General features: G+C 64.3%; 96 protein-coding genes, 2 pseudogenes and 1 riboswitch (1 of these 99 cut by a window edge). Of the genes and pseudogenes, 53 read left to right on the top strand and 45 right to left on the bottom strand.

Going from position 1 to position 114,819, the window contains the following annotated elements:
• Positions 1-53: 53 nt before the first annotated feature.
• Both PF66_RS07780 and PF66_RS07775 read right to left on the bottom strand, forming a co-directional pair.
• Positions 54-728: a polysaccharide lyase family 7 protein gene (locus PF66_RS07780; RefSeq protein ID WP_054061097.1), complete on the bottom strand. Its 675-nt coding sequence runs from the start codon at positions 726-728 to the stop codon at positions 54-56.
• A gap of 191 nt (positions 729-919) precedes the next feature.
• Positions 920-1,585: an O-methyltransferase gene (locus PF66_RS07775; protein WP_054062335.1), complete on the bottom strand. Its 666-nt coding sequence runs from the start codon at positions 1,583-1,585 to the stop codon at positions 920-922.
• A gap of 81 nt (positions 1,586-1,666) precedes the next feature.
• Here PF66_RS07775 and PF66_RS07770 point away from each other — a divergent pair, with 81 nt between their 5' ends.
• Positions 1,667-2,308: a TetR family transcriptional regulator gene (locus PF66_RS07770; RefSeq protein ID WP_054062334.1), complete on the top strand. Its 642-nt coding sequence runs from the start codon at positions 1,667-1,669 to the stop codon at positions 2,306-2,308.
• Positions 2,309-2,312: 4 nt separating this feature from the next.
• Here the strand turns inward: PF66_RS07770 and PF66_RS07765 are convergent, their stop codons facing one another.
• A complete protein-coding gene (locus tag PF66_RS07765) occupies positions 2,313-3,842 on the bottom strand; it encodes an MFS transporter (RefSeq protein WP_054062333.1) in 1,530 nt (509 codons plus the stop codon).
• A gap of 180 nt (positions 3,843-4,022) precedes the next feature.
• Here PF66_RS07765 and PF66_RS07760 point away from each other — a divergent pair, with 180 nt between their 5' ends.
• The gene (locus tag PF66_RS07760) at positions 4,023-4,985 is read left to right on the top strand and encodes a LysR family transcriptional regulator (RefSeq protein WP_054061215.1); all 963 of its coding nucleotides are present in this window, start codon (positions 4,023-4,025) and stop codon (positions 4,983-4,985) included.
• Positions 4,986-5,041: 56 nt separating this feature from the next.
• Entirely contained in the window at positions 5,042-5,920 is an 879-nt protein-coding gene (yghU, locus tag PF66_RS07755) for a glutathione-dependent disulfide-bond oxidoreductase (RefSeq protein WP_054062332.1), read from the top strand.
• A 79-nt stretch (positions 5,921-5,999) separates the two neighbouring features.
• Here yghU and PF66_RS07750 read toward each other — a convergent pair whose 3' ends face one another.
• Complete coding sequence (locus tag PF66_RS07750; RefSeq protein ID WP_054062331.1) at positions 6,000-6,488, bottom strand: hypothetical protein; 489 nt, start codon at positions 6,486-6,488, stop codon at positions 6,000-6,002.
• Positions 6,489-6,786: 298 nt separating this feature from the next.
• Positions 6,787-7,710: an AraC family transcriptional regulator gene (locus PF66_RS07745; protein ID WP_241494287.1), complete on the bottom strand. Its 924-nt coding sequence runs from the start codon at positions 7,708-7,710 to the stop codon at positions 6,787-6,789.
• A 101-nt stretch (positions 7,711-7,811) separates the two neighbouring features.
• Between PF66_RS07745 and PF66_RS07740 the strand changes: the two genes are divergently transcribed.
• From PF66_RS07740 to PF66_RS07710, 7 genes are all read left to right on the top strand, one after another.
• Positions 7,812-9,968 (top strand): TonB-dependent siderophore receptor, encoded by a 2,157-nt coding sequence (locus PF66_RS07740; RefSeq protein WP_054062330.1) that lies wholly within the window; start codon positions 7,812-7,814, stop codon positions 9,966-9,968.
• Between the two features lie 6 nt (positions 9,969-9,974).
• On the top strand, positions 9,975-11,687 hold the full coding sequence (locus PF66_RS07735; RefSeq protein ID WP_241494286.1) for a cyclic peptide export ABC transporter: 1,713 nt from the start codon (positions 9,975-9,977) through the stop codon (positions 11,685-11,687).
• Positions 11,688-11,743: 56 nt separating this feature from the next.
• Positions 11,744-12,511: an ATP-binding cassette domain-containing protein gene (locus tag PF66_RS07730; protein ID WP_054062429.1), complete on the top strand. Its 768-nt coding sequence runs from the start codon at positions 11,744-11,746 to the stop codon at positions 12,509-12,511.
• On the top strand, positions 12,508-13,431 hold the full coding sequence (locus tag PF66_RS07725) for an ABC transporter substrate-binding protein (RefSeq protein ID WP_054062329.1): 924 nt from the start codon (positions 12,508-12,510) through the stop codon (positions 13,429-13,431). Before PF66_RS07730 ends, PF66_RS07725 begins: the two co-directional genes overlap by 4 nt.
• Positions 13,424-15,427 (top strand): Fe(3+)-hydroxamate ABC transporter permease FhuB, encoded by a 2,004-nt coding sequence (gene fhuB, locus PF66_RS07720; RefSeq protein WP_241494285.1) that lies wholly within the window; start codon positions 13,424-13,426, stop codon positions 15,425-15,427. The genes PF66_RS07725 and fhuB overlap by 8 nt, the downstream gene beginning before the upstream one ends.
• A 225-nt stretch (positions 15,428-15,652) precedes the next feature.
• A complete protein-coding gene (locus tag PF66_RS07715; protein WP_152972980.1) occupies positions 15,653-16,522 on the top strand; it encodes a hypothetical protein in 870 nt (289 codons plus the stop codon).
• Between the two features lie 190 nt (positions 16,523-16,712).
• Positions 16,713-16,958: a hypothetical protein gene (locus tag PF66_RS07710; protein WP_054062327.1), complete on the top strand. Its 246-nt coding sequence runs from the start codon at positions 16,713-16,715 to the stop codon at positions 16,956-16,958.
• Here the strand turns inward: PF66_RS07710 and PF66_RS07705 are convergent.
• Positions 16,929-17,978, bottom strand: a complete 1,050-nt coding sequence (locus tag PF66_RS07705) for a DNA-binding protein (RefSeq protein ID WP_054062326.1) — start codon at positions 17,976-17,978, stop codon at positions 16,929-16,931. The two genes, PF66_RS07710 and PF66_RS07705, sit on opposite strands and share 30 nt — an antisense overlap.
• A gap of 177 nt (positions 17,979-18,155) precedes the next feature.
• On the opposite strand from PF66_RS07705, the gene PF66_RS07700 reads away from it, so the two are divergent.
• The 3 genes from PF66_RS07700 to ahpF all read left to right on the top strand — a co-directional run bounded on the left by PF66_RS07700 (position 18,156) and on the right by ahpF (position 21,487).
• Positions 18,156-19,097, top strand: a complete 942-nt coding sequence (locus tag PF66_RS07700; protein ID WP_054062325.1) for a site-specific integrase — start codon at positions 18,156-18,158, stop codon at positions 19,095-19,097.
• Between the two features lie 135 nt (positions 19,098-19,232).
• Entirely contained in the window at positions 19,233-19,796 is a 564-nt protein-coding gene (ahpC, locus tag PF66_RS07695) for an alkyl hydroperoxide reductase subunit C (RefSeq protein WP_017907017.1), read from the top strand.
• Between the two features lie 125 nt (positions 19,797-19,921).
• On the top strand, positions 19,922-21,487 hold the full coding sequence (gene ahpF / locus PF66_RS07690; RefSeq protein ID WP_054057500.1) for an alkyl hydroperoxide reductase subunit F: 1,566 nt from the start codon (positions 19,922-19,924) through the stop codon (positions 21,485-21,487).
• Between the two features lie 75 nt (positions 21,488-21,562).
• Here ahpF and gloA read toward each other — a convergent pair whose 3' ends face one another.
• From gloA to PF66_RS07670, 4 genes are all read right to left on the bottom strand, one after another.
• On the bottom strand, positions 21,563-22,096 hold the full coding sequence (gloA, locus tag PF66_RS07685) for a lactoylglutathione lyase (protein WP_054057501.1): 534 nt from the start codon (positions 22,094-22,096) through the stop codon (positions 21,563-21,565).
• 612 nt (positions 22,097-22,708) lie between these two features.
• A complete protein-coding gene (locus PF66_RS07680; RefSeq protein ID WP_054057502.1) occupies positions 22,709-23,068 on the bottom strand; it encodes a histone-like nucleoid-structuring protein, MvaT/MvaU family in 360 nt (119 codons plus the stop codon).
• A gap of 252 nt (positions 23,069-23,320) precedes the next feature.
• Positions 23,321-24,871: an EAL domain-containing protein gene (locus PF66_RS07675; RefSeq protein ID WP_054062324.1), complete on the bottom strand. Its 1,551-nt coding sequence runs from the start codon at positions 24,869-24,871 to the stop codon at positions 23,321-23,323.
• A gap of 78 nt (positions 24,872-24,949) precedes the next feature.
• Positions 24,950-25,822: a LysR family transcriptional regulator gene (locus PF66_RS07670; protein ID WP_054062323.1), complete on the bottom strand. Its 873-nt coding sequence runs from the start codon at positions 25,820-25,822 to the stop codon at positions 24,950-24,952.
• 89 nt (positions 25,823-25,911) lie between these two features.
• Between PF66_RS07670 and PF66_RS07665 the strand changes: the two genes are divergently transcribed.
• Entirely contained in the window at positions 25,912-26,853 is a 942-nt protein-coding gene (locus PF66_RS07665; protein WP_054057504.1) for a DMT family transporter, read from the top strand.
• A gap of 245 nt (positions 26,854-27,098) precedes the next feature.
• On the top strand, positions 27,099-28,175 hold the full coding sequence (gene hppD, locus PF66_RS07660) for a 4-hydroxyphenylpyruvate dioxygenase (protein WP_054057505.1): 1,077 nt from the start codon (positions 27,099-27,101) through the stop codon (positions 28,173-28,175).
• 148 nt (positions 28,176-28,323) lie between these two features.
• Here the strand turns inward: hppD and PF66_RS07655 are convergent, their stop codons facing one another.
• Together PF66_RS07655 and PF66_RS32640 are read right to left on the bottom strand one after the other, a co-directional pair.
• Complete coding sequence (locus PF66_RS07655; protein ID WP_054062322.1) at positions 28,324-28,965, bottom strand: DUF1345 domain-containing protein; 642 nt, start codon at positions 28,963-28,965, stop codon at positions 28,324-28,326.
• A 23-nt stretch (positions 28,966-28,988) separates the two neighbouring features.
• A complete protein-coding gene (locus PF66_RS32640) occupies positions 28,989-29,183 on the bottom strand; it encodes a hypothetical protein (protein WP_152972979.1) in 195 nt (64 codons plus the stop codon).
• A 154-nt stretch (positions 29,184-29,337) separates the two neighbouring features.
• Between PF66_RS32640 and PF66_RS07650 the strand changes: the two genes are divergently transcribed.
• The 13 genes from PF66_RS07650 to PF66_RS07590 all read left to right on the top strand — a co-directional run bounded on the left by PF66_RS07650 (position 29,338) and on the right by PF66_RS07590 (position 54,371).
• Positions 29,338-30,540 carry a substrate-binding domain-containing protein gene (locus PF66_RS07650; protein ID WP_054057507.1) on the top strand — a complete coding sequence of 401 codons (1,203 nt, stop codon included), beginning with the start codon at positions 29,338-29,340 and terminating at the stop codon, positions 30,538-30,540.
• Positions 30,541-30,752: 212 nt separating this feature from the next.
• Positions 30,753-43,283, top strand: a complete 12,531-nt coding sequence (locus PF66_RS07645) for a filamentous hemagglutinin family protein (protein ID WP_054062321.1) — start codon at positions 30,753-30,755, stop codon at positions 43,281-43,283.
• 280 nt (positions 43,284-43,563) lie between these two features.
• Entirely contained in the window at positions 43,564-44,169 is a 606-nt protein-coding gene (locus PF66_RS07640; RefSeq protein ID WP_054057509.1) for a transposase, read from the top strand.
• Positions 44,166-45,860: a ShlB/FhaC/HecB family hemolysin secretion/activation protein gene (locus tag PF66_RS07635; protein WP_416773233.1), complete on the top strand. Its 1,695-nt coding sequence runs from the start codon at positions 44,166-44,168 to the stop codon at positions 45,858-45,860. Before PF66_RS07640 ends, PF66_RS07635 begins: the two co-directional genes overlap by 4 nt.
• A 25-nt stretch (positions 45,861-45,885) precedes the next feature.
• Positions 45,886-47,718 carry a DUF2341 domain-containing protein gene (locus PF66_RS07630; RefSeq protein ID WP_054062320.1) on the top strand — a complete coding sequence of 611 codons (1,833 nt, stop codon included), beginning with the start codon at positions 45,886-45,888 and terminating at the stop codon, positions 47,716-47,718.
• 15 nt (positions 47,719-47,733) lie between these two features.
• Positions 47,734-48,159, top strand: a complete 426-nt coding sequence (locus PF66_RS07625; RefSeq protein ID WP_054062319.1) for an ExbD/TolR family protein — start codon at positions 47,734-47,736, stop codon at positions 48,157-48,159.
• A 2-nt stretch (positions 48,160-48,161) separates the two neighbouring features.
• Positions 48,162-48,869 carry an energy transducer TonB gene (locus tag PF66_RS07620; RefSeq protein WP_054057512.1) on the top strand — a complete coding sequence of 236 codons (708 nt, stop codon included), beginning with the start codon at positions 48,162-48,164 and terminating at the stop codon, positions 48,867-48,869.
• 39 nt (positions 48,870-48,908) lie between these two features.
• A complete protein-coding gene (locus PF66_RS07615; protein WP_054062318.1) occupies positions 48,909-50,606 on the top strand; it encodes a putative porin in 1,698 nt (565 codons plus the stop codon).
• 18 nt (positions 50,607-50,624) lie between these two features.
• On the top strand, positions 50,625-51,266 hold the full coding sequence (locus tag PF66_RS07610) for a hypothetical protein (protein ID WP_054062317.1): 642 nt from the start codon (positions 50,625-50,627) through the stop codon (positions 51,264-51,266).
• 17 nt (positions 51,267-51,283) lie between these two features.
• Positions 51,284-51,769 (top strand): YbjN domain-containing protein, encoded by a 486-nt coding sequence (locus PF66_RS07605; RefSeq protein WP_054062316.1) that lies wholly within the window; start codon positions 51,284-51,286, stop codon positions 51,767-51,769.
• Positions 51,770-51,834: 65 nt separating this feature from the next.
• Positions 51,835-52,719: a peptidylprolyl isomerase gene (locus PF66_RS07600; protein WP_416773484.1), complete on the top strand. Its 885-nt coding sequence runs from the start codon at positions 51,835-51,837 to the stop codon at positions 52,717-52,719.
• 58 nt (positions 52,720-52,777) lie between these two features.
• Entirely contained in the window at positions 52,778-53,755 is a 978-nt protein-coding gene (locus PF66_RS07595) for a LysR family transcriptional regulator (protein WP_054062427.1), read from the top strand.
• Positions 53,756-53,843: 88 nt separating this feature from the next.
• Positions 53,844-54,371 (top strand): GNAT family N-acetyltransferase, encoded by a 528-nt coding sequence (locus tag PF66_RS07590; protein ID WP_054061491.1) that lies wholly within the window; start codon positions 53,844-53,846, stop codon positions 54,369-54,371.
• Positions 54,372-54,386: 15 nt separating this feature from the next.
• Here the strand turns inward: PF66_RS07590 and PF66_RS07585 are convergent, their stop codons facing one another.
• From PF66_RS07585 to PF66_RS07575, 3 genes are read right to left on the bottom strand one after another with little or no spacing between them, the layout of a single operon-like run.
• Complete coding sequence (locus PF66_RS07585; protein WP_054062314.1) at positions 54,387-55,814, bottom strand: efflux transporter outer membrane subunit; 1,428 nt, start codon at positions 55,812-55,814, stop codon at positions 54,387-54,389.
• 1 nt (position 55,815) lies between these two features.
• A complete protein-coding gene (locus tag PF66_RS07580; RefSeq protein WP_054062313.1) occupies positions 55,816-56,844 on the bottom strand; it encodes an HlyD family secretion protein in 1,029 nt (342 codons plus the stop codon).
• On the bottom strand, positions 56,841-58,373 hold the full coding sequence (locus PF66_RS07575; RefSeq protein WP_054062312.1) for an MFS transporter: 1,533 nt from the start codon (positions 58,371-58,373) through the stop codon (positions 56,841-56,843). Before PF66_RS07575 ends, PF66_RS07580 begins: the two co-directional genes overlap by 4 nt.
• Before the next feature lie 96 nt (positions 58,374-58,469).
• Here PF66_RS07575 and PF66_RS07570 point away from each other — a divergent pair, with 96 nt between their 5' ends.
• Positions 58,470-59,225, top strand: a complete 756-nt coding sequence (locus PF66_RS07570; RefSeq protein ID WP_054059727.1) for an IclR family transcriptional regulator — start codon at positions 58,470-58,472, stop codon at positions 59,223-59,225.
• 168 nt (positions 59,226-59,393) lie between these two features.
• Here PF66_RS07570 and PF66_RS07565 read toward each other — a convergent pair whose 3' ends face one another.
• Positions 59,394-59,660 carry a DUF2790 domain-containing protein gene (locus PF66_RS07565; RefSeq protein ID WP_054062311.1) on the bottom strand — a complete coding sequence of 89 codons (267 nt, stop codon included), beginning with the start codon at positions 59,658-59,660 and terminating at the stop codon, positions 59,394-59,396.
• 201 nt (positions 59,661-59,861) lie between these two features.
• On the opposite strand from PF66_RS07565, the gene PF66_RS07560 reads away from it, so the two are divergent.
• Positions 59,862-60,059, top strand: a complete 198-nt coding sequence (locus PF66_RS07560) for a hypothetical protein (RefSeq protein ID WP_054059729.1) — start codon at positions 59,862-59,864, stop codon at positions 60,057-60,059.
• Between the two features lie 108 nt (positions 60,060-60,167).
• On the opposite strand, the gene PF66_RS07555 is transcribed toward PF66_RS07560, so the two are convergent.
• The gene (locus tag PF66_RS07555) at positions 60,168-60,617 is read right to left on the bottom strand and encodes an Sbal_3080 family lipoprotein (RefSeq protein WP_054062309.1); all 450 of its coding nucleotides are present in this window, start codon (positions 60,615-60,617) and stop codon (positions 60,168-60,170) included.
• A gap of 461 nt (positions 60,618-61,078) precedes the next feature.
• Here PF66_RS07555 and PF66_RS07550 point away from each other — a divergent pair, with 461 nt between their 5' ends.
• From PF66_RS07550 to PF66_RS07515, 8 genes are all read left to right on the top strand, one after another.
• Positions 61,079-61,927 carry a transporter substrate-binding domain-containing protein gene (locus tag PF66_RS07550; RefSeq protein WP_054059731.1) on the top strand — a complete coding sequence of 283 codons (849 nt, stop codon included), beginning with the start codon at positions 61,079-61,081 and terminating at the stop codon, positions 61,925-61,927.
• A 53-nt stretch (positions 61,928-61,980) separates the two neighbouring features.
• Positions 61,981-62,643, top strand: a complete 663-nt coding sequence (locus PF66_RS07545; protein ID WP_054059732.1) for an amino acid ABC transporter permease — start codon at positions 61,981-61,983, stop codon at positions 62,641-62,643.
• Between the two features lie 9 nt (positions 62,644-62,652).
• Positions 62,653-63,315: an amino acid ABC transporter permease gene (locus tag PF66_RS07540; protein ID WP_054059733.1), complete on the top strand. Its 663-nt coding sequence runs from the start codon at positions 62,653-62,655 to the stop codon at positions 63,313-63,315.
• A complete protein-coding gene (locus PF66_RS07535; RefSeq protein ID WP_054059734.1) occupies positions 63,312-64,094 on the top strand; it encodes an amino acid ABC transporter ATP-binding protein in 783 nt (260 codons plus the stop codon). The genes PF66_RS07540 and PF66_RS07535 overlap by 4 nt, the downstream gene beginning before the upstream one ends.
• A 21-nt stretch (positions 64,095-64,115) precedes the next feature.
• Complete coding sequence (locus tag PF66_RS07530) at positions 64,116-64,502, top strand: RidA family protein (protein ID WP_054059735.1); 387 nt, start codon at positions 64,116-64,118, stop codon at positions 64,500-64,502.
• Positions 64,503-64,648: 146 nt separating this feature from the next.
• Entirely contained in the window at positions 64,649-65,413 is a 765-nt protein-coding gene (locus PF66_RS07525; protein WP_054059736.1) for an IclR family transcriptional regulator, read from the top strand.
• Positions 65,414-65,452: 39 nt separating this feature from the next.
• Positions 65,453-66,664, top strand: a complete 1,212-nt coding sequence (locus PF66_RS07520) for an amino acid deaminase (RefSeq protein WP_054062308.1) — start codon at positions 65,453-65,455, stop codon at positions 66,662-66,664.
• Positions 66,665-66,728: 64 nt separating this feature from the next.
• Complete coding sequence (locus PF66_RS07515; protein ID WP_054059737.1) at positions 66,729-67,655, top strand: sugar kinase; 927 nt, start codon at positions 66,729-66,731, stop codon at positions 67,653-67,655.
• Between the two features lie 141 nt (positions 67,656-67,796).
• Here the strand turns inward: PF66_RS07515 and PF66_RS07510 are convergent, their stop codons facing one another.
• Together PF66_RS07510 and PF66_RS07505 are read right to left on the bottom strand one after the other, a co-directional pair.
• Positions 67,797-68,072 carry a peptidylprolyl isomerase gene (locus PF66_RS07510; RefSeq protein WP_054059738.1) on the bottom strand — a complete coding sequence of 92 codons (276 nt, stop codon included), beginning with the start codon at positions 68,070-68,072 and terminating at the stop codon, positions 67,797-67,799.
• 45 nt (positions 68,073-68,117) lie between these two features.
• Positions 68,118-70,652, bottom strand: coding sequence for a PAS domain-containing hybrid sensor histidine kinase/response regulator (locus PF66_RS07505; protein WP_054062307.1), 2,535 nt, complete (start codon positions 70,650-70,652; stop codon positions 68,118-68,120).
• Positions 70,653-70,787: 135 nt separating this feature from the next.
• Between PF66_RS07505 and PF66_RS07500 the strand changes: the two genes are divergently transcribed.
• Positions 70,788-71,957 (top strand): PilT/PilU family type 4a pilus ATPase, encoded by a 1,170-nt coding sequence (locus PF66_RS07500; RefSeq protein WP_054059740.1) that lies wholly within the window; start codon positions 70,788-70,790, stop codon positions 71,955-71,957.
• Between the two features lie 30 nt (positions 71,958-71,987).
• Here the strand turns inward: PF66_RS07500 and PF66_RS07495 are convergent, their stop codons facing one another.
• The 9 genes from PF66_RS07495 to PF66_RS07455 form a co-directional block, all read right to left on the bottom strand.
• A complete protein-coding gene (locus tag PF66_RS07495) occupies positions 71,988-73,223 on the bottom strand; it encodes a hypothetical protein (protein WP_152972978.1) in 1,236 nt (411 codons plus the stop codon).
• A 143-nt stretch (positions 73,224-73,366) separates the two neighbouring features.
• Complete coding sequence (locus tag PF66_RS07490) at positions 73,367-74,305, bottom strand: carbohydrate kinase family protein (RefSeq protein ID WP_054062305.1); 939 nt, start codon at positions 74,303-74,305, stop codon at positions 73,367-73,369.
• 6 nt (positions 74,306-74,311) lie between these two features.
• Positions 74,312-75,808 carry a xylulokinase gene (gene xylB, locus PF66_RS07485; protein WP_054062304.1) on the bottom strand — a complete coding sequence of 499 codons (1,497 nt, stop codon included), beginning with the start codon at positions 75,806-75,808 and terminating at the stop codon, positions 74,312-74,314.
• A gap of 152 nt (positions 75,809-75,960) precedes the next feature.
• Positions 75,961-77,439 (bottom strand): mannitol dehydrogenase family protein, encoded by a 1,479-nt coding sequence (locus PF66_RS07480; RefSeq protein WP_054062303.1) that lies wholly within the window; start codon positions 77,437-77,439, stop codon positions 75,961-75,963.
• Positions 77,440-77,454: 15 nt separating this feature from the next.
• Positions 77,455-78,558, bottom strand: coding sequence for an ABC transporter ATP-binding protein (locus PF66_RS07475; protein ID WP_054060689.1), 1,104 nt, complete (start codon positions 78,556-78,558; stop codon positions 77,455-77,457).
• A gap of 49 nt (positions 78,559-78,607) precedes the next feature.
• Complete coding sequence (locus PF66_RS07470; RefSeq protein WP_054060688.1) at positions 78,608-79,447, bottom strand: carbohydrate ABC transporter permease; 840 nt, start codon at positions 79,445-79,447, stop codon at positions 78,608-78,610.
• A gap of 10 nt (positions 79,448-79,457) precedes the next feature.
• Positions 79,458-80,384: a carbohydrate ABC transporter permease gene (locus tag PF66_RS07465; protein WP_054060687.1), complete on the bottom strand. Its 927-nt coding sequence runs from the start codon at positions 80,382-80,384 to the stop codon at positions 79,458-79,460.
• 145 nt (positions 80,385-80,529) lie between these two features.
• Positions 80,530-81,840, bottom strand: a complete 1,311-nt coding sequence (locus tag PF66_RS07460; RefSeq protein ID WP_054060686.1) for an ABC transporter substrate-binding protein — start codon at positions 81,838-81,840, stop codon at positions 80,530-80,532.
• Between the two features lie 294 nt (positions 81,841-82,134).
• Positions 82,135-83,040: an AraC family transcriptional regulator gene (locus PF66_RS07455; protein WP_054060685.1), complete on the bottom strand. Its 906-nt coding sequence runs from the start codon at positions 83,038-83,040 to the stop codon at positions 82,135-82,137.
• A gap of 133 nt (positions 83,041-83,173) precedes the next feature.
• Between PF66_RS07455 and cobF the strand changes: the two genes are divergently transcribed.
• Positions 83,174-83,929, top strand: coding sequence for a precorrin-6A synthase (deacetylating) (gene cobF, locus PF66_RS07450; protein WP_054062302.1), 756 nt, complete (start codon positions 83,174-83,176; stop codon positions 83,927-83,929).
• A gap of 131 nt (positions 83,930-84,060) precedes the next feature.
• On the top strand, positions 84,061-86,379 hold the full coding sequence (locus tag PF66_RS07445) for a glycoside hydrolase (RefSeq protein WP_054062301.1): 2,319 nt from the start codon (positions 84,061-84,063) through the stop codon (positions 86,377-86,379).
• A 4-nt stretch (positions 86,380-86,383) separates the two neighbouring features.
• Here PF66_RS07445 and PF66_RS07440 read toward each other — a convergent pair whose 3' ends face one another.
• Complete coding sequence (locus tag PF66_RS07440) at positions 86,384-87,673, bottom strand: glycosyltransferase (RefSeq protein ID WP_054062300.1); 1,290 nt, start codon at positions 87,671-87,673, stop codon at positions 86,384-86,386.
• Between the two features lie 88 nt (positions 87,674-87,761).
• Positions 87,762-87,969: riboswitch (cobalamin riboswitch) on the top strand.
• 99 nt (positions 87,970-88,068) lie between these two features.
• Here PF66_RS07440 and cobW point away from each other — a divergent pair.
• Genes cobW through PF66_RS07420 form a run of 4 tightly spaced genes read left to right on the top strand, consistent with a single transcriptional unit; the run spans position 88,069 to position 94,593 of the window.
• A complete protein-coding gene (cobW, locus tag PF66_RS07435; protein WP_054062299.1) occupies positions 88,069-89,136 on the top strand; it encodes a cobalamin biosynthesis protein CobW in 1,068 nt (355 codons plus the stop codon).
• A gap of 4 nt (positions 89,137-89,140) precedes the next feature.
• Positions 89,141-92,911, top strand: a complete 3,771-nt coding sequence (gene cobN / locus PF66_RS07430) for a cobaltochelatase subunit CobN (RefSeq protein ID WP_054062298.1) — start codon at positions 89,141-89,143, stop codon at positions 92,909-92,911.
• A gap of 12 nt (positions 92,912-92,923) precedes the next feature.
• A complete protein-coding gene (locus PF66_RS07425) occupies positions 92,924-93,937 on the top strand; it encodes an ATP-binding protein (RefSeq protein ID WP_054062297.1) in 1,014 nt (337 codons plus the stop codon).
• A gap of 2 nt (positions 93,938-93,939) precedes the next feature.
• The gene (locus tag PF66_RS07420; protein ID WP_081006057.1) at positions 93,940-94,593 is read left to right on the top strand and encodes a vWA domain-containing protein; all 654 of its coding nucleotides are present in this window, start codon (positions 93,940-93,942) and stop codon (positions 94,591-94,593) included.
• A 136-nt stretch (positions 94,594-94,729) separates the two neighbouring features.
• Here PF66_RS07420 and PF66_RS07415 read toward each other — a convergent pair whose 3' ends face one another.
• Positions 94,730-94,993 carry a hypothetical protein gene (locus tag PF66_RS07415; RefSeq protein WP_017906965.1) on the bottom strand — a complete coding sequence of 88 codons (264 nt, stop codon included), beginning with the start codon at positions 94,991-94,993 and terminating at the stop codon, positions 94,730-94,732.
• Positions 94,994-95,314: 321 nt separating this feature from the next.
• Between PF66_RS07415 and PF66_RS07410 the strand changes: the two genes are divergently transcribed.
• Complete coding sequence (locus tag PF66_RS07410; protein ID WP_054062296.1) at positions 95,315-96,640, top strand: sigma-54 dependent transcriptional regulator; 1,326 nt, start codon at positions 95,315-95,317, stop codon at positions 96,638-96,640.
• Between the two features lie 74 nt (positions 96,641-96,714).
• Here PF66_RS07410 and PF66_RS07405 read toward each other — a convergent pair whose 3' ends face one another.
• The 9 genes from PF66_RS07405 to PF66_RS07365 form a co-directional block, all read right to left on the bottom strand.
• A complete protein-coding gene (locus tag PF66_RS07405) occupies positions 96,715-98,016 on the bottom strand; it encodes an autotransporter domain-containing protein (RefSeq protein ID WP_054062295.1) in 1,302 nt (433 codons plus the stop codon).
• A gap of 49 nt (positions 98,017-98,065) precedes the next feature.
• Positions 98,066-98,815 carry a hypothetical protein gene (locus tag PF66_RS07400; RefSeq protein ID WP_054062294.1) on the bottom strand — a complete coding sequence of 250 codons (750 nt, stop codon included), beginning with the start codon at positions 98,813-98,815 and terminating at the stop codon, positions 98,066-98,068.
• Positions 98,816-98,859: 44 nt separating this feature from the next.
• Positions 98,860-99,540 carry a C39 family peptidase gene (locus PF66_RS07395; RefSeq protein WP_054060130.1) on the bottom strand — a complete coding sequence of 227 codons (681 nt, stop codon included), beginning with the start codon at positions 99,538-99,540 and terminating at the stop codon, positions 98,860-98,862.
• A 62-nt stretch (positions 99,541-99,602) separates the two neighbouring features.
• Complete coding sequence (locus PF66_RS07390; protein WP_054060129.1) at positions 99,603-100,565, bottom strand: hypothetical protein; 963 nt, start codon at positions 100,563-100,565, stop codon at positions 99,603-99,605.
• Positions 100,566-100,626: 61 nt separating this feature from the next.
• A complete protein-coding gene (locus PF66_RS07385) occupies positions 100,627-101,202 on the bottom strand; it encodes a hypothetical protein (protein WP_054060128.1) in 576 nt (191 codons plus the stop codon).
• Position 101,203: 1 nt separating this feature from the next.
• Complete coding sequence (locus PF66_RS07380; protein ID WP_416773268.1) at positions 101,204-101,650, bottom strand: hypothetical protein; 447 nt, start codon at positions 101,648-101,650, stop codon at positions 101,204-101,206.
• A gap of 345 nt (positions 101,651-101,995) precedes the next feature.
• A complete protein-coding gene (locus PF66_RS07375) occupies positions 101,996-102,520 on the bottom strand; it encodes an AAA family ATPase (protein ID WP_054062293.1) in 525 nt (174 codons plus the stop codon).
• Positions 102,517-103,080, bottom strand: coding sequence for a nicotinamide riboside transporter PnuC (gene pnuC / locus PF66_RS07370; protein ID WP_054062292.1), 564 nt, complete (start codon positions 103,078-103,080; stop codon positions 102,517-102,519). The genes PF66_RS07375 and pnuC overlap by 4 nt, the downstream gene beginning before the upstream one ends.
• A 207-nt stretch (positions 103,081-103,287) precedes the next feature.
• On the bottom strand, positions 103,288-104,922 hold the full coding sequence (locus PF66_RS07365; protein ID WP_054060124.1) for a methyl-accepting chemotaxis protein: 1,635 nt from the start codon (positions 104,920-104,922) through the stop codon (positions 103,288-103,290).
• 292 nt (positions 104,923-105,214) lie between these two features.
• On the opposite strand from PF66_RS07365, the gene PF66_RS07360 reads away from it, so the two are divergent.
• A complete protein-coding gene (locus PF66_RS07360; RefSeq protein WP_054060138.1) occupies positions 105,215-106,042 on the top strand; it encodes an undecaprenyl-diphosphate phosphatase in 828 nt (275 codons plus the stop codon).
• Positions 106,039-106,473 carry a DUF1294 domain-containing protein gene (locus PF66_RS07355; protein ID WP_054062291.1) on the top strand — a complete coding sequence of 145 codons (435 nt, stop codon included), beginning with the start codon at positions 106,039-106,041 and terminating at the stop codon, positions 106,471-106,473. The genes PF66_RS07360 and PF66_RS07355 overlap by 4 nt, the downstream gene beginning before the upstream one ends.
• Before the next feature lie 7 nt (positions 106,474-106,480).
• Here PF66_RS07355 and PF66_RS07350 read toward each other — a convergent pair whose 3' ends face one another.
• On the bottom strand, positions 106,481-106,825 hold the full coding sequence (locus PF66_RS07350) for an MmcQ/YjbR family DNA-binding protein (RefSeq protein ID WP_054060122.1): 345 nt from the start codon (positions 106,823-106,825) through the stop codon (positions 106,481-106,483).
• An 11-nt stretch (positions 106,826-106,836) separates the two neighbouring features.
• Positions 106,837-107,745 (bottom strand): LysR substrate-binding domain-containing protein, encoded by a 909-nt coding sequence (locus PF66_RS07345; RefSeq protein WP_054060121.1) that lies wholly within the window; start codon positions 107,743-107,745, stop codon positions 106,837-106,839.
• Between the two features lie 131 nt (positions 107,746-107,876).
• On the opposite strand from PF66_RS07345, the gene PF66_RS07340 reads away from it, so the two are divergent.
• Both PF66_RS07340 and PF66_RS07335 read left to right on the top strand, forming a co-directional pair.
• A complete protein-coding gene (locus PF66_RS07340) occupies positions 107,877-108,488 on the top strand; it encodes an FMN-dependent NADH-azoreductase (RefSeq protein ID WP_054060120.1) in 612 nt (203 codons plus the stop codon).
• A 246-nt stretch (positions 108,489-108,734) separates the two neighbouring features.
• Positions 108,735-109,766 carry an alpha/beta hydrolase family protein gene (locus tag PF66_RS07335; protein WP_054060119.1) on the top strand — a complete coding sequence of 344 codons (1,032 nt, stop codon included), beginning with the start codon at positions 108,735-108,737 and terminating at the stop codon, positions 109,764-109,766.
• Between the two features lies 1 nt (position 109,767).
• Here PF66_RS07335 and PF66_RS07330 read toward each other — a convergent pair.
• The 4 genes and pseudogenes from PF66_RS07330 to PF66_RS07320 all read right to left on the bottom strand — a co-directional run bounded on the left by PF66_RS07330 (position 109,768) and on the right by PF66_RS07320 (position 113,472).
• A pseudogene (locus PF66_RS07330) lies at positions 109,768-110,945 on the bottom strand (MFS transporter).
• A 175-nt stretch (positions 110,946-111,120) separates the two neighbouring features.
• Positions 111,121-112,710, bottom strand: coding sequence for an ABC-F family ATPase (locus PF66_RS07325; RefSeq protein WP_081006056.1), 1,590 nt, complete (start codon positions 112,708-112,710; stop codon positions 111,121-111,123).
• 12 nt (positions 112,711-112,722) lie between these two features.
• Positions 112,723-112,948: pseudogene (locus PF66_RS33365) on the bottom strand (site-specific integrase); the annotation flags it as partial.
• 5 nt (positions 112,949-112,953) lie between these two features.
• Positions 112,954-113,472 (bottom strand): GAF domain-containing protein, encoded by a 519-nt coding sequence (locus PF66_RS07320; RefSeq protein WP_054062290.1) that lies wholly within the window; start codon positions 113,470-113,472, stop codon positions 112,954-112,956.
• A 223-nt stretch (positions 113,473-113,695) separates the two neighbouring features.
• Between PF66_RS07320 and PF66_RS07315 the strand changes: the two genes are divergently transcribed.
• From PF66_RS07315 to PF66_RS07305, 3 genes are all read left to right on the top strand, one after another.
• A complete protein-coding gene (locus tag PF66_RS07315) occupies positions 113,696-113,878 on the top strand; it encodes a hypothetical protein (protein ID WP_054060094.1) in 183 nt (60 codons plus the stop codon).
• Positions 113,879-114,102: 224 nt separating this feature from the next.
• The gene (locus PF66_RS07310) at positions 114,103-114,456 is read left to right on the top strand and encodes a hypothetical protein (RefSeq protein ID WP_054062289.1); all 354 of its coding nucleotides are present in this window, start codon (positions 114,103-114,105) and stop codon (positions 114,454-114,456) included.
• 41 nt (positions 114,457-114,497) lie between these two features.
• Positions 114,498-114,819: the 5' end (the start) of a PQQ-dependent sugar dehydrogenase gene (locus PF66_RS07305; RefSeq protein WP_054062288.1), read on the top strand. It continues 827 nt past the right edge of the window; the window shows 322 of its 1,149 coding nt (coding positions 1-322); its start codon is at positions 114,498-114,500; the stop codon falls past the right edge of the window.

Below are 114,819 nucleotides of genomic sequence, written 5' to 3'. Positions count from 1 at the left end.
CTCGCCGATTTTTGCCTTGCCTAACCTGCGTTTCAAACAATTTCGTACACAGCCTAGAGGTGGCTGATCTGCAGGTCGCTGATGATGCAGATCGAACCGTCATCGGCCGGTGTCGCGTCGGTGAAGTCGATCTGGTTGTAGACGCCGCCGTGGAAGTCGAATCGCTGGGTATTCCAGCTGCTGTCCAGTTGCAGATCGCCCGAGAGTCCTGACAGGCCGTTGCTCTCGACGCTCACGTTGACCACGCCCAGGGCCGTCACGCGGATCCTGACCCTGAACCTGGCTCCGAGTGGAACGCCCTTGAGCAGCGTACTGTTTACCGGGTCGGTCTGGTTGTAGCGCTGGCGAAAGCCCAGGGTGATATTGCCCTTGTTCCAGAACACCTTCACCGCCGGGCTGTCATCGCCCTTCACGTGCATTTGCGACACGACGACCTTTTGTGCGGAGTTGACCTTGGTCACCGTCATTTCCTGGTCGTTGATGTGTTCCGTCGCGCTGGTCAGCGCCCAGTAGATCGATTCCTTCCATTCGCAGCGGGTGCGGTGGGTGCTTTTGCTCGAGGCGCCCCGGGTGGGGGCGTTGAACTGCAGGGATCCGTCCGGCAGCACCTGGATCACGCTGGGGAACTGCGCGATGGCCTGTGCGCCGTTGAGTTCGAGGGCCGCGGGGTTGGTGGCGGAGGTGGCGACCGGGGTCGCGATCGTCAGATTGCTGATGTTTACGGTCATGGTGGGTCTCCTTGACGATAAAGATCATTGGCCTGGCACGATTGCCTGATGACCGGGGGGATTGCCGCATGCCACTACCCACCTCGGTAGCGGCGATGCTCAGGGTTGTGACTGATCTGTGGGCGATACGCTCGATCAGGGCGACGCACGGCAGGGTACTGGTTCCCACAGCGATGGGGGCGCGGCCTGGGTCAGCCCAGGCGCATGGACAGCTCGACGTCCTCGGCGAACGGCACGGACAGGTAGCCCGAACCGCTCCCGCGCACCTGCTCCAGGTACTCGGGGCTGTAGTCGGCGTTGTCGGCGATGATCAGCGCCCCTGGCCTCAGGCGGCTTTCCAGCAGCGCGAGAATCTGCGGATACAACGCCTTGGCACCGTCGAGCAGGACCAGGTCGATAGGCTCCGGCAGGTCGTTCGCCAGGGTCTGCAAGGCATCGCCGAGCCGGATCTCCACCAGGTCGGCCAACCCGCCGGCCACGAGGTTGCGCCTTGCCTGTTCCACCTTGGACGGCTCGAACTCGCTGCTGATCAGGCGTCCACCGCCGTTGTCACGCAGCGCCGCGGCCAGGTGCAGGGTGGAAATACCGAACGAGGTACCGAATTCGACGATGTTCCGGGCATTGCAGCTACGGGCCAGCATGTAGAGCAGGCTACCGGTCTCCCGGGAAACGGCCAGCGGAAAGTCCTTCAACTGTGTATAGAGACTCAGGTATTCGGTCTTGCTGCGCATCAGGCGCTCGCGCTCTTGCTTCGAGACGTTGGCGAAGGCCGGGCTGCTCATCGGCGAACTCGCGTCGGCCTGGCTGAACAGGCGTTCCAGCAGGGGGGCGAGCGGGGCTTGGGTCAGGGTGCTCATGGGCTTTTCCTGTGCAGGTAGGTGAGCCGTTATAATGCGAATGAACCTTCACATTTTCTATTCGCATTGCGAGCCATTCCCATGAGCGAACGCCCAAGCCCGCGGATTACCTCACGCAAACAGCCCCGGCAGGCCCGCTCCAATGAGCTGGTGACGGCGATTCTGCAGGCCGCTGTTCAGGTTTTGGCGAAGGAAGGCATGCGCCGCTTCACCACCACGCGGGTGGCCGAGCGGGCCGGTGTCAGCGTCGGTTCGGTGTACCAGTACTTTCCGAACAAGGCGGCGATCCTCTTCCGTTTGCAGAGCGATGAATGGCAACAGACCAGCGACATGCTCTGCGCCATTGTCGAGGATCGCGCGCATCCGCCGCTGGTGCGGCTACGGACCCTGGTGCGGGCGTTCGTCCGTTCCGAATGCGATGAGGCCGCGGTGCGCGTGGCGCTCAATGATGCGGCGCCGCTGTACCGCGATGCGCCCCAGGCCCGGGAGGTGAGGGCGGCGGGGCGGCGGACTTTCGAACTGTTCATTGAGGAGGCCTTGCCCGAAGCCTCGGCGAGCACCCGGGCATTGGCCTGTGAGCTGATCGGCATGACCCTCGGTTCCGTGGGCAAGACCTATTCGGAGAGCCCGCGGACCGAGGCGGAAATCGAGCTGTATGCCGATGCCATGGCGGACATGTTCTGTGCCTATCTGAAGACCCTGGGGGCTGTTGGCCGAGCCTGATGGCTCAGGCCGCCGGGTCCAGGGTCGTGCCGTCGGCCGCGCCGTCCTCGACCTGGCCGCGGTCGAGGAACAGGAACACCACCGCGGCCGTCAGCACCGTGATCACCGTCAGTACCCACAACAGGCTGCTGAACGCGGCGCTGTAGCCGGCCGCCAGGGCTTCACGTCCGGCCGCCGGCAGCAGTTGCTCGGCACCGGCCAGGTTGCCGGTGGCCAGGTGTTGGGCGGCCCCGACCACCTCGCTCAGGTCGCCCTGCGCCAATACGCCCAGGTTGCTGGCGGTATAGGCCGACAGCAATGCGGTGACCACGGCAATCGCCACGCCTTCGCCAGCCACCCGGGTGGTGCTGAAGATGCCGGTGGCCATGCCGGCGCGCTCCTTGGGCACCACGCTGACCGCCATGCCATCCATCAGGCCCCAGGGCAGGCTGATACCGGCACCGATCACCAGCATCGGCCAGGCCAGTTCGGCAGCGCTGCTGCCCACCGGCACCTGGCTGAGCCAGTACAGCCCCGCCGCGCACACCAGCAGGCCGCTGCCGGACAGGGTCGACGGCGACAGCCAGCGGGTCAGGTAGCCGGCGACGATCGGCAGTACCAGCAGCGGGGCCGACAGGGCGATCAGCAGCCAGCCGGCGTCGATCGCACTCATGCCTTCGATGCCGACGAAACGGATCGGCAGCAGGATCAGCAGCACCACGAAAGAGTAGGCTGGAGCGGCCGCGAGCAATTGCACGCCGACAAAGCGTGGGTAGCGGAACAGGCTCAGGTCGAGCATGGGTTGCGCCACGCGCTTTTCGATCACCACGAAGGCGACGAAGGACAGCAGGGCCACGACGAACAGCCCGAGCACCAGCGGATTGGTCCAGCTGCTCTCCGGCACTTCCAGAATGGCGAAGGTGAAGATGCCCAGCGCCCAGGTGAACGTGATCGCGCCGGGCCAGTCGATGCCGGCGGCGTCAGGGTTGCGCGACTCCGGCATGTAGCGGCCGGCCAGTACCAGGGAAATGACTGCCAGTACGGTGATCAGCAGGAACATCAGTTGCCAGTTGAACGCTTCGATGATGGCGCCGGCGATGACCGGGCCGACGGCCAGGCCGATGCCGAAGCTGGTGCCGACGAAGCTGAAGGCGCGAATGCGACCCGCACCGTCGAACACCTGGGCCAGGGCCGACATGCCGCCGGAGAAGGCCAGTGCCGCCGCCACCCCCTGGGCGCCACGCAGCACATCGAACAGGACCAGGTTGGGGGCGAAAGGCAGGATCGCGGCCAGAAGGGCGAACGCACTGACGCCACCGATGAAGATTTTCTTGCGACCGTAGCTGTCGGCCAGGGTGCCGGCCAGCATCAGGCAACTGCCGAAAGTGAGCATGAAGGCGTTGGTGACCCAGCTCAGTTCCATGGGCGAGCCGCCGAAGGACTGGCCGATAGCCGGCAGGGCGACCGCGGGCGCGGTGAAGTTGAAGGGCATGGTGATGGCGGTGATACACACCGCCAGCAATATCAGCCGTTGTTGTAGCAGCAGGTTGGACATGACATGAAATCCTGGTGTCGGGCCGGTCAAGGCGCCCGGAGTTAAAGGTGACTGCATCGACTATCCGGTGGTTTACCGGGGTCGACAGAACGTGCAAGGATGATAAGGAACAGGTAATCGTGTGAAAAACGGTAAGAATTCCGCCTATAGCGGAATAAAACGATCGAATAGGAGCGGCAGATGGATCGACTCAGTGGCTTGATGTCCTTCATCCGCACGGCGGAGCTGGGCAGTTTCGTGGCGGCGGGCCGGGCGCTGGGGTTGTCGGCGTCGGCGGTGGGCAAGGGCGTGACCCGGCTCGAGCAGCGCCTGGGCGTCCGGCTGTTCCAGCGCTCGACCCGCAGCCTCAGCCTGACCGACGAGGGCCGGGTGTTCCTGGAGCGTTGCCGGCGCATCCTCGATGACCTGGACGATGCGCAGTCGACGCTGTCGCAGTCCACCGAAATCCCGCGCGGGCGCTTGCGCGTGAGCATGCCAGCGGCCAGCTATCACCTGTTCCAGACGGTGTTGATCGCCTTCATGGAACTGTATCCCGATATCGAGCTGGACCTGGACTTCAGCGACAAGCTGGTGGATGTGATCGAGGAGGGGATGGACGTGGTCATCCGCAGCGGCGAGCTGCCGGACTCGCGGCTGATGCACCGGCCGTTGCCCGGCGTGCAGCCGGTGCTGTGCGCGGCACCGTCCTACCTGGAGCGGCATGGCGTACCGCAGACCCCGGCCGAGCTGGATGATCACCTGGCGGTGCGCTTTCGCTACTACAAGAACGGCAAGCTGCTGGACTTTCCGCTGCTGCGCGAGGAGGGCGCGCGCGAGCCGCGGACCCGCACGGTGATGGTCAGCAACAACATGGAAATGGTTCGCGCGGCGCTGATCAAGGGTTTCGGCCTGGGCACCATTCCCGACTTCCTGGCCCGCGAGGCGCTGGCCGACGGCTCGCTGTACTGCCTGCTGCATGGCTACCTGATTCCACCGGACACGTTGAGCATCGTCTGGCCGTCGAGCCGGCAACTGTCGCGCAAGATCCGCGTGTTCGTCGACTTCATGTGCGAGCGGCTGGAGCAGGAGGCGACACAGATGCGCGCAACCCTGGCGCAGGACTGCCTGTATTCGCGTCGCAACGACAATTCATCGGTGCGCTAGGGGCGCGAGCCCTGGCACGCCAACGCGTCATCCATTGCAACCAAGGAGTACCGAGCATGAGTGATTCATCGGATTACCAGCCGCCCAAGGTCTGGACCTGGGATACCGAGAATGGAGGCAAGTTCGCCAACATCAACCGGCCGATCGCCGGCGCGACCCATGACAAGGCACTGCCGGTCGGCCGTCATCCGCTGCAGTTGTACTCCCTGGCCACGCCCAACGGGCAGAAGGTCACCATCCTGCTGGAGGAGCTGCTGGCGCTCGGGCACCAGGGGGCCGAATACGATGCCTGGCTGATCCGTATCGGTGAAGGCGAGCAGTTCGGCAGCGGCTTCGTCGAGGTCAACCCGAACTCCAAGATCCCGGCGCTGCTGGACCGCAGCGGTGCCAAGCCGATCCGGGTGTTCGAGTCAGGGGCGATCCTGCAGTACCTGGCGGAGAAATTTGGCGCGTTCCTGCCCACCGAACCGGCGGCCCGTGCCGAGTGCCTGTCCTGGCTGTTCTGGCAGATGGGCAGTGCGCCGTACCTGGGCGGTGGTTTCGGGCACTTCTACGCCTATGCGCCGATCAAGATCGAATACGCGATCAACCGCTTCGCCATGGAAACCAAGCGCCAACTCGATGTGCTGGAACGGCAGTTGGCCGTCACCGAGTACATCGCCGGCAACGTCTACACCATCGCCGACATCGCCATCTGGCCCTGGTACGGCGGCCTGGTGAAGGGCCGGCTCTATGACGCGGCCGAGTTCCTGTCGGTGCAGGACTACCCGAACGTCCGGCGCTGGGCCGACGCCATCGACGCCCGTCCCGCCGTGCAGCGCGGGCGGATGGTCAACCGCGTGTCCGGGGAACTGTCCAGCCAGTTGCGCGAGCGGCATGACGCCTCGGACTTCGACACCCGCACCGAAGACAAGCTGGCCGCCGCCCAGGTGTAAAGGGATGAAAACCTTTGCTCGCCCGGGCGGGCGAGCAAAGGGTCAAGCCGCCTCGCTCAGGCCGAGGCACAACGGTGGATCAATGTTGGCAAAGTGCAAGGATCTGTTCGAACGCGCCCCGAACGAACGGGAAGGCCACGCCGACGCTGATGATTCCCAAATGCCATTGGATGAGTCGATTCTTCGAGTCGAGGCGCCTGATGGCCGCCTCCAGCCGAACGTCTCTTTCATGGATGACTTCCTCCGGTTCCTCTCCCTGTGCAAGAGGCTCATGGTCTTTCGCTCCGGCGTTGTCGGAAAGACCGTCAACGGTTTTTTCCCTGAACGAGCGCAGTTCGTTGAACCGGTCGTCGATGCTGAGATTCAGCGCGGCGATCTGCTCACTTTGTTGTTCAAGCAGCGTCCGCAACCCGCTGTTGTTGTCGCCGAGTGACGTCTGGACGCGCTTGAGGGTGCCGCGAAACTCGCTCCCTACATCCGCGATCGACTGCTTCAGCTGTTTCTCCGTGCCTTTGAGGTCGGCACCGAATGCCGCCAGAAGTTCGTGCAGCAAGGTCTTCATTTCCATGGTGTCTCCTTTTCTTTGCGAGCAACGGAGACACCACCTGACGGCTGGGGTCTCCGTCATGGGGGTGTGGTGTATTCGGTCGAGGAGGGCATCGACGACCGTTCGCGCTTCCGAATACTGGGCGAACTTCAGACGATCAATGCGCAATGCGCACCGTGGCCTGGAAGATCGCGACCACGTGGGACAGGTGCTGTCGACGACAGCGAACCAGCCTGGATGATTGCTCCGGCATGGCGGGTCGGGCTAGTCGGCGGTTTCCTGGCCTGCCATGAGAAAGGGCTGCCCGGTTTGTCCGTGTTCAGCGGGTGGCGGCGCCTTGGCGGGTTGTTTCTGCCAAGGCCATTGAGCCGGTTCCGACCCGTTCGGCGCTGGCCTCTTCATTCACCACCCCCGGTGCCCCGCAGAGGATCCGTTCCACATATTGCGCCGGCGTGCTCCCCAGCAGGCTGCGGAACATGTAGATGAAAGCGCTGGAACTGCGATAACCGAGGGCCTGGGCCACCTCGTTGATCGACACGCCCTGTACCAGCCGGCAGACCGCCTCGTCGACCCGCACCTGCAGGCGCCAATGGTGGAAGGTCACGCCGGTCTCCTCCTTCATCCGCCGGGCCAGGGTACGTGAGCTGGCACCGATGCGTTCACCCCATTCCTCCAGGGTGTCGTTGTTGTCCGGGCTTTGCAGGATGGCATCGCAGACCTTGCGCAGGCGTCGGTCCAGGGGCATCGGCAGGCTGTTGTTCTGCCGCGTGGCCTGGGCCAGCAGGTGCAGCAACAGCCCCGAGGCCTGCTGGCGCGGCGTCTCGGCCAGGCCTGGGTTGTCGTTGAGCATCAGGATCAGTTCGCGCATCAGCGGCGTCACCGTCAGCACGCAGCATTCGTCCCAGCACCAGGGCACCGCCTGGGGGGCCAGATAGACCGAGCGCATGGAGATTTCCCCGACCATCCGCACCTCGTGGGTGACCCCGGCGGGAATCCACAGGGCGCGCATCGGTGCCAGGGTCCAGGCGCCGGTTTCGGTGCTGACGCGCATCAGTCCACGTGGCGAATACATCAGCTGGATACGGGCGTGGGAATGGGGCTGCTGCCTGGCACCCGAGGCGTAGTCGTAGGCCCGGACCACCAGCGGCGGGGCGTCTTCGGAAAACTCGCGGTGCTGGCTGATGGCCGCTTTTTGCGCGGAAGGCTCATGAGCGGCAGAAATGCGCCAATTCTGTCCTTTCATCGATACAAGTTGTCCTGAAGCTCAGTAAACAGACTGGCAAAATTAATGCAAACCAGTCGCATTTACAATAACTTGAGCCTCGAACCTTCATGAGCAGCAGTATGACCGAACGTTTTGCGCATCATTCCCTGGCGATCGACCGGGACACCCGCCGGCTGGCGCTCAAGCCGCTGCTGCTGGCTCCGCTGGCCCTAGCCGTAGCGGTCGGGCATGCCCACGCTGCGCCCCCGACAGAGTTGCCGCAGACCAGCGTGGTCGGCGATCAGCTTACACAGCAAGCTGCCACGACTGAAGGCTCGGACAGCTACAAACCGTCCCTGGTGACGGTCGGCAAGGTACCGGCGCAGCCCAGGGACGTGCCGGCCTCGGTGACGGTGATCACCCGCCAGCGCATGGACGATCAGGCCATGACCAGTGTCGATGATGCGTTGCGCAACACCCCCGGGATCACTGCTGTGACCTACGGCGACGGCACCAGCTACTTCCAATCCCGCGGTTATGCCGCCGAGGTGCAGTTCGATGGGTTGCCGGCCAATAACGGCCTGCAATACCTGCCGCAGTTCGACCTGGCGCTGTACGACCGGGTCGAGGTGCTGCGCGGTCCGGCCGGATTGCTGCAGGGCTTTGGCAATCCCGGCGGCACGGTCAACCTGGTGCGCAAGCGCCCGCAGGACGTGTTCGGCCTTACCGGCTCGATCTCGGCCGGCTCCTGGGACACCTATCGCACCGCCTGGGATGTCACCGGGCCGCTGACCGACAGCGGTAACATCAAGGGCCGGCTCGGCTTCAGCAGCCAGGACAAGCGTGGTTTCCAGGATGACGGCAAGACCGGGCAGGGGCTGATCTACGGTTCGCTGGCCTTCGATCTCGATCCGGACACCGAACTGACCGTCGGCATGGCCCAGCAGAAGATCAACCTCAATGGTCTGGACTATGGTCTGTCGACCTTCAGTAACGGCAACTTCGTCAATGGCAAGCGCTCGGGCTTCTACGGCACCGACTGGAGTTACGCCGACACCGACATGACCGAGATCTATGCCGACCTGGTGCATCACTTCGCCAACGGCTGGCAGAACCGCACGGCGGTCAACTACCGCACTTCGGAAATCAGCTCCAAATACGGTTACATCAATGGCCAGGTCAACCCCGACCGTACCGCCAACTATTGGCTGCAGCGCCAGCAGGACCGCTACCGCTGGGTGGGTGTTGACTCCTATGTCAATGGCCCGTTCGAGCTGTTCGGGCGCACCCATGAGCTGATGCTGGGCGTCAACTACGCCGAGAGCCACCAGCACAGCCTATCGGGCGGCAACAGTGGCGGGGTGGTGGATATCGACAACATCACCGTGGCCAACCGCGATATTCCCTACCGTACCGGTACCACCTCCGACACCAGCCAGTACGGTGTCTACGGCCAGGTGACCTTCAAGCCGGTGGACGACCTGTCGCTGATCCTCGGTGGTCGCCAGAACCACTACGAAAGCTCCCGCCAGAGCTTGCTGCCATCGAACGGGGCAACGGTCAACGATCCCGACCAGAACAAGTTCACCCCCTATGCCGGGGTGGTCTATGGCATCAATTCCTGGTTGTCGGCCTACGGTAGCTATTCGGACATCTTCACGCCGTCCCAGGCCTTCCAGACCACCGCCAGTGGCTCGGTGCTCAAGCCGCGCACCGGGCACCAGGCCGAACTCGGCCTCAAGGGCGAGTTCCTCGACGGCCAGCTCGGCGCGACGCTGGCGGTGTTCCAGATCGATGACCAGAATCGGCCGATCGCCGACGATGCCAATCCCGGACGCTGGCTGGCCCAGGGCAAGGCCCGCAGCCGTGGTTTCGAGGCGGAAGTCACCGGCAAGGTGCTGCCGAACTGGGATGTGCAGGCCGGCTACACCTACCTGCAGACCGAGTTGCTGGGGGCGGCAGCGGCCGGTTCCAACGGCATCCAGGACCCGGAGGAGCCCAAGCACATGCTCAAGCTGTGGAACACCTATCACTTCGACGGTGGCCTGCTGGACAACTGGCGCATCGGCGCTGGTGTACGGGCGCAGAGCAGGACCACGCGCAACGCGGTCAGCTACCAGGGCGGCTACGCGGTTCTCGATGGCCTGGTCGGCTACAAGATCAGCGAGCACCTGGACCTGGCACTGAACATGAACAACCTGTTGGACCGTACCTACTACGCGCGGGTGCCGGCCAACTACTACGGCCTGTATGGCGACCCGCGCAATTCGACCCTGACCCTGCGAGTGAAGTACTGACCGCCCATGACTTCGACCCGAACCTCACCTCCACCCACCACCGGCCGGCCGCGCTGGCCGGCAAGCCCCGGCACGCCGTTCGTGCTGCTGCTGAGCCTGCTGCGGGGCGCGCGCTGGCTGCTGCTGATCGCGGCGGCGGCGAGCCTCGCCAGCGGTTTCGGCAGTGCCGCGCTGGTGGCGCTGATCAACCAGTCGTTGTCGGCGCGCGGCGATGAGCTGGGCGAACTGGGCCTGCATTTCATGCTGATCGGCATCGGCGTGCTGGCCTTGCGCCTGCTCTCGCAGACCCTGTTCATGTACCTGGGGCAACGGGCCAAGGCCAGCGTGCGCCTGCGCACCATCGGCCATATCGCCAATGCCTCCTACGCTGATCTGGAGCGTTATGGCGGCGGGCGGCCGCTGGCGGTGCTCACCGGCGACCTGGATACGCTTGTGGTGCTGTTCATCAACCTGCCGACCATCATGATGCAGAGTACGGTGATCATCGGCTGTCTGGCTTACCTCGGCTGGCTGTCATGGCAGATTCTGCTGTTCGCCCTGCTGGCCGTGCTTGTCGGCGCGGCGGGCTTCCTGCTGGTCAACAGCCGGGCGCTCGGGCACCTGCGCGGTTCTCGCCAGCGCGAGGATGATCTGATCCAGCAGTTTCGCGCACTGTTCGACGGTGCCAAGGAACTCAAGCTGCATCGGGCCCGCCGGCAGGCCTTCGTCGACGACACGCTGGCGCCGCATATCGAGTCGGTGCGGGTGCAGCGGACCCTGGGCTACGTGCTGTTCAGCGCCGCTTCCAGCTGGGGCAACCTGGTGCTGTTCGCCTTCATCGGTCTGACCCTGTTCGTGCTGGCGCGTAGCTATGGGGTCGACCAGCAGGTGATGTCCGGCTACGCGATGATCTTCCTGTACATGATTCTGCCGATCGAGGGGCTGCTGGCGGCCTTGCCCAGCCTGGGTTCGGCGCGGATCGCCCTGGAACGGATCGCGCGGCTGCAGGAGCAACTGCCGCTGGAACCCGCTGGTGAGCAGGAGGCGGGCGCCGACTTCCAGCGCATCGAGTTGCGTGGGCTGACGCACCGCTATTTCCGCGAGAAGGAAAACAGCTACTTCATGCTTGGGCCGATCGACCTGGCCTTCGAGCCGGGCCAGCTCACCTACCTGATCGGCGGCAACGGCAGCGGCAAGACCACCCTGGCCAAGCTGCTGGTGGGGCTGTACGAGGGCGAGGGCGGCAGCGTGCAGCTCGATGGCCGGGCGGTGACGGCGGGCAACCGCGATGCCTATCGCCAGCGCTTCTCCACGGTGTTCAGCGACTTCTTCCTGTTCGATACCCTGCTGGGGGTGATGCCGCCGCACCTGGAACCCCAGGCCCGGCGCCTGCTCAGGGAACTGCAACTGGAGCACAAGGTCAGCATCGAGCACGGCGCCTTCAGCACGCTCAACCTGTCCCAGGGCCAGCGCAAGCGCCTGGCGTTGCTGGTGGCACTGCTCGAGGACCGGGCCTTCTACGTGTTCGACGAGTGGGCGGCCGACCAGGACCCGGCGTTCAAGGAGGTGTTCTACCGGACCCTGCTGCCGGACCTCAAGGCCCGCGGCAAGGCGGTGCTGGTGATCACCCACGATGATCGCTATTTCACCCTGGCCGACCGTTGCATCAAGCTCGACAGCGGCCAGGTGGTTGCTGATGTTGCCGCCGGCACCAGCCCAGAGGAACCCTTCGTTCGATGAATCTGACTGAACCCCATGCGATTGCGAGGCCCGTCGTGTTGCCTGAGCGTGAAGCGCTGTACCGCTTGGAGGGCGTCGGCGTGAATGCCGGCGCCCGAACCTTGCTGCACCCCATGGACCTGACGCTCAGGCGGGGACGCATCTATGGCCTGATCGGCCATAACGGCTCGGGCAAGTCGACCCTGCTCAAGCTGCTGGCCCGCCAGCACCCGGCCAGTGCCGGAGCTCTGCTGTTGGGCGACCAGCCGTTGCAGAGCTGGTCGTCGCGGGCCTTTGCCCGGCAGATTGCCTATCTGCCCCAGCAGCCGCCGGCGGTCGATGGCCTGCTGGTGCGTGAGCTGGTGGCGTTGGGGCGTCATCCCTGGCATGGCGCCCTCGGCCGTTTTGGTGCCGAGGACCGGCAATGGGTCGAGCAGGCGATGCAGGCCACCGATGTCGCCCGGTACGCCGGGCGGCCGGTGGACAGCCTTTCCGGCGGCGAGCGCCAGCGTGCCTGGATCGCCATGCTGGTGGCGCAGAACTGCCGCTGCATGCTGCTCGACGAGCCGACCTCGGCGCTGGATATCGGCCACCAGCTGGCGGTGCTCGAACTGGTCCGCGATCTGTGTGGGCAACGCGGCATGGGTGCGGTGATCATCCTGCACGACGTGAACATGGCCGCACGTTTCTGCGACGAGATCATCGCCCTGCGCGAGGGGCGCCTGCAGTTGCAGATTCCGGCCGGGCAGATGCTGCGCGAGGACCACCTGGAGCAGGTCTACGGGGTCCCCATGGGGGTGCTGAGCGACCCCGCCAGCGGCCGCCTGATCGGGTTCGCCCGATGAGCGCCGGGTTCAGTCGCAGGCGCCTGCTGCAAGGGGTCGCAGGCGCCGCCATGCTGGCGGGCATCGGGCAAGCCCGGGCGACGGGGGCGCCGTCGCGGATCGTGCCGTTGAGCTGGGAGTTGACCGAGACCCTGTTGGCCCTGGGCCTGGTGCCGATCGCCTTGCCGCTGCCGGACTGGTACCGCCGGACCATCGTCGAGCCACCGTTGCCCGCCGGGGTGATCGATGTCGGCCTGCTGTACCAGCCCAGCTTTACCCTGTTGCAGCAGCTGCAGCCGGACCTGCTGCTGCTGACGCCGGGGCATGCCGGTCTGAGACCGATGCTCGAGCGTCTGGCGCCGACAGCGACTTTTGGCGCCTACATGGGCGCCGGGCAGCCTTATCCCGCCTTGCAGGAGGAGACCCGGCGTATGGCGGCGCTGCTCGCCTGTCCTGCACGGGGCGAGGCCCTGGTCGATGCCACCGGGCAACGCCTGGAGGAGCTGCGGCAGCGTCTGGCGCAACGGCCGGAATTGCTGGGGAGGGCTGTCCTGGTCGCCGATGCGGTGGATGAGCATCACCTGCGGGTGTATGGCGCCGGCAGCCTGTTCGATGCGGTGCTGTCGCGCATCGGTGTGAACAATGCCGTGAGGGCTGCCGGTTGGGCCGGCAACTCGGCGGGCTATGCGTTGGTTGCGCTGCAACGGATTGCCGCCATGTCCGAGGTCGACCTGTTGCTGGTGGGACCGCTGGCGCCGGGCGTGCGCACGGCGCTGGAGCAGAGTCCGGTCTGGCAGGCGCTGCCTTGCGTGCGCGAGCGGCGGGTGGCCTTGCTGCCGGTGATTGCCCCCTATGGTGGGCTGGTGTCCCAGCAGCGCTTTGCCCGGGCGGTCGAAACGGCCCTGTATCAAATGGCCCATCAGGAGCCTGCAAGTGTCTAGTTTGCGTTTGTCGTTCCTCCCGCGCGGCTGTCTGCTGCTGGTCCTGGGTCTGTTCGCCGTGGCTTCGCTGCTGGCGTTGTGGCAGGTCAATGCGACCCTGGGGGGGCGCCCCTGGCTGTCGGCACTGCTCAGGCCCGATCCCGACAACCTGTCCCAGGTACTGTTGCATGAGTCGCTGTTGCCGCGCGTGGCCATGGCGCTGCTGTGCGGTGCCGCGTTGGGGCTGGCCGGTACGCTGATCCAGCAGGTGCTGCGCAATCCGCTGGCCGAGCCGATGACCCTGGGCATTTTCCCCGGGGCCTACCTGGCCCTGGCGCTCTACACCCTGTATGCCCCCGAGGGCTGGTCGGCCGGGCGCGAACTGGTAGCCCTCGGCGGCGGTGGGCTGGCGGTGCTGCTGGTGCTGGCGCTGGCCTGGCCGCAGCGGTTGTCGCCGATGGCGGTGATCCTTTGCGGGATGGTGGTCAATCTTTATTGCGGTGCGGTGAGTCTGGCGATCGCGCTGGTGCACTTCGATTTCCTGCTCGGCCTGCAGATCTGGGGTGGCGGCTCCCTGGAGCAGGCCGGCTGGCAGCCCAGCCTGCACCTGGCGCTGGGCCTGGCCGGTTCGCTGCTGGCCGTGTGGCTGGTGCGCCGGCCGCTGGCGCTGCTCGACAGCGGCGAAAGCACCGCGCGCAGCCTCGGGGCCAGGGTCGAGCGCATTCGGCTGGTGGCGCTGCTGGTGGCGGTGGTGCTGACCGCGCTGGTGGTGGCCCAGGTCGGGGTGATCGGTTTTCTCGGCCTGGCGGCGCCGGCGCTGGGCCGTCTGCTGGGCGCCCGTACCCTGTACCAACGGCTGTGTGCGGCGACCTGCATTGGCGCGGCGATTCTCTGGGCGACCGACCAGATCGTGCTGCTGGCCTCCACCAGCCAGGCTCTGTCGGCGCACCTGATTCCGACCGGCACGGTCACCTCGTTGCTCGGCGTGCCGTTGCTGGTCGCCATGTTGCCGCGCCTGCGCAGCGGCATGGCCGGCCAGTGGGTGCCCAATTGGCCGAGCGGTGCGGGTTTCACGCGGGGGCGCTGGCTGGGCCTGGTGGTGTTGCTGAGCGTCGGCCTGTTTCTGTCCCTGGCGGTGTCGCAAGGGCTCGAGGGCTGGTCCCTGGCCGGTTGGGCCGAGGTCCGGGGTCTGCTGTTCTGGCAGTGGCCCCACAGTGTGCTGGCACTGGCCGCCGGCGGCCTGTTGGCGCTGGCCGGCACGCTGCTGCAGCGGGCCACCGCCAACCCGATGGCCAGCCCCGACCTGCTCGGGGTCAGTTCCGGTGGTGCGCTGGGCATTGTCGTGGTGGTGTTCGCCGTCAGCCAGCCGACCCCGGCGCTGTTGTTCGCCGCCTGCCTGTCCGGCTCCCTGACGGCCCTGGCGGGCTTGCTGTGGCTGGGGCGGGGCCGCTTTTCGCCGCAACGCCTGCTGCTGATCGGCGTGGCGGTCAGTGCCTGGTTCCAGGCGATGGTCAGCGCGACATTGGCCAGCGGCGATCCCCGGGCGTCGCTGATGCTGCAACTGGTGACTGGCTCGACCTACTACATCCCACCGAGCCTGGCCTGGGCCGCCGCCGTGGTGCTGCTGCTCGGCCTGGGCCTGGCGCCGCTGTTTTCGCGCTGGCTGCAGGCGCTGTCGCTGGGGGAGGGCGCAGCGGCGAGTGTGGGTGTGCCGTTGGCACGTGCACGGCTGCTGATTCTGCTGTTTGCCGGGGTGCTGACGACCCTGGCTACCTTGCTGGTCGGGCCGTTGTCCTTCATCGGCCTGTTGGCGCCGCATATCGCCCGCCTGGCCGGTGCCCGCAAACCATTGCAGCAGTTGTGGGTGGCGGCCTTGCTGGGCTCGACCCTGATGCTGGTGTCGGAATGGCTGGGCCGGCAGGTGATCTTTCCCCAGCAGATGCCGGCGGGGCTGGTGGCGACGCTGCTGGGTGGGCCGTACCTGGTGCTGTTGATGCTGTATCGAGGTAGGCAGTGACTCGTCCGTTCGTCGCTACTGTCATTTCTGACAGTAGCGAACGGCCCCGAGAGGCCATGAAATAGGTCCAGTGGCAGATAGGCGATCAGCGAGGCTGACCGCGTAAGGCCCGTCTGCAAACTCCAGTCCTGGAGTATCGACCCCGGGGCCGGTGTTGTCCCTGTCTGGGTGTTCGAGGACATCATCGATTATCCGTTCTCGAAAACACGGCGTGGGTGCGTGGGTATGAAAGAGCAAAGACGGTCTTTTGATCCTGCTGAACTCTCTCGGCGAATCAGGCTGCAAGTGCCGTATTTCGCCTTTCAGGCGCTTTGGCAGGAGGGGGAATCACTGATCGGGACGTTCACTTGCGAACAGCCTCTTGTCCATGAGGTCGGCCCCATAACAGCCGGTGAGTTGGGGCGGCATATGGCTATTCTGGGTGGCTGTGCGGCTGTTGCATTGCACAACGGGGCTGACGGCTATTATCTGGCAACCAGAGCGCATTTCATACGAAAGAGCACTGAGCAGGCCATGGCTCAAGAAGGTTTCCACGCCAGTGCCCAGGTCGTGAATCTCGATAAGCGCTCCCTGGAAGTTTCAGCGCGGGCATGGGGCCGCGAGCCGATAGCAGAGTTGATCTGTGAATATGCCATTCTCTCGCCGGCATTGTTTCAGCGTAATTTCCGCAGCTACGCCAACGACAGTCGGTGTGTTACTTCCTGTTCCCCTTATCAATGGCCGGTGCCCATCTATAGCCTGATGTACCAGCATGAGCAGTTGGAGGCCTTGGCGGGACCTTTGTCTGCGCAGCAATGTGCCGGGCACTTTCCCGGTTTTCCGTGCTGGCCGGTAGCAATTATTTCGCAGACGGCGTTTCAGGTTACCGGCGAGTTGCTCAGGAAAAAATATGGTGTGGGAACACGCTTCTGTGTACGGGATACGCAGTTGTCGGCAGAGAAGCTGATGGGGGCTGACAGTGTGTTGAAGTTCAGTGTTGAAATAACGCCGGATCCGGCAAATTCCTGTTGGGTCAGGAGCCGTGTGAGCGTTTATCACGGGGATGAACGGGTCGTGTATCTGCTCAGTCAGCTTGAGTTGGTGTTGGCGACGTAATTCTGCTGCTGCTCTTTCTGGTGTCGTTGATGCGGTACCGGCGGCAGCGATGAGGCAGGGTGCCATGTGCCGCTCGTCGCTACTGTCATTTCTGACAGTAGCCGGCGAGGTCGATACGCCATGAAATGGACTTGGCGATCGACAGGCGATCGCGAGACCGGGCTTTCCTGCATCCCTGGAGGAGGTCGTCATGGAGACTCACCTGATCCACTTTTCCGATGGCAAGCAGAAGAAAACCCAGCGCATCTCCTTCGATCCGTTCATCAACGTAGGGGATGAACTGCGGTTCGAATCGACCCCGGGAGTCACCCATGTCGTCACCCGCAAGGTCCTGGTGGTGGCTTGCGACGGCAACAGTTTCAGGGTCGAGTACGACACCAATGAAGTTCTCGGCGGTATTGCCGGATCAGACCTTGCCCGGGGTCTGGACAACTGATTCGACAGCCTGTTTTTCCATCGTCCGGGTTGGAGCGGCCTCGGCTTCCCGTGCATTCTCCCGCTCCTTGCTCAGTTGCGCCTCGACCTCGCGCAGCCTGAGTTCCAGTTCCCTGTTCCTTGCCCGCTGCGCTTCCAGGCCCTGCTTGAGCGACTCGTTTTCCTGCTGCGCCACCCTCAGGCGTTCCTGGAGGAGCGTGCGCTCGCCTTCCCGCGTCGAGATCAGGCTCTGCAACTGTTCCTCGCGCCTGCTGCCCTTGTGCAGTTGCTCTTCAAGCTGTCTGGCCTCTTTCGCAATGCCGCGACTTTCCGCCAGCAGCCGCTCGTTGTCGCGGTGCAATTGGGTGATTTCATCCTGGCGGACCAGGGCGCTCTGCTGGGCCTGGCGCAATTCCATCTGCACCTGTTGCAACTGCCCCTCGTGGCGCCGCTGGTCCTGCTCGCGCTGTTCGCGGGCGGCGTTGCGGAAGTGTTCCAGGGCGTCGCGGGCGTGCTGGTGTTTGTCTTCCAGGGAGCGCACCTGGGCTTCCTTGTCCGCCAGGCGCAGTTCGTGGTCGCTGCAGGCCTGGGTCAGGCCGGCGTTGCGGGTCTGCTCGGTCTGCAGCATCGAGCGGGTGGTGTGCAACTGCTCGCTTTCCTGGGCCAGTGCTGCGGCCTGCACGTCGAAGTCCTGCTGCAACTGCTCGAACTGGCGGGTGAGGGCGCCCAACTGCTCCTGCCACTGGTTCTCCAGCAGGCGATGGCGGGCCTGTTCCAGCTCCAGCGGCTCGCGGGCCTGCTCCTGCAGGCGGCGGGCGAGGCGGGTGATCAGGTCGGTCAGTTCGTCATCCAGGTGCTCGCCGGCGGCCGCCTGGCGCTGGTCGCTTTCGTCCAGCTCCTTCAGATAGCGATGGATGGTGGTTTTCGAGCCGGTATTGCCCATTTCGATGCGTACCGCATCGATGCTGGGGTATTCGCCGCGGGCGAGGATCGCCATACGTGCCGTTTGCACCACCGCCTTGTTCACGCCGCCGCGAGCCATGTTCTCTCCTACGATTTCGTACTGTGTTACGTAGCATGTAAATACATAGTATAAATCGAAAAAATATAAAGCGATATTCCGAATTTTTCACGTGGGATATAGTGGTATTACCCCGTGTGAGAAGCGCTTTTCGCTTCCAGCCCGGTTTTTTCCGTACACCTGCCGGGATTTCTGCCCATGAGCGAGCTGGATCGCTATCTGCGCGCCGCCACGCGGGACAACACCCGCCGCAGCTACCAGGCCGCCATCGAACACTTCGAAGTCATTTGGGGCGGCTTCCTGCCGGCCACCAGCGACAGCGTGGCGCGCTACCTGGCGGCCCATGCCGGCGTGCTGTCGATCAACACCCTCAAACTGCGCCTGTCGGCCCTGGCCCAGTGGCACAACAGCCAGGGTTTTGCCGACCCGACCAAGGCACTGGTGGTGCGCCAGGTGTTCAAGGGCATCCGCGCGCTGCATCCGGTGCAGGAGAAGCAGGCCCAGCCGCTGCAGTTACAGCACCTGGAGCGGGTGGTCGAGTCACTGGAACAGGAAGTGCAGGCGGCATTGGCGCTGGAGGATCGGTCACGACTGCTGCGGGCGCGGCGCGACCTGGCGCTGATCCTGCTGGGGTTCTGGCGCGGTTTTCGTAGCGATGAGTTGTGCCGGCTGGAGGTTGAGCATGTGGTGGCCCAGGCCGGCGCCGGCATCACGCTCTATCTGCCGCGCAGCAAGAGTGATCGCGACAACCTCGGGCGTACCTATCAAACGCCGGCGTTGCAAAGGCTTTGCCCGGTGCAGGCCTATATCGAATGGATCAACTGTGCGGCACTGGTCCGTGGGCCGGTGTTTCGCGGCATCGACCGCTGGGGCAACCTGGGCGAGGCGGGGCTGCACGCCAACAGCATCATCCCGCTGTTGCGCCAGGCCTTGGCGCGCGCCGGGATTGCCGCCGAGCACTACACCAGCCACTCGCTGCGCCGGGGTTTTGCCACCTGGGCCCATCGCAGCGGCTGGGATCTGAAGTCACTGATGAGTTATGTCGGCTGGAAGGACCTGAAATCCGCCATGCGTTACGTCGAGGCCAGCCCGTTCGAGGGCATGAGCCTGGCCGTCGAGAAGTCGGTGGGGCCGGGCTGATAAAATTTCTTCTATTAATACGTAGGGCTTATAGCGAAAACCAATCGCGAGCATCAGCTTTGCCAATGAGCCAGATCGGAAAAGAATGGCTAGGATTCTCCCATCAAGTTCACAACCACTGACGGAGAGTCAACGATGCCTATCATCAACAGCCAAGTTAAGCCCTTCAAAGCAACCGCCTTCAAAAACGGTGAATTCGTCGAAGTGTCGGACGCTGACCTGAAAGGCAAGTGGTCTGTCGTGTTCTTCTACCCAGCCGACTTCACCTTCGTCTGCCCGACCGAACTGGAAGACCTGGCTGACAACTACGCCGAATTCCAGAAGCTGGGCGTCGAGATCTACAGCGTTTCGACCGACACCCACTTCGCCCACGCTGCCTGGCACAACACTTCGCCAGCCATCGGCAAGATCAAGTACACCATGATCGGCGACCCGACCCTGGCCATCTCCCGCAACTTCGACGTGCTGATCGAAGAAGCCGGCCTGGCTGACCGCGGTACCTTCGTGATCAACCCTGAAGGCCAGATCAAGATCGTTGAAATCAACGATGGCGGCGTAGGCCGTGACGCTTCCGAGCTGCTGCGCAAGATCAAGGCTGCCCAGTACGTCGCTGCCCACCCAGGCGAAGTCTGCCCAGCCAAGTGGAAAGAAGGCGAGGCCACCCTGGCGCCTTCCCTGGACCTGGTCGGCAAGATCTAAGTCTATGCTCCAGTCGAGGGCGGTCATCCGCACTTCATAAGTCAGCCGCACCGCCCCATGACGCCCGGGTGGTATCCACCTGGGCGTTGTTATTTCTACCGTATTGAAAAAGGGAAATCGCCCGCATGTTGGACGCCAATCTTAAAGCCCAGTTGAAGTCGTACCTGGAACGGGTTACGCAACCGATCGAGATCGTCGCCTCCCTCGATGACGGCGCGAAATCTCAGGAAATGCTCGCGCTGCTCAAAGACGTCGCCAGCCTTTCGACTCATATCACCCTGCTGGAAAACGGCAGCGATGCGCGCAAGCCATCGTTCTCGCTGAACCGCCCCGGTGGCGATATCAGCCTGCGTTTTGCCGGCCTGCCCATGGGGCATGAATTCACTTCGCTGGTGCTGGCCCTGCTGCAGGTCGGCGGCCACCCATCGAAGGCCAGTGTCGAAGTGATCGAACAGATACGCTCGCTCGAGGGCGAGTACCACTTCGAGACCTATTTCTCGCTGTCCTGCCAGAACTGCCCGGACGTGGTCCAGGCGCTGAATCTGATGGCGGTACTGAACCCGAACATCCGTCACGTCGCCATCGACGGTGCGCTGTTCCAGGATGAAGTCAACGATCGCAAGGTCATGGCTGTACCGAGCATCTACCTCAACGGCGAGAACTTCGGCCAGGGCCGTATGGGCCTGGAAGAGATCCTTGGCAAGCTCGACACCGGTGCCGCCTCGAAGCAGGCGGAAAAACTCAACGCCAAGGAGGCCTTCGAGGTCCTCGTGGTCGGGGGTGGCCCAGCCGGTGCCTCGGCGGCAATCTACGCTGCGCGTAAAGGCATCCGCACCGGTGTTGCGGCCGAGCGTTTCGGTGGCCAGGTGCTGGACACCATGGCGATCGAGAACTTCATCTCGGTCCAGGAAACCGAAGGGCCGAAGCTGGCCCGGGCCCTGGAAGAGCACGTACGCCAGTATGACGTCGATATCATGAACCTGCAGCGTGCCAGTGCGCTGATTCCGGCGAAGCATGCCGGCGACCTGCACGAAGTACGCTTCGAGAGCGGTGCCAGCCTCAAGGCCAAGACCGTGATCCTTGCCACCGGCGCCCGCTGGCGCGAAATGGGTGTGCCGGGCGAGCAGGAATACAAGGCCAAGGGCGTGTGCTTCTGCCCGCATTGCGATGGCCCGCTGTTCAAGGGCAAGCGCGTTGCGGTGATCGGCGGGGGCAACTCCGGTGTCGAGGCGGCCATCGACCTGGCCGGTATCGTCAGCCACGTGACCCTGCTGGAGTTCGACGGCAAGCTGCGCGCCGACGCCGTACTGCAACGCAAGCTGCACAGCCTGCCGAACGTCAAGGTGATCACCAGTGCGCTGACCAGTGAAGTGAAGGGCGATGGCCAGAAGGTCACCGGCCTGGTCTACAAGGACCGTGATTCGGGTGAGTTCCACACCGTCGATCTGGAAGGGATCTTCGTGCAGATCGGCCTGCTGCCGAACACCGACTGGCTCAAGGGCACCATCGAGCTGTCGCCACGGGGCGAGATCATCGTCGATGCGCGGGGCGAAACTTCGCTGCCGGGGATTTTCGCGGCCGGTGACGTGACCACGGTGCCGTACAAGCAGATCGTGATTGCGGTGGGCGAGGGGGCCAAGGCTTCGCTGAGTGCCTTTGATCACCTGATCCGGACTTCGGCTCCGGCCTGATCGCCCTCCAACAGGGTGATGGTGTAAAAAAGCCCCATGGATCCTTGGTCCATGGGGCTTTTGCGTGACAGCGCCTTATTCGGCGTCTGTCAGCGGTGCTGGCTGGATGATTTCAACCCAGTAGGCATCCGGGTCCTTGACGAAGGCCAGGTGTTTCATGCGGCCGTCGCTCAGGCGTTTCTGGAATTCGACGCCCAGGGCTTCGAAGCGCTCGCAGGCGGCACGGATGTCCGGTACCGAGACGCAGATGTGGCCGAAGCCGCGCGGATCGGTGTTGCCGTTGTGGTAGGCAAAGTCCGGGTCGTTTTCGGTGCCGTGGTTGTGGGTCAGTTCCAGGATGCCGGGAATCGACTTCATCCATTGTGTACGCTCGGCCGCATCGGCCGGAATCTGTGCCTTGTCGACCAAGGCCAGGAAGTACAGGCTGAATTCGGCTTCGGGGAAATCACGCTTCTCCACCAGGGAGAAACCCAGTACCCGGGTGTAGAAATCCAGGGACTTGGTGATGTCCTTGACGCGCAGCATGGTGTGGTTGAACACGAAGCCCCGGGTGGCGCTGTCGGGTTGGGCGGTTACGCCAGGGAAGGTGTTCAGGTCGTGCAGGCTCATAAGCCCTCCGCGAAGGTGATGGAACGGCGGTCGCTCATTGGACCTTGTGGGAAAGGGATGATACGGAAAGCGGACTCAAGCTCCAAATCCGCTCGACCCGCATTCTGGAGCGCTGTTCAAGGCGAAAGGTAATAGCCGGCTACTTCACTGGCTTGGGGCGTTATATGCAGAGGCGACGGGTAAATATCGAAGGCATAAAGAAGCCCGCCGAAGCGGGCATTGGGGCGCTAGTCCTTTAGCAGCCTTCATCCTGTAAGAGTTGATGTGAAAAAAATGTGAAAGATGCAAGGCGGCGTTTTTTATCCGACCGACGCAAAGAGGTACGACTGTTCACTCAGGAGTGTGGGGGATTTTTTACAAGCGGATCAGGTTTGATGGCAGTAGTCCATAGCCTACTGGCAAACTGTCATTAACCGATCCGGATGAAAGTTTCGAACGGGTTGAACTCTTTTGAACTATGCCTGTCGGGCGCTGAAATATCTGGCGCCTGCTTGCGCCGCCAGTAGGCTGGCGATTGCAGTGGCATACAACTGTCACACTCGGCGGGCAAGGTTATATCCATGAAAAAACCCTGCATGTGCAGGGTTTGTTCTTTATCGACCGACCGGGCAGTTAGCTGCGAACCCAGGAATCGACAGTCGCGGCACCGTACTGTTCTTTCCAGGCCTTGAGACCACGGTGATTGCCGCCCTTGGTTTCGATCAGTTCGCCGGTGTGCGGGTTCTGATAGACCTTGACCACGCGGGCACGGCGCTGTTTCGGTGCCTGGGCGGCCTTGCCGAAGCTGGCGTGCGGGTCGAGGATGGCGATGATGTCCCGCAGGCTTTTGCCGTAGTTCGTCATCAGGTCATTAAGCTTCTTCTCGAACTCGATTTCCTTCTTGAGCCCGGCATCGTTCTTCAATGCTTCCAGCTGGGCGAGTTGTTCTTGAAGGGCTTTTTCTGCGGCACGGAACTCAGCGAGTTTGGACAAGGTTTTTACTCCAGTGGTCTATTGGGTTGCGGGCAACCTGTAACGAGAGAGACAAGCCGGCGCTTGCAGTCGATCCGATAAGGCGTTGTCGGTAACGCCCGGAATGCCGCGGATCATTATTGATAAGCCAGAGGCTTTCCCGTCGATTTACTGCAGGCAGGAAAAGTGTAGTAGTTATTTGTCCAAGAGTAAATCATATGTCCGGGGCGGCAGATGTTACCGGGATTGAACCGTTATCTTCGCCGCCGGACACTATTCACGATATTCACTGGCCTGGCGTTTCAGGCTATTGAGGAAGTCTGCCGCCGGCAACGGCTTTCCAAACAGATAACCCTGCAGGAAATCCACGCCGCGGGCGGCCAGATAATCGCGTTGCTCGGTTGTTTCCACCCCTTCGGCGACGATGCCCAGTTCCAGTTTGACGCTCAGTTCGATAATGCTGTCGAGGATATGCCGCGACAACACATCGGCACCGATCATGGCGACGAAACTCTGGTCGATCTTCAAATAGTCGACGTTGAACTTGCGCAAGTAACTCAGGCTGGAATGGCCGGTGCCGAAATCATCGATGGCAACCATCACGCCCAGGTCATGCAATTGTTCGAACAGTTGGTGGGTGACCTCGCCGGGTTCGATCAGCTCGCGTTCGGTCAGCTCCAGCACCAGCCGGATCTGGCCCGGAGCGAAGGCCGACAGGAAATCCCGGCAATCCTGCACCAGTTGCAGGTCGTGGCAGTGCTGGGCGGTGATATTCACACCGACATGAAACCCCGGCTCCAGCGACGCCGAATGGGGCGCGAGGAGGGCGGCGGTCTGCTGCAGCAGCGAGCGGGTCATTGGTACGATCAGCCCGCAGTGCTCGGCGAAGGGAATGAACAGGTCGGGGCGCACCAGGCCTTCGCGGGGGTGGTTCCAGCGCATCAGCACCTCGAGACCGGACCATTGCAGCGTGCCGCTGCGCACCACCGGCTGGAAATACGGGATGAACTCCCTGGCCTCGAGTGCCCGCCGCAGTTCGTTGCTCGGCGCGCCCGAGCGCTTCTGCAGCCAGCGGGTGGTGATGCCCGCCAGCAGGCCGAGGATCAGCAGCAGCGCCAGCAGTTCCCGATACTCCCTGACGAGGTAGCGCCAGGTCTCGCCCTCGGCAAAGCCCGCACTGACGCTGAACGGAAAGCGGGTGGAGCGCAGGGTGGTACGGGCCACGGCGAAAGCCGGGGCCTTGCCGTCCATGATCTGGCCCTGGCCGGAGGTCCAGGCGTTGCCGACCTGCAACACCAGGCCGGTCTCGCGCCCCATCAGGTGCAGCAGGTTGCTCAGGTGATAGCCGTCGATACTGACGATCGCCGCACCGTTGCCCTGCGCCAGCCGATAGGCCAGCAGCGATGAGCCGGGCGTCACCGTGTTGCCCTTCATCAGCCAGAGACTGCCGGCGACATAGTTGGCCGGATCGATGACTTCCTGGTAGGGGCCGAACAACGATGTGCAATACAGGTTGTTGTCCCAGGCCAGGTTGGCGGCGCGCACGAACGGGCGGCGGGTGACCTGCTCGCGCAGGGCCAGTTCCACCTGGGCGCAGGGGCGCCCGGCCAGTGGCACGATGGCGTGGGCGGCCCGTTCGGCGTTGTCGAGCATCAGCTCGAACTGCTTCAGGGCATCCTGGGCGGTTTCCCGGGTATTGGCGTTCAGCGCCCGGTCGGCCTGCCAGTGCAGGATGGCGATACCCGAAACGACGGGCAGCAGGCCGATCAGCAGATTCAGCCCGTAGCGGGCAGGCCAGGGGCGGCCTTTGACAGTCAGTGGCATGGGAAGACCTGTTTGGCAGGGGAAGCGGTGGGTGGCACGGCTCCTGGCAGGATAGTCGGGGCTGATGCATTCGCACGTTCAACGATGATTGCCGCGTGTGGCCAGGTCGAGGAACGCCTCGGTCGCGGGGGAAACCGCGCGGCGGTCGAGTACGGCCAGGCCGATCTGGCGCGTGACCGGCGGCGACAGGGGGCGGCTGACATAACCCGGGGCCGGGTGGTCGGGCAGCGACTGCTCGGCAATCACCGTCAGCCCTTCGCCACGGGCCACCGCCGCGAGGATGCTGAGCAACTGGGTGGTGCGGTAACGCACATCGGGTACCAGGCGCTGGGCGGCGAACAGCCTGGAAACCAGTTCGCCGGAGCCGGCACCGGTGAGGATGAACGGCTCCTGGCAGAGCTCCCGGAGTTCGACCGCCGCCTTGTGGCTCAAGGCGTGGCCGACCGGAAGCACGGCGATCATCTGGTCCTGCACCAGGGGGATGGTGTCGAAGCGTTCTTCGGGCAGCACCACGAAACCGATGTCGATGCGCCGTTCTTCCAGCCATTGCACGACCTGTCGGTCCGGCCCTTCATCGACATGCACCTGGATACCGGGATGCTCGCGCCGGTAGCGTTCCAGCAGCGCCGGCAGCAGTTTGCTGGAAGCGGTCGGACCGAAGGAGCCGATCCGCAGGGTCCCGCTTTTCATGCCCCTGGCGTCGGCGGCCTCCTGCTTCAGGGTCTCGGCCAGCCCGAGCATGGCCCGGGCCCGCTGCAGTAACTGCGCACCGATATCGGTCAGTTCCACCCGGTGCTGATGACGGCGCAACAGCTCGACCCCCAGCTCCTGTTCCAGGCCCTTGAGGGCATGGGACACCGCCGACTGGCTGATCCCCAGGCGATGCGCGGCGCTGGTGAAACCCTGCAGTTCGGCCACCAGGGAAAACACTTCCAGTTGGGTCAGGGTCATGAGTTTTTACTCATTTTACTATGATTGCGAATAAGAAAAATAATGCGCGCAGATTAGCAACCCATCGGGCCGCGTGCCCAGGAGAAATCATGCACACCCAGGCCGGCACCTTCAGCCACAGCGACGAACCGTGGGTCTATCTCAAGCTTGCCGGGGTTTCGATGATCTGGGGCGGCACCTTTGTCGCCGGGCGTTTCCTGAGCGCCGACATCGCCCCGTGGTTGCTGGCCAGCCTGCGGTTCCTGCTGGCCAGCCTGATCCTGCTGGGTTTTATCCTGCTGGCGCGGATCCCGCTGGTGCTGCCTGACCGGAAACAGTTCGCCCAACTGCTGGTGCTCGGCTTCTTCGGCATCTTCTTCTACAACCTGTGCTTCTTTTACGGCCTGCACTACATCGACGCCTCGCGGGCCTCGCTGATCGTGGTGCTCAACCCGGCGGTGTTCGGGCTGGCCTCCTGGCTGTTCTTCAAGGAGCGCCTCGGTGCCGTGAAGGTCCTCGGTATCCTGGTGTGCATGGGCGGCGCGGGGCTGGTGATCGTCAGTGGCAACCATTCGCTGTTCGCGGGGGCGAGCCAGGCCTGGATCGGTGACCTGCTGATCCTTGGCTGCGTGCTGTCGTGGGCGATCTACTCGCTGTTTTCCCGCAACCTGACCCGCGCGCTGGGGCCCTTGGCCACCGTGGCCTATTCCATCTGGTTCGGCACGGCGATGTTGTGGCTGGCGACCTGGCTGCGCGGGGAGGCGAGTGTCGAGGTGATCCGCGCCCTGACACCGCAGCAGTTGCTGAGCCTGGTCTATCTCGGCGGCCTGGGTTCGGCGCTGGCCTACATCTGGTACTACGATGGCATCCAGCGCATCGGCGCGACCCGCGCCGGGGTGTTCATCGGCCTCAACCCGCTGACCGCGGTGATCTGCGGCGCGCTGTTGCTGGGCGAGCAACTGACGCTGATCATGTGCCTGGGCGGTGTGCTGATCCTGGTCGGCATCTACCTGTGCAACCGGCTGGCATCGCCGTTGCCCAACCGGAAGTGAAAAGTGATACGGACAAAACGTTTTACGCCATGTAGAATCTGCTTACGCATATAAGAATAATGTCTTCTGGCGACAGAAGCCTCGCCCTGAGAGACTGGGTTGCAATGAAGATACTCGGGTTCAAACTGATCTACGGCGACTTCCTTGCCCGCAGCGTGCGGGGGATTTCCTGCGCGCCACCCTCCAGCGTCCGCATCGACAGCAACTAACCGACCGTTACTTGATTGATATGATGAGGCGCCACCATGGCAGATATCTTTGAAAACCCGATGGGCCTGATGGGCTTTGAGTTCATCGAATTCGCATCGCCGACCCCGAACACCCTGGAGCCGATCTTCGAGATCATGGGCTTTACCAAGGTCGCGACCCACCGCTCGAAGAACGTGCACCTGTATCGCCAGGGCGCGATCAACCTGATCCTCAACAACGAGCCCCACAGCGAAGCCTCGTACTTCGCCGCCGAGCACGGCCCGTCCGTCTGTGGCATGGCCTTCCGTGTGAAGAACGCGCAGAAGGCCTATTCCCGTGCCCTGGAGCTGGGTGCCCAGCCGATCCACATCGCCACCGGCCCGATGGAACTGAACCTGCCGGCGATCAAGGGCATCGGCGGCGCGCCGCTGTACCTGATCGACCGTTTCGGCGAGGGCAGCTCGATCTATGATATCGACTTCGTCTACCTCGAAGGCGTCGACCGCCACCCGAAAGGGGCGGGCCTGAAGATCATCGACCACCTGACCCACAACGTCTATCGTGGGCGCATGGCCTACTGGGCGAACTTCTACGAGAAGCTGTTCAACTTCCGCGAGATCCGTTACTTCGACATCAAGGGCGAGTACACCGGCCTGACCTCCAAGGCGATGACCGCGCCGGACGGCATGATCCGTATCCCGCTCAACGAGGAGTCGTCCAAGGGCTCGGGGCAGATCGAAGAGTTCCTGATGCAGTTCAACGGCGAAGGCATCCAGCACGTGGCTTTCCTCACCGACGACCTGGTCAAGACCTGGGATGCGCTGAAGAAGATCGGCATGCGCTTCATGACCGCGCCGCCGGACACCTACTACGAGATGCTCGAAGGCCGCCTGCCGAACCACGGCGAGCCGGTCCAGGAACTGCAATCGCGCGGCATCCTGCTGGACGGCGCCTCGCAGGAGGGTGACAAGCGCCTGCTGCTGCAGATCTTCTCGGAAACTCTCATGGGCCCGGTGTTCTTCGAGTTCATCCAGCGCAAGGGCGATGATGGTTTCGGCGAGGGCAACTTCAAGGCGCTGTTCGAATCCATCGAGCGTGACCAGATTCGCCGTGGTGTGCTGACCACCGAGTAATCCTGCCATTTGCTCCTGCCGGACATATCCGGTTCTTCCGGATGTTTCCGGCCCTGTAGGAGCAGGGCTTGCCCGCGAAGCTTTTAGCGCCCTCAAGGCCGTCTTCGCTGGCAAGCCAAGCTCCTACAGTCTGGTGTAAGCCAGCCTTTCAGCCAAACAAGCCCGCCGCAATGTTGATCGAAAAACCCAATATCGCCGTATTGAACAGAAACCCGATCAACGATTGCGCCAGTACCACCCTGCGCATCGCTCGGGTCGCCACACCGACATCCGACGTCTGCACCGCCACGCCAATGGTGAACGAGAAGTACAGGAAGTCCCAGTAATCCGGATGCTTTTCACCATCGGCAAAACGCAACGGCGGTTCATCCTCATCCGACAGATAGAATTGCCGCGCATAGTGCACACTGAAGATCACTCCGATCAGCAGCCATGAACCCAGCACCGTCAACCCGGTAAAGGCGTAGTGCCAGGCCCGGGCATGCGCATCCAGATCCTTGCCGCCGGCCAGCTCGACAGTGATCGCCGCCAGGCTGGCAATCGCCGCGATCGACACGATCAGCAACACCGTCCCGGCATTCTCGTCCTCGCGTTCGACGAACCGCTGCACATCCTCCGGCCGGGACCGCACGGTCAGCCACAGCATCATGGCCAGGTAGGACCAGACGGCACTGTTCCAGCCAACAAGGATCTTGGTCAGTACCGGGCTGATCGGCACCAGTACGCCAGCGGCCAGGCCGAGCAGGGTGGCGATGGTCAGGCGGGGATGGGTTCGGGCAAGGTGGGGCATGAAGGGGAGCCTGCAGGTTTTTCTCAGATTTCCTGCACCTTAGCAGGAACTGTCACTTCAGAACTCGGGTTCCCTGTTCTGTCATATCCGCAAAAGGGTGTCGCGGTTCCTGTCGCCTGTAGCGCAGGGCTCTTTGCCACTCCCGAAAAAACACGGCGAACTTGCAGTAAAAACAGCGAAATCACCCGATAAATAATTTGAAAATCAATCGCATCCACCCGAGGTTTTTTCCTTTATCTGTCACCGGAAGTTGAGAACTTCTGCGTCATGGCCTCAGCCCACAAGTCGTCTGGAACGAAGGCGACGCATCGAGCGCCATGGCGTCACGAACGAGCAACCTCAACGTACGAACACGACGAAAGGAGATTCTTCATGTTTAAGCGCAACGCTCTGGCAGTTTCCCTGGCTCTCGCCGCCCTGTGCACCGCACAGGCTGCAATGGCTGACCTCAACGGCGGCGGTGCCACCCTGCCACAACCGCTGTACCAGACTTCCGGCGTACTGACTGCCGGTTTTGCTCCCTACATCGGCGTAGGCAGCGGTGCAGGTAAAGCAGCTTTCCTGAACAACGACTACACCAAGTTCGTGGCCGGTACCACTGGCAAGAACGTACACTGGGCCGGTAGCGACTCGAAACTGACCCAGGCTGAACTGGATGGCTACGTCTCCGCTCACGGTGCCGCCTGGGGCCCGCTGATCCAGGTGCCATCGGTTGCCACTTCGGTTGCCGTTCCTTTCAACCTGGCTGGCGGCAATAGCGTAAACCTGACCGTTGACCAACTCTGCGGCGTGTTCTCCGGCCGTATCTCCAACTGGAGCACCATCGTTCCAGGCGTCAACAAGAACATCCAGATCGTTTACCGCAAAGCCAGCAGCGGTACCACCGAGCTGTTCACCCGCTTCCTGAACGCCAAGTGCTCGGCCGCAACCGAAGGCGGTACCTTCGCCGTCACCACCACTTTCGGCACCAGCTTCTCGGGTGGTCTGCCAGCCGGGGCCATCAGCGCCGACCAGGCTTCGCCCGCTCAACCCGATACCAGCGCCGGTGTGATGGCGGCTGTCAACGCTGTAGAAGGCCGTGTGACCTACATGAGCCCCGACTTCGCCGCGACCACCCTGGCCGGTCTGGACGACGCCACCAAAGTGGCCAAGATCAACGGCCTGTCGCCAGCCCCTGCCAACGTTTCGGCCGCCATCGCTGCCGTACCGGTTCCAGCTGCCGCCAACCGTGCCAACCCCAACGCCTGGGTACCTGTTTTCGCTGCTACTGCCAGCTCCACCGACCCAAGCGTCGTAGCCTACCCATCCTCGGGTTACCCGATCCTGGGCTTCACCAACCTGGTGTTCAGCCAGTGCTACGCCGATGCGACCCAGACCTCTCAGGTGCGTGACTTCTTCACCCGTCACTACGGTGCCAACGCTGCCAGCAACAACGACGCCGCCATCACCGCCAACCGCTTCGTGCCGCTGCCTGCTGCCTGGAAAGTGGCTGTTCGCAGCAGCTTCCTGACCGCGACCAGCGCCCAGTACATCGGCAACACCAGCGTCTGCAACACCATCGGCCGTCCGCTGTAACCCTGGCTTCAACGACTGGCAATACCCGATCAGCAACGGTCCTGCCGTTGCTGATTTCTTGCGTCTGGGAGCACGGTTCCCGGCAGATGAATTTTCCATGACAGAAGTTCGGTCGCGACCTTCCGTAACCGCCTATCCGGTAATGAGCAACGCCCCGTCACCGATCGGGTCATGCGTTGCCGCCCTTGGCACGATCTGAAAAGGATGGAGTGATGCTGCGCTGCAAACCCTCGGCAAGACTCAACGCCCGGCGTCACGACGACGCCCCCTCGATCCTGCGGCTCAAGCCCCTGGCCCAGGCCATCGCCCTGTGGATGGTGGCGGGCAGCGCCCAGGCGGAAACGGCGTTCAGTTCGGCCTGGTTCACCAACAAGGGGGCCAACCTGTCGGCCACCGCGGCGCGCAACAACAGTGGACAGATTCCGGGTATCCCGACCCTGGCGGAGCAGAGCCGGGCCAACCAGCAGTTGCAGCGTTCGCTGGGCAATCTCAACAGCACCGTGGCCGCCATCGCCGCCCAGCAGGCGGCCCAGGCGGCCGGTCGCCAGGCCGCGCTTGGCCAACTGAGCAATATTCCCGATGGCCTGGGCAAGGGCGGCCTGCAGGTCGACAACAGCCTGACCCAGGGCTGGCTCAATGCCAAGGCGCCAACCCAGACCCAATCCGGTGGCAAGACCACCGTGACCATCGAACAGACCGCCGACAAGGCGATTCTCAACTGGGAAACCTTCAACGTCGGGCGCAACACCACGGTGGATTTCCAGCAGCAGTCGAACTGGGCGGTGCTCAACCGTGTCAACGACCCGCTGGCGCGTCCGAGTGAAATCCAGGGCCAGGTCAAGGGCAATGGCACCGTGATGATCATGAACCGCAACGGTGTGGTTTTCAGCGGTTCCAGCCAGGTCAACGTGCGCAACCTGGTGGCCGCTGCGGCAACCATCAGCGACGATCAGTTCATCCAGCGGGGCATCTACGTCGACACCAATGGCACCCAGCCGACCTTCACCGATGCGGCGGGCAAGGTCGAGGTTCAGCGTGGTGCGATCATCCAGACCCTGGCGGCCACCTCATCGACCGAGGCCGGCGGTTATGCGCTATTGCTCGGTTCCGAGGTGGAAAACGCCGGGACCATCGCTACTGCCAAAGGCCAGACCACCCTGGCCGCGGGTGACAACTTCTACATTCGTCGCGGTGTCGGTACCAGCAGCAACCAGCGTTCGACCACCCGTGGCAACGAAGTGGCGACTTCGCTGAAAGCCGGCAGTACCGCCGGCAAGGTGAGCAACAGCGGTCTGATCCTGGCCTCCACCGGCGATGTCACCCTGACCGGGCACCAGGTACAGCAGAACGGTGTGGCGCTGGCGAGCACCTCGGTCGACACCCGTGGCACCATTCACCTGCTCAACTCGGCTACCGACACCACCGGTAGCGTGACCCTGGGGCAGGGCAGTACCACCGCGATCCTGCTGGAAAACACCGATGCTACTGCTCTTGACAGCCAGCGCAACAACGGCCTGACCGGTCTCGACGGTTTGCCAAACACCCTGATCACCGGGTTCTTCAACAACCTGAGCACGGTCAGCGATCGCACCGACCAGTCGCGCATCGAGATCGTCAGTGGGGGCAACGTCGACTTCCAGAAGGGTTCCATCACCCTCGCCACCGGCGGCCAGGTGGCCGTCAGTGCCGCCCAGCGCAGCCTGGTGCGTGATGGCGCGGTGATCGACGTTTCCGGCGCGGTCGGCGTGAAGGTCTCGATGGAGTCCAACAACATCAAGATCAACGTGCAAGGTAACGAACAGCGCGACGCACCGGTCAACCGTGACGGTGGCAAGCTGATCAACAACGACGTCTGGGTCGACCTGCGCGAGCTGGTGTTCGTCCCCGCCGGCACCAACGGCTATGCCACCGATCGCTGGTACACGGCGGGCGGTCTGTTGGAAGTCGGCGGGTATCTCGGTACCCAGGGCCACAACATCGGCGAATGGATGGCCCAGGGCGGCACGCTGACCTTCACCGGCAAGGAGGTGGTGACTCAGCAGGGCGCACAGCTCAACCTGTCCGGCGGCACCGTCGACGTACAGTCCGGCTACATCCGGCAGACCTGGCTCAAGGGGCCCGACGGTCGCCTTTACGAATTGTCCCGGGCCCCCGGAGACATTCTCTATTCGGGGATCTACAAGGGCTTCGAGTCCAGCAGTGCCCGCTGGGGCCAGACCGAGTATTTCTACAACCCGATGATCGCGCAGCAGCAACGCTATGAATCGGGTTACACCGTGGGCCGTGATGCTGGCAAGCTGGTGATCGGTACCAGCAACGCGGTGCTGGAAGGCCAGATCGTCAGTGAGGTGTTCAAGGGCGACCGGCAGAACCAGGCGCCGAACCTCAATCTCGATGGCTACCAGCAATCGCGCAACGCTGTCGCCCAGCGGGCGCAGCTGATTTTCGGCAAGTACACGCCGATCCATGACAAGAAGACCGGCACCCTGCGCTACAGCCTGGACGCGGTTGCGGACCAGGTGCAGATCGGCGACGGGGTCGAGCAGATTGCAGCCGGACTGGACCTGGGCACCGCGTTGCCAGCCGATCGCCAGGGCACCCTGTACCTGGACAGCGATCAACTCAATGGTTTCCAGCTCGGCGCCATCAAGGTGGCGGCCAGGCAGCAGGTCCAGGTCAATGGCGACCTGAGCGTGGGCAAGGGCGGTGATATCACCCTGTACGGGCCGCAGGTCCGGGTCAATGCCAACCTGACCGCTCACTCCGGTGGCCTGCATCTGGGCAACGTGCTCAATCAGGTGAACTCCGCCAACCCGACCCAGGGCGTCATCGACCAGATCATCCAGCCGGCGGCTGGCCAGAAGGCCGTGGTCGACATCGTGGCTGGGGTGAAACTCGATACCACTGGCCTATGGAGCAACCTGGCGCTGGATGGCGATAACAGCCGGTTGCCCTATATCAACGGGGGGGCGGTGTCGCTACGCAGTACCGGTGATGTGACGCTTGGGACGGGAAGCCTGGTCGATGTCTCTTCGGGGGCTGCCCTGCTCAATAATCGCAAGCTCAGCGGTGGCAAAGGGGGCGACATCACCCTTGCAGTCAACGTGGGTAACTCCACGGCGGCAGCTGATCTGACGCTTGCTGGTGAACTGCGTGGCTACGGCGTCAACGGTGGCGGCACCCTGAAGCTGCAGGCCGGCAAGGTACAGATCGGCGACAGTTCGACACCGGCAGCTTCCGGTACCCTTCAACTGGCGGGCGATTTCTTCAACAAGGGGTTCTCGGCCTACGACATCACCGGAAACCAGGGGCTGACCGTCACCGACGGTACTCAGGTCGACGTAAGCATGCCGGTCTATCGGGTCGGGGAGCAGGCCGGCGACATACCGTCGGGGGGATCGCCATCGACACTGCTGGAACGCTGGACGCCCGATCTCTACCAGAACGATGCCGCCAAGGGGGTGCTGACACAGCGTAGCGGCGCCAGCCTGAGCCTTAACGCGGGGACGAATACATCCAGTGCTGCCGACATGGCCAGCACCGCACTGAGTGTCGGCCGCGGTGCGCTCATCCATGTCGACCCCGGCCAGGCCATCGCCCTGAACAGCATCGGCCAGCTGACGCTGGATGGCACGTTGAGCGCCTGGGGTGGCAAGGTCAGCCTGGGGGCGATCACCACAGGGAGTTCGGATCAGGTCAATGCCATCGGCCATGGCCGCTCCATCTGGGTAGGCGAGCACGCCCTGATCGATGTGGCGGCCAGGGCCGTGACGGCGACGGATGCCAGTGGTCGCGTCTACGGCCGGGTGGCCAACGGCGGCAGTATCAGCCTGGGTGGCACGTTCGACGCCGCGACGGGCAAGGTCAAGGCGGCCGACCTGTTCCTGGTGGTTCGTGAAGGTGCACGACTGGAAGCCTCCGGCACACAGGCGATGCTCGACGTCCCGGGGCAGGGGCGCACGCTGGTCGCCAGCAATGGCGGCAGCATCACCCTGGCCTCGAACAACGGCCTGTACCTGGATGGCCGTTTCAATGCCCGCGCCGGTGCAGAGGGCGCTGCTGGCGGCACGCTGACGGTGGCCCTGCAAAGCCAGGCGTACTTGAAGGCGTTTGCCACCGATCGAGTGCTGAACTACCGCGAGTTGGTGCTCAGCCAGAACCGTCAGGCCAATACGCTACCGACCACGGCCGAGGACGCGGCGGGTGTGCTGACCTACGGGCAGGGCCGGTTCGGCGTCGACCAGTTCGAGGCTGGAGGTTTTGACAACCTGACCTTGTTCAGCAGTGGCCTGTTGAGCGTTGATGGCGATGTGACGCTATCGACCCGCCAAAGCCTGCAACTCTATTCCAGCTACTTGGGATTGACGGGCAACGCCGCGGATCAGGCTCGGGTTCGTCTTTCCAGCGCCTATCTGCTGTTGGGTGGGATGCTCGAGTCATTGGGGAAAGAGAGCTATGTCGTTCCCGGCCTGAACGGTCGTTCGCCAACCCCGCTGGGCCATGGTGTGTTCTCTGCGGATGCCAAGCTGATTGATGTGCGCGGTGACGTTACCTTCGGGGTCAAGAGCTCCGTCGCGTACCTGGGCCAACCGGCGGTGGCCATCGAGCGTCGAGGTTTCGACCAGGTGGAGCTGACCAGCCAGGGCGACTTGCGCTTGCTGGCGGTTTCCAGCGATACCGATCCGACGACAGGTCCCAAGACAGGTCTGTACACTGCCGGTGACATGGCTCTGCGCGCGGCCCAGCTGTACCCGACCACACAGACCAGTGCCGCCATCATGGCGGGTTCCGGAGGCAGTGGTAGCGGTTTCGATCCGACGCGAACCTTGACCATCGGTCGCGTGGCCGATGCCAGTGCGCCGATTCCCTATTCGGCTTTTGGTCGCTTGCGGCTCGGGGCGGCGGTCATCAAACAGGGTGGCGTGGTCCGAGCGCCCCTGGGGCTGATCGAAATCGGCAGCGGCCTGGGCACCCCAGGCGTGGAGAAAGTGGAACTGCTTCCCGGCAGTATCACCTCCGTCAGCGGCAAGGGCCTGGTGCTTCCGTATGGTGGTACCTTCGATGGCCAGACCTATTACTACAACGGCAAGGCCGTGGAATTCCTCGGGCAGGGCGGTACACCCACCGCCAACCGCGGATTGCAGGTGGGTATCGCATTGGGTGGCAAGTCGGTGTCGGTCCTGCCCGACGCCACCCTGGACCTGTCCGGCGGTGGCGACCTGCTCGGTGCCGGTTTCATTTCCGGGCGTGGCGGTTCCACTGATGCGCGCTTCAATCCATTGGTCCAGTTCGGCTCCGATGGCAGCTTCCTGTTGCCGGGCCTGGCGACCAACCCGATCTATGCCATCGTGCCCGGCGTGCAGCCGGGTTATGCGCCGGTATCACCGGAAGGGGGCGCGGTCGACCCGATGATCGGCCAGCAGATCACTCTCGGTGCAGGGGTTCCCGGGCTGCCGGCTGGCACCTACACCTTGATGCCTTCGACCTACGCCCTGTTGCCCGGTGCCTTCCGGGTCGAACTGAATGGTTTGGCAACCGGCGGCACGGCGGGTGGTACGCAACGGATGCGCAACGGATCGTGGTCAACCTCGGGCCAGTTGTCCATTGCCAACACCGGTATCCGCAACGGTATCGCCAACCAGATCATCCTGACCTCCGGCGACGTCTTGCGTCGCTACTCGCAGTACAACGAAACCAGCTATGCACAGTTCGCGATTGCGGACGCGGCCCGCCTCGGCGTGCCCCGGGCCCTGCTGCCGAAGGACGCCCGGACGCTCAAGCTGGAGTTGGAAAAGGGCGCCGGGGAGAAAGCCTTCACCTTTGCGGGGATCGGCAAATTCGACGCCGCCGAAGGGGGTTATGCCGGTACGGTCGCGGTGTTGGGCAGTAACGGCTCCGCGTTGGAAATCGTCGGCGCCGGGCGCCAGGCCACGGCGCAATTTGACGGTGTGACCCTGGATGCACAAAGCCTGAGTGCCCTGGGGGCGGGGCGCATGGTGATTGGCGGGTTGCCGACGCTGACCTATGGACAGGGCGGCAACTACATCACCCTGTCGAAACTGTCGAGCAGCATCGTCATGCGCGACGGCGCGACCCTGGGAGCACCGGAGGTGTTCCTGGCCACCGGTTCCGGGGACATCGTGCTGGAGCAGGGCGCCTCGATCAACACGCTGGGTTACGGCAACGCCGCCTACGATGCCCGGAACGGCTTTATCTATCAGGTTGGCAACCTGCTCGCCGTCTCCAACGGTCTGCTCAATGTCGTCAACCTGCCTGAGGGCCAAACGGCGGTGACGGGCGGGATCAAGGTGGGTACCTGTGCCCTTGTCCCGTGCACCGGCCAGACTTCGCTGTATTCCAACGGCAGTATCGCCGCTGTCACGCCGACAGCGTTCCAGCTCGATGACAAGGTGCGTTACGGCACTCGTCACCTGACCCTGGCCCTGAACAATATCAACGTCGGTACGCCAGAAGCGCTGGCCGATGCGGTGGCCGGCAATCGGCTGCCGGCCGGCCTGACGCTCAACCAGCAACTGATCGATCGCCTGCTGCAAGGTGACACCCAGTCCGGTGCGCCGGCCCTGGAGACCTTGCAACTGTCGGCGCGTGATGCGTTCAACTTCCATGGCACCACGACGCTCGATACCTATGACGTACAGACCGGCAAGTCGCGCCTGAGCAACCTGATGTTGTCCACTCCGGCGATCTACGGTGCCGGTGGCGCTGGCGACGTGGCCACGATCCATACCGCCAACCTGATCTGGCTGGGCTCGGACAAGCCGGCCGGTTCGGTGATCGCTGGTGGCGCGGGAACCGGCAGCGGGCGCCTGGATATCAAGGCCCAACGCATCGAGTTCGGTTATGGCGACTTCGCCCAGCCCAATACGGTCAAGAGCTTCGATCGCCTGGTGCTTGGTTTCGCCAACGTCAATCTCAACGCCAGCGAACGCATCACCGCCAACCACAAGGGCAGCCTCTCGGTCTACCGGAGCCAGGGTGCCTACGAGGCCGGCAAGGGCTTCCAGTACAGCGGCGGCAACCTGAACGTCCTGACACCGCTGATGACCGGTGAGGCTGGCTCGGTGAACCGCATCACCGCTGGCGGCACGATTGACGTTTCGTCGTCGGGCGCCGCTGTGGGTGAGGTGAACGGGCAGGGCGCCGAACTGGCCCTGCAGGGCAGCAGTATCCGACTGGCCAGCGCCGTGGTCCTGCCCAGCGGCAAGGTCACTCTGGGGGCGACCGGTGACGTGCTGCTCACCGATGATGCCCGGCTCGATGTGGCCGGGCGGGCCATTGTCTTCAACGACGTGACCAAGTACGGCTGGGGCGGCAGCGTCAGGCTGGAGAGCCGCAACGGTAATATCCACCAGGCGGCGGGCTCGCGTATCGACCTGTCGGCCAGGTACAACCAGGCCGGGACCTTGAGCGCCGTGGCGCTGGATGCAGCGGCCGGTATCGTTGACCTGCAGGGGCGTATTCTCGGCTCCAGCAGCGGTTATTACGATGCGGGCGGCACCCTGATGCCGTACACGGCGGGGGGCGTTGAGATCCAGGCCCAACGGCTGGGAGCGACGGGAACGCTCGATGAACAGTTCGCCGCCCTCAACCAGCGGCTGAACGAGGGGCAGGTTACCGGTTCGCGCAGCTTCCAGTTCAAGCAGGGCGACCTGACCATTGGCGAGGGCCTCAAGGCCGGTGACGTGACCGTCTCCATCGACAACGGCAGCCTGCGGGTGAGCGGCACCGTCGATGCGAGCGGCGAGCGGGTGGGCAGTATTCGCCTGTCGGCGAAAAACGGCCTGACCCTGGACGGCAGCGCCGTACTCGATGCCCATGGTACGCGCCTGCGGGTCGACAGCTACGGCAAGATCATCGATTCGCCGAACCGGGCGATCGTCGAACTCAACTCGGGCAATGGTCAGTTGACCCTGGGCAGCGGTGCACGCATCGACCTGCGCCACGGCACCGATGGGGCGCTGGGCAATCTGCCGGGACAGAACGATGGTCGGGCCCGCGGTACCCTGGAACTGAATGCTCCGCGCCTGGGCGGCACCACTGGCGGCGACATTGCCATCGATGCCAGCGGTCCGCTGACCATCCAGGGGGCGCGTTCGATCGCCGTCAACGGGACCTGGCGCTATGACGATGCGGCCTACGGCACCGATCCGGCGGCCAGCGGCCGTCCCTACCAGATCATCGACCAGGCCTACCTGGACGCCAAGCATTTGCAGAGTACCGCGTTCATCAATGCTGCCCTGGCCAATGCCAGCCTGATGCAAGGCAAGCTGGCGGGCTTGAACAACGCCACCTATGCCGATGCCTTCCATCTGCGTCCCGGCGTGGAGATTGTCAGCGCGACGCCGGACGGCGACCTGGTGGTGCAAGGCGATATCGATCTGTCGGGTTATCGTTATGCCAGTGTGAACCCGAACACCCGGAAGACCGGGGTCTACGGTTCCGGCGAAGTCGGCAGCCTGACCTTGCGGGCCGGTGGCGACCTGAATATCTACGGCAGTATCAGCGACGGGTTCGCGCCACCGCCGGCGACCCAGGACGACAAGGGCTGGATCTTGCTGCCAGGGATCGACATCAATGGTGGCGATACCGTGGTACCGGGGGCCGGGGTGACGTTGGCCGATGGCACGACCTTCCCCGGCGGCGTCACTCTCAACTACGACTTGCCGATAAAGGGCTTGCAACTGGCGCCTGGAACCCGCCTGCCGGTATCGGCGACACTCGACCAGGCGCTGTCGCTGCCGGCGGGGACCGTGTTGGCGGCAGCGGTACGCGACGCCTCCGGCAATATTCTATTTGCCGCCGGTACGTTGTTGAGTCAGTCCCAGACCCTGGCGGCGGGCACCCAGTTGGATGCCGGCAGCCTGCTTCCGGTGGCGGCCAACTTCAAGGCCCTGACCTGGCCCAGGGGCGTGCCGTTGCCGGGCGTTGCCGGTACGACGCAGACCGTGGTCCTGAATGGGAACCAGGTTCTGTCCCGGGGTGCTCTGATTCCTTCGGGTACCGATGTAAAACTGCTGGCGGGCGTGGAGTCCATCCAGTTGCGTCCTGAGGTTGCCGGCCGCCAGGGGCAGATCTGGGCCGTTGCGCCGATGCTGGCTGAAGGTTCGCAGTCCTGGTCGCTGCGCCTGTTGGCGGGAGCCGACACCGAAGCGGCCGACAGCCGTATCGTCCAGCCGTACCCTGTCAGCGGTGACCTGCATCTGGCGGATACCCATTACGGCATGTTCGGCAAGGCCAAGCCGGGTGGCTATGTCTGGACCGAAGAAGGTTCGCTGAACTGGGCCGGCGATACCAGCCTGGTCGGCCAACCCATCGACTTCGATGCCATTGGCTACCCGGATCTGTGCACCGACAACCCGACGTTCTGCAAGGCAGCCACCAGCTATGTCTGGACCGAGGAGGGGTCGCTGAACTGGGCCGGCGATACCAGCCTGGTTGGCCAACCCATCGATTTCGATGCCATTGGTTACCCTGAGCTATGTACCGACAACCCGACGTTCTGCAAGGCGGTCGGTCAGTCTCAGTTGGTTGCCGGTAGCCAGCGCTTCAGCGTGGTTCGTACCGGTACGGCAGACCTTGAATTGCTGGCCGGTGGCGATCTGAAGATGGACTCGCTCTACGGCGTCTATACTGCCGGCAACTCATCGACAGCCACCTCCGCCAATGATCCCTACAACCAGGCCCGGGCGCGGGGGACCGGCGGAACAGTCCTTGGCGATGCCTTCGGTGGCTACGAGGAGCTGGTCAATGGCAGTGCCACCAGCGTTTACCGTGCCTGGTACCCGGACGCCGGTGGCAACCTGACCCTCAAGGTGGGCGGCGATCTCACCGGCAATATCATGGACCGTGTCTCGACTGGCCTGGGACGGCCCAACTCGGCGGACCTGGGCCATGACACCGCCGGTGTCGGCAACTGGCTCTGGCGCCAGGGCAGCGGCAGCGTCGACACAGGGGGACAGGCACAGCCAACCGCCTGGTGGATCAACTTCGGCACCTACACCAACACTGCCGCACTGGGCGGCAGTGGCGCCGACCAGATGGTCGGTTTCACCGGGTTCGGCACCCTGGGCGGCGGTAATGTCGATGTCCAGGTGGCGGGGGATGCGGGCATCCTGGCCCCCCTGTCCGGGGCGGCGTTTGCAACGTCGATCAACCCGCGCAGCCAGGGCCTGGTGCTTGCCGTTGGCAGCACAGGGCGGGTAGCGGCCGATGGCAGCGTGCAGATGACCGGCGGTGGCGATCTGAACCTGCGGGTAGGGGGCGCGCTGAACCCGGCCAGTGATCTCACCCAGGGACAGCAGAACGGTTTGCTGGTCGACCTGCGCGGGCATGTGCAACTCGATGGCGCATCGATGGGCAGCGTGGCCTTGCACTACGGCAACCAGGCCACGGACCAGGCACCTGGCGAGGTCAGGGCCTATGATCCGACGATCGCCACTCGCGCCCTCTCGGCCGGCGGCATGACGCTGGTTCCGGGGGATGCCACGTTCAATCTGTCTACGCTGGGCGATCTGGTCGTACAGAACGTGCAGGATCCGGGTAGGGTCGCCCTGATGAACGCCACGCCTTTTGTCAGCGGCGGCGTCAATGGTGCGGGCCAGAGCTGGTTCACCCTGTGGACCGGGCATACGGCGATCGATCTGTTCTCGGCCGGTGGCAACCTCACCCCCTATACCCTGGGTACCGTCACCGATGCGGCGGTGGTCTACCCCTCCATCCTGCGGGCGGTCGCGGCCAGCGGCAGTTTCTACTATGGCAAGGCTGCCACCAGCCAATTGAGAGACCCCGAATACAAGGCACCGTTACTGTTGGCACCTTCGGTGACCGGCGAACTGCAGTTCCTGGCCGGCGACTCCATTTACGCCAGTGGGTTCAGCGTCAGTCGTTCCGGCGCGGCCGCTGAAACGATGGCGACCCCCTGGCGTCCGGCATTCGCGGGCTTGATCAACGGCAGTATGGTGACCAACGGCAACAACCTGTCGACGGATGGCAACACGGCCCAGGTACCGGCGGTATTGCCCCTGTTCGCCTTTGGCTCCGCCACCGCCTCCGACACCATTGCCGCCAGCCGTCTCCCTTCGCGCTTCTACGCGCTCAACGGCGACCTGCTGGGCGTCACCAGCGGCCGAATCATCAGCTTCCAGGGGACTGGCACTCCACGCTTTGGCCAGACTTGGTACGAAGGCGCCGGCCCGGTCTGGATGATGGCTGGTCGCGATATCGTCAGCAGCGGTACCGCACTGGGCAGCAGTGATTCGGGCATGACCGATATCAACAAATACACCAGCACGGGCAACCTGTTCGTGCACAACGACCCGAACGACGTTTCCATCGTTTCCGCCGGCCGCGACATTCTCTACAGCAACTTCACGGTGGCCGGTCCCGGTACCCTGGAGCTGACGGCAGGACGCAATATCCTGATGGAAGACAAGGCCAGCATCACCAGCATCGGTGCCGTGGTCCCCGGCGACAGCCGCCCGGGTGCCAGCATCGTCATGCAGGCCGGCTTCGGCACGAATGGCGCGGACTACCTGCGTTTCGTCCAGACCTACCTGAACCCGGAGAACCTGGCACAGGCCGGCCAGTCGTTGAGCGGCGGCAAGGTGGCCAAGACCTACGAGACCGAACTGGTCGCCTGGCTGGCCGAGCGGTACGGCTTCAGTGGCACTGCCGATCAGGCGCGTGCCGACTACGCGGCCCTGTCGCCCGAGCAACAGCGGATCTTCGCCCGCGAGGTCTACTTCGCCGAGCTGAAAGCGGCGGGACGCGAGTACAACCAGGTTGGCGGACCACGCCAGGGCAGCTACCTGCGCGGTCGCGAGGCCATCGCCTTGCTCTTCCCGCAGACCGACGTGGCGGGCAACCCGATCACCTACCAGGGCGACATCACCTTGTTCGGTGGCGCCGGGGTACACACCGACTTCGGTGGCAACATCCAGATGCTCACGCCGGGCGGTGGCCAGGTATTCGGTATCGAGGGCGTGGCGCCACCGTCCACGGCCGGCGTGATCACCCAGGGTGCCGGCGATATCCAGCTCTATTCCCTGGACAGCATCCTGCTGGGGCAGAGCCGGATCATGACCACCTTCGGCGGTTCGATCATGGCCTGGTCGGCGGCCGGCGACATCAACGCCGGCCGCGGTTCGAAGACCACCGTGGTCTATACGCCGCCCAAGCGGGTCTACGACAACTGGGGCAATGTCACCCTGTCGCCCTCGGTACCGAGCACCGGGGCGGGGATCGCGACGCTCAACCCGATTCCGGAGATCGCGCCGGGCGACATCGACCTGATCGCGCCGCTGGGCACCATCGATGCCGGCGAGGCGGGAATTCGGGTGTCGGGCAACGTCAACATCGCGGCCTTGCAGGTGGTCAACGCGGCCAACATCCAGACCCAGGGCAAGTCCTCGGGGGTGCCGATGACCGCGTCGATCAACACCGGGGCCATGACCGCCGCCAGCTCCGCCGGCGCTGCGGCCTCCCAGGCGGCCGAAGACGCCGCGCGGCAGCAGCAACAGGCAGCGAAGCAGGATCGGCCGTCGGTCTTCACCGTCGAGGTGCTCGGTTTCGGCAGCGAACCGGTGACCCCGAGTCGCGACAGTGCCAGCCACACGCCAGCCTATAACCCCGACAGCCCGGTCCAGGTCCTCGGTGCGGGCCCCTTGAGCGAGCAGGCCAGGCTACGCCTGACCGAAGAGGAACGGGGCAACCTGACCTTGTAAACGCGGGTTCTTTCTCCTCTCTGGCGGCCTTGATGGCCGCCTTTTTTTGCCCGGCCGTCCTGTGGCGGGCAATCCCACTTCCATGGGCCCCACCGGCGCCTACGGGCATGGATTTTTCAGGCCGCACTTGCTGGCCGGAAAGCGCCAGGAATGAAGCTTTTGTGACAAAAGTTCGGTAGCACAAGGCCAGCCCCGTCTTGGATATGTAGAACGGGCACGGAGGCGTCAGGCCCCGTTTTCCAAGGTTGCAGGGAACGCTGGAGGGGAGGGTATGGGGACTATGGAACGCTACTCGAAAGTGGGCATGCAGGAGCTGGACCAGCGCCTGTCGAAGATCGTCGAGGCGGCGCGCAAGAAGCCGGTGTCGGTCTATCGCTACGGTGCACCGTGGGTCTGGATCGTGTCCCAGGAAGATTGGCAGGGCGCCTTGAAGGAGGTCTCCAGCTACATCCCGCCCGGTCACTCGCTGGTGCTGCTGCGGCCACAGATCGACGACCTGCTCGACGAGCATCGCGACGTCCTGCTGGCGGCGGGGGCCAACGCGAAGATGCTGATCGCCCCGCAGACGGTGATGCACATCCTTCTGCTGCAACTGCTGTATTCGGTGCCCGGCGAACAGCAGTTGTACGAGCAGCTCAACTACAACCTGCTGTTCCGCTGGTTCGTCGGCCTGGACCTGAACCAGAAGGTCTGGAGCTTCAACGTCCTGAGCAAGGACATCGCCACGCTGCTGGACAACCCGCAGGCCGTGCTGCTGATCCAGAAAATCGTCGGTGAACTGTTCTGTGGCGCCCTGCTGCAGATGCCGGAGTTCTCGCTGAACTTCGCCTTGTTGCACACCTGGCTGGCACGGCATCCATCGCTGGCGATCACGAACAACCAATGAGGCGCCAGGGGCGACAGCCCCGGCCATGCGGCCTCGACAACGCTCGGGGCCATTTCTTGAATCAAGGGGGCGGTGTGGAGCATCTGTTCTTCAAAGAGACGGCGCGACCGACAGGGGCACGACGCGCCTGGCCGGCCGGCGCGGGCCTGGTGCTGGCCCTGCTGGCCGGGCCATCGGTCGCCGAGGAGGCTCCGGTGGCCCGTCTGGTGGACGTCAACGAGTACGTCGTGCGCGGCAACACCGTGTTGCAGGCCCGGGATATCGAGGAAGCGGTCTACCCGTTCCTCGGTCCGCAGAAGGCCCTGGCCGATATCGAAGGCGCCCGCGATGCCCTGCAGAAGGTCTACCAGGCCAAGGGGTATCAGTCGGTGTTCGTCGAACTGCCCGAGCAAAAGGTCGAGGGTGGCATCGTCTTCCTGCAGGTCAGCGAAACCAAGGTTGGCCGGGTGCGCGTGGTGGGTGCCAAACACTATTCGCCGGTGGAGATCCGCGAAGACGTGCCGGCCCTGAAAGAGGGCGAGGTACCGGATTTTGCCAAGGTCCAGAGCGAGTTGGCGGCGCTCAACAAGGGTGCCGGTCGCCAGGTCATGCCGCTGGTGCGCGAAGGCCAACGGCCCGGGACCATGGACGTTGACCTGCAGGTCGAGGACCAGAATCCGTGGCACGCCAGCCTTGGGCTGAACAACGACTACAGTGCCGACACCAAGGAGCTGCGAGCAGTCGCCTCCCTGGGTTACGACAACCTCTGGCAACTGGGGCACAGCGTCTCGCTGACCTACTTCACCGCCCCCGAGGACCAGAGCAACGCCAAGGTCTGGTCCGGTTCCTACAGCGCACCGCTGAGCGAGCGCTGGACCCTGCAGTTCTCCGGTTACCAGTCCGACAGCAATGTCGCCACCATCGGCGGCAGCAACGTACTGGGCAAGGGCCATTCCTATGGCGTCTCGGGTATCTACACCTTGCCTTCCAGCGGGGCCTGGGCCAACTCGTTCTCCATCGGCGTGGACTTCAAGGATTTCGAGGAAGAGCTGAAGTTCGGCAGCAGCAGCGACCAGATTCCGCTCAAGTACGCCCCGCTGACCTTTGGCTACAACGGCTACCGCTATACCGAAAGCGCCCAGCTCGGCCTGGGCCTGAACCTGGTGGCGGCGACCCGCAGCTTCTTCGGCTATGGCAGCGATTCCGACGAGTTCGACTACAAGCGCTACCGTGCCAGCCCCAGCTTCACCGTGCTCAAGGGCGACCTGAATTACACCTACACCTTCACCCGCGACTGGCAGTCGGCGTCCAAGGCAGCCTTCCAGCTGGCGTCCGGCCCGCTGGTGTCCAACGAACAGTTTTCCGCCGGGGGCGCCACTTCGGTGCGTGGCTACCTGGCGGCCGAGCGCTCGGGTGACAGCGGGATGCTGTTCTCCCAGGAACTGCGCACGCCATCGCTGGCCAGGTTTGTCGGCAGCTACGTCAAGGAATGGCGTTTCTACGCCTTCGCCGAAGGCGCGCGGCTGACCCTGGAAAAGGCCCTGCCCGAGCAGGAAGACGAATACAGCCTGGCCAGTGTCGGCCTGGGGACACGCGCCAGCCTGAGCAAATGGCTGTCCGGCAGCCTGGATTGGGGCTACCCGCTGCTCGACGGCCCGAACACCCGCAAATACGACTCACGCCTGCACTTCAGTGTGCAGGCGACTTTCTGACCCTTTACTGACGGAGAACCACCGCATGTCACGCTTAATCGTGTCCCTGTTGATCTGCCTGGGCTTCGTGCTCCCGGCCACTGCCCAGGCCTGGTGGCAGGACGACTGGCATTACCGCAAGCAGATCAGCGTCGACACCACGCCCCAGGGCGCGGCCATCAGCGAGGCCCTGGGCCGTACCAGCCTGCTGGTACGCCTGCACACCGGTAACTTCACCTTCGACGGGGTCAAGGAAGACGGTTCGGACCTGCGCTTCATCGCGGCCGACGACAAGACCGTGCTCAATTACCAGATCGAAAGCTTCGACCCGCTGATGGGCATGGCGCTGATCTGGGTCGATGTGCCCAAGGTCGAAGGCGGCCAGCGCCAGGACATCTGGATGTATTACGGCAACCCGAAGGCCCCGGCCACCAGCAATGGGCAACTGGCCTTCGAGCCGAACTACACCGCGGTCTATCACTTCGATGGCGCGCCGGGGACGCCGGCGAAGGATGCCACGGCCTTCTCCAACCACGCGCAGAACGCCACCGGCAGCCGTATCGACGGGGTGATCGGCGCGGCCTTGCAGTTCAGTGGCCAGCCGCTGCTGTTGCCGGCCAGTCCGTCGCTGCAATACAACGCCGGGGGGGCCTTCACCCTGAGCGCCTGGGTGCGTCTGGACCAGGCTTCGGGCGAGCAGTTGCTGATGGCCCGGCGCGAAGGTGGCCATGCCTTGCTGCTGGGGGTCAGCCAGGGTACGCCCTTCGTGGAGGTCAACGGCCAGCGCGCGGTATCGACCCAGCCGCTCAACCCTGGCCAGTGGCAGCACCTGGCGCTGACCGCCCAGGGCAGCAAGGTCTCGCTGTTCGTCAACGGCCGTGAGAGTGCCAGCCTGGCCCAGGAAGTCTCGGCGTTCAATTCGCCGATCGCCCTGGGCGGCGACCTGCCGGCTGCCGACCCCGCGGCAGCAGCGAGCCCCTTCGCCGGCTTCCATGGCGCCATCGATGAGCTGCGTTTGTCCAAGGTCGTGCGGCCGGCCGCCGTGCTGCTGGCCGATGCCGGCGCGCAAGGCGCCGAGTCGAAGCTGGTGGCCTATGGCGCCGATGAGGAACAGTCCGGTTTCGGCTTCGGCAGCCTGGGCTTCCTGCTCAAGTCGGTGCCGGCGGATGCCTGGGTGATCATCGCCATCCTGGTGCTGATGATGCTGCAGTCGTGGGTCATCATGGTCCGCAAGAACCGCGCCCTGAGCCGTGTCAGCCGCGCCAACGAGGCGTTCCGCGAGCAGTTCGCCCAGGTCGGTACGCGCCTGGAAATGTTCGCCGACGACCAGGACCTGGCCCGCCGCCTGGAGCATTCCTCGCTGTGGCGCCTGTATCTGGTGGCGGTCAAGGAGATTCGCACCCGTCGCGCCCAGGGCGCGGATACCTCGTCGGTTTCGGCGGCCACCATCGAGGCCATCCGCTGCTCCATGGACGGTGTGCGCACCCGGGAGAACCAGCAACTGGGTTCGAAACTCTCGACACTGTCCAACGCCATCGCCGGCGGCCCGTACATCGGCCTGCTCGGTACGGTGCTGGGGATCATGGTGGTGTTCCTCGGCACGGCCATGGCCGGTGACGTGAACATCAACGCCATCGCTCCGGGCATGGCCGCAGCCCTGCTGGCCACCGCCATGGGCCTGTTCGTCGCGATCCCGGCGCTGTTCGGCTACAACCGGCTGATCACCCGCAACAAGGAAGTCAGTGCCGACATGCGGGTGTTCGTCGACGAGTTCATCACCCGCCTGGCGGAAATGCACGGTGAGGGGCAGAGCCATGACGCCAATCGTGCCAGGCCCGCCCAGGCCGGCCAGCATGCCGTCGACCTGCTGTCGGTCTGAGGGGAGGGAACTGCCATGGCTTCCGTAAACGCCTCCCATGACGACGATGACGATGCCGCCGTCGACAGTATCAACATCACGCCCCTGGTGGACGTGCTGATGGTGGTGCTGGTGATGTTCATCCTGACCGCCACGGCCCAGGTCTCGGGGATCCAGATCCACCTGCCCAAGGCCAGTGCCTCGGTGTCGCTGTCCGAGGCCAAGACCAAGGCCATTTCGGTCAACGACGGTGGCCAGGTCTTCCTCGATGCCTATCCGGTGACCCTGTCGGAGCTGGAGGAACGCCTGCGTATCGAGAAGGCGCAGAACCCGGACTTTCCGATCATCGTGCGCGGCGACGCCACGGTGCAGTACCAGAAAGTCATCGAAGTGCTCGACCTGCTGCGGCGCCTGGAGCTGTCCCAGGTCGGGCTGGTCACCGGCAAACCGAATCAGGGCTGACCATGACCGCGAAATTACCGATCAGCCCCGAGCCCGTGAAGCCGTCGCCGCTGCGCCTGTTCAAGTGGGGCGCCGGGCTACTGCTGGGGGCGGCTGCCGCCTGGTTCCTGTGGCAGTGGGCGCATGACATGAGCGGGGTACGGCGTGAGGCGCCGAAGGTGCCGATGATCATCCCGTTGCCGCCTCCACCACCACCGCCGCCTCCGGAGCCGGAGAAACCCAAGGAGCCGGAACCGCCGGTGGAGGAGAAGGTGCCCGAACCGACGCCCGAGCCCGAGGACATCAAGCCTCAGGAAGAGGCACCGCCGTCACCGGCGGACGACCTGGCCAACCCGATGCAGATCGACGGCGACGCCCAGGCCGGCGGCGACGCGTTCAACATCGGCGCGGGCAAGGGCGGTGGCATGGCCGGTTCCGGCGGGGGCGGGCTGGGCACCGGTACCTACAAGCAGTACCTGGCCGCGACCCTGCAACGGCTGCTGCGTGACGATCCGGACCTGCGTCGGCTGGCGTTTTCGGTGCAGGTCGATTTCTGGCTTTCGGCGGACGGCGATGTGCTCAAGGTGGCCATGGTCAAGGGGACCGGCGAGCCGAAGATTGACGAGCGGATCATCGCGTCCCTGCAGAACGCACCGCGTTTCAGGGAGCGCACACCGGCTTCATTGACCTTGCCCATTCGCGTATCGCTCAAGGGCCGACGCCCGGACTGATCGAACACTTTCACGCTTTTCAACAGGAGTTGTGTGCAAATGATTTCCAACGTGAATCGATTGACCCTGGCGGTCGGCATGGTCATCGCGACCCTGGTCGGCCAGGCGGTGGCGGCGCAGCCCGCCGCGCCTTCGCAGAACGCCACGATCAATCTGATCCGCCTGCTGGTGCAGCAGGGTGTGCTCAAGCAGGAACAGGCCGAGGGCCTGATCGCCCAGGCCGAGAAGGAGGCAGTACAGGCACGTCAGGCCAACGCCGTGGCAGCTGCGACCCCTTCGGCCACGCCGGGAGAGGTGCGGGTGCAGTACGTGCCGGCGATTGTTCGCGAGCAGATCCGCGACCAGGTCAAGGCCGAAGTCATGGCGACCGCCAGGCAGGAGAACTGGGCGCAACCCAACACTTTCCCGGACTGGGTCTCGCGCATCAGCTTCGACGGTGACCTGCGCGTGCGCAATGAGTCCCGCTACTTTTCAGGTGGCAACGGCAACACCCTGATCGACTACGCCAGGATCAACAGCGGCTCGCCCTATGACGTGAACCGGAGCACCAACACCCAGTATCCGCCGCTGCTCAACAGCCGCGAGGACCGCGAGAACCTGTTCCGCCTGCGTGCCCGCCTGGGCATGAAGGCGGTCCTGACGCCCGAGTGGGTCGCCGGCGTGCGCATCGGCACCGGCTCCGACAACAACCCGGTCTCGACCACCCAGACCCTCGGCGGCGGCTTTGCCAAGAAGGACATCTGGCTCGACCAGGGGTATATCAGCTGGAAACCTTCGCAGGACCTGACGGTAACCGGCGGGCGCTTCGCCAATCCGTTCTATTCCACCGACATGATGTACTCCAACGACCTGAACTTCGACGGCGTGGCGGCGGTGTTCAATCACACGCTCAACAGCGAATGGGGCCTGTTCGGTACCCTCGGGGCATTCCCGGTCGAATACACCTCGGACTCGGAAACCAGCAACGGCATCGACAAGGCCGACAGCCAGAACAAATGGCTGATCGGCGGGCAGATCGGCGCCAACTGGAAGATCAACGCCGACAACAGCCTCAAGGGCTCGGCGGCCTACTACAGCTTCAACGATATCGAGGGCAAGCGTTCCAGCCCTTGCAAGCCGTGGGACGGCCAGCCGGGTTGCGACACGGATGGCACCCGCCTGGCCTTCATGCAGCACGGCAACAGCGTGTTCCTGTTGCGCAACATCACGCCGAACCCGACCAACCCGAACCTGACGCCGCAGCCGCAGTACCTGGGCCTGGCCTCGGAATTCAACGTGCTCGACCTGAATCTGGCCTGGGATACGCAACTGCCGGAAGACTTCAAGCTGCGCAGCCAGGCCGACTTCATTCATAACCTGGCGTACGACAAGGGCGAGATGCTCAAGCGTTCCGAGGGCCAGATCGTCAACAACATCAACAGCAACGGCGAGTTCGAAAGCGGTGGCAGCGCGTTGATGATGCAATTCACTCTCGGCAACGCGCTCGAGCTGAAAAAGAAGGGCGACTGGAACCTCTACGCCGGCTACAAGTACATCCAGCCGGACGCCTTGCCTGACGGTTTCAACGACTCCTCCTACCACCTGGGCGGCACCAACGCCAAGGGTTACTTCATCGGCGGCAATTACAGCCTGGACAAGAACATCATCGCCTCGGCCCGCTGGTTGAGCGCCGAGGAAGTCTACGGCGACCCGTTCCAGGTCGATGTCTTCCAACTTGAGCTGAACACGCGCTTCTAAGCCCGAAGGAGAATCCCCATGAACAGGCGAATCCCGGCAGCGTTGTGCCTGCTGACCGTTGGTCTCTTCACTGCCCACGGCGCCAGCGCCGAAGGCATGGAAGAGCGCCTGCGGACCCAGCTGCGCAGCACCACCCAGCAGTTGCAGGCGCTGCAAAGCGAGCAGGCCCAGGCCAGTGCGGCACGGATTGCCGCCGAGAACCAGGCCAGGGCGGCCCAGGATCAGATCCGGCAGTTGACGGCCGAGCTGGCCAGGGCCAAGGGCCTGAGCGAGCAACTGGCTGGCCAGCAGCAGGCCCTGCAAAACCAGGCCCAGGCCTTCTCCGTGGCGGCCAACGAGCAGTTGGGCAAGTACAAGAAGGCCTATGACGACCTGCTGGTGATGGCCAAGGCCAAGGAAGCCGAACGGGCCAGGTTGCAGGGCCAGTTGACCGAGCGTGACACACAAGTGCAGCAATGTTCAGCCAAGAATCAGCAGATGTACGGCATCGCCAAGGACATCCTCGCCGCCTACGAGAAGATCGACGTGGCCGAAGTGATGAAGATCCGCCAGCCGTTTGCCGGCAGCGCCCGGGTCAAGTTCGAGGAAATGGCCCAGGCCTTTGGCGATGACCTCTACAAGAACCAGTTCGATGCGACCCACGCATCCCTGAACCCATGACACAAGGAAGAACCTCCATGAGCGAGCAACTGATCGAACAAGTTACCCCCGACAGCCTGACCGAGCTGCTGCAAGGCGCCGGCTACCGGGTCAACCGCACCGAGCAGAACGGTATCGTGCAACTGCTCAGCGCCAGCCAGGGCATCGGCTATGCCGTGCGTTTCGGCAACCCGGGCACGCAGGAGGGCGGTTATGTCGACTTCACCTACAGCTGCGCCCTGCGTGTGCAGGGCGAGCTGCCGGCCGGCCTGGCCGAGTTGTGGAACGCTTCGCGGCGTTTCGCCCGCTTGTCGGTGCAGGGCGAGTTCCTGGTGATGGAGATGGACGTGGTGGTCGCCGCGGGCGTCAGCGTCAACTACCTGCGCGCCAACCTGGAACTGTGGGATCGCCTGCTGCAGGAGTTCATCGTCTACCTGCGCGAATACAGCCAGCAGGCCGCGCAGTTGCAGGCCCAGGCTGCGGCCGAGCCGGAGCAAACCCGTGAGGAGGAGGCCGCCCTGTGAACAGAGGCAACCTGCTGGCCGGCGCGGGCGCGCTGGCCGTGCTGGTCGGGGCCGTTGCCCTGGCCATGCGTCCGGGTAACGATCCGGTGGCGGCGGTGCAGCCGGCACCGGCCGCCGTACCAGCCACCGCGAGTGCGCCGGCGGTGGCCCGGCTGGGCAACCAGCAAGTGTCCCCGCAAGAGCTGAAGGCGCTGTTCGCGGCGTTGCCGCAGGCGTCGCGCGAGCAGTTGCGCAGCAACCGCGGCGCCCTGGAAAGCTGGCTGCGCACCCGCCTGGCGGAGAAGGCGGTGCTCGAACAGGCCGATGCCCAGGGCTGGCGCCAGCGCCCGGAAATCGAGCAGCAGACCCGGGCGGCCACCGAGCAGATCGTCTTTCGCAACTACATGGCCTCGGTCAGCCAGGTGCCGGCCGACTATCCGAGTGACGAGGAGCTGCAGCAGGCCTACGACAGCGGCAAGTCGCAGTGGCAGACGCCGGCGCTGTACCGGGTCAGCCAGATCTTCCTGGCGGTGCCCGATCAGCAATCGCTGGAAAGCGTGCGCAGGCAGGCCGTGGACCTGAGCCGCAAGGCCCAGGCCGCACCGGGCGAGTTCGCCGCCCTGGCGACCCAGTATTCCCAGGACCGCGAAACCGCCAGCCGCGGTGGCGATACCGGACTGCAACCGCTGGAGCAACTGATGCCGCAAGTGCGCGGGGCATTGTCGCGGCTGAAGGTCGGCCAGGTGGCCGATCCGGTGCAGAGCCCGGCGGGCTTTCATATCGTCAGGCTCACCGAGCTGCAACCGGCCCGCACGGCCACTCTCGACGAGTTGCGCGATCGCTTGCGTGAAGCCCTGCGGGCCCAGCGTCAGCAGCAGATTGCCAAGGCCTATCTGGAAGGCATGCTGAACACCGCGACCCTGAGCATCGATGGCGCGGTGCTCAACCAGGTACTGGAAGACAAACACTGACGGGAAACTTGCCATTGGATGGTTGGGCGCCGTGAGGCGTCGACAGGGAGTCTGAATGATGTCGTTGAATGAACCCGCCCAGCGTACGGGCGACATGGAGTATCACGGCCCCGTCGAGACGCACGGGGGCTGGTTGGCGCTGGCCGAGCGGATCGAGCCGGAAACCGCACAGTTTTTTCTCGCCAGTGCGCGCTGTGGCTGCTTCATGCAGGCGGCGCGCAGCCTGAATATCAAGTCGACCCAGTTGCGCAAGCAGTTGGCGGCGCTTGAAGACCAGCTCAATCGGCCACTGTTCGTCTACCAGGGCAGCGCCCTGACCCTGAGCCGTGAAGGCCAGCACCTGCAGGCGCAACTGTTGGCCCTGGCCCACGAACGGCGGCTGCCGGTCATGGAGCAGCCACTGGTCAGGCTGGCGATTGCCGAGTCGATCCTGCACGACATCCTCGGTCGTGACCTGATCGCCCTGTTGCGTCGCAACGCCAGCGTGCGCCTGGAAATCATCCCGGTGGACAGCGTCCTGGCGTTGCAGGCGTTGAGTGCCGAGGTGGTGGTCTGGCTGTCGGATGGCGACTCGCCACTGCCCGAGCCGAGTTTCGACACGACCCCACCGCAGCCCCTGGCGCGGCTGGATTACCTGCCGCACATCGCCAAGCGCTACTCGCGGGTGGCGGTGCGTCCGGACTCGCTGCAGGACCTGGAGGACTACATGCTGGTGCAGTGGCAGCAGGATCGCCAGGTCGAAGGTTTCCAGCCGTGGAACAACGTGCTGGAGCAGCGCCTGGCCGGCGTGGTGCAGGTGCATTCCTACGAGCTGATGCTGGAAATGATCCGCTGCGGTGCCTGCATCGGTCTGCTGCCGCGCTACATCACCCGCTTCGACCGTGGCCTGGCGGCCTTGCCCGGCCTGTTCCACGAGGGCATGCAGCGGCGTGCCTGGCTGGCCAGCCGGCGTGGGGCCGAGGGCAGGGAAGAGGTGCAGATGATCGTCGAGCTGATATTGAACACCTTCAGGGAGCGGCGGGAGTGGTTTGAGTAGGTCTGCCGGCCTGTGTGGCTGATTCGCCTGTAACCGTACAGGCCGCTACACTGGGCGGCCTTGTCATTTTTCATGGATTAAAAAGACGATGCCCGCCGACACTCCCGCCATCACCCTCGAACGTTTCCGCGAAGCCCATATCGACGGCGTCACCGCGCTGTACAACGAGCCTGCGGTCTGCCGTCAGGTCCTGCAGATGCCGTTCCAGTCCGCCGAGGTGTGGCGTCAGCGGTTGCTGCAGAACCAGGGCAACGAGCGCCAGCTTTCGCTGGTGGCGTTGCATCAGGGCGTGGTGATCGGCAGTTGCTCGCTGGAGCAGTATGCGCGGGTGCGGCGCAGTCATGCCGGGAGTATCGGCATGGGCGTGGCGACGGCCTGGCAGGGCAAGGGCATTGGTTCGCAGTTGCTGGCGGCGGTGCTGGAGGTGGCTGACAACTGGATGAACCTGCAGCGGGTCGAGTTGAGCGTCTATGTCGACAACCAGGCGGCCCAGGCCCTGTACCGCAAGTTCGGGTTCGAGGAGGAGGGGGTGATGCGCGCCTATGCGATTCGCGATGGAGTGTTGACCGATACGCTGAACATGGCGCGGCTTCGCCTGGGGCGCGTTGGGCGGTAGACCCTGTGGGAGTTTTCAACTGTCCTTGGCAGGCTGTGGCCAGCCCCCGCCCAGTGCCTTGTAGAGCTGCACCAGGTTGGTCGACACGCGGGTCGCGCTGTCGGCCAGTTCGCTCTGGTTGGCGATCAGCGCTCGCTGTACGCCCAGCACGTTGATGAAGTCGACCGCACCCTCCTTGTAGCGCTGCCGGGCATTGGCCAGGGCGATCCGGTTCTGCTTCACCGCTTCTTCCAGGGCCGCATGGTGACGCTGTTCGGCGCTGTAGTCGGTCAGCGCATTGTCCACCTCATGCCAGGCAGCGAGCACCGTACGCTGGTAGTTCAACGCCGCTTCCTGCTGCTGGTGCTCGCGCAGTTCGAGCGTTCCGGTCAACCGGCCGCCCTGGAAGATCGGCAGGTACAGGCTGGGACCGAAACTCCATTGCCGCGAACCCCAACTGCCGATGTCCGAACCCTGCAGCGCCTGGAAACCAAAGCCGCCGCCTAGGCTGACCCGTGGATAGAAGTCGGCCTCGGCCACGCCGATGGCGGCGGTGGCGCGGTGCAGGGCGGCTTCGGCCTGCTGGATGTCAGGGCGCCGTTGCGCCAGTTCCGAAGGCAGGCCGACCGGCACCCGGAGCGGGGGCAGGGGAATCGCTGCCGGAGGCAACAGCCGTGCGCTCAGGCTGCCCGGCTGTTCGCCGAGCAGATAGCTCAGGGCATTGATCAGATGGGCCTGCTGCGCCTCGAGCAAGGGCAGGCGGGCTTCGATATCGGCAACCTGGGCGGCGGCATTGGCGGTGTCCAGCTGGGTGGTCACGCCGTTGTCGTAGCGGGTCTGGGTGAGGTCTCGACTCTGCCGGGCGATGTCGAGGTTCTGCCGCGCCACTTCCAGGCGCGCCTGGGTACCACGCAGGCGCAGGTAGTCAGTGGCGGTTTCCGCCGCGACGCTGAGCAGCACGCCGTCGCGCTGGGCGCGGCTGAGCTCGATCGCGGCCCCGGCGCCTTCCAGGCCGCGTCGTACATGGCCCCACAGGTCGACTTCCCAACTGGCATCGAGGCCCAGGTTCCACAGCTCGAAAGGCGATTTGCCGCTGTGGCCCGAGGCGTCCATCAGACCGACGGCGCTGTTGCGCTGGCGCTGGTAGCTGCCGTCGGCCGCCACCCCGGGCAGTTGCTCCGCACCGGCGATCTGGCGGGCCGCCCGGCTCTGCAGCAGACGTTCATTGGCGGTGCGCACATCGAAGTTGGCCTGGGCGGCGCGTTCGACGAGTTCGCTCAGCAACGGATCGTTGAATTGCCGCCACCAGTGGGCGTCGATGGCCCGGGTGGCGGCATTGCTGCGCACCTCCCGGGGTTCTGCGGCCCAGGTGGCGGGCAGTCGAGCGGCAGGCCTGGAGAAGTCGGGGCCAACGCTGCAGGCGCCGAGTCCGAAAAAGGCCAGCAGGTAAAAATAGCCACGCATCCTATCGATTCTCCAGGGTGATGACCCGGGCAATCACCGACATGCCGACCCGCAGGTCGTTCAGGCCGGGCTGGTCATGGTCGAAGACGATTTTCACCGGAATCCGTTGTACCACCTTGGTGAAGTTGCCGGTGGCGTTGTCCGGGGCAATCGCGGAGAAGCTCAGGCCGGTGGCGGGCGCGAGACTGTCGACATGGCCGTTGTAGGTGCGGTCGGGGAAGCTGTCGATGCTGATGTCGACGGCCTGGTTCGGCTGCATGTGGGCCAGTTGGGTCTCGCGGAAGTTGGCGACGACGTAGGCATCGCTGACCGGGACCACGGCCATGACTGCCTTGCCCGGCGCGACATAGGCGCCGACGCGGACGCTGCGTTGGCCGACCACGCCATCGTGGGGCGCGACGATCCGGGTATAGGACACCTCCAGATCGGCCTTGAGCAGCGTGGCGCGGGCCTGTTCCACTGCTGCGTGGGCCATCTCCAGGCGGGCCTTGAGCACTTCCCGGTTCTTCTGCTGTTCCAGCCTGGCCGCCGCGTCGTGGTCGTGCACGGCCTGCCAGCGGGCCAGTTCGGCATCGGCTTTCTGCTGTTCTTCGCGGGTGCCGGCACCGGAACTGGACAGGTTGCGATAGCGCTGGGCATTGGCCTGGGCGAATTTCAGTGAGGCCGCCGTCGAGCGCAGGGTGGCGTCGGCCTGGGTGATCAGCGTCGCCTGGCGTTCGAGCTCCGCCGCAAGGTCCTTCACCTGGGCCTGGGCCGCGTTGACCGCGGCGATGGCAGCCGCCTGCGCGGCCTGATAGTCGCGGGCATCGATTTCCAGCAGCAGTTGGCCGGCCTTGACCGGTTCATTGTCGGCCACCGCGACCTTGCTCACCACGCCGGCGATCTGCGGGGCAATCAGTACCGAATCGGCGGTGATGCGGGCGTCGTCGGTGCTCTGCGTGCCGTCGTTGCGCAGCAGGTGATAGCCGCTGTAAGCGACGATCAGGAGTACGGCACTCCCGACCAGGCTGAGAGAGAGTTTCGGTTTCATGGCATTTTCGGCGCTTGGGGAGGGAAAGGGCGGGTCGGCAGGGTCAACAGGAGAATCGTCAGGATCGCGATCAGCCCGATCATGGCCAGGAAGGCATCGCTGAAACTCAATACGAAGGCCTGTTCGCGCAGGCGCGCGGCCATGCCGGCCAGCGGCTGTTCATCGAGCAGCGGAATCAGGGCCTGCTGGTTGGCGGCCCATTGGTCAACCAGGGTGTTGGAATGCAGGTGCTGGCGGGTGGTGATGAAATTCTCCAGCAGGACCGCGCCGATCACCGAGGACAGGCCACGCAGCGAATTGACCATGGCCGAGGCGAAGGGGCCCTCGATGGGCTGGATCACGCCGGTGGCGACCATCAGCAGCGGTACGACGATCATCGGCTGGCCGAGGGTCTGCAGCAGTTGCAGCGGGTAGAAATCTTCGCGGACCCAGGCGCTGGTCAACTGCGAGCCACCGAGGCAGGCCAGGGTCATCAGCAGCAGGCCGCAGGCGATCACGTAGCGCGAGTCGACCCAGTTGCGGTTGATCACCGTGGCGACCAGGGGCGCCAGCAGCAGTTGCGGCAGGGCGATCAGCAGGGCCAGCGGCATGCTTTGCTCGGCGCGGTAGCCCTGGATATGGGCCAGGTAGTTGGCGGGCAGGGCGACGCCGGTCATCGAGACCATGACGAACAGCGCCAGGGTGGCGATGCCATAGGCGAAGTTGCGCCGTTCCAGCAGTTGCACCTTGAACAGCGGCAGCGGGTGGAACCACTCGTTGAGCAGGAACAGCGGCAGGCAGAGGGCCGCGCCACCCAGCAGCAGGCCGATCAGCGGCGAGGCGAACCAGTCCAGGCGTTCGCCCTGCAGCAGGCCGATCACCAGCATGGCCAGGCCGCCGCAACCGAGCAGCGCGCCGCGCCAGTCGGCCTGCCTGAAACGCTCCAGGCGCAGCGGGTCCTGCGGGATGCCGTAGGCGATGAAGGCGGTGGCGAGCAGGCAGCAGGGTGCGATCTGCCAGAACACCAGGCGCCAGTCGAGGTTTTCGGTCCAGGTGGCGGCCAGGGGCAGGGAAATGTTCGGGCCGAAGGTGGCGGTGAGCGCATAGGCCGACAAACCGTAGAGCTTGTAGTGCCAGGGCAGGAAACGCAGGGCCACGGTCATCAGCAAAGGCGGCAGGGCGCCGCCGGCCAGGCCCTGCAACACCCGCAGCAGCAACAGCGCCTCAAGGTTCGGCGCCAGGGGGCAGAGCACGCCGAAAAGGCCGAAGGCCAGGGTCATGGCTATGGCGAAGCGCCGCAGCGAGAAGGTCACCGCCAGCCAGGGTGCGATCAGCATCGCCGAGACTTCCGCCGCTGCATACAATGCGCTGATCCAGGTGCCTTCGTCATGGCCGATGCCGAACGCCCCCAGCACATCCGCCAGTGCCAGTTCGGTGACGCGGTCGTTGATGCCCGAGGTCAGGGCGGCGATCAGTACGCCGACCAGTCCGATGATCAGCCGCCGGTCGAAGGGAACGGCCACGGGTGGCCCGGGGGGTGGGGACAGCATGCACGCAAATCCTGTGGAAGGCGGTTGCGCGAAAACGTCACCGCTAACAATATTTCGGTACACTGTATCAGTGAGCGGTACAAAGGAGCAATGTCGATGTCAGTCCCTGAAACCGAACGTGGGGGTATCCAGGTGATCAGCCGGGCGGCTGCCATTCTGCGCTGCCTGGAGGACGAACCGGGGGGCTTGAGCCTGGGGGCGATCGCCAAGCGCATCGATCTGCCGCGCTCGACGGTCCAGAGGCTGGTGGATGCCCTGGCCCAGGAACAGTTACTGGAAATCCAGGGGCCGGCCGGGGTGCGCCTGGGGCCGGCGCTGATGCGCCTGGCGTCCCACAGCCATATCGATGTGACGCAAAAGGCCAGGCCCTACCTGGAACAGCTGTCGCGCGAGACCGGTGAAACCGCGGTGCTGCTGCATGCCAGCGGTGCCGAGTTGCTGATTCTGCAGATGGCGGTGTCGAACCAGCCGTTGCGGGTGGTGCCGGATGCCAGTTCGTTCCTGACCATGCATGCGACTTCGGGCGGCAAGGTGCTGTTGGCGCGGATGAGCGACGAGGCGGTGGTACAACTGCTGGGCAAGCAGCTCAAGAGCCTGACGCCCATGACCAAGACCCATTGGCCGGACCTGCTGGCGGAGCTGGCGGAGGTGCGGCGCACGGGGGTGGCTTTCGATGCCGACGGGCATATGCCGGGGGTGAGCGCCATGGGCGTCGAGCTGTTGGCCGGGCAAAGTGCCTACGCGTTGTGCGTGGTGGCGCCGTCGGCGCGCCTGGAAGGGGCTCGGGAGGCGGTGAAGGAGCGGCTGCTGGCAACGCAGAAGGCCATGCTCAAGGCTTTCGACAGCCGCTGAGCCTGGGGCAGCGCCTGCTTGCGGGGGATTTCATTAGGGTAGGCAGGGCTCTGGGGCCCATTCGCGGGCAAGCCCGGCTCCTACGGTTCGAGGGAGTACGCCAGATTGTGAACGACACAAAATTGTAGGAGCCGGGCTTGCCCGCGAATGGGCCTTCGAAACCCTGCCTCAGTTGTTGAAGTTGCAGGCATCCGACAGCTTGCGATAGCTGACGTCCTCGGTCTTGCCGGCCTTGTCGATGAACTTCATGTCGGCCTTGACCACCTTGCACTCCACGGTGGGCTGTTCGGTCATCGAGATGACCTTGTCGATATTCAGGGGCATGCCGTAGTGATAGGGCACGGCCTGGGCGGTGGCAGCCGTGTCGGCCTGGGCCACGCCGGCGAAGGCGCTCAGGGCCAGGGCACCGCTCATCAGTAAGGTACGAAACTTCATGATCTTTCTCCGAATCAGGCTGAACAAGGGTCCAATCGCCAGGGCATTGGACATGCCGCGCAAGGCGGCAGGGGAGATCTGCGCTGACGCGGTCGACTTCACTTTCCCTGCACACGATTAACGCTGAATTAAGTGCGGAGCTTTTTATTAGGCTGCTAATTAAATGGTTCAGCCGCCACCGATCGGGAGGCGAAAGTATTCATGCGAAAGTTAATGTCAAAAACACATCACTCGCTGCTAGAATCCTTGACCGTTTGTTGGAAGGGTCAAAAAAACGACGGTGATTTCTACAGCCTATTTCGGGGGATCAGCATGGCCAAGGGGTTTGCACTGTACATGACCGGCATGACGGCAGTGATGGCGACGTTCGCCGTGGCGGTGGTGATGCTGCTGCACTGAGCGCGGCCGCGACACTTTCCAGACAGCTCGAACAGGGTGCCGTTGCGTTCCCGCACGCGAGCCCCAGGGGGATGTCTGGCACTCGCGCCTGCCTGGGCTGTTGCGATCTCAGCGATGGGCGCTCAGGGGGCGCACGCCGATCGGGAACAACTGGTCGGTCAGTTCCTTGATCTTGCTTTCGGCGTTGATGAACTTGTCCATGCGCAATGAGCCGCTTCTTGAGTTATAGGTTGCCGAGCCGACTTCCCGGCCGAACTGGTAGACCCTGATATCCACTTCCGACAGATACAGCGCCATGTCCCAGCTCCAGCGCCCCAGCAGGGTGCTACTCAGCGGGCAATCCTGCGGGTTACTCGCACTGGGCAGCACTGCTACGGTGAAACCCTTGCCCTTCAGGGCATTGCCATAGGCTTCGGTAAACGACTCACGCACGCCATCAGCCGGGATCACGCAGATCCGTGCGGCGGGGTTGGCGGCGAAATCGACTGGGGTGACCTGCTGCCTGATGCTGCAGCCGGTGATCAGGGTAACTAAACAGAGCAGAAGCAGGGAACGCATCGCGACATCCATGTAGGCCCGCAAGGGCGGTGGGAAGAGAGGGCGGGATACTAGCTGTTTGCTTGGGTGCCGCAAAGCAGAAGCCGCTGCGCTGGTCCGGATTTCGTGCTGCTCCTGGCGGCCCATTCGCGGGCAAGCCCTGCTCCTACAGGGTGATGTCGTACACAAGATTTGCATGCGGCAAAAAACGATGGGAGCAGGGCTTGTCCGCGAAGCGCCTGATCTTCGCTCCTGCACCGCCTTGGGGCCTTGGCACCCACCATCGTTGCCTTCCGTAGCATTTGCCCACGCGCACCTTGTGTAACCGGTTTCCTGCAGAAAAACCTATCTCTCTGATTTTCCTGAACTTTACCGAGCCGGTTAACGACCGCGATTTCCTGTGGCACACTTTCTGCTGTCTATTCCGTTGTTACATACCAAGTTCCGCTATAGCGGAATACACATCATCGGAGTGCAACGTCATGCAACGCGTACCTTCCTTGTTCAAAGCCTGTGCTTTCATTCTGGCCGCTACGGCGGCTGCGGTAGGGACGGCCCAGGCCGCCGACAGCAAGCTCGACAGCGTGCTCAAGCGCGGTCACCTGATCGTCGGCACCGGTAGCACCAACGCGCCCTGGCACTTCCAGGGGGCGGACGGCAAGTTGCAGGGCTTCGATATCGACATCGGCGCCATGATCGCCAAGGGCCTGTTCAATGATCCGAGCAAAGTCGAATACGTGGTGCAGTCGTCGGATGCGCGGATTCCCAACCTGCTGACCGACAAGGTCGACATCAGTTGCCAGTTCATCACCGTCACCGCCAGTCGTGCCCAGCAGGTGGCGTTCACCCTGCCGTATTACCGCGAAGGGGTCGGCCTGCTGCTGCCGAACAACAGCAAGTACAAGGAGATCGACGATCTCAAGGCTGCCGGCGACAAGGTCACCGTGGCCGTGCTGCAGAACGTCTACGCCGAGGAGCTGGTGCACCAGGCGCTGCCCCAGGCCAAGGTCGACCAGTACGACAGCGTCGACCTGATGTACCAGGCCGTGAACTCCGGTCGCGCCGACGCCGCCGCCACCGACCAGTCCTCGGTCAAATACCTGATGGTGCAGAACCCCGGCCGCTACCGCAGCCCGGCCTACGCCTGGAGCCCGCAGACCTATGCCTGTGCGGTCAAGCGCGGCGACCAGGACTGGCTGAACTTCGTCAACACCGCCCTGCACGAGTCGATGACCGGGGTCGAGTTCCCGACCTACGCCGCCTCCTTCAAGAAGTGGTTCGGTGTCGACCTGCCCACTCCGGAAATCGGTTTCCCCGTCGAATTCAAGTGATCTCTCCAGAGCAGGGCGCCGCGCGCGGTGCCCTGTCGAAGGTACTGTGAACCATGAACTATCAGTTGAATTTTGCTGCCGTGTGGCGCGACTTCCCCAGCTTGCTGGCGGGGCTCGGCCTGGGCCTGGAGCTGGCACTGGTGTCGATCGCCATCGGCTGCGCGATCGGCCTGATGATGGCGTTCGCCCTGCTCAGCCAGCACCGCACCTTGCGCACGCTGGCCTCGGTGTACGTCACGGTGATCCGTAATACGCCGATCCTGGTGCTGATCCTGTTGATCTACTTCGCCATGCCGAGCCTGGGCATCCGGCTGGACAAGATCCCTTCGTTCATCATCACCCTGTCGCTGTATGCCGGCGCCTACCTGACCGAGGTGTTCCGCGCCGGGCTGCTGAGCATCCCCAAGGGCCAGCGCGAGGCCGGGCTGGCGATCGGCCTGGGCGAATGGCAGGTGCGTGCCTACATTACGGTGCCGGTGATGCTGCGCAACGTGCTGCCGGCGTTGTCCAACAACTTCATCTCGCTGTTCAAGGACACCTCCCTGGCGGCGGCCATCGCCGTGCCGGAGCTGACCTATTACGCCCGCAAGATCAACGTGGAGAGCTACCGGGTGATCGAGACCTGGCTGGTCACCACCGCGCTCTACGTGGCCGCCTGTTACCTCATTGCCCTGATGCTGCGTCAGCTCGAACAGCGTCTGGCGATCCGCCGCTAGGAGCCTGTCATGTACGAATCCCCCCATTGGCTGCATGAGTTGTGGATCGCCCGCGAGCCGTTGTGGCAGGGCTTCCTGACCAGCGTGCAGTGTTCGGCCCTGGCGATTGTCTGCGGCACGCTGATCGGCATCGTCGCCGGCCTGGTGCTGACCTACGGCAATGTCTGGATGCGCCTGCCATTTCGCCTGTACGTCGACCTGATCCGCGGTACGCCGGTGTTCGTCCTGGTGCTGGCCTGCTTCTACATGGCCCCGGCCCTGGGCTGGCAGATCAGTGCGTTCCAGGCCGGTGCCCTGGGCCTGACGCTGTTCTGCGGCTCCCATGTCGCGGAAATCGTCCGCGGTTCGCTGCAGGCCATTCCCCGCGGGCAGATGGAAGCCAGCCAGGCCATCGGCCTGACCTTCTTCCAGGCGCTCGGATACGTGCTGTTGCCCCAGGCCCTGCGGCAGATCCTGCCGACCTGGGTCAACTCGTCCACCGAGATCGTCAAGGCCTCGACCCTGTTGTCGGTGATCGGCGTTGCCGAGCTGTTGCTCAGCACCCAGCAGGTGATCGCCCGGACCTTCATGACCCTGGAGTTCTACCTGTTCGCCGGGTTCTTGTTCTTCATCATCAACTACGCCATCGAACTGCTCGGTCGGCATATTGAAAAGCGGGTGGCGTTGCCATGATTGCGACAAACGACAAGCAAGCACTGCTCAGCATTCGCGGGCTGCACAAGCAATACGGTCAGCTCGAAGTGCTCAAGGGTGTCGACCTGGACATGCACCGCGGCAACGTGGTCACGCTGATCGGCTCCAGCGGATCGGGCAAGACCACGCTGCTGCGCTGCGTGAACCTGCTGGAAGAGTTCCAGGGCGGGCAGATCACCCTCGATGGCGAGTCGATCGGCTACAGCGAGGTCGATGGCAAGCGCGTCCGTCATCCGGAGAAGGTGATCGCCCAGCACCGGGCCATGACCGGGATGGCGTTCCAGCAGTTCAACCTGTTCCCGCACCTGACCGCGTTGCAGAACGTCACCCTGGGCCTGCTCAAGGTCAAGAAGCTGCCCCGGGACCAGGCGGTGGCCCTGGCGGAGAAATGGCTGGAGCGGGTCGGCCTGCTGCAGCGCCGCGATCACTATCCGGGGCAACTGTCCGGCGGCCAGCAGCAGCGGGTGGCGATCGCCCGGGCCATCGCCATGAACCCGAGCCTGATGCTGTTCGATGAAGTGACCTCGGCGCTGGACCCGGAACTGGTCGGCGAAGTGCTGGCGGTGATCAAGGGGTTGGCCGAGGAGGGCATGACCATGTTGCTGGTCACCCACGAGATGCGTTTCGCCTTCGAGGTGTCGGACAAGATCGTTTTCATGAACCAGGGGCGCATAGAGGAACAGGGACCACCCAAGGAACTGTTCGAGCGCCCGCAGTCGCCGCGTCTGGCGGAATTCCTCAGGAACACCCGTTTTTAACTTTCACTCAAGGAGCACATCATGAGCATTACTCGTTACGGCACTGGCAGCACCGCGGGTGGCGGGCAGCCGCGTCCCTTCGCCCGGGCCGTCGAAGCCGATGGCTGGCTGCACGTGTCCGGCCAGGTGCCGGCGGTGGATGGTGAGATCATCAGCGGCGGGATCGTCGAACAGACGCACCAGACCATGAAGAACCTGATCGCGATTCTCGAGGAGGCCGGCTACGGTCTGGAGGATGTGGTGCGGGCCGGTGTCTGGCTGGAGGACCCGCGGGATTTCTGGAGTTTCAACAAGGTGTTTGCCGAGTACTTCAAGCCCGAGCATGCGCCGGCGCGGGCCTGCGTGCAGGCGAGCATGATGGTCGACTGCAAGGTCGAGATCGACTGTATCGCCTACCGGAAGAAGTGAGCCTGGGGCGCCGTTCGCGGGCAAGCCGCGCTCCTACAGACAGCACAGACCTGTAGGAGCGTGGCTTGCCCGTGAAGAGGTCCTAACGATCACCGTGGCTCTCTGGGTAAACTCCCCGGCAATTTTTCAATGGGATTGCACTGATCATGACCGAAGACACCATCAAGCGCCGCGCAAAGGGACTGGACCGGGCGTTCGATATCCTCGATTACCTCAAGGAGGTCGGCCAGCCATTGCGTCCCAACGACATCGCCGGTGGCATCGGCAGCCCCAAGTCGACGGTCTACGAGCTGGTGGCGTCGTTGCTGGAGCGTCGGATCCTGGAGCCGGTCGGCAAGGAAGGGCATGTCTACCTCGGTCGCCAGCTGTACTTTCTCGGCCAGGCCCACCTGCGCCACTTCGACCTGAGCCGCGAGGCCGATCACGCCTTGCAGGAGATCGTCAGCCAGACCCGCGAGACCGCGCAGATGTGCCTGCTCAACGGGCGCAAGTACACGGTGGCGCTGATGAAGGAGGGCGAGCGGCATTTCCGCATCTCCTCGGATATCGGCGAGAACGCGCCGATTCCCTGGACCGCTTCCGGTCGTCTGCTGCTGGCGCACCTGAGCGATCAGGAAATCGTCGACCTGATCGATCCCGACGACTTCATCCTGCCCGACGGCCAGCGCCTGCCCCTGGAGGTGTTCCTCAAGGAAATCCGCCAGGCCGGAATCGACGGGTTCTTCTCCTTCGACAGCGTTGCCGACACTTTCACCCACTGTTTCGCCGCGCCGGTCAAGGATGAACGCGGCATCTGCATTGCGACCCTGTGCATCGTCGCCCCAAGGGCCGATGCGAAGAACAACTACCACGACTATCGCCGGGTGCTGATCGACAGCGCGAACAACCTGGCGCGTCGGATCAACGATTAGCAGCGGCTGCCTGCGGCCGCGTTTCGAGGAGTCAGAGACATGCCTGTGAACCTTCCCCCGGTGGAAAAGGGCGCGGCCGCCATCGGCGCCCAACTGGTCAGTGATGTCAGCCTGCCGGCGCTGGTGCTGCACCGTGAGGCGCTGGAACACAATATCCGCTGGATGCAGGACTTCGTGCAGCGCAGCGGCGCCGAACTGGCCCCCCACGGCAAGACCAGCATGGTTCCGGCGCTGTTCCGGCGCCAACTGGCCGAGGGTGCCTGGGGCCTGACCCTGGCCACTGCGGTGCAGACCCGGGCCGGCTATGCCGCCGGCGTACGACGGGTATTGATGGCGAACCAGCTGGTGGGCACGGCGAACATGGCGCTGATCGCCGAGCTGCTGGCGGACCCGGCGTTCGAGTTCCATTGCATGGTCGACCACCCGGACAACGTCGCCGCCCTGGGCGGGTTCTTCGCCGGCCGTGGCCTGAAACTCAACGTGATGATCGAGTACGGCGTGGTCGGCGGCCGCTGTGGCTGCCGCAGCGAGCAGGAGGTGCTCGACCTCGCCCGGGCGATCCGGGCCCAGCCGGCGCTGGCGTTGACCGGGATCGAAGGCTATGAAGGGGTGATCCACGGCGACCAGGCCGTCAGCGGCATCCGTGCCTTTGCCGGTTCCCTGGTGCGCCTGGCGGTGCAGTTGCAGGACAGCGGCGCCTTCGCCATCACCAAGCCGATCATCACCGCTTCGGGCTCGGCCTGGTATGACCTGATCGCCGAAGAGTTCAAGGCGCAGAATGCCGATGGGCGTTTTCTCAGTGTGCTGCGCCCCGGCAGTTATGTGGCCCATGACCATGGCATCTACAAGGAGGCGCAGTGCTGCGTACTGCATCGCCGCGCCGATCTGGATGAAGGCCTGCGCCCGGCGATGGAGGTCTGGGCCCATGTGCAGTCGATGCCGGAACCGGGCTTTGCGGTGATCGCCCTGGGCAAGCGCGACGTGGCGTTCGATGCCGGGTTGCCGATGCCGTTGCGGCGCTACCAGGCCGGGGTGGTGCCGGCGCTGTGCGAGGATGTCAGTGCCTGCAAGGTCACGGCGGTGATGGACCAGCACGCTTTCATGAGCGTGGCGCCGGGCTGTGAGTTGCGGGTGGGGGACATCATCTCCTTCGGGACCTCCCACCCGTGCCTGACCTTCGACAAGTGGCGGGTGGGGTGCATTGTCGATGAGCAGTTGCGGGTGATCGAAACCTTCGAGACCTGTTTCTAGCCTGAGATCGCTTTCGCGGGCTTGCCCGCGAACAGGCCCGACACACCACCACGAGATTCCCAGCATGAGCACCCTGACCCTGCCTCCTCCGCGCATCGCCCTGATCGGCGAATGCATGATCGAACTGCAACAACACGCCGATGGCAGCCTGCGGCAAAGCTTCGGCGGCGACACCCTGAACACCGCGGTGTACCTCTCCCGCGAACTGGCCGGGCGCGGCTCGGTGGATTACGTCACGGCCCTGGGCGACGACAGCTTCAGCGACGCCATGTGCCGGATCTGGGCCGAGGAGGGCATCGGCCTGGACCAGGTCCAGCGCTTGCCCGGTCGTTTGCCCGGGCTGTACTGCATCCAGACCGATGAGCGCGGCGAGCGGCGCTTCCTCTACTGGCGCAACGAGGCGGCGGTCCGCGATTGCTTCACCGCCGCCACGGCCGCGCCGGTCCTGGCGGCGCTGCCGGACTACGACGTGCTGTATTTCAGCGGCATCACCCTGGCGGTGCTCGGCGAAACCGGCCGGGACAAGCTGCTCGCGGTGCTGCGTCAGGCGCGTGAGGGCGATACCCGGGTGGTCTTCGACAACAACTACCGGCCACGGCTGTGGACAGGTGTCGAGCAGGCCCGGGCGGCCTATCGCTCGGTGCTGCCCTACGTCGATACGGCGCTGCTGACCCTGGAGGACGAGCAGGCGTTGTTCGGACATGCCGATGCCGGCGTGGTGTTCAGTGCTTGCGAGGCGTTCGGTATTGCCGAGGTGGTGATCAAGCGTGGAGCCGAAAGCTGCCTGATCCGTTGCGCGGACCAGGCGTTCGAGGTGCCGGCGCAGCAGGTCGAGACGGTGGTCGATACCACGGCGGCGGGGGACTCGTTCAGTGCCGGCTACCTGGCCAGTCGGCTGACGGGGGGCGATCCGCAGGCGGCGGCACTGGCCGGGCATCGACTGGCGAGCCGGGTGATTCAGGTGCGTGGTGCGCTGATCCCACGGGACTGATCCGGACGTCAGGGGGCTTGCCGACCTCTTCGCGAATGAACCCTGCTCCCACGGCAGTGGGGTGTCGGCCACCTGTTTTGTGCAGCCCAGTGAACCCTGGGAGCAGGATTTATCCGCGAAGCACGATAACGCGGTCTGCCTTCAGTCGCGGTAAAAAACCTGCACCAGGTGATAGCCGAACTTGCTCTTGATCGGCCCGTGCACGGTGCGCAGCGGTTTCTTGAAGATCACCTGGTCGATGGCCCCCACCATCTGCCCCGGGCGGATTTCGCCGAGGTCGCCGCCGCGCTTGCCCGAGGGGCAGGTGGAATGCTTCCTGGCCAGCACGTCGAAGGCCTCGCCCTTGGCGATGCGCTGCTTGAGCTGTTCGGCCTCCTCGGCGGTCCTGACCAGGATATGACGGGCTTGGGCTTTCATTGACGGGGTACCTTGAAACGCTGGGGCGCGCGATTATGCCTGAAATCAGCTGCAATGGCCGAGCATGTCGCGCACCCGGTTGGCCAGCAGGTCCAGGGTGAAGGGTTTGGCGATCAGGTCCATGCCTTCCTCGAGGAAACCCTGGCGTTCGGCGGCTTTCTCCGCATAACCGGTCATGAACAGCACCTTGAGCCCGGGGCGGTGCTGGCGGGCGATCTCGGCCAACTGCCGGCCGTTCATGCCCGGCAGGCCCACGTCGGTGACCAGCAGGTCGATGCGCAGCGCCGATTCCAGCAGCGGCAGGGCGGTCCTGGCATCGGCGGCCGGATGAACGGTGTAGCCGAGCTCGTCCAGCAGGCTGAGCACCAGCATGCGCACCGCCGGGTCGTCCTCGACCACCATCACCGACTCATCGACTGATGCGGTCGGCGATTGCGGGCAGTCCGCAGGTGGCTCGTCCTCGACGGCCTGGGCGTGAAAGCGTGGCAGGTACAGACGCACGCAGGTGCCTTCGCCGGGTTTGCTGTGCAGGGTGACATGGCCGCCGGATTGCTGGGCGAAACCATAGATCATCGACAGGCCCAGGCCCGTGCCCTGGCCGATCGGCTTGGTGGTGAAGAACGGGTCGAAGGCCTTGGACATCACCGACGGGCTCATGCCGGTACCGTTGTCGCTGACGCCGATCATCACGTAGTCGCCGGCCTTGACCGGTTCCACCGTGCTGATGTCGCTGCCGTCGAGGTAGCTGTTGGCCGTCTCGATCAGCAGCGTGCCGCCATGGGGCATGGCGTCGCGGGCGTTGATGACCAGGTTGAGCAGGGCGCTTTCCAGTTGTCCGGTGTCGGTATTGACCGGCCAGACGTCCTGGCCGAGGCGCACCTGCAGCTCGATATGGGCGCCCTTGGTGCGGCTGAACAGGTCCTCCAGCGATTGCACCAGCTGGTTCGGCTCGATGCGTCGGCGGTCCAGCGACTGGCGGCGGGAGAATGCCAGCAGGCGGTGGGTCAGGGCGGCTGCGCGCTGGGCGGAGTTGACCGCGGCATCGGCAAAGCGGCCGATCTCGGCGCTGCGCCCGGCGGCGATGTAGCGTTGCATCAGGTCCAGGCTGCCGATGATGCCGGTGAGCATGTTGTTGAAGTCATGGGCGATGCCACCGGTGAGCTGGCCGACCGCCTCCATCTTCTGCGCATGGCGCAGGGCGTCTTCGGCGCGCTCGCGCTCGAACATCTCGTTCTGCAGGCGCTGGTTGGACTCGGCCAGCGCCTGGGTGCGCTGGGCGACGCGCTCCTCAAGGGTTTCGTTGAGGTTGCGCAAGGCTTCCTCGGTGCGTTTGCGCTCGGTTTCATCGCTGACGAAGATGTAGAAGCCGTTCACCGCGCCATCCTGGCCGTGGCGCGGCAGGTAGCGCATGTTGGCGTGCCGCGTGCTGCCGTCGCGATAGGGCGTGTCGAGGCTGAAGCTGCAGGCCTTGCCCGCCAGGGCCCCGGCGACATGTTCGGCGCGCATGGCATAGGCCTGTTCGCCGAGCACTTCGCGCAGGGTCTTGCCGTAGAGTTCCTGTGGGGTCTTGCCGAACCAGTCGAGATAGGCGCTGTTGTTCAGGCGAAAGCGCTCCTCGCGGTCGACGTAGGCGATCAGCGCCGGCACCGCGTTGATCACCAGTTGCAGCTCGGTCTGGCTCTGGCGCAGGGCCTGTTCGTTCTGCTTGCGTTCGGTGATGTCGAGGGCGGCGCCGACGAAGCGTTGGGCGCGACCATGGGGCCCCTGATAGCAGCGGCCGCGGGCGAACACCCAGCGGATCTGGCCGTCGGTCTGTACCCGGTATTCCTCGGCGTGCTCGGTGTTGTTCTCCAGGCAGTGCTTGATGCCGCGAGCGACCAGGCCCCGGTCTTCCGGGTGCACGCTTTCCATGTACACGCTGAGGGGCGTCTGTGCCGCCAGTGCCGGGTCGACGCCATGCAGCCGGGCAAACCGGGCATCGGTGACGAAACGGTCCTGGTCGATATCCCAGTCCCAGGTGCCGAGGGTGCCGGTGGCGGCCATCGCCAGTTGCAGGCGTTCCTCGCTGTCGCGCTGGGCCTTGATGCTGGCCTCGGAGCGTTGCTCCAGTTCCTGGGCGCGCAGCCGTCGTTCGTTGACTTCGATGGCGGTGGCCAGCACGCCGGCCACCTCGCCGGACTCGTCGCGCACCGGGCTGTAGGTCAGGTCCAGCCAGAGGTCGGTGTCACCTTCGGGGCGCTGCAGGATGAACTGCTGTTCCGCCAGCTCGACGCTGCGGCCCTGGGCCACGGCCTGTAACAGCGGTGCGCTAAACTCCAGGTATTGCGGCCAGGTCAGTGCAAACGCTTGCCCGAAGGCCTGGGGATGCTGGTTGCCGCAGAGCCGGGAAAAACGGTCGTTATAGATCTGCACTCGCTCCGTGCCCCACAACAGCAGCATCGGCATGGGGGAATGGACGACGATATCGACAGCGGTGCGCAGGCTCTGCGGCCAGTCCTGACGCGGGCCGAGGGCGGTTTGCGACCAGTCCAGGCAAGCGAGCAGGGTGGCGACATCGTTGTCGTGGGGCAATCCGTTCATAAACCTGCCTTGAAGATGAAGCTTTGGGTTGCGTGGCGGGCCATTATCCCGCCAAGCTGTAGCGCGTTGCCAATCTGAAATGACGCCTGGTTGAGCATTTCAACCTCATTCGAATGTATTGCGGACATCGTTGCCATGGAAATCCACGCCTTGTTGAAACTCCTTGCCGCCCAGGACGGTTCGGACCTGTACCTGTCGACCGGGGCGCCGCCCTGCGCCAAGTTCAATGGCGTACTCAAGCCGCTGGGCACCGAAGCGCTCAAGACCGGTGAGGTGGCGCTGATTGCCGACGGTATCATGGACGCCGAACAGCGCCAGCAGTTCGAACGGGAGTTGGAAATGAACCTGGCGTTGTCGTTGCCGGGTGTCGGGCGCTTCCGGGTCAATATCTTCAAGCAGCGCAACGAGGTTTCCATCGTAGCCCGCAACATCAAGCTGGAAATACCCCGTTTCGAAGACCTCAAGCTGCCGCCGATCCTGCTTGAAACCATCATGGAAAAGCGTGGCCTGGTGCTGTTCGTCGGTGCCACCGGCTCGGGCAAGTCCACCTCCCTGGCGGCGCTGATCGACTACCGCAACCGGCATAGCAGCGGGCACATCATCACCATCGAGGACCCGGTGGAGTATATTCACCGGCACAAGAAGTCGATCATCAACCAGCGCGAGGTGGGGGTCGACACCCGCAGTTTCCATGCCGCGCTGAAAAACACCCTGCGCCAGGCCCCGGACGTGATCCTCATCGGCGAGATCCGCGACCGTGAAACCATGGAGCACGCCCTGGCCTTTGCCGACACCGGGCACCTGGCGATTTCCACCCTGCATGCCAACAATGCCAACCAGGCGCTGGACCGGATCATCAACTTCTTCCCCGAGGACCGTCGCCCGCAGTTGCTCAACGACCTGGGCAACAACCTGCAGGCCTTCGTCTCCCAGCGTCTGGTGCGCACTACCGATGGCAAGCGCCGGGCCGCGGTCGAGGTGATGCTGGGGACGCCGACGATCCGCGATTTCATCAAGCGCAACGAGTTCTCCGAACTCAAGGGCATCATGGAGAAATCCGAGGTCAGCGGCATGCTGACCTTCGACACGGCGCTGTTCAACCTGGTGGTGGAGGGGGCGATCGACGAGGAGGAGGCGCTGAAGAACGCCGACTCGGTGAACAACCTGCGCCTGCGCCTGAAATTGCATCAGGACGGCGGGGCTCTGGCCCCGCAGAGCACACCACCCGCGCCGCCAGTGGCGGCTCGGGAGCTGGATGTGAAGGACTGGGGCCTGGTGGAGGACGGCGAAGACGGCCCGGGTTGAGCGGGCTGCCCGGCACTCCCGAGGATCGGTTCAGGGCAGGATTGCTCTGAGCGCTACGACTTTCCCCGCGACCGTGGCTGTGGCAGCGGCATAGCTGCCGCTGCTATCCATGTCGATACCCTGGACCGGCTGCCCCTGATAGCTGCCCCAGGCCTGCAGACCGTTTTCAACTGTCCAGGTGGCACCGTTGACGATCTGTGCCGTATTGGTCTGGTCCAACAGCAGGCGATTGCTGCTCGCCAGCGCGACGATCGCGAGGGATGTGATGTTCGCCGGTGGGGTGACGAACCATATGCGGCTGGCTGCCGGTTGCCAGAGCGCCGCCCCGAAGCCACCCGATGTCAGCTGATAGGTGACCGCCACATAACCGAGTTCATTGGCGAATTTGGCCTGGTTGGCCGGGTGCCCGGACATATTGAGCAACTTCGGCGCACTGGACGGGGTTTCCCAGTAGGCGGCTGTCGACTTGGAGGTTGCCGGGTCCAGGCAGGTACCGAAAACCTGGCGCTGTGTGTTGACGGCAACGAGTTCGCAATGGCTGTTGGTGGGCACCTGCAGATTGACCACGGTAAAGCCCAGCAGCCCGTTGGTGGCAAGCTTTGGCGTTACCGTGCCACCGGGGCCGGGGCAGTTGAGCGCGATGGCGAGATTGTTGAATGCCTGGTTATTGACCCCGACAGGCAGGCAGTTGTCGCGCACCAGCGGTACGTCGAGCAGGGCCAGAGCGACGGCGTTGCCCTGGTTCCAGACAACGGAGGTGGCCTGTCCGGCACTGTTCAGGCTCTGGCCGGCGGTGAACCCCGTGACGCGGCTGCGGGAGGTGGCTTTGGCGCTGGTGTCGGGCAGCAGCCCGGTGCCGAGCAGCGACAGCGGTTTGTCCTCGGTGGGGTTGTTGAGTCCGGATGACCAGGTTGTTACACGTGCCAGGCCACTGGGTGCCGTGCAGACACCGAGTATGCGATTGGGACTTCCCGTCGATGGTTCGTTGCTGATGCTGTTGGCGCGACATGAGTCACCGCTGTTCAGCGGTGTCAGCGCGACACCCGGATCGACCCAGGCCCGATCGGGGCCGCCCGGTGTATCGGAGCCGATGGCTCCGACGACCTTGCCGGTGCTGTTCACCGATTGAGCGATGCTGCTGGCGGTAGCGCTGGTGGGCCCCACGGGCTGAAAGGTGGCGGCGTGCGCGAGCGGTGCGATGAGTCCGACGGACAGGACGCCACAGGTCATGAGCGTGGTTGCATGAGCTTTCAGAAGGCTTGCCATGTTTGATCCATCCTTGATGAGACGTTTCTCTGGCTCACCTGTGACGGCCTTCTACAAGTGACGGGCTTAGTTAACGCTACGGCCTCTCGTTTGCCACCTGTCAGAAATGACAGTCCGAGGCACCATCCGTCGTTTTCCTGCCGTCAGACCACCTGGTGGCGATAGGGCAGGTCCGGCCCGATGCGGCTGCAGGTGATCGCGGCCGCGCGGACGGCGAAGTCGAGCATGGCTTCGATCTGGGTCTTTTCCAGGCGTTCCAGGCCCTGCACCGAATCCAGTTGCTGCTCGGTCAGCCAGGCGATCAGCGCCGCCTGGAAGGTGTCGCCAGCCCCCACGGTATCGGCCGTGGTGACTTGTCGGGCCGGCACCGACCAGTGCCCGTGGCGGCGACTGTAGACGCTGGCACCCTGGCGGCCACGGGTCAGGAATAGCAGTTGGCAGCGCTGCTCCAGCCATTCCCGGGCGACGTCCTGCGGTTCGCGATCGGGGTAGAGCAGGTGCAGGTCCTCGTCACTGACCTTGATCAGGTCGGCGTGGGCCGCCAGGACGGCGATGCGTTGGCGCCACAGCCCGATGTCCGGCTGCGGGTTGAGGCGTACGTTGGGGTCGAGGGTGATCAGCCGGCGTCCGCTTTCCCGGCGGACCAGCGTCAGCAGGGTATCGGCGATCGGCTGCACCACCAACGAGTAGGAGCCGATATGCAGGCCGCGCACCGCGTCGTCCAGGGGCGGCAGGTGTTCCGGCAGCAACTGGCGGTCGGCACAGCCCTCGCCACGAAAGCTGTACTGGGGCGAGCCATCGGCACCGACGGCAACCATCGCCAGGGTGGTGGGCGCGTCGAAATCCCGCAGGTAGTCGGCACGCACGCCTTCCTCCTGGAGAACCTGTTGCAGGCGGCGCCCCAGGTAGTCGTTGGACAGCCCGGCCAGCAGCGCCGCCTCCACGCCCAGGCGGCGCAGGCCCACCGCGACGTTGAACGGCGAACCGCCGGCAATCGCCTTGAAATTCACTTTCGAGGTTTGCCCGCTCGCGTCGGGCTCGCTGAAGAAATCGAACAGCGCTTCACCACAGACCAGATACATGGATGCTCACTCTTGCTCTTGAAGGGCCGCGACCTGTTGGCGGTAGCGGTGATAAATCGGTTGATAGGCGCTGACATGGGCCGGGATCGGCCGGGTCTCGCTGCCGGTATCGAGGCTGACGCAACGCTCGCACAGTTCGGCGAGGCCGTGAAGCGCTCCGGACTCGCACCAGGCCGCCTGGATCGCCGCACCGAGGGCGGCGGCCTCGCTCTGTTCGGTGCAGATGACCGGAGTATTCATGATGTCGGCGACCATCTGCCGCCAGACCGGGCTTTTCGCGCCGCCGCCGATCAGGCGGATGCTCTGGCCCTGCAGGCCGTTGCCGCGCAGCAGGTCGAGGCCATAGCGCAGGCCGAAGGTTGTGCCCTCGACCACGGCGCGGCACAGGTTGGCCGGGTTCAGGTTGGTCAGGGTCAGGCCCAGCAGGCTGCCGCTGGCCCGGGGCAGGGCCGGCACCCGCTCGCCGTTGAGGAACGGCAGCATGCTGACGCCCTCGGCGCCGATGGGGGCCTGGGCCACCAGGGCGTTGAACTCGTCGAGCCCGAGCCTGAACAGTTCGCGCACCGCGCCGGTGGCGTTGGTCAGGTTCATGGTGCAGATCAGCGGCAGCCAGCCGCCGCTGGAGGAGCAGAACGCCGCCACTGCGGCATCCGGGCTGATCAGCGGCTGCTCGGCATAGGCGTAGACCGTGCCGGAGGAGCCCAGGCTCATGGTGATCACGCCGGGCTGGATATTGCCGGTGCCGATGGCGCCCATCATGTTGTCGCCACCACCGCTGGCGACCACGGCCCGGGGGTTGATGCCCAGCCGCCGGGCGATGGCGGGCTGTATCCGGCCGACTGGCTGGTGGGCCTCGATCAGTTCCGGCAGGGCCGCCTGCAGGCGGCCGCTGGGGTCGATGTGCTGGAGCAGCGGCCGGTCCCAGTCACGTCGGCGCACGTCGAAATAGCCGCTGCCGGAGGCATCGCCATACTCGGCGCAGGCCCGGCCGGTGAGCCAGTGGTTGAGGTAGTCGTGGGGCAGCAGGACGTGGGCGATGCGGGCGAACAGGTCCGGGTGCTGCTCCCGGGTCCAGAGCAGCTTGGACACGGTGTAGCCGGGGGCGATCACCAGGCCCAGGCGCGCCAGCGAGCCCGCTTCGCCGCCCAGGTAGTCGAGCAGGCGCTGGTTTTGCGGGGTGCTTTCGGTGTCACACCAGAGTTTCGCCGGGCGCAGGGCCTGGCCCTGTTCGTCGAGCAGCACCAGCCCGTGCTGCTGCCCGGAAACGCCGAGGCCACGGATGGCGTGGCCATCGATTTGTGCGGCTTGCAGGGCCTGGTGGGTGGCCTGGATGAACGCCTCCAGCCATTGCCCGGTGTCCTGCTCGCGGCGGCCGTTGGCGCCGCTGATCAGGTCGTGGGGGGCCGAGCCCTGGCCCAGCACCTGGCCGCTGACGCTGTCGAGGACAAGGGCCTTGGTGCCTTGGGTGCCGCAGTCGATGCCGAGGTAGAGTTTCTGGTTCATGGTGGTGCCTGGTGGTTGGGGCGCGCCCCCGGTCGTGGTGTGAACACAACCCTGTAGGAGCCGGGCTTGCTCGCGAAGGCGTCGGCCCTGACAACGTGTGAATGTCAGGAAGACCCCTCGTGGGCAAGCCTGGCTCCTACAGGGTAATGGGATCAGGTTCTCGCCAGCAGGCGCTCCAGGGTTTTGCTCACCCCCACTCCCCGCAGGCTGTCGTAGCACGACTTGAAGGCAGCGACGAAGGCTTCGGACTGGGGAATCGCAGTGCCGAAGATTTCCTCCACGCCCAGCAGGCGTTGCACGATCAGGTTGTCATCGGTGACCATCGCCTGGCAGAACTCGGCCCGTGGATCGGGAATGCGGTAGCGCACGCCGTTTTCGTCGACGCCCTTGAGGTACAGGGCCCAGGCGGCCACCACCAGGGCGGCGCGTTCGGTGTCGCGGCCATCGGCGATCAGCCGGTTGATGGTCGGCACGGTGAACTTGGGAAACTTCGACGAACCGTCGGAACAGACCCGCTCCAACTGGTCGGCAATCGCCTGGTTGGAGAAACGCTCGACCAGGGTGTTCTTGTAGTCGCCCAGGTCGATCCCCGGCACCGGGGCCAGTTGCGGGGTGACGTCCAGGTCCATGTAGGCGCGCATGTAGGCGACGAACAGCGGGTCGTTCATGGTCTCGTGGACGAAACGGTAGCCCTTGAGAAAACCCAGGTAGGTGAGGGCCAGGTGGCTGCCGTTGAGCAGCTTGATCTTCATCTCCTCATAGGGCGTGACGTCGTCGGTGAACTGCACGCCGACCTTCTCCCAGGCCGGGCGGCCGTTGCTGAACTTGTCTTCCAGCACCCACTGCACGAAGGGTTCGCAGACCACCGGCCAGGCATCGTCGATCCCGTGCTCGTCATGCAGTTGCAGGCGGTGCGCCGAGCTGGTCATCGGCGTGATGCGGTCGACCATGGCGTTGGGGAAGCTCACGTTGGCGGCGATCCAGTCGTGCAGGCCGGCGTCGCGCAGCGCGGCGAAGGCCAGCAGCGCCTTGCGGGTCACCGCGCCGTTGTGCGGCAGGTTATCGCAGGACATCAGGGTGAAGGCCGCAATACCGTTGGCCCGCCGCTGCGCCAGGGCCGCGCAGAGAAAGCCGAAGACCGTCCGGGGGGAGTCCGGATGGCTGAGGTCGTGCCGGACCTGCGGCAGGTGGCTCATGAACTCGCCGGTGCTGTCATCGATGCAGTAGCCGCCTTCGGTGATGGTCAGCGAAACGATGCGGATCTCGGCCGAGGCCAGCTTGTCGATCAGTGCCCGGGCACCGTCCTGGGCCAGCAGCATGCCGCTGATGGAGGCGATGACGCGGGTTTCGGTGTCGTCGCCGTCCCCCAGTTCGTAGAGCGTGTAGAGGTGGTCCTGGGCCGCCAGGGCGTCACGTACGCCCTGGTCCTCGGGGCGCAGGCCGATGCCACAGATGCTCCACTCGTGACCTTCGCCGAGGTTCATCAGCGCATCGGTGTAGTAGGCCTGGTGGGCGCGATGGAAGCCGCCGACGCCGATATGGGCGATGCCCTGCCGGGTGTCGCTCGCCACATAGCCGGGCAGTGCGACCTGGGGGGACAGGTTGTGCAGGTTCTGTTTGTTCAGGTTCATTGCGGGTTCTCTTGATCAGGCCGCGGCACGCAGCGCGCGGGGCAGCGCCACACCGTCGGCATCGAAAAGGTGGCAGTGGGCGCTGTCCAGGTGCAGGTCGAGGGTTTCGCCGTACTGGCTGGCCAGGTCGCCGCGGATACGCATGGTCAGCGCCTCGCCGGAACGGGTACGGACGTGGCAGTAGGTGTCGCTGCCCAGGCGCTCGCCGACATCGGCGGTGACCCGCAGGACGCAGTCGCCGGGCTTGGCGATTTCCAGGTGTTCCGGTCGGATGCCGAGGGTCACCGGGCTGCCGACGCTGAGGCTGGCGCCGCTTTGGGCCAGGCTGATGCGGGTGCCGGCCTCCAGTTCGACTTCGCAGCCCTGGGCGTCGACGCGGCTGATCTTGCCCTTGAGAAAGCCCATCTTCGGCGTGCCGAGGAAGCCGGCGACGAACAGGTTGACCGGCGAGTGGTACAGCTCCAGGGGCGAGCCGACCTGCTCGACGCGCCCGCCGTTGAGCACCACCACCTTGTCGGCCAGGGTCATGGCCTCGACCTGGTCGTGGGTCACGTAGATCATGGTCGCCTGCAGTTCCTTGTGCAGGCGCGCCAGCTCCAGGCGCATCTGCACCCGCAGCGCGGCATCGAGGTTGGACAGCGGTTCGTCGAACAGGAAGATCTTCGGGTTGCGCACGATGGCCCGGCCGATGGCCACGCGCTGGCGCTGGCCGCCGGAGAGTTGCTTGGGCTTGCGCTCCAGCAGGGGGCCGAGTTCGAGGATGCGCGCGGCCTCGTTGACCTTGCGCTCGACCTCGGCCTTGGCCACGCCGGCCAGGTCGAGTGCGAAGGACATGTTCTTGCGCACGCTCATGTGCGGGTACAGGGCGTAGGTCTGGAACACCATCGCCAGGTCGCGCTTGGCCGGGCTGACTTCGGTGATGTCGCGGCCGTCCAGCTCGATGGTGCCGGAGGTGACTTCCTCAAGGCCGGCGATCAGCCGCAGCAGGGTCGACTTGCCGCAGCCCGACGGGCCGACGAAGACCACGAATTCGCGATCGCGCACTTCCAGGTCGATGCCCTTGATGATGGACAGACCTTCGAAGCCTTTTTGCAGATGTCTTATTTTCAGGTTGGCCATGATGTGGCTCCTCGATTGTTTGGCAGAACACCGGTCCGTGTTGGGGTCATTACTTCACGGCACCGAAGGACAGGCCGCGGACCAGCTGTTTCTGGCTGATCCAGCCAAAGATCAGGATCGGTGCGCAGGCGAGGGTCGAGACGGCGGACAACTTGGCCCAGAACAACCCCTCGGGGCTGGAGTAGGAGGCGATCAGCGCGGTCAGCGGCGCGGCGTTGGAGGAGGTCAGGTTCAGCGACCAGAACGCCTCGTTCCAGCACAGGATCAGCGACAGCAGCATGGTCGAGGCCAGGCCGCCCTTGCTGATCGGCAGCAGCACCCGCAGCATCTCCTGCAACAGCGTGGCGCCGTCGAGACGGGCGGCTTCGAGGATGTCCCGGGGGATGTCCTTGAAGTAGGTGTACACCATCCAGATCACGATCGGCAGGTTGATCAGGGTGTAGATCACGATCAGCGCGAGGCGGGTGTCGAGCAGCTCGAACGACTTGGCCAGCAGGTAGATCGGCATCAGCACGCCCACCGGTGGCAGCATCTTGGTCGAGAGCATCCACAGCAGGGTGCGCTTGGTCCGCTGGGTTTCGTAGAACGCCATGGAGTAGGCCGCCGGTACCGCGATCAGCAGGCACAGGGCGGTGGCGCTGAACGACACCACCACCGAGTTCCAGGCGAAGCGCAGGTAGCCGCTGCGTTCCTGGATATGCAGGTAGTTCTCCAGGGTCGGGCTGAAGATGAACTGCGGCGGCGTGGCGAAGGCGTCGATTTCGCTCTTGAAGCTGGTCAGCACCATCCAGAAGATCGGAAAGAAGATCAGCAGGGCCAGGGCCCAGGCCAGGATGCCGAGCAGCACGCTCTGCAGGCGGCGTGATTGTTTGAGGGTCAGGGTCGTCATGGCGCGGGCCTCAGGGCTTGTCTGTCAGGTTCTTGCCGAGCATCCGCACCAGGATGATCGCGGCGATGTTGGCGATGACCACGGCGATCAGGCCGCCGGCGGAGGCCATGCCGACGTCGAACTGCACCAGCGCCTGGTTGTAGATCAGGTACGCCAGGTTGGTCGACGCATAGCCGGGGCCGCCGTTGGTGGTGGTGAAGATCTCGGCGAACACCGACAGCAGGAAGATGGTCTCGATCATCACCACCACGGCGATCGGCCGGGCCAGGTGTGGCAGGGTCAGATGCCAGAAGATCGCCAGCGGGCCGGCACCGTCCAGGCGCGCGGCTTCCTTCTGTTCCTGGTCGAGGGACTGCATGGCGGTCATCAGGATCAGGATGGCGAAGGGCAGCCATTGCCAGGACACGATGATGATCACCGACAGCAACGGGTAGTGCGCCAGCCAGTCCACCGGCTCGGCGCCGAACAGCCGCCACAGCGCGGCGAGCACGCCCGAGACCGGATGGAACAGCAGATTCTTCCAGATCAGTGCGCCGACCGTGGGCATGATGAAGAACGGCGAGATCAGCAGTACCCGGACGATGCCGCGGCCGAGGAACTCGCTGGCTTCCAGCAGGGCCGAGATCAGTACACCGAACACCACGCTGATCAGCAGCACGCTGCCCACCAGCAGCAGGGTATTGGTGGCGCCGGGCAGGAAGCCCGAGTCGGTGAGGAAGTAGCTGAAGTTCTCAAGGCCCACGTACTGGTTTTCGCCAGGGTAGAGCAGGTTGTAGCGGATCAGCGAAAAGTACAGGGTCATGCCCAGCGGTACGATCATCCACAGCAGCAACAGGGCTACCGAGGGGCTGACCAGAAACCAGCCGGGGTTGCGCAGACGGCTTTTGCGCAGCGGCTGGGGACGGTCCATATGGGCTTTTGCAGTGGTGGTATTCATGGTCTTCAAAACCGCTTGGGGTCAGGGAGCGGATCTTGTGCAGCAGCAGGGCGTGCCCGCGAAGGGTGCGACTCGGTGTTCCTGGCATGGCGTGTTGCCTGGACCGAGATCTTCGCGGGCAGGCCCGGCGCCTGCAGGTCAGCGTCTACTTGGGGTAGCCCGCGCGTTTCATCTCGCGTTCGGTACTCTGCTGGGCCGAGGCCAGGGCCTGGTCAACCGTGGTCTGGCCGATCAGTGCGGCGGAGAACAGCTTGCCGACCTGGGTACCGATGGCCTGGAACTCGGGGATGGTCACCAGCTGGATGCCGACGTAGGGCACCGGCTTGGCGCTCGGATCTTTCGGGTTGGCCACCTTGAGCGATTCCAGGGTGATTTTCGCGAACGGCGCGGCCTGCATGTACGCGTCGCTGTAGGTCGAGGCCCGGGTGCCCGGCGGGACGTTGGCGATGCCATCTTCCTTGGCCACCAGGGCCGCGTATTCCTTGGAAGTGGCCCACGCGCTGAAGGTCTTCGCCGCGTCCTTGGCCTTGGAACTGGTGGGAATCGCCAGGGCCCAGGAGTAGAGCCAGGCCGAGCCTTTCTCGGTGACCTGGTGCGGGGCAAAGGTGAAGCCGACATGGTCGGCGACCTTGCTCTGGGTCTTGTCGGTGACGAACGAGCCGGCGACGCTGGCATCGACCCAGATCGCGCACTTGCCGCTGTTGAACAGCGCCAGGTTTTCGTTGAAACCGTTGCTCGACGCGCCGGGCGGGCCGGATTTCTTCATGGTGCCGACGTAGAAGTTCAGGGCGTTCTTCCATTCGGGGCCGGTGAATTCCGGCTGCCACTTCTCGTCGAACCAGCGGGCGCCATAGGCGTTGGCGACGGTGGTGATCAGCGCCATGTTCTCGCCCCAACCGGCCTTGCCGCGCAGGCAGATGCCGTATTGCTCCTTGTCCGGGTGATTGAGCGTGGCGGCGAATTCGCCCAACTGCTCCCAGGTCGGCCGCTCGGGCATGGTGAGGCCGGCGTCCTTGAACAGGTCGGTGCGGTAGTAGGTCATGGAACTTTCGGCGTAGAACGGCAGGGCGAACAGGGTGCCCTTGACCGACAGGCCATCACGTACCGAGGGGAACACATCATCGATGTCGTAGGTGGCGGGCAGGTTGTTCATCGGTTCCAGCCAGCCCTTGGCGCCCCAGAGTGCGGCTTCGTACATGCCGATGGTGAGCACGTCGAACTGGCCGCCCTGGGTGGCGATGTCGGTGGTCAGGCGCTGGCGCAGCACGTTTTCTTCCAGTACCACCCAGTTCAGCCTGATGTCCGGGTGCTCGGCCTCGAAAGTCTTCGACAGCTTCTGCATGCGGATCATGTCGCTGTTGTTGACGGTGGCGATGGTCAGGGTCTGGGCGCCGAAGCTGACGCTGCTGGCGGTCAGGCAGGTGGAGACGAGCAGAGCTTTTGCTATGGCTTTCATCGAACACTCCTCTTCTGGCGCCCGGTGGCGGTCGAAGGTCGGTTTATTGTTGTTGTGTCTTCCTGTGCCCCGGAAGAATCTGTGGCTGATTACAGCCCTCAATCGCCAGCCAGACAAATCCTTGAAGACACTGTGATCGATACTTTTTTGCACTCGATGGGTAGGGCGCGTCTCGTTGAAACCTCCGTACGAAGGCTCAAGGCCGCGTGTTCCGGGGTAGGCGGGCGGGGGTAAATCCGTACAGGATTTTGCGCAATCGGCCGGGGGCGCCCCGAGCGGGGCGCCCGAAGGGGGTCAACCGAGGTTCTGTTCGGTCAGGCGCTGGACGGCCAGGCGGCGATAGTGCGAGGGGGTCATGCCCTTGAGCTGCTGGAAGCGCCGGTTGAAGTTGGAAATGTTGTTGAAACCGGACTCGAAGCAGACATCGGTGACCGGCTTGTCGCCATCGACCAGCAGTTCGCAGGATTTGCTGATGCGCAGGCGATTGACGAACTCGACGAAGCAGCGCCCGGTGGCCTGCTTGAACACCCGGGAGAAGTAGGTGGGCTTCATCCCCAGGTAGTCGGCGACTTCTTCCAGCGGCAGTTCCCGGGCGTAGTGGGCGAAAATGTAGTCGACGGCGCGGTTGGTGCGGTCGATATTGTTTTCGTCGGCCAGTTGCGGGGTGGTGACGCCGGAGAGCAACTGGTAGTCGTCGCAGGTGCTGAGCAGTTCCAGCAGGATCAGGAAGTGCCCCAGGCGCGTCACGCCCTGGGAGTCGGCGATGCGTTGCATCAGTTGCGCGGCCTGGCCGATGGTGTCCTTGCAGCGGAACTCGATACCGTACTGGGCCCGTTCCAGCAGCGGCGCCAGGGTTTTCAGCTCGGCGAAGATCTGGTGGCCTTCCTCGAACAGTTCGTCGGTGAAGTTCACCAGCATGTCGCGCTTGGGCACCACCTCGTCTTCGGCCACCTGGCTGATCCAGTTGTGGGGCAGGTTGGGGCCGGTGAGGAACAGGGTGTAGGGATGGAAGTTGCCGATGTAGTCGCCGATGAAGACCTTGCCGGAGCTGGCGACGATCAGGTGCAGCTCGTATTCCTTGTGGAAATGCCAACGTACCAGCGGGCAGGGGAAGCCGTGCTGGCGGTAGATGATGGAGAGACCGTTATGGTCATCCATCAGTTCATAGGAGGGATCGGTGATACGGGTCGTTCGAGTCATTGGAGGCGCTTTTATTATTATTGCTGCTCGATAATGCCTCCTTCGTCGGCCATCTGCCAACCTTGCGCCAGGTTTCGGATAAGCTGAAACAGGCTGGACGGCGTCCATCGTGCCCATTTCCAGGAGCAAAACGGTGAAGAGCGTTCTATTGATCGGTATCGGTTCCGGCCACCCGGAGCAGATCACCCTGCAGGCTATCAGGGCCCTGAATCGCGCCTCGGTGTTCTTCCTGCTGGACAAGGGACGGGCCAAGGAAGAGCTGGTGAACCTGCGCAGGGAGATCTGCGAGCGCTACATCGAACAGCCGGGTTATCGCCTGGTGCAGGTCAGCGACCCGCTGCGCGAGAACGATGAGGATGCCTATGAAGCCGGGGTCGAGCGTTGGCATGCGCAGCGCGCCGGACTGTTCGCCCGGCTGATCGACGAGGAACTGGGCGAGAACGAGTGCGGCGCCTTTCTGATCTGGGGCGAGCCGGGCCTGTATGACAGCACCCTGCGGGTACTGGAGCGGGTAGTGGCGCTTGGCGGCCCGGCGTTCGAGGTCGAGGTGATCCCCGGGATCAGCAGCGTGCAGGCGCTGGCGGCGCGGCATCGAATCCCGTTGAACCGCATCGGCGAACCGATCCGTATCACCACTGGCCGGCGCCTGGAAGTGGCCGACCTGGACAATGTGGTGGTGATGCTCGATGCCCATTGTGCCTTCGGCCAGTTCGTCGACCAGACCCTGGACATCTACTGGGGAGCCTACCTGGGCACCGAGGACGAGCTGCTGGTGAGCGGCAAGTTGCATGAAGTGCACGGACAGATCCGTGAATTGCGTGAGGCTGCCCGGCAACGCAAGGGGTGGATCATGGATACCTACCTGCTGCGTCGCCCGCTGGGTTCGTAGGACAGATCCTGGTAGCAGCGATTTGGCGATATTTCAGGTGTCGCTAAGAGACCGTTCTTACGGAGAAGGAGGGCGATGTCGTTTAGTGTCCGCAGGCTCTCAAAATTCCTGGGATACCTCTGTGGAACGCCATGCGCCCCGTACCCGCTATTGATCGATTTCGTCGCCTGTTCCTGACGCTGGCCCTGTGTCTGTCCAGCCTGCCGGTTTTCGGGCAGTTGCCGGTCGACCTGCCCTACAGCGGCGGAGTGTTCAGCGTCGATCCGGCGACCCTGCAGGTCACTCTGCACCGTGACGATGGCCAGGTCTCGGTACTGAGCGCGCCGGCCTTTTCCGACAGTGCCCGGGCCAACGGATTGACCGGGCGCAGCTGGCGTATCAGCCACGGTGCCGATCGCTTCCGGGTCGAGGCCGGGATCGAGCAGGACGCCTTGCGCCTGTCGATCCGCGCCGATCAGCCGGGGCTGCTGGAGTGGCCGCGGCCCCTGGAGGCCGCAGCCATCGAGGCCTATGCTCTGCCGTTCGGGGAGGGCGCCTATGTCCCCGCTGACGATCGCCAGTGGCTGGACTGGCTGTTGCGCCGCTATGAGCCGGATGCCCTCAACGGCCTGCTGTCGATGCCCTTCTGGAGTGAGTTGCGGGGCGATCACTCGATCACCTGGCTGATCGAAACGCCCTTCGATACCCGTTTCGGCATGATCGAGCAGGATTCGCGACCGTTGCCGCGGATCAGTCACGAGTTCAACCGGTTGGCCGGGGACGCGCCCTTCAAGGTCAGCATCAGGGTCGGCCCGGCCGATCCGTTGTATGGCGCGCGTTTCTATCGCCAGTGGCTGGAGGCCCGTCACCGCCTGGTTTCGCTGAAACAGAAAATTGCCCGGCAGCCGCTGGTCGCCCGGCTTGGCGGGGCCGCGCATATCTATCTGTGGGGGGCGGGGCCGCTGAAAACCGCGGATATCAAGGACTGGCCGGCGTTCCTGAGGTTTTTTGCCGCGCGTCGCCAGGATCATCGGCACCTGGCATCGAGGTTGTGGGCGGCGTTCGACCCACCGGCACGGGAAAGTTTCGAGGCCGCGTTGCAGGAGGCCGGTGACTGGAAGAGCGGGGTGTCGCTGTTTCGTCGGCGCGAGGTGACCCGTGCGCTCAATACGGCATTGCAGGCGGCGTTGCCGTTGGTGCCGGTCGAGCCGCTGCCGGGCAATCACGATCCGGCGGCGAATGTGGCCTGGGGGCAGCAGGTCCGCGGGCAGTTGCTCGACGCGTTCGGCCCCTGGCTGGCATCGCCCCGGCGCTGGGGCGGCGGTCTGTCGCTGGAGACCGTGGAGGCGTTGCGCAAGGCCGGCCTGAGCCGGGCCTGGCTGGGGGCGGACGACTGGCGCGATGCGCTGTGGCACCCCGAGGCGGTGGAGGCGGCCAAGGCTGCCGGTTATCTGGTGGCGGTGTATGACAGCTACGGCAGTGCGCATCCCTCCAACCTGCGGGCCACCTGGGCCACGGCGCAGATGGGCGACGAACTGGCGGCGGCGGGCTATCGCGACAGCCGGGGGGAAAAGCTGCGCGGCTTCAATGGCCGTGGGGTCTATGTCAATTCCCGGGTGGTCGAACCCTATGCGCAACGGCGTATCAGTGCGGTTGCCCGTGGCGCCCGCCTGAACAGCTACTTTCTCGATGTCGATGCCGCCGGTCCCGAGTTCAGGGACTATACCCCGGGCCGGGAAACCAGCGAGCGCGAGGATGCCGAGGCGCGCAGGCGCCGCTTGCAGTTTCCCGGCACCGAGCTGGGGCTGGTCACCGGCAGCGAGGGTGGGGTGGCCTTCTATGTGCCCAGCATCGCCTACAGCCATGGCATCGCCACCCAGCCGTTCGCCTGGATGGACCCGGATATCGGCAAGAACAAGCAGTCGCCGTTCTACCGTGGCGGGTACTGGCCGCCGGAGACCCCGGACCTGTATTTCAAGCCGATACCGCTCAAGCCGGCGGTCGCCCGCTTCGTCACCTCGGCGCAGTTTCGCCTGCCGCTGTATCAGCTGGTGTTCCACGACAGCCTGGTCAGCACCCACCATTGGGAATATGGCTCGCTGAAGTTCTCCAGCGAGCGGGAAACCACGGCGTTGCTGCAGTTGCTGTACATGGTGCCGCCCCTGTATCACCTCAACGACCAGGTGCTGGCCCGCGATCTGCCGTTTATTCGGGCCTATGACAAGGTGTTCCGGCCGTTGCACGAAAGGCTGTTCACCGAGCGGCTGAGCGATTTCCAGGTGTTTTCGGCCGATCGCCTGGTTCAGCGTACCTCGTTCAGCGACGGCACCCTGATCACGGTGAACTTCGCCAGGAAACCCGCCCGTTCGCCGGAGGGCCGGCTGTTGCCGCCGCGTTCGGCCCTGGTGCTGGCGCCGGATCGGGGGCCGCAACTGATCGAGATCGCCCGGTTGTTCCTGCCTTCGACATGAGGCCTCAGGCCTTGCGGTTTTTCGCCTCGATCCACTGGGCCATGTACTGGGTGCTCTTGTGATGGTGATGCCGCAGCATGGCGCCGGTGAAGTTGTCGCGCCGATGTTGTGCCAGTCGCTGCCGGCATTGCTCGATACGCGCCACCAGGGCCGGGCCGTGCTGGCGCCGGTCGTAGCGGGCGGCCAGCAAGGCGTGGCCGGCGGCCTGGGCCTGCCGCCAGGCCGCCGGGTCCTGGTAGAGCCGCACGGCGGCCGCGGCCAGGGCTTCGGCGCGGGTCTCGATGGCGCCGGGCCAGGGCAAGTCGCCGTGCATGGCTTCGGCACCGATCGGCGTGGTGACGTTTGGCGTGCCGCAGAGCATGGCATCGGCGAGCTTGCCCTTGATCCCGGCGCCAAAGCGCAACGGTGCCAGGCAGATGCGCGCCGCACTCATGACCTGCAAGGCATCCTCGGCCCAGTTCAGCACGTGAAAGCCCTGGGTCGGGTTATGCAGGGCGGTGGCCTTGGGCGGTGTATAGGCGCCGTAGACGTGCAGTTGCGCGCTCGGCAATTGCTGGCGGATCAGCGGCCAGAGGGTGGTTTTCATCCAGAGCACCGCGTCCCAGTTCGGTGCGTGGCGAAAGTTGCCGATGCTGAGGAAATGCGCGCGCTCCTCGAACGGCCGAAAGGCAGCGGGCTGATCGAGCATCAGCGGGCACCAGTGCAGCAGCGCCGGCGGCAGCCGGAACTGCTCGGTCAACAGGCGAATCTCGACATCGGAAATCATCAGGCTCAGGTCCGAGCGGTAGATCGCCGCGATCTCGCGCTGGGCCTGATCGGTTTCGCTCATCTGCTGGAACACCTGCGGCAGGTCGGGGGCAAACAGCGTGCTGAAGTCGTTCGGGTCCGGATCGGCCTTCAGGCGTTCCTTGAGCTGCTGCTGGCGGGCGTCGCGCAGGCTTTGCAGGTCGGAGGTTTCCAGCACGCGGATGGCGTCGGGGCAGTGCTTCTCGACCCTCCAGCCGAACTGCTCCTCCATCATGAAGCGGTCGAACAGCACCACATCCGGCTGCAGGGCGGTGATGAAGGTGTCGAAGCTGCTGTTGTTGAGCTCGATGGCCTGTTCGTCGATTCCCAGGCTCTGCAGGTCGGCCTTGTGCTCGCCGACGCTGGCGGGGCTGGCGAAGGTGATGTGCCAGCCGGCTTCGAGGAAGCTTTCGAGAATCTGCATCATGTGCCCACCGGCGGCCGAGGAACGGGGTTCGGGCCAGACATAACCGATGACCAGGACGGTGGTGGTGCCGGTGGCACTCATGGGCGGGGCTTCCTTGAAACGGGCAGGGTGAAAGGGGGCGCAATTAAACCACAGCGGCCGTCGAGATTGACCTGCTCCCGCGCACTGCGTAGCCTTGCAGGTTCGAGGTTCTTCGGCATCCGGCCGAAGCTAAGATGGGAACGCGGCAAGCCGCGGCTGCCCCCGCAACTGTGAGCGGTTTGATAGTCTTGCCTGGCCACTGCCCCTTGGGGCGGGAAGGCGCAAGACCCGGTGATCGGGCGACTGCCGAACACCCGCCCGCAAGCCAGGAGACCTGCCTCGTGACAGAATTTCACTTAAACCGGGCGGGGTGATCCGGTGGCGAACCTACCCGCGCCTGTTCCGGCAGCGGTTCTCGTCCCGTATGCCCGCTATTTTTGCCAAGGGGCATCCCGATGAAAACACTGGCCAAGCTTCCCGTCACCATCGTCACCGGCTTCCTCGGCTCGGGCAAGACCACCTTGTTGCGCCACATGCTCGACAACGCCCAGGGCCGCCGCATCGCGGTGATCGTCAACGAATTCGGCGAACTCGGCATCGATGGTGAAATCCTCAAGCAGTGCTCGATCGGTTGCACCGAGGAAGAGGCGGTCGGTCGCGTCTTCGAACTGGCCAATGGCTGCCTGTGCTGCACCGTGCAGGAAGAGTTCTTCCCGGTGATGCGCGAACTGGTGGCACGGCGCGGCGATCTGGACCACATCCTCATCGAAACCTCCGGCCTGGCGTTGCCCAAACCGCTGGTCCAGGCGTTCCAGTGGCCGGAAATCCGCAGTGCCTGCACCGTCGATGCGGTGATCACCGTGGTCGACAGCCCGGCGGTGGCCGCCGGTACCTTCGCCGCCTTCCCCGACCAGGTGGACGCCCAGCGCAAGCTCGACCCGAACCTGGACCACGAGTCGCCGCTGCACGAACTGTTCGCCGACCAGTTGTCCAGCGCCGACCTGGTGATTCTCAACAAGACCGACCTGATCGCCCCCGAAGACCTGGCCAAGGTCCGCCTGGAAGTGGCCGAGGAACTGCCACCGGCGGTGAAGATCGTCGAGGCCAGCAGCGGTCGCCTGCCGCTGGACGTGCTGCTCGGCCTGGGTGCCGGCTCCGAAGAACATATCGACAGCCGTCACAGCCACCACGATCACCACCACGACGGCGATGATCACGACGATCATGACCACGATGCCTTCGACTCGATCTCCATCGACCTGCCGCAAGCCGATGAAAGCCTGCTGCTCGATGCCCTGACGCAACTGGTGGTCAAGCACGGCATCCTGCGGGTCAAGGGCTTCGCGGCGATCCCGAACAAGCCGATGCGCCTGCTGATCCAGGGCGTGGGCACCCGTTTCGACAAGCACTTCGACCGTGCCTGGGGCGCTGACGAGCCGCGTGTCACCCGCCTGGTGCTGATCGGTCAGGAACTGGATGCCGCCCTGCTCGAGTCGACCCTGCGCGCGGCGCTGACGGTCTGACCCCATGCACCTGCTCAGGACCCAGCCCGGCGGTTTCGTGTCGGACGACAACATTGCCGACCTGGGACAGACCCCCGCCGAGCTGGTGATCCTGTGCAGCGGTGATTCCAGCCTGGCGTTGCTCGCCGAAGCGGCGCAGCAACTGCCGGACGATTACCCCAGCCTGCGCCTGGCCAACCCGATGCAGGTGCAGAATCATGCCTCGGTCGACCTGTATGTCGACCAGGTGCTGCAACACGCCAAGGTGATCCTGCTGTCGTTGCACGGCGGGATCGGCTATTGGCGCTACGGCATCGAGCGCCTGGTGCAACTGGCCGAGCGCGGCGTGGCGCTGATCCTGGTGCCGGGCGATGACCGTCCCGACCCGGAACTGAGCGCCCTGGGCAACGTCCCGGCGGCCGAGGCCGAACGGCTCTGGCATTTCCTGCGCCAGGGGGGGCTGGGTAACGCCCTGCAACTGTTCAATTGCCTGGCCAGTACCTGGCTGGGGCGCGATTACCCGTGGCACGAGCCTCGCGCCTTGCCGCGCACGGCGATCTACCACCCCCGCGTGGTCGATGCGCGACTGGCGGATTGGCGTACCGACTGGCAGGCCGACCAACCAGTAGCGGCGCTGCTGTTCTATCGTTCGCACCTGCAGGCGGCCAACACCGCCTTCGTCGATGTGTTCTGCCAGCGCCTGCAGGCGGCCGGGCTGAACCCGTTGCCGATCGCCGTGGCCAGCCTCAAGGAGCCGGCCTGCCTGGCGACGGTCGAGGACTGGCTGGACGAAGTGTCGGCGGCGGTGATCCTCAATACCACCGGTTTTGCCCAGTCGACCCCCGAGGCGCCGCACCTGCGGCCGTTCCGCCGTGACATTCCGGTGATCCAGGCCATCTGCGCCCAGGACAACGAGCCCGGCTGGCAGGCCAGCGAGCAGGGCCTGGGGCCGCGGGACCTGGCGATGCACATCGCCTTGCCGGAACTGGACGGACGGATCATCAGCCGGCCGATCAGCTTCAAGGACCTGGCCTGGCGCAGCGAGCGCAGCCAGAGCGACGTGGTCTGCTACCGGGCCCAGCCCGAGCGCATGGACTTCGTCGCCGAACTGGCGCGGCGCTGGGTCGACCTGGCACGGCTGGACAACGGCGCCAAGCGCATCGCCCTGGTCCTGGCCAACTATCCGACCCGTGACGGCCGCATCGGCAACGGTGTCGGCCTGGACACGCCGGCCGCGGCGCTGAATATCCTGCGGGCCTTGCAGGCGCAGGGCTACCCGGTTGCCGAACTGCCCGAGAGTGGCACCGGCCTGATCCAGGCCCTGCTCGGCGGCGTCAGCAACGATCTCGACAGCCTCGATCTGCGACCCTGCCGGCAGAGCCTGGCGCTGGCCGAATACCAGGCCCTGTTCGAGCAATTGCCCGAGGCCAACCGCCAGGCGGTACTGGCTCGCTGGGGGCAGCCGGAAAACGACCCGATGTGCCGCGACGGGCGGATGATGGTCGCCGGGCTGCGCCTGGGGCTGACCTTCGTCGGCATCCAGCCGGCCCGTGGTTATCAGGTCGACCCGAGTGCGGTCTACCACGATCCGGACCTGGTGCCGCCCCATGGCTACCTGGCGTTTTATTTCTGGTTGCGCCACCGCTATGGTGCCCACGGCGTGATCCATGTCGGCAAGCATGGCAACCTGGAGTGGCTGCCGGGCAAGGGGGTCGGTCTGTCGCAGCACTGCTGGCCGGATGCGCTGCTGGGGCCGCTGCCGAATATCTATCCGTTTATCGTCAACGACCCGGGCGAGGGGGCCCAGGCCAAGCGCCGGACCCAGGCGGTGATCATCGATCACCTGATGCCGCCGCTGACCCGTGCCGAAACCTACGGCCCGTTGCGCGACCTGGAACTGCTTGCCGACGAATACTACGAAGCGCAACTGCTCGACCCACGCCGGGCCCGGGAGTTGCAGCGAGACATCCTCAAACTGGTACGCGAGACGCAGATCGACCGCGAGCTGCAGCTGGATGCCGGGCTCGACAGCGATGCCGACGCAGCGATCTGGCTGCCGCGCCTGGACACCTACCTCTGCGACCTCAAGGAGTCGCAGATCCGCGATGGCCTGCACGTGTTCGGCGAGTCGCCGCAGGGACGGCTGCGCATCGATACCCTGCTGGCCCTGCTGCGTATTCCCCGCGGTGACGGGCGAGGTGCCCGGTCGAGCCTGCTGCGGGCGTTGGCCAAGGCCTTCGAACTGGGCTTCGACCCGCTCGACTGTAACCTGGCCGAACCCTGGACCGGCTGCCGTCCGGAGGCGCTGCGCGACCTCGGCGCGGCCACCTGGCGCACCGCCGGCGACAGTCGCGAGCGCCTGGAACTGTATGCCGCAGCCTTGATCGAGCAGGCCCTGGCGGGGCTCGCCGAGCTGCCGGACAGCGAGGCATGGGCCGATGTGCGCAGCATCATCGACGGGCTGCTCGAACAGGTGGCGCCGCGGCTCGATGCTTGCGGGCCGGCGGAAATGCAGGGCCTGCTTGCCGCCCTCGACGGGCGCTTCGTCCCGGCCGGTCCCAGTGGTGCACCGAGCCGCGGGCGACTGGACGTGTTGCCTACCGGGCGCAATTTCTTTTCCGTGGACGTACGCAACCTGCCGACCACCACGGCCTGGCGCATCGGTTTCCAGTCGGCCAACCTGATTCTCGAGCGACATCTGCAGGACCACGGCGACCACCTGCGTCAGCTTGGCCTGTCGGTCTGGGGCACGGCGACCATGCGCACCGGCGGCGACGACATCGCCCAGGCCATGGCGCTGATGGGCGTGCGGCCGGTCTGGGCCACCGGCAGCCAGCGGGTCGACGACTTCGAGATCCTGCCGCTGAGCCTGCTGGACCGCCCTCGGGTGGACGTGACCCTGCGGGTTTCCGGGTTCTTCCGTGACGCCTTCGCCAACCTGATCCGCCTGTTCGACGCGGCGGTGCAGGCGGTGGCGGCGTTGGACGAACCCGAGGACCTGAACCCCCTGGCGGCCCGCGTTCGCCAGGAGCGCGAGCAACTGCAGGCGCAGGGCCTGGATGCCGAGCAGGCCGCACGCCAGGCCGGTTGGCGGATCTTCGGCGCCAAGCCGGGCGCTTATGGCGCGGGTGTGCAGAATGCCATCGACGGGCGCCTGTGGCAGAGCCGCGAGGACCTCGCCGAGGTCTACCTGAACTGGGGTGGCTACGCCTATGGCGGCTCCGACGAGGGTACCGCGGCCCGGGCGCCGTTCGCCCGACGCCTGAGCCAGGTCCAGGCCGTGTTGCAGAACCAGGACAACCGCGAGCATGACCTGCTCGATTCCAACGACTACTACCAGTTCCAGGGTGGCATGCTGGCGGCGGTGGAAAGCCTCAGTGGCAAAACCGCCGCCAGCTATCATGGCGACCACAGCCAGCCGGACCTGCCGAAGATCCGCACGCTCAAGGAGGAGTTGAACCGGGTGATCCGCTCGCGGGCGGCCAACCCCAAGTGGATCGACGGGGTCAAGCGCCATGGCTACAAGGGTGCCTTCGAGCTGGCGGCGACGGTCGACAATCTGTTCGCCTTCGATGCCACCAGCCAGCTGATCGACGATCACCAGTACGCGTTGCTGGCCGATGCCTACCTGCTGGATGCCGACACCCGCGCGTTCGTCCGCGAGCACAACCCCCATGCCTTGCGCGACATGACCGAGCGCCTGCTGGAAGCCCAGCAGCGCGGGCTGTGGCGTGAGCCGGGGGACTACCGCGAGGCGCTGGAAAACCTGCTGCTGGATATTGAAGAAGATGCCTGAGGACTATGCACCATGACTGACTCCCCGCATTTCCCGCTGTCGGCGGTGGTCGGTGCCGATGCGCTGAAGCTGGCGCTGTGCCTGACCGCCATCGACCCGAAGATCGGCGGCGTGCTGATCGAGGGGCCGCGCGGCATGGCCAAGTCGACCCTGGCCCGTGGCCTGGCCGACCTGCTGGCCAGCGGGCAGTTCGTCACCTTGCCCCTGGGGGCCACCGAGGAGCGCCTGGTCGGCACCCTCGACCTGGACGCGGCACTGGGGGAGGGCCGCGCGCAGTTTTCCCCCGGCGTGCTGGCCAAGGCCGACGGCGGCGTGTTGTATGTCGATGAGGTGAACCTGCTGGCCGATCATCTGGTGGACCTGCTGCTCGATGTGGCGGCCAGCGGCACCAACCTGGTGGAGCGCGACGGCATTTCCCATCGGCATGCGGCGCGCTTCGTGCTGATCGGTACCATGAACCCCGAGGAAGGCGAGCTGCGCCCGCAATTGCTCGACCGTTTCGGCCTGAATGTCGCCCTGAGCGGCCAGCCGGAACCGGCCGAGCGGACGCAGATCATTCGGCGCCGGCTGGATTTCGACAGCGACCCGCAGGCCTTCTGCGACCAGTGGGCAACACAACAGCAGGTGCTGCGCGAGCGTTGCGAACGGGCCCGGGCGTTGTTGCTGGAAATCGACCTGGATGATCGGGCGATGGCCGCGATCAGCGAGCGCTGTTTTGCCGCCGGGGTCGATGGCCTGCGCGCCGACCTGGTCTGGCTGCGGGCGGCCCGTGCCCACGCCGCCTGGCGGGGAGCGCGGCAGATCGCCGACGAGGATATCGAGGCGGTCGCCGAGTTTGCCTTGCGTCATCGGCGTCGCGAGAACTCGCCCGCAACCTCGTCAAGCCCTCCTGCCGGCGCGCCACAGAACCGCCCCGATCCGGCGCCGGGCACGGAGCAGGCCCAGGGGCAATGGGGTGAACTGCCGGCCAAGGCCATGGCCATGGGGGCTCGTCGGGACATTCCGAGCTGGCCAAAAAAGCCCTAGGCATTCGCCCTCGACTCAAGCCGGGGGCGAATGCCAGAACCGGCGCGGGTGAGGTTCCCGGAGGCCGCCAGGGTGCGGCCCGGGGTGCGGCGAGCGGGGCGATCGATTGGCTCGGGACGCTACTGGGCGGGCGGCCGAAGGCCCGCCGCGATCTGCGTTTTCGCTTGCGCAGCAGTACGGCCCACGAATTGTGGCTGGTGATCGTCGATGCATCGGCTTCCACCCGTCGACATCAGGCCCTGAGCGATGCCAAGGGGCTGCTCGCGCAGTTGTTCGACGATGCCTATCGCCAGCGGGCACGCCTGGCATTGTTGACCGCCAGTGGCAGCCGGCCGCAGTGGCAGGTCCAGGGGCTGAAGGCCTCCAGTGGCCTGGCGGGCTGGTTGGAGAACCTGGGGGCGGGCGGCGGAACGCCGTTGCTGGCGGCCTTGCAGGAGGCCGGCCACTGGTTGGCCGTCAGGCAGCGGCGTTTTGCCGAGGAGCGGCAGCGGGTATTGGTCTTGACCGATGGGCGCCTGAAGGCCTGGACGGGGTTGGCGCCATTCAATTGCCCGACATTACTGGTCGACCTGGAGAAGGGGCCGATTCGCCTGGGGCGGGCGCGGCAACTGGCCAGTGAACTCGGGGCCGATTATCGGCACATCGAGCTGCTCTAACTTCAGCTACCAACGTTGTGTCCATTTGATCGCATTCGCGGGCAAGCCACGTTCCTGCAGATATTGCGGCGTGTCTTGCTCGGTTACTGTAGGGGCAGGGTTTGCCCGCGAAGCTTATCGCTTTAAAGATCGAGAATCAGGCCGAGAAAGTCCAGGGCTGCAAGTCGTAGCCCTTCTTGCTCAATTCGGCACGGGCCTGTTCCAGAACGGATTTCAACTGCGCCAGGTTCGAATAGTCACTGCAAGAGATCTGCCGGCGGTCGATGCTGTTGTTGGTGCGATCGATTACGGTCAGGCTCAGGTCGCCTTTGTCTTGTGCTGTCCAGGCCACGCATTGGAAGGGTTTGAATGCGTTGCCGGCCATCAGGAGTGCTTCGTTGAAACGGAGCGGGGCGTTCATGGGGTCTTCTCTCAAGTATGCCCAAACAGTGTGTCAGCCGTCGGCTGGGCGCACCGTCGCGGCTGGTTACTTGTACTGATGTCCGCTGAGGGGCATCAGGTCACACGGGAAATACAGTTTTTTTCAACTTTTTTTCAGTGCCTCCAACAAGACTCTCGAATACCGAAATGGTTTCACCGTTATGTTTGGCGCGTTCGATCGGCTTTCGCCCTTATGCTCAATCGGTACAAGTTAGCGTCAATTTCTTGCTAGTGTTACAGCCAGGTTTGCCAAATTACTGTTTCTAATAAAATTTTATAATTCAGGCGCCAGGGAGCTGTCATGCAAGAAGCCACACCGCTAAGGCGTCTCCTGGTGGTCGATCCCTGCAACGACTGCCACCAGTTGCTTCCCGGCCTGCGCAGCATTGGCTGGGATGTCGACAGTTGCGAGCTCGAGGCGGCGGTCGATCGGCCCTGCGATATCGGCCTGTTGCGCCTGCAACCGTTTCATCTGGAGCGCCCCGATGCGGTCAAGGACCTGATCAGTCGCAGCGGCACCGAATGGATCGCGGTGCTCAGCCAGGAAGTCCTGCGTCTGCAGAACGTGGGTGACTTCGTCTGCGAGTGGTTCTTCGATTTTCATACTTTGCCCTTCGACGTTTCCCGCGTACAGGTGACATTGGGTCGCGCCTTCGGCATGGCGCGCCTGCGCGGGCAGGGGCCGGCCCCTGTCGAACCGCCGGAGCACGAGTTGCTCGGCGACAGCCGGTCGATCCGCGAGTTGCGCAAGCTCCTCGGAAAACTGGCGCCGACCGAGTCGCCGGTGTTGATCCGGGGTGAAAGCGGGACCGGCAAGGAACTGGTCGCCCGCACCCTGCACCGCCAGTCACAGCGCCACGCCAAGCCCTTCGTGGCGATCAACTGCGGGGCGATTCCCGAGCACCTGATCCAGTCTGAACTGTTCGGCCACGAGAAGGGCGCCTTTACCGGAGCGCACCAGCGCAAGGTCGGGCGCATCGAGGCGGCCAATGGCGGGACGCTGTTTCTCGACGAAGTCGGCGACCTGCCGCTGGAGCTGCAGGCCAACCTGTTGCGCTTTCTCCAGGAAAAACACATCGAGCGGGTGGGCGGCAGCCAACCGATCCCGGTCGATGTGCGGGTCCTGGCTGCGACCCACGTCGATCTGGAAGCCGCGATCGCTGCCGGGCGCTTTCGCGAGGATCTCTATTACCGCCTGAATGTACTGCAGGTGGTGACGGCGCCGCTGCGTGAACGCCACGGTGACGTGCGGATGCTGGCCAACCATTTCTCCCATTTCTACAGCCAGGAAACCGGGCGGCGACCGCGCAGTTTCAGCGAGGAGGCGCTGGTCGCCATGGGCAACCATGGCTGGCCGGGCAATGTGCGCGAGCTGGCCAACCGGGTCCGGCGTGGCCTGGTGCTGGCCGAGGGGCGGCAGATCGAGGCCGGTGACCTGGGCCTGGCCAGCGAATCCAGTGCCCAGCTGGCCATGGGTACCCTGGAGGATTACCTCTATCAGGCCGAGCGCCAGGCGTTGTGCGATGTGCTCAATCGGCATGGCGACAACATGAGTATCGCCGCGAAGGTGCTGGGGATTTCCCGGCCGACGTTCTACCGGCTGCTGCACAAGCATCAGATTCGCTAGGCACTGGAGGCTGCGCCGTTCACAGGCGCCTCTGCCACGGCGATGGCCGGGGCAGAGAGCGCCATCAGGCTGGATCAGAAGTAGTAGGGGAATTTCAGGCTGAAGCTGAAGTCCGGGGCGTCGGGGGTCATGCCCAGGGACAATTGTGGAACGATGGTCAGGTTCGGCGTGGCGGCGATGGTCATGCCGACGTTGAAATAGCCGGCGTTGGCGTCGCTGCCCACTACACTTTGCCAGCTCTGCCCATCGGGCTTGAGTTTGCTTTTGCGTTGCACCAGGTCGGACACCGAGAACGACATACTCATCTTTTCGTTCAAGGCGAAGGCAACGCCCGCACCGAACTGGTAGCTGTCGCCGATACTGACCTTGCCTGGCTGCGTGACGCCCTGCTGGGCGCTGATGTCGCTGAAGGAGTCCTCGAAGTTATGGGTGTAGGCGAACGTGCCGAACAGTACCGCCGGGTCGAATGTCTTGACCAGCGAGAGGCCGGTGGTGAGCGCCCAGACGCCATTGCCGGTGGGCAGGTCTTCAGGCACCAACAGGCTGTCGCTCTTGGGTGAGCGGACGAACTTGATGCCGAAAGGGTCCTTGCCGGTCGGCGCCTTGAGCCTGACGCTGACCACGGCATCCGGCAGACTTTCCGATTCATCGAGGAATTTGTAGGCCACCCCGAAGTTCACGTCGCCGAGTGTCGGGTCGCGTGTCACGGTGTCTTCCACGGTCGAGGCGGCGCTGCCACCGTTGCCACCGCCGGATTGATAGGTGGACTCGCGATAGATGACCGGAGCGTTAATGTCGAACTGCCAACGGTTTTCATAGTTGTAGCGAGCCGTCAGATCCAGCGTCCAGGTATCGGCCTTGATCCGATCGAGGTTGATGGTGCCGAGGAAAATCGAATCCAGTGCGAGGAAACCGTTCAGCGTCAGCTGCCGGGTGTCATAACGCGAATAGGTGATGCCCGTTTCTACACTGAACTTGCCATTGCCGAAGAAGCCGCTGGCTTCGTTGTACAGGTCGGAAACACTCTGGGCCGGTGCCGAATCATCCTTGAGCGACTGGCCATAGGAGGCCCCGGAGGTCCCTGCCGCGGCACCTGGGGCATTGGCGCTGGCCCCCGCCACCGCCTGGCCCTTTCTCAGGTCGGCCGGCGATTTGACCAGGCGTTTGGGCGGCGGCGCCGCCGGCTGGTCCTCGACCTGTCGAACCCGCTGTTCCAGCACCGAAAGCGCCTGTTGCTGTTGAACGTAACGCTGTTTGAGCTCCAGAAGTTCCTGTTTCAGGGCCTCCACCTCGGCGTCAGGTGCCGCTTGCAACATCGCTGCCGGGAAAAGTGTCCCCACACAAATTGCCGCCCGCAGAGAAAACGATCGGTACATGAAATTAGCCATCCCTTACTGACTTCCAATGGTCGAAAGTGAGCGTAGTTCAGAATCCCATGTTGCGTAGGCCTTTGAGTTGGGTCAGATTGCAGTCCAAGGCTCCCACTGTCTGCAGGTTGTTCTGCAATACCACATTGAGTTGAGTCATGTTGTGGACCAGGTTCTGGCCACCGAGCAGGGCGGTGGACTGCAGGACGCCACCCTGGGCGATCTGCTGCAGCGAATGGCCCTGGTTGTTGCTGGCCGCGATCGCCATCTGAATGCCGCCGGAGACCGCGGAAACCGTGATATTGCCGGCCGCGCCAGAGCCGCTGATGCTACCGCCGCTGTTGAGAATCTGTCCGACCTGCTGGCCGCTGACGGGGGCCTGGTTGGCTTCGCTGACGTTGATGGCGACATTGTTGTAGGCGCTGTTGCCGTCGCCGGCGGCACGGACCACCTGGGTCACGCCGGCCGAGGTGGTGAAACCGTTGCCGCCAACCACCGTGCCGGAGCCCGGGGCGGTAGGGGAGCCGTTGCCCTGGGTGCTGTAGGTGGAAACGTAGAACTGCGGTTTGACCGTCGATTGCTGGATCTGCAGGCTGGTGGTTGCGCCGATGATGTCGCCACTGGCGTTTTTCCAACTGCTTTCCATCACGACGCCGAAGCTGATGATGCGTCCCGGCATGACATAACGGCCACGCAGCTCGGACAGTTCCTGATCCTTGATTTCGATGGGTTTGAAGGGTGATGTCGCCTGTGCGGGCAGGCAGGCGAATGCCAGGCAACTCACGACCAGCCAGTGTGGAGTTTTCATCTGTTGCTCCCGGGGCTTCCTGCTCCCTTACTCGTTACTGCACTTCAGAAAAAATCGCTCTGGATAAAGCCGAAATCCATCAGCTCGGCGTCTTTGACCGGATTGAAGGTATCCAGCTTGTCTTTCGCCGTGAGCGGGGCCGGCGGGGCCAGCAGAGCGTTGGTCTTGTCATAGCCGGGGCCGACGATGGCAAACACGATGCCATTCCAGCCCTTTGCGAAATCCGCGGCAGCGTAGCGCTTGTGGCCAAGCACCGGGTCGCCGATGTACACCCAGTCCTTGTCCGCGCGCTGCATCACCACGAAATGCTTGTAGCCGCGGATATCCATCAGCACCACCACCGGAATGCTGACACTGGTCAGCTTGTCGGCGGGTATGCGATAGCCGCGGGCGCGCATGCCGATGCTCTCGACGTAGCGCTTCATGTCCAGCATGGAGAAACCGTGGGTCTTGACCAGCTCCGCATCGGAAGTGGTCAGCATGCCCTTGATCACCTGCTCCTCGTCGACATCCAGCCAGTAGGCCTGGCGCAGCACCGTGGCCAGGGCGGCGGCGCCGCAACTGAAATCGGTTTTCTGCTGGACCAGGTTGGCGAAACGCCGTTCGCGGATGCTCTGTACGTTCTTGTAGAAGACGCTGGCGCCGGGCAGGCCGGGGACCGCCATGGTGGCGGCCTGGGTCAGGTCGCAAAGGCCGATCAGCAAGGCAAGGACGAGAATACGCATGGTCGATACGCCTTCAGGTGCGGAAAAAAGAGCCCCGTTTCCGGGGCTCTCTGCTGTCGCGACTACATGCAGGCTTTGCAACCGGCGGCGATGGACAGCGAGTTGCTTTGCTGGTTGCCCACCCCGGCCGAAACGTTGATGCCAGCGTTGCCGGACATGTGGTTGGCCGAGTTGTTCATGCTGGCGTTGTTGGTGACAACGTTTTTCCAGCCGTTGGGAGTGAGCACTTGCTGGGTCCAGTAGCCGGCCAGTTCAACAGAGCCTTGTTCCTTGAAGGTGAACTTCTGGTCATCGTTGTCATGACCACCCTTGTAGCCATGGCCATGATGATCGTCGTCACCCTTGATCGTGCCGGAGCCGGTGCCCTTGTAGCTGCCCTTGAGATCGATGGTGCCCTTGAGGGTTTCTTTCTCATAGGCTTGCACGCCACTGTTGGTCACCAGCAGGCCGCTTTCGGTCTGGTTGGCGGCGGCGGCGGCGGTGGCTACGCGGCCACCGGAGACGGCGATGGCCAGGTTGTTTTTCTGTTGGTTGAAGTTGCCGGCGGTGATGTTGACGCCCATGTTGCCGGAGCCATTGTTGCCGGAGTTGTTCATCGACGCATTGTTCTGGGTCGATTGGTTGAGCACGACGTTGTTGGTGTTGGTCTGGGTGGCGCTGCTGGCCGAGACGGCGGTACCGAAGATGAAACTTTCGTCGGCGGTGGCCAGTGCGGCGGCGTTGTCCTGTTGGTTGCCGTCGCCGGCTGCAACGTTGGCGCCCATGTTGCCGCTCGAGCCGTTCAGCGAGTCATTGGCACTGGCGTTGTTCCTGGTGCCCTGGTTGATCACGGCGTTGTTGTGGCTGTACTGGGTGTCGATCACGGCGGCGCCGGCGCCGGCGGTGATCTGCAGCAGGGTGCCGAGGTCAGGACCTTTGGGGCCATGGTGACCATGGCCGTGGTTGTTGCCGCCTGCCTGGGCGGCCATTGCCATGACTGCGGCCAGTGCGAACACCAGTGGTTTGAGAGCCATTGTAGGTTTCATGATGTATCTCCGTGCTTATTAGTTGGTTAAGTGTTGGTACTTTCTAATTGCACTGCTCGGGTCAGTCGGCGACCCGGATACTGAGGGTGTTGGCCATGCGGTTCCCCACCCCCGCGCTCTGGTTCACCTGAATCACGCCCCGGCTGCCGGTGAAGGCCTGGTCGCTGGTAACGACCTGGCGACTGCCTGGGGTGCCGGATGAACCGGAGTTGGGTGACAGCGCCACGTTCTGTTGCGACAGGGCGCTGTCATCGACGCTCTGCGGCGCAGCACTGATGCTGATGCGCACGGCGTTGATCATCTGGTTGTTGGCGCCGGCGGACTGGTTGACGCCCACCATGCCGGTGCCATTGCTGAAGGCGTTGCCCTGGATGGCCGCCTTGGCGTTGATCGCCGTGCTGGCCGGGGTTCTGAGCTTCTGGGTCAGGGCGGTCGATGCGCTGGCGTCGGTGCCGATGGCGATCGCACGACTGTTGATCTGTTGCTGCTGGTCGCCGGCGGCCTGGTTGACCATGAGGCTGCCCTTGTACTGCTGGCCGGAGTTGTTGATCACGGCATTGTCATTGGCGGTCACGCCACTGTCGGCGTAGGCGGTGAAACTGCTGAACAGGGCGAGAAAAAGCAGGGTGTGCTTCATTTCATTGCCCCTTGCCGATGGCGTTGAGGGCACCCATGCCGGCCGACAGCCCGCGATTGACCGTATTGGCGATGCTGGCACCGCTGCCGCCACCGTGTCCGGAGGACAGGCCCGGCAGGCCGTTGGGGTTGCTCAGGCCGGGCATGTGCTCGGTATGGACCGTGATCACACGGTTAACGGTTGCGCCGGTGCTGATGCCGGCGATATCACCGTCGCTCAGTTCCATGCCGTTGGTCAGCGAGATGACACGGGCAGAGGGGTTGGCATTGACCGTGGTCGGATTCGGATCAGGCTGCAGGGGCGGGCGGCCGTACATTTGCGGTTGGACGGTGCGCTCGAGGACGATCACGCCGTTGTTGCCACCGGCCTCGGCGGTCAGGCTGAACAGCGAGCCAATGGCGCAACCGATCAGCAAGGTGCGGGTTAAAGCTGTTCTTGTCATCCCCACGGCAGTGTTCCTTCTTCAGTGCGCTGGCCCTGTTCAGCGTTGGGAAGGAAAGAGCAGAAGCTGTGCCGCTTTTCGTTTTTTCTTCTGTATCAATGGGTTGCCAGGGTTGTCGGGCAGGTGACGTTGTTTGCCTGTTTCAGCTTTGAAACAGGTCCGTGCCGGGAGAGCGCTGGAGAGGTGGCAAAGCCCCGTGGAATGGGGCTTTCAGACAGCTGTATCAGTGGCTTGACACATGGCCGTGCAAGGGCCCCAAGCTGTTGAATCTGGTCGTTTGCGGCGGTGCAGGGTGTTTCATGAGTGGACACTGCGGCTGCGGGGCCGGGCCTTTTGCGGCGTTGGCCGGAGTCAGCGTCCCAGCAGCTTCTCGACCGCACCCATGGCCTGGCGGTGCCTTTGCTGCCAATCACCGCCGAGCACCTCGACCGTCTGCCGGTGCCGGGTCAGCCATTGCCGGCTGGCCTCGAAGAACGCCCGGCGTTCCTCTAGGTCGGGCTGGCAGCGCTGACCGTCATCGGTCCATTCGACGCCGTCGGGGCTGAGCAGCAGGTGCAGGTCGTAATGCCGGGCGAGCAGGGCCGGTTCGAGCCAGGCGGGGCAGTCGCCGAACAGGGTCTGGCTCCAGAGGATGTTGCTCAGCAGGTGGGTATCGAGAATCAGCAGCGAAGGCTGCCGTGCCCGCGCCTCGTCCTCCCAGGCCAACTGGCCGCGGGCGATGGCGGGGATGTCGGCCAGGCAGGTGTCGCGCTGTTCCCGCTCGATGAAATGACGCACGTATTCACCCACCAGCAGGCCGCCGAAGCGTGCCTGCAGGGCCTCGCAGAGCCAGCTCTTGCCGCTGGATTCGGGGCCCGCCAGCACCACCACCTTCATGCCTGCAACGCCGGGTCGGTACGCCATTCGCGCCAGCCCTGCACGGCCAGCAGGGTGAACAGGCCATAGAGGGCGGCGGTCAGGTACAGGTCCTTGTAGATGAACAGGCCGACGAAGATCACATCGACGGCGATCCACAGTGGCCAGCACTGGATGCGTTTCTGCGCCATCCACAGCTGTGCGACCAGGCTGAAGGCGGTCAGTGCGGCATCGAGCCAGGGTTGTGCGGCGTCGGTCCAGGTGGCCATGGCAGCGCCCAGCAGCAGGCTGCCCAAGGCACCGACGGCAAGGCCGCCCAGCAGGGCTTGCGGGCCAAGGCTGGACACCTCGCGGCCCTGGTGCACGATGCCGCCGCGGGTCCATTGCCACCAGCCATAGAGCTGCAGCATGGCGTAGACCACCTGCAGCAGCATGTCCGAGTAGAGCTTCACATCGAAGAAGATCCAGCTGTAGAGCAGCACCATGACCAGGCCGATCGGCCAGCACCAGGGATTCTGTTTGACCGTCAGCCAGACGGCGATCACGCCGAGGGCGGCGGCGAACAGTTCAAGCCCGGACATGGGAGACCTCTGGATCGAAGGGAAAGGGGCGGATTGTACCCAGAGTGGCAGGGAGAAGGGAGGGCCGCAGCGCGATTGCGCTTATCTCCCGCGACCTGTTCGCGGATAAGCCTGGACGCCGGCCCCACAAGGCATCGCGGTGAGCACTGGTCTTGTGTGCGCCGCAAAATTGTCGGGGCCGGACTGATCCGCGAACAGGCTCTGTGGTCAGATACGGAACTGGCGCAGCAACCCGTTGAGCTGTTCGCTCAGCACCTTGAGCCGGTCGCTGTCGGTGCTCGACTGTTCGGCCGCCAGGGCAGTGGTGTGGGACAGGCCCGCCGCCTCGGTGACGTTCTGGTTGATCTCCTCGACCACGTGGGCCTGTTGCAGGGTGGCGCTGGCAATCGAGGCATTGAGGCCATTGAGGTTGCGCAACGCCTGGCTGATGGCATTCAGGCTTTCGCCGGCCAGCCCGGCCAGTTCGATGGTCTGCTGCGAGACACGGCTGCTGTCGCCGATGACTTTCACCGCCGCTTCGGAGTGATTCTGCAGACGTTCGATCATCGCCTGGATCTCCGCCGTGGATTTCTGCGTACGCTGGGCCAGCAAGCGCACCTCGTCGGCCACCACGGCGAAGCCGCGGCCCTGTTCACCGGCCCTTGCGGCCTCGATGGCGGCGTTGAGGGCGAGCAGGTTGGTCTGCTCGGCGATGGCGCGGATCACTTCCAGGACACTGCCGATCTGCGTGCTTTCCGCCGCCAGGGTGCGGATTACCTCGACCGCCTGGGCGATGGTGGCGGACAACTGGTCGATCTGCTGCAGGCTGTTGTCGATGTTCAACTGGCCCTGGCGGGCCTGGCCTTCGGCATCGCGCACCTCGCTGGCGGCCTGTTCGGCGTTCTTGGCGACATCCTGCACGCCATAGGTCACCTCGTTGATCGCCGTGGCCACCATTTCCATCTGCTGCGATTGCTGCTGACTGCGGGTCTGGGATTCGATGGCGCTGTTACCCAGGTCGCTGGAGGATTGGCCGAGTTCACTGGCCGAAACCTGCAACTGGCTGACCACGCCACGCAGCTTGCTGGTGAAGGCGTTGAAGTGGCGGGCCAGTTCGGTCACTTCGTCCTGGCCGTGGGTATCGAGGGTGCGGGTCAGGTCGCTTTCGCCGCTGGCGATGTTGGCCATGGCCTGGACCGTTTCCCGCAGCGGATGGACGATGCTGCGGCCGATCAGCAGGACCAGCACGCTCACCAGCACGGCAATCGCCAGGCCGACCAGCGAGGCATTGCGCACCTGCTCGTAGAACTCGGCCTGCACATCGTCGATGTACACGCCTGAGCCGATGATCCAGCCCCAGGGCTCGAACAACTGCACATAGGAGGTTTTCTGCACCGGAGCGCTGGCGCCCGGCTTCGGCCAGCGGTAGTCGATCATGCCGCGGCCCTTGGCCTTGGCCAGAATCACCATCTCGTTGAACAGCGCATAGCCATCGGGGTCCTTGATGCCGGACAGGTCCTGGCCCTCGAGCTTGGGGTTGGCCGGGTGCATGACCATGACCGGGCGCAGGTCGTTGATCCAGAAATAGTCGTTCTGGTCGTAACGCAGCCCGCGTATGACGCTCAGCGCCTGTTTCTGCGCGGCATCGCGGCTGAGGGTGCCGGCGGTTTCCAGCCCCTGGTAGTAGGCGAGGATGCCGCTGGCGGTCTGGACCACGTGCTGGGTTTTCAGGGCCTTGGCCTGGTAAAGGTTGTCATGGGTCTGCTTGAGCATCAGCAGGCCCTGGGTCAGCAGCATGGCTACCGCCAGGACCAGGATGAGCCACAAGCGTCGGCTGATCGACACACTGCGCAAGCTATTCATAAGACCACCGTTCCTTTTTTTCTTGTTGTCCTGCTGTCATGCAGCTTATACCAGCAGGTTTAGCCCACAGTGCCCACTATGCTTATGGCTACTATCGAGGCAGCGATAAACAGGCATGTCTGATAGGATTTCGGCCCAATCTCGACAAACCTGAGTTGCTGTTTGATTTTTCAGGCATTTTTCACGGTTTGCCGACGAACTGCGCAGCAGGCTTGCCAGTGGATCGCCGAGATGGCGAATCACGCTTTTCGATTTTTGTAGGGCCTGCGGGAGCGGGCCTTGAGGGGGAATGATGGATTTTTGGACCGCCGCACAGGCGTTGATACTGGGGATTGTCGAGGGCCTGACGGAATTCCTGCCGATTTCCAGCACCGGCCACCAGATCATCGTGGCCGATCTGCTGGGTTTTGGCGGTGAACGGGCAATCGCCTTCAACATCATCATTCAGTTGGCCGCGATCCTCGCGGTGGTCTGGGAGTTTCGCCAGAAGGTCTTCACCGTGGTCCGCGACCTGCCCAGGGAGCGCAGTGCCCAGCGTTTCACCCTCAACCTGCTGGTGGCGTTCATGCCGGCGGTGATTCTCGGGGTGTTGTTCAAGGAAGTGATCGCCACTTACCTGTTCAACCCGATCACCGTGGCCTCGGCGCTGGTGGTGGGTGGTGTGGTCATCCTCTGGGCCGAGCGGCGCGAGCACACGGTGCATGCCGAAACGGTGGATGAGATCCGCTGGCAGGACGCCCTGAAAGTCGGCTTCGCCCAGTGCCTGGCGATGATTCCGGGAACCTCCCGCTCCGGTGCGACCATCATCGGCGGCCTGCTGTTCGGCCTGTCGCGCAAGACCGCCACCGAGTTCTCGTTCTTCCTGGCCATGCCGACCATGGTCGCCGCCGCGGTGTACTCCGGTTATGGTTTCCGCCATCAGTTCCAGATGGCCGACCTGCCGGTGTTCGCGGTGGGCTTCGTCACTTCCTTCGTGTTCGCCATGATCGCCGTGCGCGGCCTGCTGAAGTTCATCGCCAGCCACAGCTACGCGGCGTTTGCCTGGTATCGGATCGTCTTCGGCCTGGTGATCCTGGCCACCTGGCAGTTCGGTTGGGTCGACTGGTCGACCAAGGGATGAGCAAGCCGAACACTCCCGGCAATGGCCGGCCAGCGCCCACGGGCCGGGTCCGCCAGCTCAAGCTCAAGGTGCTGCTGGGGCTGCTGCTCTGCGTCTTGCCCGGTTTCGGCGCGCTGCGCCTGTGGCTGGGCAGCGGGACGAGTTGGCCGCTGTGGCTCTACGGCAGCGCCAGCCTGTTGGCGTTCGTTCTGTACTGGAACGACAAGCGCAAGGCGCGCAATGACGCCTGGCGCATACCGGAGAAGGTTCTGCATGGCGTCGAGCTGCTGGGCGGCTGGCCGGGGGCACTGATCGCCCAGCAGGCGTTCCGGCACAAAACCCGCAAGCTGTCGTTCCAGGTGGTGTTCTGGCTGATCGTGTTGCTGCACCAGGTTTTCTGGATCGATCGGCTGTTTTTCGACGCCACCCTGGCGCATCTGTCCTTTCTGTAGGGTAGCGCTACAGCAGCAGGCCGACCTGACTGCGCTTGGGCAGCTTGGCGACCACCAGTTGGTGGGAACGGCGCAGCAGCTCCTGCAGTTCCTCGGCGCCCAGCGGGTAGGGCGCGTTCATGCTGATCCAGAACGCTCGCGCCAGATAAGGCGCGGGACGGATTCCGGGGCGGTCGACATAGCCGAGGAACAGTTCCTTGCCGACCTTGAGCGACAGTGTGTCGCCACTCAGGTTGAGCAGCGCGAACATCTTGGTCTCGGCGATCGAGAACACCCTGACGCCGCCCCATTTGTAGTCTTCCCGTGCGCCGGGCAGGTCGAGGCAGAAGCGCGCGACGGCCTCCTGGTTCATGCTGGCTCCTTTCATAGTGCTCTGTCTCCACATTCCCTGAAGGCTTCGGCCAGGTGGTCGATCCACGCCCGTACGGCCGGCAGCAGCCCGCGACGGTGCGGGTAGACCGCCTGCAGCCAGCCGCCCGGCAGTGACCATTCGGGCAGGATGCGCACGAAGGTACCATTGGCCAGTTCTTCCTCGCAGTAGAGCATGGGCAGCACGGTGAAGCCCAGGCCGGCGAGGGCGCAGGCCTTGCGGACAATGAAGTCGTCCACGCCCAGCCGGGCTTCGAGCGCCAGCTCGCGCTTCTGCCCGCGTTCGTCCAGCAGGCTGAGATGGACCTGGCGGTCGGCCTCCAGGGCGCCGAGGGCGGGGGCGTTCAGCAGGTCGTCGACGCTGTCGATCGGGTGCTGCTGCAGAAAGGCCGGGGTGGCGAGCATGAAGGTCTGGGCCTGGCGTAGTCGCCGCGTGACCAGCGACGGGTCCTCGTCGCCATGTTCACGAACCCGCAGAGCGACGTCGATGCCTTCGGTGACCAGATCGACCCGACGGTTGACCATCACCACCTCCAGTTGCACCAGCGGGTGCGCCGCCAGGAAGCTGGCAATCACCCGGGGCATGAACACCTGGGCCAGGCCGATCGGGCACGACACCCGCAGCCGTCCACGAGGTTCGCTGGACATGCTGGCCACGGCCTCGTCGGCCATCTCCGCCTCCAGCAGCATGGCCTGACAATGGCGCAGGTAACGTTCGCCCACCGCGGTCAGCTTCAACTGTCGGGTGGTGCGCTGCAGCAGGCGGGCGCCCAGGCGCTCTTCCAGTTCGGCGATCCGCCGCGACAGCCGGGACTTGGGAATCCCCAGCAGGCGCCCGGCGGCGGCGAAACCACCGGCTTCCACGACCTTGGCGAAGTAGTAGAGATCGTTGAGGTCTTGCATGGTGTGAAGTTCCGGTCGTTCTATGGGTAGGACAATCTATCGCATTTTGAGCGGCTAATCATTTATTGGCTTCGCAAGTAGGATTATTCCAACTCGATCGCCAAGTGGCGATCCTCACTTGGAGATCCCGCATGAAACTCTTGCACATCGATTCCAGCATCCTGGGTGACAACTCGGCTTCGCGCCAACTGAGCCAAAGCGTGGTCAAGGCCTGGCAGGCCGCCGAGCCTTCGAGCGTGGTGACCTACCGTGACCTGGCCGCCGATGCCATCAGCCACTTCTCCAGCCTGACCCTGGCTGCCGGCGGCACTGCTGCCGAACTGCGCGATGCGGCCCAGCGCCACGAAGCCGAACTGAGCGCTTCGACCCTGGAAGAGTTCCTGGCCGCGGACGCCATCGTCATTGCCGCGCCGATGTACAACTTCAGCGTGCCGACCCAGCTCAAGGCCTGGATCGACCGCATCGCCGTGGCCGGCAAGACCTTCCGCTACACCGAAAACGGCCCTGAAGGCCTGGCCGGTGGCAAGAAGGTAGTGATCGTCTCGACTTCCGGTGGCCTGCATGTGGGCCTGCCGACCGGTGTAGGCCATGAAGACTACCTGAAAGTACTGTTCGGCTTCCTCGGCATCACCGACATCGAGTTCGTTCGCGCCCACGGTCTGGGCTACGGTGAAGAAGTGCGCACCAAGGCCATGAGCGACGCCCAGGCGCGGATAAACGACACCCTGTTCGCCGCCGCGTAAAGCTTTTGTAAACGCGCAAGAAACTTCCGGTAACAAACACTAAACTCTGTACTCTGATCATGATGAATGATCGGGTACGGAGTTTTTTGCGTTGTCTGCGCAGGTTTGGCCCATCTTGTGCAAAAACCATCCGCACAGGCGCTCTGGAAAACTGCGAAGAGTCGGTCGAAGCCCGGTGCAGTGCTTCAGTTTCAAGGAATGACAGAGATTTTGGTGTGTAGTGACTCGACAAAGGTGGGCATCCCGATGATGCGTCTTTGTGCAGTATTGCTGATTTGCCTGGCCACAGGCTTCACGACGGTGCAGGCGGCTCCCGCGGCTCATTGGAGCGTGGGTTTTCATCGTCTGACGTTTCTCGATCCGCTGGATCTGCAGCCGATGAAGGCGATTGTCTTCTACCCCTCCACCGGCCGTGAGCAGTGGAGCAAGATCGGCGGCTACACCATCCAGGCCAGCGAGGACTCGCGGATCGCCATTGGCCGCTATCCACTGTTGATGCTATCCCACGGCAACACCGGCACGCCGCTGGCCCTGCATGACCTGGCAACCTCGCTGGCCCGCAAGGGCTTCGTCGTGGTCGCGGTGCTGCACCCCGGCGACAACTACAAGGACCACAGCCGGCTGGGTACCTTGAGCAACCTCTACGGCCGGCCGATGCAGATTTCCGAGGCGATCACCGCCACCCTCGGCGACCCGATGCTGTCGCCGTTCGTGGAGGCCGATCAGGTCGGGGTGATCGGCTATTCCGCCGGCGGCGAGACCGCCCTGATCCTCTCCGGCGCACAGCCGAACCTCGATCGCCTGCGGCGCTACTGCCAGGAGTTTCCGGACGACAAGGACGCCTGCACCACCAAGGGCGAACTGATCGTCGACCGCGATGACCTGCAGCCGGTGGCCGACCCACGGGTCCATGCGCTGATGCTGATGGCGCCACTGGGCCTGATGTTCGGCCGGCACACGCTGGCCGACGTGCACGTGCCGGTGCTGATGTACAGCGGCGATGGCGACAAGCTGGTGTTCCCCGACAAGAACGCCGCGGCCCTGGCGCGCAAGCTGCCGGTGGCGCCGCAGTTCAAGCTGATCGCCGGGGCAGGACACTTCGTGTTCATGGCGCCCTGCAGCGAGGAACAGCTGCACGCCACGCCGGGATTGTGTACCGACCCCGAAGGTGTCAACCGGGCGGATATCCACCGCGATCTGATCTCCGAGGCCGGGCGCTTCTTCAGCAAGACCCTGAGCGTGCCGAACCGCGCCGGCATGCAGACCGCCGATCAGTGACTCATCCGGCTGTCGGGCGCCGTGCCAGCAGCACGGTGACCGACAGGCCGATGATCGACAGCAGCGCCGCACAGCAGAAGATCCACGCATATCCCAGGTTCAACGCGACCGCGCCCATGAGCGGGCCGGCGATCGCCAGCGCCAGGTCGAAAAACACCGCATAGGCACTCAACCCCGCGCCGCGGCTGCTGGTGGGCACCTGGCGGATGGCTTCGACGCCGATGGCCGGGTACACCAGAGACAAGCCGAACCCCGCCAGGCCCGCGCCGGCCAGCGCGAAGCCGGTGGAGGGTGACAGCCAGAGCAGCACCAGGCCGAGGGTTTCGATGCTCATGCAGGCGATGGCCACCTTGAAACCGCCGAATCGGTTGATGCTGCCGATGAAGAACAGCCGCGCAAGGATGAAGCAACTGCCGAATACGGTCAGGCAGTAGGCGGCGCCGGTCCAGCCGCGGCTGAGGTAGAACAGGGTGATGAAGGTGGTAAGGGTGCCGTAGCCGATCGACGCCAGGGTCAGGCTGGTGCCGTAGGGGGCGATGCGGCCGAACACCGCCCGGAACGGCAGGCGTTCACCGCGGATCACCGGTACCGAGGGCTTGTTGCGGATCAGCAGCAGGGCGCCGGCGGCCAGGGCCGACAGGGCGATGCCGAGGCTGGCGAAACCGTAGTCGGCGACCATCAGTACCCCCAGTGGCGCACCGATGGCGATGGCGCCGTAGGAGGCGATGCCGTTCCAGGAAATCACCCGCGCGGTCTGGTCGGCGCCGACCTGGCCGATCCCCCAACTGATGGTGCCGACGCCGATCAGGCCCTGGGCTGTGCCGAGCAGCAGGCGCCCAGGCTCGCCAGGGGCCACTGCTGGATCAGCGTCGACAGCAGGGTCAGTCCGCCGCTCAGGCAGATGCCCACCAGTCCGTAGATGATCGCGCGCTTGGTCCCGACGCTGTCGGCCATGCGTCCGGCCATGGGGCGGCTGAGCAGGGTAGCCAGGTACTGCGAGCCGATGGTCAGGCCGGCGATCACCGCACTGAACCCCAGCTGTTCATGCACATAGCCGGGCAATACCGCGATCGGCAGGCCGATGCAGAGGAAGGCGACGAAGGTGTAGAAGACGATGGAGACGATTTGCAGGGTGACGGTCAGGTTGCCGGGCTGGCGGGGCGGTTGCTGGGCTGACATGGAGGCTCGTTCGCGGGCGGGCGGTTGGAGAACTCCATCATGGCGGCATGCCGGGATAAATGAAAGCAGGCTAACTAATTTTGCGGCGGCCTAACCGCGATTGGGCGGCCAACGGCCTTTGACTCATCGGTGCATAACCGCTGCCACGGGGAGCATGGCAGCGGTCGGGAGCCTCTTAGAACAGCACGCCCTGGCTGCGCAGGTAGTCGTCGTAGGTGCCGCTGAAGTCGGTCACGCCATTCGGGCTCAGCTCGATGATGCGCGTAGCCAGGGACGAGACGAACTCGCGGTCGTGGCTGACGAAGATCAGCGTGCCCGGGTAGTTTTCCAGCGCCAGGTTGAGCGCCTCGATCGATTCCATGTCCAGGTGGTTGGTCGGTTCGTCCATCACCAGCACGTTGGGCTTTTGCAGGATCAGCTTGCCGAACAGCATACGGCCCTGTTCACCCCCGGAGATGACCTTGACCGACTTGAGGATCTCGTCGTTGGAGAACAGCATGCGGCCCAGGGTGCCGCGTACCAGTTGCTCGCCGCCCTGGGTCCACTGGCTCATCCAGTCGAACAGGGTGACGTCGTCTTCGAAGTCATGGGCGTGGTCCTGGGCGTAGTAGCCCAGTTCGGCCGATTCGGTCCACTTCACGCTGCCGGCATCCGGGGTCAGTTCGCCCATCAGCGTGCGCAGCAGGGTGGTCTTGCCGATACCGTTCGGGCCGATGATCGCCACGCGCTCGCCGGCTTCGACGGTGAAGCTGAAGTCCTTGAACAGCGTGGTACCGTCAAAGCCCTTGGCCATGCGCTCGACGGTGACCGCCTGGCGATGCAGCTTCTTGGTCTGTTCGAAGCGGATGAACGGGCTGACGCGGCTCGAGGGCTTGACCTCGGCCAGCTGGATCTTGTCGATCTGCTTGGCCCGGGAAGTGGCCTGCTTGGCCTTCGAGGCGTTGGCCGAGAAGCGGCTGACGAAGGTCTGCAGCTCGGCGATCTGGGCTTTCTTCTTGGCGTTGTCGGCCAGCAACTGCTCGCGGGACTGGGTCGCGGCAGTCATGTATTCGTCGTAGTTGCCCGGGAACAGGCGCAGCTCGCCGTAGTCCAGGTCGGCCATGTGGGTGCAGACGCTGTTCAGGAAGTGCCGGTCGTGGGAAATGATGATCATCAGGCTGTTACGCTGGGTCAGGATGTTTTCCAGCCAGCGGATGGTGTTGATGTCCAGGTGGTTGGTCGGTTCGTCGAGCAACAGCACTTCCGGATCGGAGAACAGCGCCTGGGCCAGCAGCACCCGCAGCTTCCAGCCGGGAGCGACTTCGCTCATCGGGCCGAAGTGCTGTTCCAGGGGGATGCCCAGGCCCATCAGCAGTTCGCCGGCGCGGGATTCGGCGGTGTAGCCGTCCATTTCGGCGAATTCGGTTTCCAGCTCGGCGACGGCCATGCCGTCAGCTTCGGTCATCTCCGGCAGCGAGTAGATGCGATCGCGCTCGGCCTTGACCTTCCACAGCTCCTCGTGGCCCATGATCACCGTGTCGATCACGGTGAATTCCTCGTAGGCGAACTGGTCCTGGCGCAGTTTACCCAGGCGCACGTTGGGCTCCAGCATGACCTGGCCGCTGGACGGTTCGAGGTCGCCGCCGAGGATCTTCATGAAGGTCGACTTGCCGCAGCCGTTGGCGCCGATCAGACCGTAGCGGTTGCCGCTGCCGAACTTGACCGAAACGTTCTCGAACAGCGGCTTGGGGCCGAATTGCATGGTGATGTTAGCTGTGGAGATCAAAATACTTACCTATCAATAGCTTGCGCAGCTGGATCGTTCAGCCGATACCGACTCGATACCAATCTTGAGTCTTTCCAGCCCGCTCCAGTCGGAGCTTGAGTTGGACCAACAGGCATGGGGCGACAGCAGCATCTGCAGGCTGTGGCCCAATGGTTGGGCGATGAATGCGGGGGTTGAGACCGGACATTGCGCCTATTGTCGCATAGGTGCGATGACAGTTGTACGCCGGTCTGCGCCTGAACGTCATCCGGACGGCGTTGCGCCCGGCTCGACCAGGTTGGAGAAGAAGATGCAGCCCACCAGGCGCGCGAACAGTCCCAGCGTCTCGCCGACATCGGGGTCCTCGAGGGGCACCGCCGTGGAGTCCAGGGCGCACAAGGCGCCGTACATTCGGCCATCGGGCAGGAAGATCGGCACGCCTGCGTAGCTTTCCAGCTCGAACCGCTTCACGATCGGCCTGATCGCGAAACGCTCGTGCTTGCTGATTTCGGGCACCAGCAGCGCCTGCGGATTCAGCTTGAATTCGTTGCAGATGGTGGTTTCCACCAGGGCGCTTTCACCGAGTTCGATGCCCAGGTTGGTCGGATCGTATACGGAGCAGGTGATCCATTCGGTGTCCGTGAACTTGGCGATGGCGGCGAAGCGCATCTGGGTGACGCGGGTGACCAGCCGCAGGATGCTGGTGGTCGCCTCGATCTCCGCGATGGCCGCCCGTTCCTCCGCGCACAGGTATTGGTGGGGTTGCAGCGGGCGGTTGTTCATGAGGGCGTCTCCACGAGGCAGGGGTGCTGATGATTTCATCATCCCCAACGGCGGTTCCTGCCTGCTCGCGGCGATAAATGTCTAAACGCCATCATCGTGCTGGACTTATCGTTCCAATACAACCCCCGTCCGGCGCCCGACATACGGAGGGGCCGTTGGCGCCAGGCGGGTGTATGGTGGCGGGGCAACGCCTTGGATCTTTGGACGTGAAAAGGAGGTGACCATGAGCGTTTCCCAGCTCTTGAAGACGCATGTCAACGGCTATGATGTGATCCGCGTTGGCGGTGGCCCCTGGAAGGTGTGCACCGGGACCGATCGACTCGGTTCGTTCCAGACCCGGGAAGAAGCGATGGCCTATGCGGTATCGCTGCCAATGCACAGGGTGCGTCAACCCGCCAATCAGTAGCAACCGGCGAGGCTCCCGGGGGCCTGGAGGCGCTCGGGAGCCGACGAGAGCGTTGCGCTACCCGTCCAGTTCCACCCACCCCGGGGTGGCCTGTGGCTTTCGCCGAAGGGACGCCGGGCGCGGCGCTGAAGCATTCTGTCATATGAAATTTCCCTCAGGTTCGAACCTGCGGGCCTGGGTGCTATCCAATCAAGGGAATGATCTATCGCATCAGGAGAGGCGTCATGAACAGAGTGGTAATCGGCCTGGCACCCTGGTTGGCAGCCGGCCTGCTGACCGTCGCCATTCCCGCCGTTGCGGCGTCCCTGGACGGCGGCCGGCCCGCCGCGCTGCAACTGGCGCAGAACCTGCCCAACAGCGACAACCCCTACAACAGCCCGATCCGGCGCGCCAACCCCAACAGCCGCCAGGGCTCCGAACCCGGCACGCCGCCCCTGCGCGGGCCCAACACGCTGCCGACGCCGCGTCCCTCGACCATCGAGAACGGCGCGATCGGCAACGGCTACCCACGCCAGCAGCAGGCACCGATGGCGGTGCCGATCCAGCCGGGTACCCGCACTCCGAACACGCAGCGTTGAACGTTGCCGTGGCCCTTCTTTATCCCCGTAAGGAACTGTCCATGTTGCGAAAAAATCTGATAGCCGCGCTTTGCGCCGGCGCCTTGCTGAGCCTGCCGCTGCAGCCGGCCCTGGCGGCGCAGACGGTCGACTCCGAGCTGGGGCCGGTCACTGCCACGCAGATCGTTGGCGGCCTGGAGCATCCCTGGGCGCTGGCCTTCCTGCCGGACAAGCAGGGCATGCTGGTCACCGAACGTCCGGGGCGGCTGCGGGTCGTGAGCCCCGACGGCAAGCTCTCGGCGCCGTTGGGCGGCGTTCCCGAGGTTTGGGCCAAGGGCCAGGGGGGCTTGCTGGACGTGGTGCTGTCGCCGTCGTTCAAGGAGG

The sequence above is a fragment of the Pseudomonas asplenii genome (assembly GCF_001293465.1).
GTDB classification, from domain to species: Bacteria; Pseudomonadota; Gammaproteobacteria; order Pseudomonadales; family Pseudomonadaceae; genus Aquipseudomonas; species Aquipseudomonas fuscovaginae_B.
The sequence above is the reverse complement of the archived record's forward strand: the minus strand, read 5'-3'. Positions and strand labels throughout refer to the sequence as shown.

Coding starts and splice junctions, on each gene's coding strand:
- PF66_RS07535 (WP_054059734.1), top strand. CDS start 63,312: ATGATTGCGACAAACGACAAGCAAGCACTGCTCAGCATTCGCGGGCTG.
- ahpC (WP_017907017.1), top strand. CDS start 19,233: ATGCCTATCATCAACAGCCAAGTTAAGCCCTTCAAAGCAACCGCCTTC.
- PF66_RS07355 (WP_054062291.1), top strand. CDS start 106,039: ATGAGCAAGCCGAACACTCCCGGCAATGGCCGGCCAGCGCCCACGGGC.
- cobN (WP_054062298.1), top strand. CDS start 89,141: ATGCACCTGCTCAGGACCCAGCCCGGCGGTTTCGTGTCGGACGACAAC.
- PF66_RS07705 (WP_054062326.1), bottom strand. CDS start 17,978: ATGGCTCGCGGCGGCGTGAACAAGGCGGTGGTGCAAACGGCACGTATG.
- PF66_RS07595 (WP_054062427.1), top strand. CDS start 52,778: ATGTCGTTGAATGAACCCGCCCAGCGTACGGGCGACATGGAGTATCAC.
- PF66_RS07470 (WP_054060688.1), bottom strand. CDS start 79,447: ATGACGACCCTGACCCTCAAACAATCACGCCGCCTGCAGAGCGTGCTG.
- PF66_RS07460 (WP_054060686.1), bottom strand. CDS start 81,840: ATGAAAGCCATAGCAAAAGCTCTGCTCGTCTCCACCTGCCTGACCGCC.
- ahpF (WP_054057500.1), top strand. CDS start 19,922: ATGTTGGACGCCAATCTTAAAGCCCAGTTGAAGTCGTACCTGGAACGG.
- PF66_RS07540 (WP_054059733.1), top strand. CDS start 62,653: ATGTACGAATCCCCCCATTGGCTGCATGAGTTGTGGATCGCCCGCGAG.
- PF66_RS07565 (WP_054062311.1), bottom strand. CDS start 59,660: ATGAAGTTTCGTACCTTACTGATGAGCGGTGCCCTGGCCCTGAGCGCC.
- PF66_RS07760 (WP_054061215.1), top strand. CDS start 4,023: ATGGATCGACTCAGTGGCTTGATGTCCTTCATCCGCACGGCGGAGCTG.
- PF66_RS07590 (WP_054061491.1), top strand. CDS start 53,844: ATGCCCGCCGACACTCCCGCCATCACCCTCGAACGTTTCCGCGAAGCC.
- PF66_RS07745 (WP_241494287.1), bottom strand. CDS start 7,710: ATGAAAGGACAGAATTGGCGCATTTCTGCCGCTCATGAGCCTTCCGCG.
- PF66_RS07510 (WP_054059738.1), bottom strand. CDS start 68,072: ATGAAAGCCCAAGCCCGTCATATCCTGGTCAGGACCGCCGAGGAGGCC.
- PF66_RS07610 (WP_054062317.1), top strand. CDS start 50,625: ATGAACAGGCGAATCCCGGCAGCGTTGTGCCTGCTGACCGTTGGTCTC.
- PF66_RS07775 (WP_054062335.1), bottom strand. CDS start 1,585: ATGAGCACCCTGACCCAAGCCCCGCTCGCCCCCCTGCTGGAACGCCTG.
- PF66_RS07530 (WP_054059735.1), top strand. CDS start 64,116: ATGAGCATTACTCGTTACGGCACTGGCAGCACCGCGGGTGGCGGGCAG.
- PF66_RS07375 (WP_054062293.1), bottom strand. CDS start 102,520: ATGAAGGTGGTGGTGCTGGCGGGCCCCGAATCCAGCGGCAAGAGCTGG.
- PF66_RS07555 (WP_054062309.1), bottom strand. CDS start 60,617: ATGCGTTCCCTGCTTCTGCTCTGTTTAGTTACCCTGATCACCGGCTGC.
- PF66_RS07570 (WP_054059727.1), top strand. CDS start 58,470: ATGTCAGTCCCTGAAACCGAACGTGGGGGTATCCAGGTGATCAGCCGG.
- PF66_RS07750 (WP_054062331.1), bottom strand. CDS start 6,488: ATGGAAATGAAGACCTTGCTGCACGAACTTCTGGCGGCATTCGGTGCC.
- PF66_RS07385 (WP_054060128.1), bottom strand. CDS start 101,202: ATGAAGCACACCCTGCTTTTTCTCGCCCTGTTCAGCAGTTTCACCGCC.
- PF66_RS07715 (WP_152972980.1), top strand. CDS start 15,653: ATGAAAGAGCAAAGACGGTCTTTTGATCCTGCTGAACTCTCTCGGCGA.
- PF66_RS07515 (WP_054059737.1), top strand. CDS start 66,729: ATGAGCACCCTGACCCTGCCTCCTCCGCGCATCGCCCTGATCGGCGAA.
- PF66_RS07675 (WP_054062324.1), bottom strand. CDS start 24,871: ATGCCACTGACTGTCAAAGGCCGCCCCTGGCCTGCCCGCTACGGGCTG.
- cobW (WP_054062299.1), top strand. CDS start 88,069: ATGAAAACACTGGCCAAGCTTCCCGTCACCATCGTCACCGGCTTCCTC.
- PF66_RS07735 (WP_241494286.1), top strand. CDS start 9,975: ATGACTTCGACCCGAACCTCACCTCCACCCACCACCGGCCGGCCGCGC.
- PF66_RS07390 (WP_054060129.1), bottom strand. CDS start 100,565: ATGAAACCTACAATGGCTCTCAAACCACTGGTGTTCGCACTGGCCGCA.
- hppD (WP_054057505.1), top strand. CDS start 27,099: ATGGCAGATATCTTTGAAAACCCGATGGGCCTGATGGGCTTTGAGTTC.
- PF66_RS07345 (WP_054060121.1), bottom strand. CDS start 107,745: ATGCAAGACCTCAACGATCTCTACTACTTCGCCAAGGTCGTGGAAGCC.
- PF66_RS07650 (WP_054057507.1), top strand. CDS start 29,338: ATGTTTAAGCGCAACGCTCTGGCAGTTTCCCTGGCTCTCGCCGCCCTG.
- PF66_RS07780 (WP_054061097.1), bottom strand. CDS start 728: ATGACCGTAAACATCAGCAATCTGACGATCGCGACCCCGGTCGCCACC.
- PF66_RS07545 (WP_054059732.1), top strand. CDS start 61,981: ATGAACTATCAGTTGAATTTTGCTGCCGTGTGGCGCGACTTCCCCAGC.
- PF66_RS07740 (WP_054062330.1), top strand. CDS start 7,812: ATGACCGAACGTTTTGCGCATCATTCCCTGGCGATCGACCGGGACACC.
- PF66_RS07505 (WP_054062307.1), bottom strand. CDS start 70,652: ATGAACGGATTGCCCCACGACAACGATGTCGCCACCCTGCTCGCTTGC.
- PF66_RS07465 (WP_054060687.1), bottom strand. CDS start 80,384: ATGAATACCACCACTGCAAAAGCCCATATGGACCGTCCCCAGCCGCTG.
- PF66_RS07640 (WP_054057509.1), top strand. CDS start 43,564: ATGGAACGCTACTCGAAAGTGGGCATGCAGGAGCTGGACCAGCGCCTG.
- PF66_RS07335 (WP_054060119.1), top strand. CDS start 108,735: ATGATGCGTCTTTGTGCAGTATTGCTGATTTGCCTGGCCACAGGCTTC.
- xylB (WP_054062304.1), bottom strand. CDS start 75,808: ATGAACCAGAAACTCTACCTCGGCATCGACTGCGGCACCCAAGGCACC.
- PF66_RS07525 (WP_054059736.1), top strand. CDS start 64,649: ATGACCGAAGACACCATCAAGCGCCGCGCAAAGGGACTGGACCGGGCG.
- PF66_RS07670 (WP_054062323.1), bottom strand. CDS start 25,822: ATGACCCTGACCCAACTGGAAGTGTTTTCCCTGGTGGCCGAACTGCAG.
- PF66_RS07365 (WP_054060124.1), bottom strand. CDS start 104,922: ATGAATAGCTTGCGCAGTGTGTCGATCAGCCGACGCTTGTGGCTCATC.
- PF66_RS07645 (WP_054062321.1), top strand. CDS start 30,753: ATGCTGCGCTGCAAACCCTCGGCAAGACTCAACGCCCGGCGTCACGAC.
- PF66_RS07340 (WP_054060120.1), top strand. CDS start 107,877: ATGAAACTCTTGCACATCGATTCCAGCATCCTGGGTGACAACTCGGCT.
- PF66_RS07415 (WP_017906965.1), bottom strand. CDS start 94,993: ATGAACGCCCCGCTCCGTTTCAACGAAGCACTCCTGATGGCCGGCAAC.
- PF66_RS07410 (WP_054062296.1), top strand. CDS start 95,315: ATGCAAGAAGCCACACCGCTAAGGCGTCTCCTGGTGGTCGATCCCTGC.
- PF66_RS07310 (WP_054062289.1), top strand. CDS start 114,103: ATGAACAGAGTGGTAATCGGCCTGGCACCCTGGTTGGCAGCCGGCCTG.
- PF66_RS07655 (WP_054062322.1), bottom strand. CDS start 28,965: ATGCCCCACCTTGCCCGAACCCATCCCCGCCTGACCATCGCCACCCTG.
- PF66_RS07520 (WP_054062308.1), top strand. CDS start 65,453: ATGCCTGTGAACCTTCCCCCGGTGGAAAAGGGCGCGGCCGCCATCGGC.
- PF66_RS07605 (WP_054062316.1), top strand. CDS start 51,284: ATGAGCGAGCAACTGATCGAACAAGTTACCCCCGACAGCCTGACCGAG.
- PF66_RS07400 (WP_054062294.1), bottom strand. CDS start 98,815: ATGAAAACTCCACACTGGCTGGTCGTGAGTTGCCTGGCATTCGCCTGC.
- PF66_RS07560 (WP_054059729.1), top strand. CDS start 59,862: ATGCGAAAGTTAATGTCAAAAACACATCACTCGCTGCTAGAATCCTTG.
- PF66_RS07700 (WP_054062325.1), top strand. CDS start 18,156: ATGAGCGAGCTGGATCGCTATCTGCGCGCCGCCACGCGGGACAACACC.
- PF66_RS07620 (WP_054057512.1), top strand. CDS start 48,162: ATGACCGCGAAATTACCGATCAGCCCCGAGCCCGTGAAGCCGTCGCCG.
- PF66_RS07580 (WP_054062313.1), bottom strand. CDS start 56,844: ATGAAACCGAAACTCTCTCTCAGCCTGGTCGGGAGTGCCGTACTCCTG.
- PF66_RS07770 (WP_054062334.1), top strand. CDS start 1,667: ATGAGCGAACGCCCAAGCCCGCGGATTACCTCACGCAAACAGCCCCGG.
- PF66_RS07575 (WP_054062312.1), bottom strand. CDS start 58,373: ATGCTGTCCCCACCCCCCGGGCCACCCGTGGCCGTTCCCTTCGACCGG.
- PF66_RS07490 (WP_054062305.1), bottom strand. CDS start 74,305: ATGTATCTGGTCTGTGGTGAAGCGCTGTTCGATTTCTTCAGCGAGCCC.
- PF66_RS07600 (WP_416773484.1), top strand. CDS start 51,835: ATGCGTCCGGGTAACGATCCGGTGGCGGCGGTGCAGCCGGCACCGGCC.
- PF66_RS07495 (WP_152972978.1), bottom strand. CDS start 73,223: ATGGCAAGCCTTCTGAAAGCTCATGCAACCACGCTCATGACCTGTGGC.
- pnuC (WP_054062292.1), bottom strand. CDS start 103,080: ATGTCCGGGCTTGAACTGTTCGCCGCCGCCCTCGGCGTGATCGCCGTC.
- PF66_RS07630 (WP_054062320.1), top strand. CDS start 45,886: ATGTCACGCTTAATCGTGTCCCTGTTGATCTGCCTGGGCTTCGTGCTC.
- PF66_RS07480 (WP_054062303.1), bottom strand. CDS start 77,439: ATGAACCTGAACAAACAGAACCTGCACAACCTGTCCCCCCAGGTCGCA.
- PF66_RS07425 (WP_054062297.1), top strand. CDS start 92,924: ATGACTGACTCCCCGCATTTCCCGCTGTCGGCGGTGGTCGGTGCCGAT.
- PF66_RS07725 (WP_054062329.1), top strand. CDS start 12,508: ATGAGCGCCGGGTTCAGTCGCAGGCGCCTGCTGCAAGGGGTCGCAGGC.
- PF66_RS07615 (WP_054062318.1), top strand. CDS start 48,909: ATGATTTCCAACGTGAATCGATTGACCCTGGCGGTCGGCATGGTCATC.
- PF66_RS07635 (WP_416773233.1), top strand. CDS start 44,166: ATGAGGCGCCAGGGGCGACAGCCCCGGCCATGCGGCCTCGACAACGCT.
- PF66_RS07625 (WP_054062319.1), top strand. CDS start 47,734: ATGGCTTCCGTAAACGCCTCCCATGACGACGATGACGATGCCGCCGTC.
- PF66_RS07320 (WP_054062290.1), bottom strand. CDS start 113,472: ATGAACAACCGCCCGCTGCAACCCCACCAATACCTGTGCGCGGAGGAA.
- gloA (WP_054057501.1), bottom strand. CDS start 22,096: ATGAGCCTGCACGACCTGAACACCTTCCCTGGCGTAACCGCCCAACCC.
- PF66_RS07550 (WP_054059731.1), top strand. CDS start 61,079: ATGCAACGCGTACCTTCCTTGTTCAAAGCCTGTGCTTTCATTCTGGCC.
- PF66_RS07350 (WP_054060122.1), bottom strand. CDS start 106,825: ATGAACCAGGAGGCCGTCGCGCGCTTCTGCCTCGACCTGCCCGGCGCA.
- PF66_RS07765 (WP_054062333.1), bottom strand. CDS start 3,842: ATGTCCAACCTGCTGCTACAACAACGGCTGATATTGCTGGCGGTGTGT.
- PF66_RS07395 (WP_054060130.1), bottom strand. CDS start 99,540: ATGCGTATTCTCGTCCTTGCCTTGCTGATCGGCCTTTGCGACCTGACC.
- PF66_RS07455 (WP_054060685.1), bottom strand. CDS start 83,040: ATGACTCGAACGACCCGTATCACCGATCCCTCCTATGAACTGATGGAT.
- PF66_RS07475 (WP_054060689.1), bottom strand. CDS start 78,558: ATGGCCAACCTGAAAATAAGACATCTGCAAAAAGGCTTCGAAGGTCTG.
- PF66_RS07405 (WP_054062295.1), bottom strand. CDS start 98,016: ATGTACCGATCGTTTTCTCTGCGGGCGGCAATTTGTGTGGGGACACTT.
- PF66_RS07585 (WP_054062314.1), bottom strand. CDS start 55,814: ATGCGTGGCTATTTTTACCTGCTGGCCTTTTTCGGACTCGGCGCCTGC.
- PF66_RS07445 (WP_054062301.1), top strand. CDS start 84,061: ATGCGCCCCGTACCCGCTATTGATCGATTTCGTCGCCTGTTCCTGACG.
- PF66_RS07440 (WP_054062300.1), bottom strand. CDS start 87,673: ATGAGTGCCACCGGCACCACCACCGTCCTGGTCATCGGTTATGTCTGG.
- PF66_RS07360 (WP_054060138.1), top strand. CDS start 105,215: ATGGATTTTTGGACCGCCGCACAGGCGTTGATACTGGGGATTGTCGAG.
- PF66_RS07710 (WP_054062327.1), top strand. CDS start 16,713: ATGGAGACTCACCTGATCCACTTTTCCGATGGCAAGCAGAAGAAAACC.
- PF66_RS07500 (WP_054059740.1), top strand. CDS start 70,788: ATGGAAATCCACGCCTTGTTGAAACTCCTTGCCGCCCAGGACGGTTCG.
- PF66_RS07315 (WP_054060094.1), top strand. CDS start 113,696: ATGAGCGTTTCCCAGCTCTTGAAGACGCATGTCAACGGCTATGATGTG.
- yghU (WP_054062332.1), top strand. CDS start 5,042: ATGAGTGATTCATCGGATTACCAGCCGCCCAAGGTCTGGACCTGGGAT.
- PF66_RS07665 (WP_054057504.1), top strand. CDS start 25,912: ATGCACACCCAGGCCGGCACCTTCAGCCACAGCGACGAACCGTGGGTC.